Here is a 114,016-nt window from a genome sequence, read left to right as displayed (position 1 = left end):
CCGTTCGCCGCGGAATGCGGCCTCTGATCCGACCCATGAAAGTCGTGCGCAGGCAGCTCAGCACTCTTGGAACGAGCGTCGACCGGCTGGAAGCCGGTCCGATCTCGGTCACCTGCATCCCCGAGCCCGGCAGCATCGTCTGGCCGGCCCGGGCGATGTTTGCAGGTCTCACCGACGCGGACCTGGAACGGGCGAAGCCGCACGTTCCGCGGGGAACGCTCGAGCCGGAGACGGGCAGCCTGCGGCTCAACTTCAACGTCTATCTGATCGAGACGCCTGACTTTGTCGCGCTTGTCGATGCCGGCATCGGCAACGACAAGGATCGGCCCGATCGGCCGGCCTGGCACCGACGGGCAGCACCGTTCCTGGAGACGCTGTCGGCGCTGTCGATCGAGCCCGGCGACGTGGACCTCGTGGTGACGACGCATCTTCACGCGGACCACGTGGGCTGGAACACGATCTGGACCGGGACGTCCTGGCAGCCGACGTTCCCCAATGCGCGCTATGTCGTTCCAGGGCGCGAGCTCGCCTTCTGGACCGCCAGGGCGGAGGCGGACGGCGGCACCATGCTGCTGCATGGAGCGTATTCCGACAGCATCGCTCCGATCATCGAGAGCGTGGGATACGAGGCTTTGGACTCGCCGGGAGAGATTGTTCCCGGCCTCCGCTTCGAGCCGGCACCCGGTCACACGGATGGGATGTCGATCGTCCGGCTGACGGCGGGAACGGACGAGATCCTGTTCCTCGCGGACGTTATCCATCATCCGTTGCAGATGACGGATCTCGATCTCGTCTCGAATTTCTGCCTTCGGCCCGACGAGGCGCGCGCCACCCGCCGGCGGATCCTGTCGCAAGCGGCCGCTGAGGGCTCCGTGCTCGCTCCCTACCACTTTCCCGTGCCCGTGTTCGGCCACGTGGTGCAGGACGATGGCGACTTCTGTTACCGTCCGCTGAACGTTGAGGCGGGCAGGGAGCCTGTATTCGGCGACATCCAGACCTAAGAAGCAGCAGTGAGGGGTAACTACCAATGAACATGAAGAGAATTGGCGCCGCGCTGGCGCTCACGGCGTTCGCCGCCGCACCGGCACTGGCCCAGGATTCGGTGAAGATCGGCCTGATCACCACGCTGTCGGGGCCGGCCGGCTATCTCGGCCAGGACATCCTGGACGGCTTCAAGCTGGGCATGGAAGACGGCAAGCTCGGCGGCGTGCCGGTCGACCTGATGGTCGAGGATGACGGGCTGAAGCCCGCCAACGGCCGCCAGATCGCCGACAAGTTCCTGAACGACGACGACGTGAAGATCTTTACGGGCATCGTGTTCTCCAACGTTGCCGGCGCCACCGTGCCGGACATCCTCGACGCGGGCGCCTTCTACGTGAGCCCGAACGCCGCGCCGTCGACGTTCGCGGGCGAGGGCTGCAACGAGAACTATTTCGTCGTCGCGTGGCAGAACGACAGCCTGCATGAGAGCGCCGGTCAGAACACCACCAACCTCGGGTACAAGACGGCCTTCGTGCTGGCGCCGAACTACCAGGCCGGCAAGGACGCGATCACCGGCTTCAAGCGCTTCTTCAAGGGCGAGATCGTCGGCGAGGTCTACACCCAGCTCGGCCAGACCGATTTCGCCGCCGAGATGGCCCAGATCCGCGACGCGAAGCCGGATGCGGTCTTCCAGTTCGAGCCGGGCGGCATGGGCATCGCCTTCATGCGCCAGTACAAGCAGGCCGGCCTGCTCGACACGATCCCGATGGTGGTTGCCGAACCCTCGATGGACGGCGCGACGCTGGCCGCGCTCGGCGATGCCGCGCTCGGCGTCAACGTGTCCAGCCACTGGAACGAGGACTTCGACAACCCGGCCAACAAGGCCTTCGTCGAGGCCTGGAAGAAGACCTACGACCGGCCGCTGACCTACTACGCGAGCCAGGGCTACGACACGGCGAAGCTGATCGCTTCCGCGCTGAAGGCGACCGGCGGCGACGTGGACGATGCCGATGCCTTCCGCGACGCGATGCGCAAGGCCGACTTCGACTCCGTCCGCGGCAAGTTCAAGTTCGGGCCGAACCAGCACCCGATCCAGGACTGGTACGCGCTGAAGGTCGTCGAGGGGGACGACGGCAAGCCGGTGATCAAGACGATCGGCACGGTCTTCCAGGACCATGGCGACGCCTACTCCGACCAGTGCAAGATGTAACGTCCTGACCTGTTCGACCGGCGGCGGCCCGTTCGCCGCCGGTCATCCTTCCGATCGCGACCGGGGCTGACGCGCGCATGACGTTGTTTTTCGAACAGCTCCTGAACGGCCTCCAGCTCGGCTTCATGCTGTTCCTGATGGCCGCCGGGCTGACGCTGATCTTCGGCATCATGGGGGTCATCAATCTGGCCCACGGCTCGATCTACATGATCGGTGCCTATGCCGGCAGCTACGTCGTGCTGACGACGGGCTCGTTCTTCCTCGGACTTCCGGCCGCGATCCTCGGCGCGGCGGTCGCCGGCATCGTGATCGAGTACGTCGTCATCCGGGGGCTCTACCAGCGCGACCATCTCGACCAGGTGCTCGCGACCTTCGCCCTGATCCTGATCTTCAATCAGGGGGTGACGATGCTGTTCGGCCTGCAGCCGCTGTTCGTGGCGATGCCGCCGATCCTGTCCGGTTCGGTCGAACTCCTGCCCGGGCTCATCTATCCGGTGTTCCGGCTCGCGATCATCGTGCTCGGCATGCTGGTGGCGCTCGGGCTCTACGGGCTGATCAACCACACGCGCATCGGCATGCTCGTGCGGGCCGGCTCGACCAACCGCGAGATGGTGCGGGCGCTCGGCGTGCGCGTCGGCGTGCTCTACACGCTGGTGTTCGGGCTGGGCGCGCTGCTGGCCGGGTTCGCCGGCTTCATGGCGGGTCCCATCCTGGCGGTGCAGGTCGGCATGGGCGAACAGATCCTGATCACCACCTTCGTCGTGGTCGTCATCGGCGGCGTGGGGTCGATCCGCGGCGCGTTCTTCGCGAGCCTGCTGGTCGGCGTCGTCGACACCCTCCTGCGCGCCTACCTGCCGGGCATGCTGCGCGAGGTGATGGTCGGTCCCGAGGCCGACGCGCTCGGCGCCGGGATCTCTTCCATGGGCATCTACCTCCTGATGGCGGTGGTCCTCCTTATCCGGCCCAAGGGCCTTTTCGTGAAAAGCGCTTGAGGACGGCCGGATCCCGCATGGCAAAACCCGTCAAAGTCGCTCTCCTCGTCGCGCTCGCGGTGGTGCTCCTGGCGCTGCCGTACATCGCCGATGCGGCCGACAACACCGCCTTCACGTCGCTCGCCACGCGGGCGCTGATCTACGGCATCGCCGCCGCGAGCCTGAACCTGGCGCTCGGCTACGGCGGCATGATCTCGTTCGGCCACGCCGCCTTCTACGGCGTCGGCGGCTACGTGGTCGGCATCCTCGCCTATCACTACAACGCCGGCGAGGCGCTGTTCGGCGTCATCCCGGGCACCAACCAGCTCATCATCACGCTGCCGCTCGCGATCCTGGTCGCGGGGCTGGTCGCCGCGGTGATCGGAGCGCTGTCGCTGCGCACCAGCGGCGTGCAGTTCATCATGATCACGCTCGCCTTCGCGCAGATGGTGTTCTTCCTGTTCGTCTCGCTGGAGGTCTACGGCGGCGACGACGGGCTGATGATCCGCAGGACGAACGTGTTCTTCGGGCTGAACCTGCGCGACAAGGCGACGATGTACTATCTCTGCCTGGCGCTGGCGGCGATGGTGCTGTTCGTCATCTGGCGCGTCGTGCGCTCCCGCTTCGGCGCCGCGCTCGTCGGGATCCGCCAGAGCGAGCGCCGGATGGCGGCGATCGGCCTCGACACCTACCGCTACAAGCTCGTCGGCTTCATCATTTCCGGCATGGGTGCCGGTCTCGCCGGAGCACTGACCGCGAACCTTCTGCGCTTCGCGAGCCCCGACATGCTCCACTGGACCAAGTCCGGCGAGCTGATGATCATGGTCATCCTGGGAGGGGTCGGAACGCTGTTCGGCCCGTTCATCGGGGCGGCGGTCTACATCGTCCTGGAATCCATGCTCGCCTCGTGGACCGCCAACTGGCAGTTCCCGCTCGGGCTGATCCTGCTGGTCGTGGTCCTCTTCACCCACGGCGGCGTGCAGGGCCTCGTCGTGCGTCTGGCGGGAGGCCGCAAATGACCGAGCCGATCCTTGTCGTCAGCGGGCTGGTGAAGCGCTTCGGTGGCCTCGTTGCCACCGACCACGTGGATCTCGATGTCCTGCCGGGAGAGATTCACGCCCTGATCGGCCCGAACGGGGCCGGCAAGACGACCCTGATTTCGCAGCTGTGCGGGGAGCTGTCCCACGACGCCGGCACGATCTCCCTCGACGGCCGGCCGATCGACGGGGTCAGCGTCGCGGGGCGGGTGCATCTCGGCCTGGCGCGGTCGTTCCAGATCACCTGCCTGCTGCCGGACTACACGGTGCTGGAGAACGTCGCGCTGGCGGTCCAGGTGCGCGAGGGCCACAGCTTCCGCTTCTGGAAGCGCGCCGGAAACGACGAGCGGCTGCTTGATCCGGCGCGCGGCTACCTCGCGCAGGTCGGTCTTGCCGGACGGGCTGATGCGCTGGTGGCCAACATCGCGCACGGCGAGCGCAAGCAGCTCGAACTGGCGGTGGCGCTCGCATCGCGCCCCCGGCTGCTGCTCCTCGACGAGCCGATGGCCGGTCTCGGCCCGGTGGAGAGCGCGGAGATGATCGAGATCCTCTCCGGCCTCAAGTCGCGCGTGGGCATGCTGCTGGTGGAGCACGACATGGACGCCGTTTTCGCGCTCGCCGACCGCATCTCGGTGCTGGTGTACGGGCGGGTGATCGCCAGCGGCACGCCGGACGAAATCCGCGAGAGCGAGGAGGTCCGCACCGCCTACCTGGGCGAGGGCGACGAACTCCGCGAGGAGGATCTGGCATGCTGAGTGTCGCGAACCTCCAGGCCGCCTACGGCCAGTCCCAGGTTCTGTTCGACGTCGCGCTGGAGATCGGCGAGGGCGAGGTCGTCACGCTGCTCGGCCGCAACGGCATGGGCAAGACGACCACGGTGCGCTCGATCATGGGCGCCTGCCGCGTGCTCGGCGGCGACATCCGCTTCGACGGCAGGCAGATCACCGGCGCCGTGCCCGAGGCCGTCGCGCGGCTGGGGGTGGGGCTGGTGCCGGAAGGCCGGCAGGTGTTTCCGACGCTGACGGTGCGCGAGAACCTGGTGGCCACGGCGGCGAACCGGCTGAAGCGCGCGAACCCCTGGACGCTCGAGGGCGTCTACGCGCTGTTCCCGCGGCTGAAGGAGCGGGCCGGACAGGGGGCGGGCACGCTCTCCGGCGGCGAGCAGCAGATGCTGGTGATCGGCCGGGCGCTGATGACCAATCCGCGGCTGCTCATCCTGGACGAGGCGACGGAAGGACTGGCGCCGGTCATCCGCACCGAGATCTGGCAGTGCGTCGTGCGGCTCAAGCGCGAGGGGCAGTCGATCCTGCTCATCGACAAGAACATCGGCGTGCTCCGCCGCCTCGCCGATCGGCATCACATCCTGGAGAAGGGCCGCACGGTCTGGAGCGGTACCGGGGCCGACCTTGCCCGGGATGCGGACGTCGTCGAGCGCTATGTCGGCATCTGAGCGCGCGCCGCCTCTCCCTCGCTAGACCGGCCCGCCCGGGCCCGGTCCCTCTCCAATCTCCCCATCCCTGCGCGGTGGCCCTTGCCGCCGGCGGCAGAGGCTTGCTTCCCGCCCGATGAACGGACCCGACCATGACGACCATCACAGTGACCATCAACGGTGCCGAGGTGCGCGACGAGGTCGAGGACCGCACGCTGTTGGTCGACTTCCTGCGCAACCAGTGCCGGCTCACCGGTACTCATGTCGGATGCGACACGAGCCAGTGCGGCGCCTGCACGGTGCATCTCGACGGCAGGTCGGTGAAGGCGTGCTCGGTGCTCGCCGCGCGCTGCGACGGATGCACGGTCACGACCATCGAAGGCATCCGGACGGGCGACGATCCCCATCCCATGCAGGCGGCGTTCCACGAGAACCACGGCCTGCAGTGCGGCTTCTGCACGCCGGGCATGATCATGGCGGCCATCGACATGGTCGCCCGCCACGGCCCCGGGCTCGACGAGGCCACCGTCCGCGAGGACCTGGAGGGCAACCTCTGCCGTTGCACCGGCTACGAGGGCATCGTTCAGTCGATCCTGGCTGGTGCGAAAAACATGGGCTGAGCGATCAGGTCGCGCCAGATTGTCCTTTTCCCGTCAGGGCGGCACGCTAAGGTGTCAGGGAGGCTGATAAGAATTTCTGACATTCAGGGAAGGCGGACATCGTGATTTCGATCGAAGGACGGGTTGCGATCGTGACGGGCGCCAGCTCCGGCATCGGACGGGGCATTGCGCTGGAACTGGCGAAAGCGGGCGCGCATGTCGCCGTCGCCGCGCGCAGCGCCGACAAGCTGGACGCGCTGGTCGCCGAGATCGAGGCGGCCGGCGGGCGCGCCATCGCCGTACCCACCGACGTGACCAGCGAGGAGGAGGTGGTCGCGCTCTTCCGCGAGACGGTCCAGCGGCTCGGCAGCCCGGCCATCCTGGTCAACAATGCCGGCATCGCGGATGCCACGCCTACCGATGAGCTGAGCCTCTCCCGCTGGCGCGAGATGATCGACACCAACCTCACGTCGGCGTTCCTGTGCAGCCGCGAGGCGATCCGGCTGATGAAGCCGGCCGGCCGCGGCCGGATCATCAACATCGGCTCGATCTCGGCGAAGGGGCCGCGGCCGAACTCGGCCGCCTACACGGCGAGCAAGTTCGGGCTGGAGGGTTTGACGCGCGCGCTGGCCCTCGACGGGCGGGACTTCAACATCGCTGCGTCGGCGCTGCATCCGGGCGCCACGGTTTCCTCGCTCGTTCCGGGCGTCACCGACCAGCCGTCTCCCGACCGCATCCAGCCCGACGACGTCGGAAAGATCGTCGTGCTGATGGCGAGCCTGCCGGACGAGGTGACGATGATCGATTCCACCATCGTCCCGATCCGGGTGCCGTTTTTCGGTCGGGGGTGATCGGCGGGACCCGCTCCGCCGGGACCGGGCCCCAGCTCCTCAGAGCCTGAACAGACGTTCCGCGTTGCGGCCGCGCACCAGGTGGCGGGTTTCGCCGGCGAGCGAATCCACCCGGGCGAGGCAGCCGGTCATGTCGCCGATGTTGTGGGGGTAGTCGGAGCCGTAGAGGACGTTCTCCGGCCCGCATACGTCGACGCACATCTGCAGCGCGTCCTGACGGTGCACGACGGCATCGACGTAGATCCGCCGGAGGTACTGGGTCGGCCGCTCCTCGGCGTTGGCGGCGCAGGTGGGGATCCTGTCGTAGCAGATGTCCAGGCGACCGGCGATGAACGGCAGCGCGCCTCCGCCGTGGGAGGCGATGATCTTCACCTTCTGATAGCGGTCGAAGAAGCCGTCGTAGATCATGCGCGAGATCGCCATGGTGGTGTCGAAGACGAAGCCCACCGGCGGCACCATGTTGTGCTTGCGCATGTCGAGCTGGTCGACGGCCGGAGGCGCCGACGGGTGCACGAGCACGGGCAGGGCGCGGTCGTCGATCGCCTGCCAGATGTCGGCGAACAGCGGATCGGTCAGCGACTGGCCGTCGATGTTGGCCAGCACCATGACGCCCACCGCGCCGGCATCGAGGCAGCGCTTGAGTTCGGCCCTGGCGAGCTCCGGGTGCTGCCAGGGCAGCGAGCACATCCAGCGGATGCGGTCGGGAAAGGCGCGCTGGGCCTCGATGAAGCAGTCGTTCATCGTCCGTGCGGCCTCGATGCTGACGTCCGGGTCGCCGAAGTAGGCGTTCGGCGAGGTCAGCGACACGATGGCGATATCGACGCGGGCCTGGTCCATCGCCTTGATCCGCATGTCGTAGTCGAGCATGGCGGGAAACAGCGTGAGGAACGGGGACCCGTACATGTCCACCACCTCGCCGCCCTCCGGCAGCGTGCGGAAGGTGTATTTCGGCGCGCCCTTTTCCCGTACCAGGTCGAGGTAGGGCTGGCTCATCATGTGGGTGTGGACGTCGATCACCGGGCTCGTCACGCGGATCTCCCTTGCTGCATCGAAACGGTTGGAAACGGGTCAGCCGGCCTGGCCGAGCTTGCCGGGGTTCATGATCCCCGTGGGGTCGAGCGCGGCCTTGATCGCCTTCATGGAATCGATGGCGTCGCCGTGCTCCTTGCGCAGGTACTTGAGCTTGGCGAGGCCGATGCCGTGTTCGCCGCTGGCGGTGCCGCCAACCTTCAGGGCGCGCTCAACCAGCCGGTCGGCGAGGCGCTCCGCCTCGGCCAGCTCGGCCGCGTTGTCGGGCTCGATCAGGTAGGCGATGTGGAAGTTCCCGTCGCCGACGTGGCCGATGATCTTGCCGATCAGCGGCGAGGCCTCGATGTCTTCCCGGGCCGTCAGGATGCTCTCGGCCAGCCGCGAGATCGGCACGCAGATGTCGGTGGTGTAGCAGTCGCAGCCGGGTCGCAGCGCCTTGTTGGAGTAGATGGAATCGTGGCGCGCCTGCCAGAGCCGCGAGCGCTCCTCCTCCTTCGTCGACCAGGCGAAGTCGGCCCCGCCGTTGGCTTCGGCGATCTCCTGCACCGTCTCGGACTGCTCCTGGACCCAGCGGGGGCTGCCGTGAAACTCCAGGAACAGCGTCGGCGTCTCCTTCAGGCCGAGCTTGGAATAGAGGTTCGTGGCGCGGATCGCCGTGTCGTCGAGGAACTCGACGCGGGCGATCGGCACGCCGAGCTGGATCGTCTCGATCACGGTGTTGACGGCGCCCTCGACGGTCTCGAAGGCGCAGATCGCCGAGGCGACGCATTCCGGGATCGGGTGGAGGCGGACGGTGACCTCGGTGATGACGCCGAGGGTGCCCTCGGCGCCGACGAAGAGGCGGGTGAGGTCGTAGCCGGTGGATGACTTGCGCGCCCGTGTGCCGGTGGTGATGACGGTGCCGTCGGCGCGCACCACCCGCAGCGCCAGCACGTTCTCGCGCATGGTGCCGTAGCGCACGGCCGTGGTGCCGGAGCCGCGCGTCGACGCCATGCCGCCGAGCGAGGCGTCGGCGCCCGGATCGATGGGGAACGTCAGGCCGGTGTCGCGGATATGCGCGTTGAGCTGCTTGCGGGTGACGCCGGCCTCGACCACCGCGTCGCCGTCCTCCGGATGGATCTCGACGATGCGGTTCATCCGGCTCATGTCGATGCAGACGCCGCCCTTCACCGCGATCGTGTGGCCCTCCATCGACGATCCGGCGCCGTAGGGGATCACCGGCACGGAGTGGCGGAAGCAGGCCGACACCACGCGACGGACCTCCTGTTCGCTCTCGACGAAGACCACCGCGTCCGGCAGCGCCGCCGGCAGCCGCGACATGTCGCGGCCATGCTGCAGGCGGATGGCTTCGGTGGTGGCGAGGCGGTCGCCGAAATGGTCCTTGAGCTCGCCGACGACGAGGGCTGTCTGGGACTGGACGATGGTCATGTCACACGGTCTCCCGTTGGGCCTGGGGCGTCAGACGGCCGGATACTTCGACGCGGCGAGTTCCTGGGAGGTGATGAACTCCAGGAGCACCGGGATGCCCGCTTGGGTCTTCTCGATGCCGCGGCGGATGGCCGGAACGATCTCCGAGGGGTCGGTGATGCGCTCGCCGTAGCCGCCGAGCGCCTCGGCGAAGGCGGCGTAGTTCCCGGAGATGTCGGTGGCTCGGTACTTGTCGGTGGACACCCCCATGATCGGGAGCTCCATCGCCATGGAGAAGTTGTTGAGCAGGATCGACAGGATCGGGATCCGCTCGCGCACGGCGGTCTCGAAGTCCATGCCGGTGAAGCCGATCGCAGCATCCCCCCAGACGTTGATGCAGAGCTTGTCGGGGCAGGCGAGCTTGGCGCCCATCGCGAGGCCCAGCCCGTAGCCGAGCTGGGTCGACTTGCCCCAGCCGATGTAGGTGAGCGGCGCCTTGGTGACCCAGAACGGCGAGAGCTGGTCGCGCGGGCTGCCGGCATCGTGGGTGATGATCGTGTTCTCGATGTCGACGGTATGCTGGAGGTCCCAGAGGACGCGGTAGGGCGTCATCGGGTTTTGGTCGGAGGTGAGCTTCGGCAGCCATTCGGCGAGCCACTCCTCCCGCACCGCGGCGATCTCCTCGGCCACCGCATCGTGGGGCCGTGCGCCGATCTCGCGCCGGTCGATTTCGGCGATGAGCGCGTCGAGGGTGAGGGCGGCGTCGCCGATCAGCGCCGTCGTCGCCTCGTATTCCTTGTTGACGTGATCCGCGTCGAGGGTGCCGTGGATGACCGTCTTGCGGGCGAGCGGCATCTGCACGCCGAACGGCGTCTGGGTGAAGGAGCAGCCGATGCCGAAGATGACGTCGGCCGCATCGAGGAAGTGCCGCACCGTCTTCGGGATCGCCGCGCCGCCGGAGCCGAGCGCCAGCGGATGGTCCTCGGGAAAGGCGCTCTTGCCCTCCAGGCTCGTGCACACCGGGATGGCGAGGCGTTCCGCCAGCGCCTTCAGCTGCGGCCAGGCGCGGGCATAGTGGATGCCCTGGCCGGCATAGATGACCGGACGCCGGGCGTTCACGAGCGTGTCGACGGCGTCGCGGACGGCCTCGGGGTCGGGGCCGCTGCGGGTCGAGAGGACCGGCCGGTAATCGAGCGGCTCCGGGACCTCCTCCGACCAGATGTCGGCCGGAATCTCGATCAGCACGGGGCCGCCCCGGCCGTTGCGCAGCTTGGAGAAGGCGCGCCGGAAGATGTTGGGGATCTCGGCCGGCACGTTGATGGGCTCGGCCGACTTGGTTATGTCGCGCATCGCGACGGTTGCGTTGTAGTGCGGGTCGATGTGGGCCATCCGCCGGGCGTAGCCGCCGGGCATCACGAGGATGGGCACGGATTCCGAGTAGGCCTGGGCGATGGCGCCGTAGGAGTTCTCCGTGCCGGGCCCGCTCTGCATCACGAAGACGCCGATCTTCCGGCCCGAGGACATCCGCGAGATGGCGTCCGCCATGTGGATGCCGGTGCGCTCCTGGCGCACGATGATCGGACGGATGTCGGCGACGGCGGCGTGCTCGATCACGTGGTTGACCGGATAGCCGAAGACGAGTTCGACGCCCTCGCGCTTCAGGATCTCGGCGATCGCGTCTCCGACTTTCATGGTGCGTGTCCTGTGTCCGGGCTGGCGGGTCCGCGGGCCGCGAAATCGGCGGCGGACCAGGCGTGGGGATGATGAATGGTGGCGGACCGGGCCGCGTCGGCGGTGAGGTGGCCGGATTGGGCGAGGGCGAGGGAGAACTCCTCCATCAGCGTGCTGGCGACGTGGTGGCCGCCGAGCGGGCCGAGCGCCGCCAGCCCCAGCATGAAGGCGCGGCCGGCAAGCACGGCATCGGCGCCGCAGGCAAGCGCCTTGAGGATGTCGACGCCGTACATGACGCCGCTGTCGACGAGCACCCGGGCGCGACCGCCAACCACCTCACGGATGGCCGGCAGCACGTCGATCGGCGCGGGTGCGGCGTCGAACTGGCGACCGCCGTGGTTCGATACGATGATGCCGTCGACCCCGAGCGCGACGGCGCGTTCCGCGTCGGCGGGGTGCAGTATGCCCTTGACCAGCATCGGGCCGCTCCACTCATCGCGTACCCGGGCGACGAGCTCCCACGAGAAGGCACCTGCCCGCTCGCGCTGGACGAAGGCGGCGAGGTCCTCGCGGCTGGGGGAGGGACCGCAGTAGGCGGCCATATTGGCAAAGCGCGGCATGCCTTCGCGGCGGATGGCTGCGAGCCAGTGGGGGCGGGTGGCGGCCGCGGCCATCATGCGCGGCCGGATGCGGAAGGGGATCGACAGGCCGTTCTTCAGATCGCGGTTGCGCTTGGCCGGCCGCGGGATGTCGAGGGTGACGATCAGGGCGTGCGCGCCGGCGGCCTGGGCGCGGCGCACGAGATCGAAGGTGGTGCGGTGGTCGCCGCCAGGCATTCCGTAGAGCTGGAACCAGAAGGCGTCCGGCGCGGTGCGTGCCAGGGATTCCAGGTCCACCGTGGCCATCGTGCTGGTGGAATAGGCGATCGTGTGGGTCTGTGCCGTGCGGGCAAGCGCCGTCCCGGCTCCTGGCCAGATCATGCCGTCCATTCCGATCGCGCCAATGGCGAGCGGCGCCGCGTAGCGTCGTCCGAACAGTTCGATCGAGGTGTCGACCCGGGCGACGTCGATGCCGTAGCGGGGGGCGATGGTGATGTCGCCGAAGGCGGCGATGTTGCGGGCGCGGCAGGTCTCCGCACCGGTGCCACCCTGCAGGAAGTCGTAGGCGAAATAGGGCAGCCGGCGGCGCGCGGGTGCCTCCAGCTCAGGCAAGGTGGGGTAGGCCTTGCGCCACGCGGCAAGCTTCGCGGTCAGGCGGTCGTCGGCCTTGGTCACCGCCGGTGCTCCTGCCGTCACCTCAGCCGCGCTTCGGCTGTGCATGGGTGAGACCATCGGGCGCCTCGGCGAGCGGAGCCGTGTCGTCCGGCACGACGACCTGCCCGCCTTCGCTGCGGATGCCGGGCAGCGACACACGCGGAAGCAGGAAATAGATCCCGAAGCCCACGGCAGCCACGGCCAGCGTCAGGATCGACTCCGGTCCCGCCCAGACTGGTGCCGAGACGATGGCGACGACCATCGCGGCGGCGACCAGCGCCATCGCGATGCTCGCGGGGTTGGGATGCTCCAGAAGGCGTGACACCCGGCTGATGAGCAGGATGGCCGCCAGCGTCGTGCAGATGACGGTGACGATGGCCTGCGGCGTGCCGTCCATCAGCAGGGCGGGATCGTAGGCCCAGACGAACGGCAGGATGAACGCCATCGAGGCGAAGCGCATGCCGATCCAGCCGGTGCTCCACATGCCGGCGCGGGCGAGGCTCGCCGCCACGAAGCTGGAGACGCAGACCGGCGGGGTGAGGAAGGACATCACCCCGAAGTAGAAGATGAAAAGGTGCGCTGCGAGCGGGGTCAGGCCCATGTCGATGAGCGACGGCGCGATGACGGTTGCCAGCACGATGTAGATCGCCGTCACCGGCATGCCCATGCCGAGGATGATCGACAGGATGCCGGTCAGCACCAGCATGGCGAACAGGCCCCAGTTGGTGCCCACCTGCATGACGATGAACGAGAGCGACTGGCCGAGGCCCGACACGTTCATGACGCCGACCACGGCGCCGGCACCGCCGGCGATCAGCACGATCGGGATCATCGCCTCGCCGCCGCCGAGCACGAAAGCGCGCCACTCGGAGAAGGTCCGGAAGCGGCCCATCACGAAGGCCAGCAGCAGCAGGGTGCCGCCGGCGGTCAGCGCTGCGGCCGCGGGTGCCATGTTCGCCCAGAACAGCAGGTAGATGAGCAGCATCAGCGGCAGGACGAAGAACCAGCCCTTGCGGAACACCGCGCCGATCCGCGGCAGTTCGCTGCGCGGCAGGCCGACGAGCCCGCGCCGCTCGGCGATCGCGTCCACCTGAACGAACAGGCAGATGTAGTAGAAGACTGCCGGCAGGAGGGCGGCCAGCACGACCTGGTAGTAGTCGATCTGCAGGAACTCGGCCATCAGGAACGCCGCGGCGCCCATCACCGGGGGGGCGATCTGGCCACCCGTCGACGCCACGGCCTCGATGGCCGCGGCCTGGGCCGCCGTGAAGCCGGTCCGCTTCATCAGCGGGATGGTAACGACACCGGTCGACATGATGTTGCCGACCGGCGAGCCGGAGACGCTGCCGAACAGGCTGGAGGCGATCACGGCGACCTTGGCCGGTCCGCCGCGCCGATGGCCCATCATCGACATCGCCAGATCGGTGAAGAAGTTGGTGGCGCCGCCCACCTCCATCAGCTTGCCCAGCACGATGAAGGCGAGGACGAGCGACGCGACGATCGACAGGACGAGACCCGGGATCGCGCTGGTGTCGGAGTAGAGATACATGACGATGCGCTCGGGCGGCAGCCGATCCGCCTCGAACGGTTGCGGCAGCACCCAGCCCAGGAATGCGTAGGCGATCAGCACCCAGACGAGAACGGCGATGCCGGTTCCGCAGACCTTCCGCAGCGCCTCCATCATCAAGACGATGCCGACAATGCCCGGCACGAACTTCTCCGGCGTGGTGCCCATGAAGTCGAAGAGCCAGCCTTCGAAGTTGTAGGACATCCAGCCCCAGCAGCCGATGGCGGCCAGTCCGAAGACGATCTCCAGCACGCCCGGCTTCTTGGCATACGGCCGCTGCAGGAAGCCCGCCGCCACGGCAACGCCGAGATAGGGCCCGAGCCATTCGGAATCGACGAGATTGATGCCGAGCCTCAGCGGCAAATCGACGGCCCAGCAGACGCCGCCGATCAGCAGGAAGGCGTAGTAGAGCTTGAGAAGGCCGGACGTGACGCGCGACATGTATGGGGTGCCGAATATTCGTCACCGCCCCTGTTTTGGAGGCGGGATATCACGATCTCGAAGGCCCGGGCGGTGGCGCGCTCTGCGGCGGCCTGCTGCCCGGGCGGCTGAGGTGCGTCGGGGCGCTACTTCTTCAGGAACGCCGCCTGCTGCGCGTCGTGCTCCGGCGTCCAGAGGCCGATTTCCTTGAAGTAGCGGATCGCGCCGTCCTGGAACGGATGGCTGATCTTCTGCGGCAGGATGTCGTCGGCCTTCATGCCGCGCAGCGCCGGCACGGCCTTCTGCAGTTCAGCCCAGTTTTCGTGCGTCGTCTTCACGACCTCGTAGATGTCGTCAGCGTTCGCGTGCGCGCCCGTGTTCAGGTACGAGTCGTAGATGGCGACCTTGGTCGGCTCCTTGACGCCCACCGACGCCGGCCCCGGCTGCATCATCCCGACATGGAAGCTAGGAAGCGCGTTGACCGGCTCGTCGTTGGGTCCGAGCCCCAGAACCCGCGTTCCGCCGGGAATGGCGGCGTCAGCTTCGCGGTGGGCCGGAATGCTGAGGATCGACGCGGTAACGTCGACGCGGTCCTCGGTCAGCGCCTTGAGGGCGGACGGAACGTTCGTCTCGGCCACCGGCGTGACGTCGGCTTCGGTCAGACCCGCGGTGGCGAGGATCGCGCGGTTCACGTCGTCGAAGAGGGCGAGCGTGCGGTAGCTGGTGATGACCCGCTTGCCCTTCACATCGCCCACCGTGTTCATGTCGCTGTCGGCGCGGACGATGAAGCTGTACTTGGCCTGGGCGATCACCAGGACGGCGCGGATCTGGTCCATCGCCTGGGGATAGGGCTCCTTGCCGAGAAAGGCGGAGTTGGCGTCGAGGCCGGAATTGATGCCGAGCAGGACTTCGCCGCGGTGGAGCTGCGGCAGGTACTGCGACGTACCGCCGTGCGGACGCGCGGTCGACGGAATGCCCGTCTTTTCCTGAATGAGCGTCGACAGCGCGGTGCCGAGCTGGGCGTACAGCGTGCCCGCCGGACCGGTGGCGACCGTGATGCGGTCCACCGACATCTCTGCCGATGCGGCATGGCCGAATGCAATGCTCATCGCGGCTGCCGCGATGACCGACCTGAAGACGGATTTCGCCTGTATGGACATGATATCTCCCCTCGCGTTTCACCCTTGATCGCCGGCCATCTCGAGGCGGCCGCATCCCCGTTTTCGGGGAGTCATTGTCAGATCAGGGACCCTTATATAGGCCGCACGGTACGTAGGCCTCCCTTGCGGGTCAAGGGGAAAGGCAGGCGATATTTCAGGCAGGCCGCGGGACAGCAGCGCCTGCATTCGCCCTGCTCGGATCACCATCGGGTCCGCCGCGGGATGTGCCCCCGCGGCGGGCTTGCTGCGGCGGGGCGCCACCCGCCTGCGCCGTCACTGCTTCAGGAGCTCGGCCTGCTGCGCGTCCTGCTCGGGGGTCCACAGGCCGATCTCCCGGAAGTAGCGGATCGCGCCCTCGTGGAAGGGATGGCTGATCCGGGCCGGGACCATCTGTTTGGCATCCATGCCGCGGAGCGCCGGCACCGTCTTCTGCATCTCGCCCCAGTTCTCGTAAGTGATCTTGGCGATCTCGTAGATGTCGTCGGCGTCGGCGTGCGCGCCGGTGTTGAGATAGGAATCGTAGATGGCGATCTTGGTCGGCTCGGTAACGCCGACGCTGGCGGGCCCCGGCTCGATCATCCCGACATGGAAGCCGCGGAGGGCATCGATCGGTGCCGGGTCCGGACCGAGCGCGACGACGCGGGTTCCGCCGGAGATGGCGGCGTCGGCCTCGCGGTGGGCGGTGATGCCGAGGATCGCGGCGGTGACGTCGACACGGTCTTCGGTCAGCGCCTTGATGGCCGACGGCACGTTCGTCTCCGCAACGGCGGTCACGTCGGCTTCGGTCAGGCCGGCGGTCGCGAGGATCGCGCGGTTGACGTCATCGAAGAGGGCGAGGGTGCGATAGCTCGTGATGACGCGCTTGCCCTTCACGTCGGCGACCGTCTCGATGCCGGAGTCCCGCCGGGCGATGAAGGAGTAGTTCGCCTGTCCGATCACCATCACGGCCCGGATGTTGTTCATCGCCTGGGGATACGGATCCTTGCCGGAATAGGCGGCGTTGGCGTCGAGCCCCGAGTTCATGCCGAGAAGCACCTCGCCGCGATGCAGCTGCGGCAGGTACTGCGACGTGCCGCCGTGAGGACGGGCGGTCGCGGCAATGCCGGTCTTCTCCTGAATGATGGTCGTGAGGGCGGTGGCGATCTGCGAATAATAGAGCCCCGCCGGACCGGTGGCGATGGTCAGCCGGTCGACGGACAGCTCCGCCGATGCGGAGCCGGCGACGGCCATGCTCATCACCACGCCGGCGGCAACCGAACGCAGGACGGACTTCGTCTGCAACGTCATGGAAACGTCCTCCCCTGTTTGTTTCTTCCCCGTCCGTCGGCCGTCTGGCGGCCACATCCCCTTTGCGGGGTGTACTTTTCAGATCAGGGTCCCTTATATCTTTGAGCGTACGAACGCCGTTCTGGCCCGTCAAGGGCGGGTGCGGCGACGGTATGTGACGCAACAAGAACCCTGGAGGGCGGGCGTGGTCTGCGGAGCCGAGATGGAAGTCTGGCGCGGGAGCGTGAACACCTGGGAATGCGACCAGATGGGGCATCTGAGCGCGCGCTACTACAACGCTCTCGTGCGCCAGGGACTGGTCGGAATTGCCGCGAAGCTGGGGCTGTCGGGGGCCTTTCGGAGCGATGCCGGCGACACGCTGATCGTCACCGAGCAGCATCTGCGCTTCCTCCGCGAGGCTCGGCTGGCCGCGCCGCTGCACATGACGGCGGGCGTCCTGTCTGTGACCGACGAGCGCATGGTGGTGCAGTTCCTGCTCCATCACACCCGCACCGGCGACCTGGCCGCGACCATGCGCACCACCGTGGTGTCCGTCGATGCCGTCACCGGCGCGGCGGGTCCGATGCCGGCCGATGTGCGCCGGCAGGCCGAGGCGCTGACGATCACCGTCCCGGAGAAGGCGGAGCCGCGCAGCGTCTCCCTCGATCCGGTCGAGACCATGGCTTCCCTGGATGCCGCCGACCGGCTCGGGCTGATGTGCGCGAGCCGCGGGGCCTTCGGCGTGGAGGCGTGCGATGTCTTCGGCAGAGTGCGGCTGGAGGGCTTCCTGGCGGCGGTCACCGAGGGCATGCCGCTGGTCGGCTCGACTCTGCGCGGCGACCTCGCCGACTACCTCGACATGCCGGCCGAGCGCATTGGCGGGGCAATGATCGAGTATCGGCTGCTCTATCACCGCTATCCGAAGGCGGGCGACCGCTTCGAGCTGCGCTCGGGCCTTGCCGGCTTCGATGCGCGGACGATGCGCATCGTTCACTGGCTGCTGGATCCCGAGACCGGCCTGCCGTGGTTCTCGGGAGAGGGCGTCACGTTGTCGTTCGACCTGGAGGCGCGCAAGGCGCTGTCGATCCCGCCGGAGGCGCAGGCCGCCATGCAGAAGATCGCGACGCCCGGTCTTAGGCTTTGACGCCGTCTCGATCCCGCGCCGGCCCGCGGACGGGTGGCGGCTGACGGCGCCGCGTCCTCAGGTGACCTTGAGGCCCATCAGGCCGGCGATCAGGTTGCGCTGCATCTGCGAGGAACCGGCCGCGATCGTCGCGCTGCGGGAGTCGCGGTAGTGGCGCTGCATCGGAAACTCCATCGAGTAGCCGAAGGCGCCCATCACCTGCATCCCCATGTTCGCCACCTTGGCATAGGTCTCCGAGGAGAACAGCTTGGCCATGGAGATGTCCGCCAGCGCGTCCGCTCCGGTGGAGACCTTCCAGGCCGCCTGCCACATCAGGGCGCGCGCGGCTTCCACCTCGGTGCGCATGTCGGCGATCATGTGGGCGATCGCCTGGTTCGATCCAATCGGCCTGCCGAACTGGGTGCGGGTCCGGGCATAGTCCGCCGCCATGTCGACGACCGCGCGCGCCGCCCCGCAGTTGCCGGCGGCCGACACGATCCGCTCGACCTGCAGGCCGGACAGGATGCAGTCCCAGCCCTTGTTGAGGCCGCCGACGATCCGGTCGTCGCCGACCTCGACCCCGTCGAAGCGGATCTCGTAGGTCCCGGTCGACGTCCGCCCGAGCATGTCGAGCTTCTTCAGCTCCACGCCGGCAGCGTCGTTGTCGATGAGGAAAAGCGACATGCCCTTCCTGTGGGACACGCTGGGGTCGGTCTTCAGGTAGACGTTCAGGAGGGTGTTCTCGACGCCTGCGCCCGTGCACCAGAGCTTGTCGCCGTCCACCCGCCAGGTGTCGCCAGCCTTTCGGGCCGTGGTGCGCATGGCACCGACGTCCGACCCGGCCTCGGCCTCCGAGATCGAGATCGCCATGCGCAGGTCGCCCGACATGAGCGGCGGCAGGAACCGGGCCTTCTGCTCTTCGCTGCCCTTGCGGGCGATGTTCAGCCCGCAGAAGACCCCGCCAGCGTAGGCCATGTAGAAGTCGGCGCTGGTGTAGGCGATCTCTTCGCCGACGATGGCCATGTCGATGACGGAGCCGCCGAGACCACCGTGCTCCTCGTCGAAGGGCAGGGCCATCAGTCCCGCTTCCGCCCACTCCTTGTGGAGGGCGTACGGATAGCTGCCCTCCCGGTCGTGGCGGGCCACCATGTCGGGCGGCGCATGGCGATCCATGAGCTTGCGGACGCTGTCGCGCAGCATCCGCTGCTCTTCGGAGAAGCCCATATCCATCGCGTGTTCCCCCCGGGTCGGTCGCGTCAGCTTTCGCTGATGAGCTTGACGTCGAGATAGGCGTCGAGACCCTCGATGCCGCCTTCGCTGCCGTAGCCGCTTTCCTTGACGCCGCCGAACGGCGTTTCCGGCATGTTGATGAGGAAGTTGTTGATGCCGAGCATGCCGGTCTCGACCTGTTCGCCGAGGCGGATCGAGTGCGCGCTGGAGCGGGTGAAGGCATAGGCAGCAAGGCCGTAGGGGAGGCGGTTGGCCTCCGCGATGGCCTCGTCGACCGAGCCGATGCGCCGGATGACGGCGACTGGCCCGAACGGCTCCTCGTTCATGATGCGCGCGGTGTCGGGCACGTCGGCGATCACCGTGGGCTGCCAGAAGAAGCCCTGGTTGGAGCCGCGCTCGCCGCCGGCCACGACGCGGGCGCCGGCGGAGACGGCATCGGCCGTCAGCGCTTCCATGGCAGAGACGCGGCGCGGGTTGGCCGTCGGCCCCATCTGGGCGCCTTCGCTGACGCCGTCGGCGACGGTCAGCGCGTCGGCCTTCTCGGCGAACGCATCGACGAAGTCGTCATAGACTCGGTCGTGGACGTAGAAGCGCGTCGGCGAGATGCAGACCTGGCCGGCGTTGCGGAACTTGGAGGCCGCGCTGGCCGCGGCGGCGGCCACGGGGTCGGCGTCTTCCAGCACGAGCACCGGCGCGTGCCCGCCGAGCTCCAGCGTCGTGCGCTTGACGCCGTCGGCCGCGAGCCGGCCGATCTCGCGCCCGACCGCAGTGGAACCGGTGAACGAGACCTTGCGGATGATCGGGGAGGCGATGAGGTAGGTCGAGATCTCGGACGGGTTGCCGGTGACGACGGTGAGCACGCCTTCGGGCAGGCCGGCATCGGCGAGCGCCCGGGCCATCGCGAGCATGGTGCCCGGCGTCTCTTCCGCCGGCTTGATGATGCAGGTGCAGCCGGCGGCCAGCGACGCGGCGACCTTGCGGGCGGGGATCACCGCCGGGAAGTTCCACGGCGAGAACGCCGCGACGGGGCCGACCGGCAGCTTCAGCGTCAGGAACCGGGTGCCCGGCGCGCGGGACGGGATCACACGGCCGTAGGCGCGCCGGCCCTCCTCGGCGTACCAGTCGATGATGTCGGCAGCCGCCGAGACCTCGACGCGCGATTCCGCCAGCACCTTGCCCTGTTCCAGGGTCATGGTGAGGGCGATTTCCTCCAGCCGCTCCCGCATGAGCGACGCCGCCTTGCGCAGGATCTGGGAGCGCGCCAGGACGGGGGTCGCCTTCCACGCCGGAAATGCCCGCGACGCGCAGGACAGCGCCGTGTCGAGATCGTCGCGCGAGGCGATCGGCAGCCTGGCGAGCGTCTCGCCGGTGGCGGGATTGACCACGAACCGATCGCCCGCGCCGCTGCCGGGGACCAGCTTGTTGTCGATGAAGAGACCAAGCTCGGGATAGCCGGAATGGGACATGGTCAGGCCTTCTTTGTTGCCAGAACGTCCAGGCTTCGCACGCCCTTGCCCGTCGGGTAGATCGCCAGCGGATTGATCTCGACCTCAACCAAGCTTGGGTCGTCGAGCAGCAGCCGGCCGAGCCGGTAGAGTGTGTCCACCACGGCATCGACGTCGAGGGTCTCGCCGCCGCGATATCCGTGAAGCAGCGGCGCACCGCGCAACTTGTCGATCTCGGCGCGGATGCGCTCCTTCGAGAGCCCGGCCGGGAACATCCGGATGTCGTGCATCAGCTCGGTGAAGACACCGCCGAGGCCCGCGATCACCACCACGCCCCAGGCGGGGTCGCGGCGGGCGGAAACGACCATCTCGAGCGGGAACCGGGGTGCCATTTCCTCCACGAGAATGCCGTCGATCCGGACCCCGGGCGCGGCCCGCGCGACCGCGGCCTCGATGTCGGCGAAGGCGGTCCGCACCGAAGCATCGTCGGCGAGGCCCAGCTTCACGCCGCCGACGTCGCTCTTGTGGGAGATCGCCGAAGCCTGGACCTTGAGCGCCACGGGAGCGCCGATCTCGCGGGCGATCGCCAAGGCGTCGTCGGCGGTCGTCGCGAGCCGGCCCTGCGGCACGCCGAAGCCGGCCTCTTCCAGGCAGGCCTTGCCCCGGTATTCCGGGAGCATGTCGGCCGCCCCGGCAACCGATGGCGAACCGGGCATCGGCAGGTCGTCGACGAAGTCGAGCCTTGCCACGTTGGCGAGCGCCCGCATCACCCGTTCCGGCGAGCGGAAGAACGGCACGCCGGTCTCGCGGATGTCGTCCATGAACTCCGCCGGCATCGGCAGCTCGTCGGCGAGAAACACCAGCGACACCGGCTTTTCGGCGTTGGCGAGCACCGGACGCAGCGACTTCCACTTCGCCATCACCTGCTGCGGCGCGCCGCCCATCGCCGCCACCAGAAGCGCGTCGATGCCGGGATCGGCGAGCATGGCCGCCGAGGTGTCGCCGAAGAGGCTCGGCTTGCTCATCCCCATGGCGGTGATGTCGAGGGGATTGTCGATCACCGCGAAATCCGGCAGCAGCTCCGAAAGGGCCTGCCCGGTCTCCGCCGCAAGCGTCGGCAGCGGCAGGCCGATGCTCTCGTTGAAGTCCAGGCAGAAGCCGCGGACGGCGCCGGAGTTGGTCATGATGCCGAGCCCCTCGACCCGCGACTGCGGGTAGCGGTGGCGCAGCACGGTGGTGTCGAACAGTTCGTCGAAGCTGTCGGCCAGGGTGACGCCGCAGGCGCGGACGAAGGTCTCCATGACGGCGTGGTCGCCGGCCATGGCGCCGGTGTGCGATTGGGCGGCCTCGCGCGACCGCTCGCTGCGGCCCGGATGCATCAGCACGACGGGCTTGTCGAGCGCCCAGGCCCGTCGCGCGCACTCCATGAAGAGGCCCGGATCGCGGATCTGTTCCACGAACACCGCGAACGATCCGACGGACGGATCGTCGACGAGGGCCGACATCACCTGTTCGGCGGCGGTGACGGCCTCGTTGCCGGTCGAGATCGCGTAGGCGACGGGGACCGCGCGGCTGCGCAGCGCCTCGCGGATGTTGCCCGTCATCGCCCCGCTCTGTGCGATGACGGCGACGCCGGTTCCGGACGCCACCTTCGGCGAGATCCGCTCGAAGGTCATCGGCACGCCGTCGACGAAATTGGTGAAGCCGAGGCAGTTGGGGCCGAGGAGGGCGATGCCCGCGTCGTCGGCGATCCGTGCCATCTCCGCCTGGGCGCGGATGCCGTCCTCGCCGAGCTCGGCAAAGCCGGAGGCGAACACCACGACGCCGCCGACGCCCCGTTCCGCGCATTCGGCCACCGATTGGGTCACGACGCTCGCCGGAACGACCAGCGCGACCAGATCGATGCCCGAGGGGAGCTCGGAAATCGAGCCGACACAGGGGCGGCCGTCGATTTCGGTGTTCTTGCGGCTCACAAGGTGCAGCGGGCCGTCGTAGGCGAAGGTCGCGAAGTTCGACAGGACGTTGTTGCCGAGGCTGAACGGCTCGGGCGACGCGCCAACGATGGCGATCGACCGCGGGCGCAGCAGCCTCTCGATGCTCGAACGGGACTCACTCATGGGTAACGGATGCCTGCAGCACGATGGCCCGGATCGCCGCGATCCGAGACCATGCGGGTGATCGATGTGTCATCGGGTTCAAGCGGCCATGGGGGCGGCGCGCCACCCCCATGGCTCCGGAGCCTGCCTCGGCCAGGCGGTGACGCCTGACCGAACGGAGACGGCTCCGGCTTCGGTTCGTTGCGCGATTCCATTCCGCCCGGAGCGAACCGATCCGGACGGAACGCGACCTAGCGGTTGCGATCGTAGGACTGCAGGCCCGGCCGGTAGGTCTTGTCGTCGAGGAACTGCTTCATTCCCTTCTGGTCGCCGCGCTCGGGGTCGCGATACTTGGTCTGGTCCGACTTCGCCATCAGGTACTCCAGCGCAGTGTCCCACGGCATCGACTTGACGTGGTGGTAGGCGGTCTTCGCCGAGCGGAGCACGAACGGGTTCTTCTCCTTGAGCGTGTCGGCGAGCTTCTTGGTGCGCGCCTTCAGCTCGGAAGCCGGCACGGCCGTGTTGACAACCTTCATCTCGGCCGCCTGCGTGCCGGAGAAGGTTTCGCCGGTCATGATGTAGTACATCGCATCGCGCTGGCTCATCACCTCGGCGAGCGACTTCGTCACGATGCCGGCGGGGATGATGCCCCAGTTGATCTCGGAGAGGCCGAAGGTCGCGTCCTCGGACGCGATGGCCAGGTCGCACCCGATGAGCACCTGGAACGCACCGCCGAAGCACCAGCCGTTGACCATCGCGATGGTCGGCTTGGGGAAGTACATCATCCGGCGCCACTGCCATGCGGCATTGGCGCGGTACAGGCGTTCGCGGTCGAGCGGCGGGCCGGCATCGGGTTCGCGGAAATATTCCTTCAGATCCTGTCCGGCGGAGAAGGCGTCGCCAGAGCCGGTGATGACGACGACCTGGACCGCGTCGTCCTCCTCGATGGCGTCGAGAACCGCGTTCATCTCCCAGACGATGCCGGGATTGATCGCGTTGCGCTTGTCGGGCCGGTTCAGCGTCACCCAGGCAATGCCGTCCTCGATATCCACGAGAACGTTGTCACCCCACCCCTTGGCGCGATCCTGTGCGGAGGGGTGCATTTCCCCCGGGTTGCCTGTCATTTTCCGGCTCCTTGAGCTAAACACTGTACGTGATGCTTAAATAAGGGGCCCTGATATTGTCAAGCGATGCTGATGGCCGGTCCGAGCGGATATCGCTCCGGCCGCGGACAATGTATCTGCTGAACCAGGCGAACCAGGCGGTTCGCTCGCAGCTCGAGCAGGCGCTCAGGGGACTGAGCCTCACAGGCATCCAGTATACGGTGCTGTCGATCGTCGGATCGCGGAACGGCATCTCCTCGGCCGAGCTTTCACGCCGCTTCTTCGTGACCCCCCAGACCATGAACGAGATCGTCACGGGCCTCGAGAAGCGAGGGCTGCTGCAGCGCGAGGCGAGCGCGGAGAACAAGCGGATCCTGACGGCATCGCTCACCGGCAGTGGCCAGGAGACGCTGAAGGAGTGCGACCGGATCGCCGACGAGATCGAGAAGTCGGCATTCGCGGACATGTCCGACAAGGACTTCAACGACCTGCGCCGGATCCTGCGCGGACGGCTGGTCTCCCTGCGCGGCGGCTGAGCCGGCAGGTCAAGCAATTCACGGATGAAGGACTGGGTATGAGTGCGACGAACGACGCGCGAGCGATCACGCCACCCGAGATCGCGGCGCGCAAGGGCGGGACCCCGCTGGTCTGCCTGACGGCCTACACGACTCCGGTTGCGCGGCTCGTCGACCTCCACTGCGACGTGGTTCTCGTCGGCGACAGCGTCGGCATGGTGCTGCACGGCCTGGAATCGACGCTCGGCGTCACCCTCGAGATGATGATCATGCACGGCAAAGCCGTCCGGCGCGGGTTGTCCAGGGCGCTGCTGGTGGTCGACATGCCGTTCGGAACCTACGAGGAGGGGCCTGCCCAGGCCTTCCGCAACGCGGCCCGGCTGATGGCGGAGACCGGCTGCGCGGCCGTGAAGCTCGAGGGCGGCGTGGCAATGGCGGAGACGATCCGCTTCCTGAGCGCGCGCGGCATTCCGGTGATGGCGCATATCGGGCTGACACCCCAGGCGGTGAACACCTTCGGCGGCTACAAGGTGCAGGGGCGCGGCGACGCCGGCGAGCGGGTGCTGGAGGATGCGGTCGCGGTCGCGGAGGCGGGCGCCTTCGCGGTGGTTCTGGAGAAGATCCCGGCGCCGCTCGCGCGACGGATCACCGAACGCATCGCGATCCCGACCATCGGCATTGGGGCGTCCGCCGATTGCGACGGGCAGGTGCTGGTGATCGACGACATGATCGGTGCCTTCACCGACTTCAGGCCGAAGTTCGTCAAGCGGTACGCCGCCGTCGGAGAGACCATCTCCGGCGCGATCGAAGCGTACGCCGCCGACGTTCGTGCGCGCCGCTTCCCGGCGGATGAACACGTGTTCGGCGATGCGTCGAAGGCCGTGGGGCGGGGAGACGCCGCATGAGCCTCGACATCATCCGCACGGTGGCGGACCTGCGCGCGCAGGTGGCGGCCTGGCGCGGCGAGGGATGCCGCGTCGCGGTCGTCCCGACCATGGGCGCGCTGCATGCCGGCCATCTGAGCCTCGTCGAGGCGGGGCTCGCGGTGGCCGACCGGGTGATCGTGACGCTGTTCGTCAATCCCAAGCAGTTCAACAATCCGGGCGATCTCGCCGCCTATCCGCGCACGGAAGAGGACGACGCGCGCAAGGTGGTCGGTGCCGGGGGGCATGTCCTTTATGCGCCCGACGCCGCGGAGATGTATCCGGCGGGGTTCGCGACGACCGTCTCGGTTTCCGGCATAACCGAGGGCCTGTGCGGGGCGTTTCGGCCCGGCCATTTCGACGGGGTCTCGACCGTCGTCTCGAAGCTTTTCCTGCAGACCGGCGCCGATGTCGCCATGTTCGGGGAGAAGGACTTCCAGCAGCTTCACGTGGTGCGCCGCATGGCGCGCGACCTCGACATTCCGATCGAGGTGATCGGCTGCCCGACGGTGCGCGAGGCGGACGGACTGGCGATGTCGTCGCGGAATGCGCGGCTGTCGCCGTCGGAGCGGGCGATCGCGCCAGAACTGGCCCGTGCGTTGACGGACGCGGCCGCGCGGCTGGGGCGCGGCGACGCGCCCGAAGCCGTTCTCGGCGAGGCCCGCGCTGCCATCGTCGCGTCCGGCTTTCGCGAGGTGGAGTATCTGGAGGTGCGCGGGGAGGACGACCTGGCGCCGCTGGTCCAGCTCGACCGTCCGGCCCGGCTGCTGGTGGCCGCCTGGCTCGGCGACGTCCGCCTCATCGACAACGTCGCGGTGGCGGCGCGCTCGACGAGCGCGTAGCGGCGGGTGAAGCGTCCGCACCGCGCGAGGCGCGCGGTGCCTACATCAGGTTGGGCAGCACCAGCGAGATCTGCGGGAAGGCGATCAGCAGCCCGATCACCACGACCTCGCAGGCCAGGAACCAGCCGATCCCGCGGAAGACGGTGGTCAGCGGGATGGCGTCGCCGGCCACCTGCTTGACCACGAAGGCGTTGATGCCGACGGGGGGCGTGAGCACGCCGATCTCCAGGAACTTCACCACCAGCACGCCCATCCAGATCATGTCGAAGCCGGCCGCCCTGAAGATCGGCAGGAAGATCGGCAGGGTCAGCAGCATCAGCCCGATCGCGTCCAGGAACATGCCGAGGATGATGTAGATCACCGCGATGGCGAGGATCAGCGGGATGCCGCTGATGCCCGAGTCGATGACGAACGCGGAGAGAAAGCGCGGCACGCCCGACAGGGCGAGAAAGCGCGTGAGCAGGATCGCGGCGATGGCGATGATGAAGATCGAGCCGGTCGTGCGCACCGCATCGGTGATGCTGTCGCGCAGCACCGCGAACGACATCCGGCCCTGCACCGCGGCGATGACAATGGCCACGAACGCGCCGAACGCGCCGGCCTCGGTGGGGGTGACCACGCCCCCGTAGATCCCGCCGATGATGGCGAAGATCAGCAGCGGGATCGGCCAGACGCGCGCGAGCTGGCGCCACTTCTCGTTCGGGTCGGACGCCGCCGGCGCCGGCGGCGCGAGCGACGGATTGGCGCGGCAGCGCGCGACGATCATGCCGGCGTAGATCGCGGCGGTGAGCAGACCGGGGAGGGTGCCGGCGATCAGAAGCCGACCGATCGGCTGTTCGGTGAACCAGCCGTACAGGATGAAGAGAATGCTGGGCGGGATGAGCGCCCCGAGGGTGCCGGCGGCCGCGACGGTTCCGGCGGCAAGCGCCTTGTCGTAACCCCGGCTGAGCATTTCCGGGATCGCGATACGGCCCATGGCGGCGGCGGTGGCGACGCTCGATCCGCACATGGCAGCGAACCCGGCGGAGGCGAAGTTGGTGGCCACGGCAAGGCCGCCCGGCAGCCAGTTCAGCCACACCCGGGCCGCGGTGTAGAGCGCACCGGTTATGCCGGTCCGGTAGGTGACGGCCCCCAGCAGCAGGAACATCGGCACGGCCGACAGCGACCAGTTGGCCGCAAAGTCGTAGGTGAGGGTGCCGAGCGAGCCGAAGGCGGCGACCGGCCCGCGAATGACCCACATCCCGCACAGCGACACCAGGCCGAGCGCCACGGCGATCGGCACGCGCAGCATGAGGAGAACCACCACACAGCCGAGGCCCGTGAAGCCGACTTCGAGCGAGGTCATGGACGGACTGCTTCCGGGCGCAAGAGGGCCATCAGAATTCCTCCTGGGCGGCGGCGGGGACTTCCGGGTTCCGCTCGCCGATCCGCCGCAGATAGATCACGCCATGCAGGAGCCACATGAGCGCCAGCAGCCCGGCTCCGAGCGGAACCAGCCAGCGGGTCGGCCAGATCGGAATGGTGTAGTAGACGGCGTCGATGATCTCGCCGGACCGGGTGCGCCGCAGCGCCTCGATGGTGCTCATCCAGGTAATGGACCCGGCGAAGATCACGCCGAGCAGGCAGCCCATCGCGTCGAGGCCGAGGATGGCGCGCGGCGCGAGCTTGGCGGTGAACAGTTCCACGAACAGATGGCCGCGGCGGCGTTCCACCGCCGCGAGCGGCAGGAAGATCGCCGCGACCATGTAGTAGTGGGAGACGATCTCGAGCGTGCCGACGATCGGCATGTTGAGAAGATACTTCGTGAGCACGTCGGTCGTGACGTGCAGCATCATCAGCAGCACTGTCACCCCGGCGACCACCGCAAACGCGCGCGACACGAGGCCGAGCGCTGCCTCGACGGCGCCCGGCGCATCCGGGGTTTCGGTCCGGGTCATGCTCAGAGCTTCGAGTAGATCTCGTCCTGCAAGGCCTTGGCGTATCCCGCCTGCTCCTTGCCAGGACCGGCCACGATGCCTTCCCACTTCTCCAGGAGACCCGTGTAGGTGTCGAAGAGCGCCTGGGCCTGATCGACGCCGGCCGCGTTCGCCTTCTCCACGATGCGGGTGATCTCGTTCTTGCGGAACGTGTCCAGCGCCTGCTTCATGTTATCGCCCATCGGATAGACCTCGGCCCCTTCGGCCTTCGCGGCCGCCAGCGCCTTCTCGCTTCCCGCGTTGTAGTTGAAGGTGATTTCCGCCAGCGTCTCCGCCGTCCGGTCGATCATCGCCTGTCGCTGTTCATCGGTCATGCCGTCCCAGACGGATTTGTTGACCGCCAGGTGCAGAAGCCCGCCGATGGCGCCGAGCGGCGTTTCCACCAGGTTGTCCGCCACTTCCTTCAGGTTGTTGGTCTCCAGCCAGTCGAAGGGCGCGGCCGCGCAGTCGATCTGGCCGCGCTGCAGGCCCTCGTAGACCTCGTCGCTGGTGAGGTTCACGGGCACCATGTTGAAGGTCTTGGCGATCAGCGACAGCGAGCCGACGGCGCGCACGCGGGTGCCCTCGGCATCCTCCATCGAGTGCATGGGCTTGTTGCAAAGGAGCTGGAAGCTCGGCACCGCGAAGCTCATGATCGGCACCGCGTTGACCGCCGCCAGCTCCTCGGTGCAGGCGGGGCAGTGCAGGTCGACCATCTCGTTCATCGCGCCGACCAGCACCCGGGGATCGGCCACCATGAGCTCCGAGAGCAGCGATTCCACCTGAAGCTGCTTGGGCTCGTAGACCGGGTTGAGCATGCCGGCGTCGGACAGTCCGTCGCGCAGGATGCTGAGGAGCGCGTTGCCGCCCCCGAGCGCGCCGCCGACGTACATCTGGAAATCGAGCTCCCCGCCGGTGGCATCCTTCACGGCGGCGAAATACGTCTCCATCGCGCGGTTGACGGGATGCTGCGGCGGAAGGTGGTTGTCATAGGTCAGCTCGCGCGCCGAGGCGGCGAAACCCGAGGCGAAAAGGGCCGTTGCGGCAAGGCACGTGGTGGCAAGGCGTTTCATCGTTCGAATCCTCCCTCGGTTCGTCTGTGTGGCACCGGCCCTTTTCGGGCTCATTCAAAGCCGTAAAGCGTCCTCGCATTGTCGCGGGCGATCGTCGCGCGGACCGCCTCGTCCGGGACCCATTCCGCCAGCAGGTCGACCAGGAGCCCGTCGTTCGGCATCGTCCGTCCGATCATGTTCACGTGCGGCCAGTCCGTTCCCCAGACGAGCCGTTCGGGTGCGTGGTCGACCAGCGCGTGGGCAAGCGGCGTGACGCTCGGATAGGGCGGCTCCTCCTGAGTGCAACGCATCGGACCGGAGAGCTTCACCCACACGCGCCCGGTGTCCATCATCTCCAGAACGCGCCTGAAGGCGGGTTGATCCGTTCCGCCGGCCGCCGGGATGTTGGCGAAGTGATCGAGGACGATCGCCGCGTTCGGGAGGTCCAGCAATTGCTGCGACACCTGCAGGATCTCGTCGCCGTGCGGATAGAACTGTACGTGCCAGCCCAGCTCGTGGGCCATCGCGGCCATGCGCGGCGAGATCTTCGGAAGCCCGCCGCCGTGGGACGGGCCGACGAAGCGCAGCCCGCGCACCCCGAGCCCGTCGAGCTCAGCCATCTCCGCGGAAGTGGACGTTTCGGCCAGAAGGGCGACGCCGCGCAGGCGGTCGGGGAAGCGCGCCAGCGTGTCCTTCAGGTGGCGGGTGTCTGTGCCGTAGCCGCCGCCGCTGACCAGAACTGCCTTGTCCACGCCGAGCACGTGGGCGACCTCGAAATAGGTCTCGGGCAGCAGGTCGTCGGACACGTACTTGCTCGTCGCGCTGAAGGGATATCGGTCTGCCGGACCGAAGAGATGCATGTGCGCGTCGATCGCTCCGTCCGGCAGCGCCACGCGCGGTGTGCGCGGATGCAGATCCGGCAGCGGATTCCGGGGCTTCTGCTCGGGACTGGCAGCCGCTTGATTCATTTTTCCTCCTTGGCGCGCGCCGGCATCCGAAGCTCCGGTGCGGCTCTGCGGCAGGGAAAGTTAGGAAACGCGCTGAGAATTATCCAAGAACTTCTGGCGCCCCTTCCATAAGTTTTGGCTATTCTCCCGATTGCCCGTCGCCGAAGAGAGAGCCCCGCACGATGGCCGCCGACGTCCACCGCGTGAACCTTCGCCATCTCCGGCTGCTGGATGCAGCCGCACGGGCGGGCACGGTACATGGAGCCGCCAGCGCCACCGGGCTGACGCAACCGGCGGTCAGCCAGGCGATCACCCGCCTGGAAGCGATCTTCGGCGCCAGGCTGCTGGTACGCGGACGCAACGGGGCGCGCCTGACGGAGGAAGGCGCGCTCGTCGTCCTCCGGGTGAGGCGGATCCTCGAGCTCCTCCGCCGCATGCAGGTGCGGGTCGATACGGGCCGGCGCCGCGGCGCCGCGGTCCTGGCGCGCGTGGTGACCTTCTCCCAGCTCGAGGTCCTGCTGGCGATCGACAAGGCCGGCGGCTTCTCCGGAGCCGCGGCGGCGCTCCACGTGGCTCAGCCGACGGTGCATCGCGCCGCCCGCCAGTTCGAGCGACTGATCGGCCACGACCTGTTCCGCAGTGACGGCTTCGGCATCACCGTCACGCCGCTGGCGCGCGATCTCGCCCGTCTTGCCGGTCTCGCCTTCAAGGAGATCGAGATGGCGTTCGCCGATGTCGACGGTCTGCATGGGCTTCGTCACGGGCGGCTGGTCATCGGCTCGCTGCCGCTCATCCGTGCCGATCTGCTCCCCGCCGCGATCACCGAACTGTGCCGGCGCTATCCCGGCTGTTCGATCGACGTGACGGAGCTTGACTACGAGAGCCTCGTCGATCGGCTGAAGCGGGGCGATATCGACATGATCATCGGGCGCCTGCGCGGACACCCCGAGGGATCCGATCTCGCCGAACGGCCGCTCCTGCGCGACAGCCTTGCGGTGATCGCCCGCAAGGGTCACCCCCTTTCGGGGCGGGCGGATCTCCGGACGGACGACCTGCGCCGCTATCCGTGGGTGATGACCCGCGCCGGTACGCCGATCCGGCATCACTTCGACGTGCTTTTCGGCGAGGAGCTGCCGGACTTCGGCCTGATCGAGTGCTCGTCGCTGTCGATCCTGCGCGCGCTGCTGGTCCAGTCGGACAGGCTGGCATTGCTGTCTCGCCGGCAAATCACGTTCGAGGCGGAACTCGGATTGCTGGCGGCCCTGCCGATGGTGCTTCCGGAGACGTCGCGCGAGATCGGCGTCACGACCCGGCGCGACTGGAAGCCGGCACCGCTGCAGGCAGCCTTCCTGACGATCATCGAGGAGGTCGCGAGGACGGGCACTGCCGACGTTTCGTCCGCCGTTTCGGCCTCGCTCTAGGTCCGAGGACGGGCGCGAGGCTCCTGTGCTCCGCGGGCTGGCCGGGGCGGATCGACACTCGCCGCGGCCAGTCCGCATCAGATGACGCCCTTCGCGCGCAGCTTGGCGATGCGCTCCGGGTCGACGCCCGCGGCGCAGAGCACCTCGCGCGTGTCGGCACCCAATTCCGCCGGAGGGCGGCTGGGGTGCGCGTTCGCGCCGTTCGCCTTGAAGCTCATCGTCGGCACGTGGATGCCGCCCTCGTGCCCGTCGATCCGGATCTCGCTGGTGAGGGCCCGGGCATGGACCTGGGGCTCGGCCATGACCTCGTCGAGCCCGCGGACCCGGGCAGCCGGGACCGCGGCGCGGTCGAGGATCTCCTCCCATTCAGCCGCCGGACGGGTCAGGAAGGTCTCCTGAAGCGTCTTGCGCAGGCTGGCGAAATTCTCGCCCCGCACGGCCTCCTCCGCCCAGCGCGGATCCTGCAGGATGTCGCCGCGGCCGATCGCCTGGCAGAGATTGCGAAACTGCGTGTCATGGTTGGCGGCGAGCATCAGCATGCCGTCGGAGGTGTCGAAGGCGCCGGAGGAGGGGCTCGCGCTCCACGCCTCGTTGCCGTACTGGGCCGGCTTCCAGCCGGTCGTCAGGTGCTGGGTCATCAGCGATGCCATCAGCATCAGCGCCGTATCGAGCATGGCGACGTCGATCTGCACCGCCTTGCCGGTGCGGTCCACCTCCCGCAGTCCGGCCATGATGGCCATCGCGGCATTCATGCCGGTGGCGTAGTCGACATAGGGCGCGCCGACCTTGTTCGGGCCGCTGCCGGCCTGGCCGGTGGTGAGCATGATGCCGCACATGCCCTGGATCACATGATCGTAGGCCGGCCGGTGGCTGAGCGGGCCATCCTGGCCGTAGGCGGAAATCGAGCAGTAGACGATCTTCGGGTTGAGTGCCCGCACCACCTCGAAGCCGAGGCCCAGGCGGGCCGCGACGCCGGGCTTGAAGTTCTCCACGAACACGTCGGCCGTTGCCGCGAGCGTTCTGGCAATCTCCAGGCCTTCGGGGGTCTTGAGGTTCAGCGTAACGGACTTCTTCCCCGCGTTGTGGGTCAGGAATCCCAGGGCCATGTGGCGCTCGGCGAGTTCCGGAAGGGCGCCTCCGACGCGGGTCCAGTCGCCGGTTCCCGGCTGCTCGATCTTCAGGATCTCCGCGCCCATCAGCGCCAGCTGGTAGGTCGCATACGGCCCGGCGAGGACCTGGCTGAGATCGAACACGCGCACGCCTTCGAGCGGCTGGAACATGATGGCCTCTCTTGAATCGACACAAAAAGCGCCGCGGACCGGGCGGTCCGCGGCGTGTGGCCGGCCTACTCGGCCAGACCGGCGCCCTTCATGATTTCCTTGTTCTTGGCGTAGGTGTTCCGCATCTCCGCGTAGGCGTCGTCGACGCCCAGGTACATGATCGGAATGCTTGCCGCCTCGGTCACCTTCTTGAAGGTCGGGTCGGTCTGGGCCGCCTCCAGGGCGCCCGCCAGCCTGTCGAGGATCGGCCGCGGCGTGCCCTTGGGCAGGAACAGCGTGGTGCGGGAATCCATGCCGAGCGCGAACCCGTCCTCCTCGATCGTCTTCACGTCCGGGTCGGAGGGGTGGCGGAAGGTGGTCAGCGCGCTGATCATCTTCATCTGGTCGGGGTACTTGTTGTGCAGCCCGCCCGAGAAGGCGAGGACGACCTGGTTGCCGAGGATCGCGTTGATCATCTCGCTGCCCCCCTTGAGCGGAACGATGTTGGCCTTGAGCCCCTCCTTCTTCGCGATCTCCTCCATGTAGAGGCGGGCCTCGGGGCTGAGCGCGCCGTAGCTGAAGCCCGGGTTCTCCTTCGCCCAGGCGATGAACTCGGGAAGCGTGTCGAAGGGGGCGTCCTTCTGGGTGGCGAGGCCGACCTGGTAGGCGGTGATCATGCCGGCGTACTCGAAGTCGTCCGGCGTGAAGTCCACCCGTTCCATGATGAAGGGGGCGGAGTTGACCACGGTGTTGGAGTGGAAGAGCAGCGTGTAGCCGTCCGGCTTCGCCTGGGTGAGTTCGCGCGCCGCCACCGCGCCGCCGGCGCCGGGCTTGTTGACCACGTTGATCGGCACGCCGAGCTGGTCCGACATCACCTTTGCGGCGGCGCGCGCCACGAGGTCGGTCTGCCCGCCCGGCGCGTAGCCGACCAGCATGGTGATCGGCCCCGTCGGATAGGCGTCGTCGGCGCTGGCCGGCAGGGCAAGGCCGGCTGCGAGGGAAAGGGCGGCGAGGGCGCCAACCACGCCCCTTCTGGTCATGCGTGTCATCGATGTTCCTCCCATCAGATTTCGATTGTCGTGCTTTCGGATGAGCGTCCCGCGGCCCGTCTTCTGCGGGGCCTTGCGGCCGCCATCCGGTAGTTGCTGGCACCCAGCCACGCCACGGTCGCAACCGTCAGGATGACGAAAGCGACCGCGATCGGGTGGTGGATGAGGTTGACGGCGCGGTGATCGAGGATCTGCAGCGACTGTCGGAAGGTCAGCTCCAGGTTGGGGCCGATCACGAAGCCGATCAGAAAGGTCACGAACGAGAAGTCGAGCTTCCGCGCGAAGAAGCCGACGAGCGCGAAGAACAGCATCAGGTAGATCGAAAAGACGCTGTTGGTCTCCATGTAGGCGCCAACGCAGCAAAGGAGCAGCACGCCGGGAATGATCAGGCGCAGCGGGACCTTGATGATCTGGGCGAACACGCGCTGGCCGGTGTAGCCGATGACGAGCAGGATCACGCTGGCGCAGAGCATGGCAGCGTAGACGTCGGCGACGAGACGCGGCTGCTGCTTGAACATCAGCGGTCCGGGCGTCAGCCCGTGCAGGATGAAGGCGGCGATAAGGATCGCGGCGATCACGCTGCCGGGGATGCCGAGCGCGAACAGCGGGATGAGGCTGGACGGGACTACGGCGTTGTCGGCGCTTTCGGCCGCGGCGATGCCCTCGATCATCCCGGTGCCGAACTTTTCCGGCGTCTTCGACGCGCGCTGGGTGGCGCCGTACGAGAGGAACGAGCCGACGCTGGCGCCCAGGCCTGGCAGGATGCCGACGATGGACCCGATGAACGTTCCGCGGGCGATCACCGGCAGGCAGCGCCGCCACTCAGGCCCGGTCACCACCCGATCCTCGCGGCGCGTTCCCTGGGTAATCTTGCCGGTCTCGTGGTCGAGCGTCCTGAGGTTGCCGGCCTGCACGACCATCTCGGCGACCGCCAGCATGCCGATCGCCATCGGCACCAGCGAGATGCCGTCGTCGAGTTCCAGCAGGCCGAAGGTCATGCGGGGAATGAAGGTTTCGGTCTCCATCCCGATCGTCGCGAAGAACACGCCGAGCGCGCCGGCGATCAGCCCCTTGATCAGCGAGCGCCCGGAGAGCCCGCCGATGAACGTCAGCGAGAACAGCAGGATCGCGCAGAGCTCCACCGGGCCGATGAGGAGCGCGTATCGGGCGAGGGGAGCCGCCAGCCCGATCAGGATCAGGGTGGAGACGAAGTCGCCGATCACCGACGCGTAGAGCCCCATCTTGAGGGCCTTCTGCGCCTTGCCCTGGCGGGCGAGCGGGTAGCCGTCGAGGGCGGTCGGCGCGGACGAAGGCTCGCCCGGCGTGTTCAGCAGGATCGCCGACACCGCGCTTCCGGCGGCGCTGCCCTTGGCGATGCCGATCAGCATGCCGAGGGCGGCGGGAGGGCTGAGATAGAAGGTGAGGGGGATGGACACCGCTACTCCGGTCGCCTTGCCGAGGCCGGGCAGCGCGCCGAGGACGTAGCCGAGCGTCACGCCGAAGGCGACCCAGAAGAGGGTCAGCGGATTGAGGACGTCCTGGAAGCCGAGGAGGAGGTGTTCCATGGCCGGATCACATGATCGCCGTGCCGAGGAGCTTGTAGAACAAGATCCACAGCGCGAGCAGGAACCCGGCGGGCATGATGAGAAGAACGAGCGGCCGGCGCTCACCAAGCGCCAGCAACGATCCAGTCACCAGGGCGAATCCCGCGGCAAGCGGCCCGACGAACTCGAACAGGACGAGAGAAACGGCGAAGACACCGCCGATCCGGAGGACCGCGTACATCTCGTCGCGGGAGAAGGGAGACGGTGTCTCCGCATCGTCGCCGGCGTGCTGCTCGCGCCAGTTCAGGGCCGTCAGCAGGATCGCCAGCGCGACGACCACGGCCATCATGATCTGAGGGACGAGGCGCGGCGACATCATGTCGGCGGGCCCCTGGTCGATCTGCCACGGGATGACCAGGAACAGCATTGCGAGCCCGAACAGGCTCAAGATCAGCCCGGAGACCACGTTGGCGCGTCTCATCCGATCCTCCCCGCGCCGCAGACGACGCCTTTCTTGCACGGCAAAGTGCCGTGTGCCGCGGTCCGGGCCAGGCAATCGATCGCCGAAGGGCGGAGTTGCTGCAGGCCGAAGGGTGCGGCGGGTGAACTTGCGTCACCCTAGACGCCTATTCGTAGTCCCCTGCGGCTATCACAAGTAGTCGAAAGTCTCTTGAACGTGATAAGCTGGGCTTATGTCTTCCTCCCCCCAGCATCTCGACCGGTTGCGCCTGCGTCATCTGCGCCTGCTGGAGCTCGTCGACGCGCATCGCTCGTTGCGCGCCGTGGGCGGGGTCCTCAAGCTGACCCAGCCGGCGGTCTCGCAGATGGTGAAGGACCTGGAATACGCGCTCGGCGTGGTCCTGTTCGAACGCTCGGCGCGCGGCGTCACGCTGACGCCGGCCGGCGAACTGGCGCTGCAGCGCGCCCGGGCGGGGCTGGCGGCGTTCGATCACCTGGCCGAGGAACTCCACGCGGACCTGCCGCCGGTCGTGCGGGTCGGCACCAACCCGGCGGTGATGTTCCAGCTGCTTCCATCGGCGATCGCCAGGCTCGAAGCCGGCGGTGCACCGCTGCGGCTCAGCGTTCGGGCCGGCATGGTCAACGACATGCTGGACGCGCTGTGGAGCGGCAGCCTCGACTGCTACGTGGGCCGCGTCGACTGGGACCGGCTCCCCGGCAACATGATCGAGGTGCTGCGTCTTGCGCCGCTGGCGGTCACCGACCTGGTGGTCGCCTGCTCCCTCACCCATCCGCTCGCCGACCGGACGGACCTGTCGGCCGCCGACCTTCTCGCCTGGTCCTGGGCCCTCCCGTCGGCGGGCTCCAACAACCGGGTGATCTTCGAGGCGGCCTTCCGCAACCTCGGCCTCGCCGGCCCCGTGCCGGTGGTGGAAGTGGAGTCCGATCCGAACGCGCTCGTCCTGCTGGCGCGCCAGGTCGGCCTGCTGGTGTGCATTCCGCGGCTCGCCATGGAGGCGGAAGGGGCGAGGGAGGCGCTGCGCGTCCTCGACCTTCCGGACCTCCGGCTTCCGCCGATCCAGGTTGGTTTCGTCACCTCGGTGCAGAACGAGATGATGGTGCCGGTGCAGACGTTCCGCCAGGCGCTGATCGAGGCCGCCGCCGAACGACCGTCATGAGGGTGCTGTCCCAGCGAAATTTGGGCGATTGCTTCCGAGTGATCACGGCTGCTTATCACCTTGAAGAGACTTTCGTCTCCTTGCGACGGCGCGGCCGGGGCTAGGTATGGTGGCGACAAGCGGCGGAACCGGCGATCGGGCCACCGCCATCTCATCATCAGCGCGGGTTCACCACAGACATGGCAATGACGTTCGAGGATCAGGTCGCGATCGTGACCGGAGGGGGGCGGGGCCTTGGCCGCGGCTATGCGATGGCATTGGCCGAACGCGGGGCACGCGTGGTCATCGCCGATCTCGGCGAGGATGCGGACACCACCGCCGCGGCGATCCGCGATCGCGGAGGGCAGGCGAAGGCGTTCAAGGTCGACGTCTCTGACTTCGCGCAGGTGGAGGCGATGGTCGCCAAGGTCCTCGCCGACTGGGGGCGCGTCGATATCGCCATCGCCAACGCCGGCATCCTGCGGGACCGGACCTTCGCGAAGCTGGACCTCGACGACTTCCGCGCGGTCATGGACGTCCACCTGATGGGCTCGGTGCACCTGTCCAAGGCGGTCTGGCCGGCGATGCGCGCGCAGCAGTACGGCCGCGTGGTGTTCACCACGTCGTCGTCGGGCATGTACGGCATTTTCGGGCAGGCGAACTACGCCGCCGCCAAGGCCTCGATGATCGGGCTCATGAACGTCCTCCACCTGGAAGGCGAGCGCAGCGGCATCAAGGTCAACTGCATCATGCCGAGCGCCGCGACCAAGATGACCGAGGGGCTGCTCAGCCCGGACGCCGAGCGACTGCTGGTGCCGGAAGCCGTGGCGCCCGGCGTCCTCTTCCTCGTCTCCCGGGAGGCGCCGTCGCGGGTGATCCTGTCGGCCGGCGCCGGCGTCTTCGCGCGGGTCCACATCACCGAGACGGACGGCATCGTGCTCGCCGGCGACGAGCTGTCGCCCGACACGGTGGCGGCGCGCTTCGACGAGATCTGTGACCGGACGGGGGAACATGTGCTCAACTCCGGCTTCGAACAGGCAGAGAAGCTGACCGCGTCCGCCCTCGGCGCAGACGCCGGCTGACCAAGAGCGGGAAGGGAGACTCATGGAGAGATCCGTCGTCATCGCGTCGGGCGTGCGCACGGCCATCGGAACCTTCGGCGGGGCGTTGCGGGCGGTGCCGCCCACCACGCTCGCGGCCCAGGTGGCGCGCGAGGCGATCGCCCGCAGCACGCTCGAAGCCGGCGAGATCCAGCATTCGGTGTTCGGAAACGTCATCCACACCGACGCCCGGGATGCCTATCTCGCGCGGGTCGCGGCGGTCGAGGCGGGCGTTCCGGCCTCGGTGCCGGCGCTGACCCTCAACCGGCTGTGCGGCAGCGGCCTGCAGGCGGTCGTGAGCGCGGCGCAGATGATCCTGCTGGGCGACGCCGACGTGGCGCTCGCCGGCGGCGCGGAGTCCATGAGCCGCGCGCCCTTCGCCTCCGAGGACGTACGCTTCGGCAAGCGGATGGGCGACGCCGAGCTCACCGACGTGCTGGTTGCCACGCTCCACGGTCCGTTCGGCGAGGGGCACATGGGCGTGACTGCGGAGAACGTGGCGGGCGACTACGACATCGGCCGCGAGGTACAGGACGCTTTCGCGATGGAAAGCCACCGCCGTGCAGCGCGCGCCATCGCCGAGGGACGTTTCGTGGAGCAGATCCTGCCGGTGGACACGATGCGGCGGGGTGATTCTACGCCGTTCGCGGTCGACGAGCACGTGCGCGAAGGGACGGACATGACATCGCTGGCCAAGTTGCGTCCCGCCTTCCGGGCCGACGGATCGGTGACTGCCGGCAACGCGTCCGGCGTCAACGACGGGGCGGCTGCGGTGGTGTTGGTGGAGGCGGAGGTCGCCAGGCAAAAGGGCCTGGCGCCGCTCGGCCGGCTCGTCGCTTACGGGCACGCCGGCGTCGACCCGACGCGGATGGGGCTTGGCCCCATTCCGGCGGTGAAGTCGGCGCTTGCCCGGGCCGGACTGACCATCGCAGACATGGACGTCATCGAGTCCAACGAGGCGTTCGCGGTGCAGGCCTGCGCGGTTGCCCGGGATCTTGGCTTTCCCGAGGAGCGGACCAATCCCAACGGCGGCGCGATCGCGCTCGGCCATCCGATCGGCGCCACCGGAGCCATCATCCTCGTGAAGCTGCTCTATGAGCTCCGCCGCGTCGGTGGGCGCTATGGTCTCGCCACCATGTGCATCGGCGGCGGGCAGGGCATTGCGGTGATCGTGGAGCGCGACGCGGGCTGATCCGCGCACGGCCCCCATCAGGCATCCGGTCTCAGGCGGAGGCGGCGAGGTGGTGGCGGACGAGCCACTCCGCCGCCAGCGCCGGCTTCGGATGCCCCTCGATCTCAATGGTGACGGCCAGCGTCGCCTGCACCTGCGCGGTCGAGAGGACCTCGAAGGCCTGCAGGACGAAGCGGCCGCGCACGCGGCTGCCGGACGGAACCGGCGACAGGAACCGCATCCGGTTCATGCCGTAGTTGACCGACATGGCGACGCCGGTGAGCGGCGGGATGTCGCGCAGCATTTCCGAGAGCAACGAGAGCGTCAGGAAGCCGTGGGCGATGGTGCCGCCGAACGGCGTCGCCTTGGCGCGTTCCGGGTCGGTGTGGATGTACTGGCGGTCGCCGGTGCACGCCGCGAACTGATCGATCTGTTCCTGCGTGACGTCGAACCACCGGGACAGGCCGACCTCCTGGCCAACCATGGCGGCGTAGTCGCCCGGAGCAATCGGGCTCTTGCTGTCTGTCATGTCTCTCCGGAGGTCTGCGGACCGGCGGCTGCCGGGCGACGACTGAATGCAACGACGAATGGTAGCACGGCCTGGTCTGTGGCACTGTTCGTCATTGGGAGGCGGCAAGTCTTCCAACTGCTTCCTTGTACGGTTGCAAGTTCAAGCGTGACAGTACTTCCGGACGGGGTGTTGGCAACAACCGCTTGAGACGGACCGCCCCGACGACGACCAGCGAAGATCGAACGCAGCTGAGCCAAAAGGCCGTCTTGGGCGGATGATGGAGGTGACGTTCGTCCGATGATCGATCGCAAGCCCTTCAATCCGCCTCCCCCCAAAGAACGGAAAGAGGCGGGCGTCGTTGCTTTCCGGAAGTTCTATCGGATCCATTCCTGGGCGGTTTACCGAGCCAGTAGGCTGGATCCGGACGGGATCGACGCGGACCATCCGCCCGATCTGGACGACGCTCAGCTCGGCGCGGCTGCCCATGAAGCGCTCCTCGCCAGCCGCTTCATTGGTCCGGATCACCAGGATTGGGACCGTGTTCGCGCGTTTTTAAACCGCGAGGAGCTGCGCGTTTTGGAAGAACGCCTGAGAGTGCGGGCAGGAGTGAAAACCAACGGAGCGCTCTACAGCGGCGTTGGGAATGTCAGCCTGACGCTGAAGGATGGAATGATCAGCCTGATGCCCTGGAAGTACGAGGGCCGGGGAGGGTTCGGCCCGCTCAGGGGGGCCGAGCCGGTGGAGTTACCAGAGACGGCTTCGGACGAGGAACTGGGCGCGACCATCCGCCGGCTGATCGGGATCAGCCGGAAGCCGTGGACGCGATGACGGAGCTCCTGGTTACCGCACCCGAAAGCCTCGGCATCGCAATAAAAGCGACATTCGTCCGATGACAATCCAAAGGGAAAGCAATCCCCCACCCCCCGAAGATCGCAAAGAAGCCTGCGTCACTGCCTTCAAGAAATTCTACCAGATCAGCTCGTGGGCTGTTTACGGGGCTTTAAAACTGGACCCTGACGGTATCGATGCCGATCACCCTGCCGATCTGAACGATCCAGGTCTCGGCGCAGCCTCGCGCGAAGCACTTCTCGCCAGCCGCTTCATCAGCCCCGATCATCCGGACTGGAATCGAGTACGGGCGTTCTTGAGCCGTGAATATTACGATCGTCAGCTTGAACGCCTCAAGGCGCGCGCCGGCGTGAAGACCCACGGAGCGCTCTATAGCGGCGTCGGGAGCGTCAGCCTGATGCTGAAGGATGGATCTATCACCTTGATGCCCTGGAAGTACGTCGGGCGTGGCGGTTTCGAGCCTCTCAGGGGCTTCGAGCCAGTGGAGCTGCCCGAGACGGTTTCAGACGAGGAACTCGGTGCAACCATCCGCCGGCTGATCGGGATCAGCCGGAAGCCGTGGACGCGATGACCCTGGGGCCGCCGGTCACGCTTCACGCATGGAGCGAGAGGTAATGTTCGTCCGATGACGATGCGCGAGCCCTTCAAGCCGCCCGCTCCTGCCGAGCGAAAAGAGGCGCGTGTTACTGCCTTCAAGAAGTTCTATCGGATCCATTCCTGGGCGGTGTATCGAGCCAGCAAGCTGGATCCGGACGGGATCGACGCGGACCATCCGCCCGATCTGGACGACGCTCAGCTCGGCGCGGCTGCCCATGAAGCGCTCCTTGCCAGCCGCTTCATTGGTCCGGATCACCAGGATTGGGACCGTGTTCGCGCGTTTTTTAACCGCGAGGAGCTGCGCGTTTTGGAAGAACGCCCGAGAACGCGAGCAGGAGTGAAAACCAACGGAGCGCTCTACAGCGGCGTCGGGAATGTCAGCCTGACGCTGAAGGATGGGATTATCAGCCTGATGCCCTGGAAGTACGAGGGCCGGGGAGGGTTCGGCCCGCTCAGGGGCGCCGAGCCGGTCGAGCTGCCCGAGACGGTTTCAGACGAGGAACTCGGCGCGACCATCCGACGGCTGATCGGGATCAGCCGGAAGCCGTGGACGCGATGACAGGGGTGTCCATCGTGACGCTCCGGCAGGCGTCATGGCAGCAGGCGCAAGCACCAGCGGGTTCGCTCTCGGAGTATATGAGATCGTATGCGCCGGCTTGGCAGAGGGCTGCTTCCCGAATGGCGCCCCAAACCGCCTGAAGTTCTCATCCAGTACAGTTAGGCCAGCCGCCGAGCGCCTTTCTGCAGCCCCTGCGATGGGCGGCCAGTTTATCCTCCCTCTCTCCAGGACCCGCATACTTCGTTCGGTGAACGGAGCATGAGATGGCGATGCGGGTGGAGGATGGGAAGCTTCTGAGCCTGCAGATGGAGATGGCGGCAATCCGCCTCCACTGTCATGCGGCTAGAAGCCATTGGTTGGTGGCCAAGGGTGTAGACCTTGCCTCCGACCGCGCAAGGTTCGCCGCGCGCCTGACGTCTGAGGCCGAGGCCAACAGCCGGATGCTTCTGGCAGCGCTGCGCGCTCTCGACCTTTCGGAAGGTGACCTTCCCGAGATTTCGGCCGCGCGCAACGACGTGCTGGCGGAGTGGAAGCAACGAGCCCTCCGCATCGCGGACGTCTGGGACGGCGAGCCCGAGCGCCGGGCGGCGGCGCTCGATCTCTTGGAAGAACAGCTGACGCGGCGGTTCGCCGGGCGGATCAACGCCGAGCGCCAGCACGCACTCGGGATAGACCGATATGTCTGGCGAAGCCGCGACGACAGGCTGGTGCGGCCGCTTCACGCGGCTCACGACGACCAGGTCTTCTTCTGGGATGAGCCGCCGGAGGGCGGTCACCCCGGCGAGGCCCCGAACTGTCGCTGCATCGCCGAACCGGTGCTGGTCGACGAGGCGGATTGGCGTCCCATCATCGACGGCAGCTACGGCCGGGCAGTCGACCTGGCCATACTCGAAGGCGCATTCGACGCGGCCGTGGACTTCGTTGCCGAGTTCGTCCCCTCGGTGGGCGATTTGCGGGCGCTGCTCGACGCCCTGGCCTGGCTTGTGGATGTCGGGGGCGAGGCCGCGGAACTCGCCTATCTCCTCGTCAGGGATCAGTTGGTCGGCCTCGCGGAGAGCGAGCGCACACGCCGGGACGCACTAGTCGGAGACGCCGGTTCCTGGGCCAAGGGTCTTGCATCGGCTTTGGCGGATGCACCGGCTCTGGCGCGTGGATTGCTCGACTACGTCAGAGCGATCGAGGCGCGTCCGTCGGCGCTCGACCAGGCGTACCGGCGCGGCTACGCCACGCGGGCGGATGTCGAGGACGCCTATCGCGAGCGCAGTTATCTCCGCGCGTCGGCGGCGCTCTACGGGCTGACGACTGTTCTCTCGGCACGCACAGCGGCGAAGGGGCTCACAGCCCGGCTTCTCGGGCGCTTCGGCCGCAGTGCGGATCTCGGTGACAATGCGACCGGTTGGACGTTTGCGAACCTTGCCGGTCGGGCCCGGGCGCTGTCGCCCGACGCGGACTGGCAGCGGATAGACAATCCCGGCATCGTATGGGGCAAGGGGATCAAGGATCAGGGCGGCCCCTGGGAGCGGCATTTGGCGGAGCGCGGCGATCTCGGGGATTGGATCGAGCAACAGGCCCCGAACTTCAAGACGTTCGACTTTTTCGACAAGGTCAAAGGCGCGGCGACAAGCGCAAAAACGCTAGACACGCGAGCCCTTGGCTACGTGCACCAGCCGAGGCGAGTTTTCATCACGCTCAGGAGCTACATAGATCGCGCACATACATTCGATGGTCATATCGTTAAAGAGTATACGATTAAGGTGAGCGAAATTGAGCGCCGGCGACTTGCTGTAGCGATACCGTTTGGAACCACAGCAATGCAGATCGCTGAGATCAACCGTGCCCGGGCCTATGCCGAGCGCTTCGGTGTGGAGATGGAGGTAATGTTCGTCCGATGACGATGCGCGAGTCCTTCAATCCGCCTCCTCCCAAAGAACGGAAAGAGGCAGGCGTCGTTGCTTTCCGGAAGTTCTATCGGATCCATTCCTGGGCGGTCTACCGAGCGTTGCTTCTCGACCCCGACGGGATCGATGCCGACCATCCGCCCGATCTGGACGACGCGAGTCTCGGTACGGCTGCTCGCGAGGCGCTCCTGGCCAGCCGGTTCATTGGTCCCGATCACCCGGACTGGAAACGTGTCGATGCCTTCTGGAGCCGTGAGAAGGGTGATCGGCTGCTTGAACGCTTCAAGGCGCGCGCCGGTGTGAAGACCCACGGAGCGCTCTACAGCGGCGTCGGCCTAGTATGTCTGACGCTGACGGATGGGATCATCAGCCTGATGCCCTGGAAGTACGAGGGCCGGGGAGGGTTCGGTCCGATCAGGGGTGCCGAGCCGGTGGAGTTGCCCGACACCGTTTCAGACGAGGAGCTCGGCGCGACCATCCGCCGGCTGATCGGGATCAGCCGGAAGCCGTGGACGCGATGACCCGGGGGCTGGCGGTGACACTGGGCGAGCGTGGTCCGATGACAATCCGAGATCAGCGCAATGGCGCGCCCCCTGAAGTGCGGAAAAAAGCCAGCGTTACCGCTTTCAAGAAATTTTACCGGATCCACTCCTGGGCCGTTTACGGGGCCTCCCAGCTCGACCCTGACGGAATCGACGCCGATTATCCGCCCGACCTGGATGACGTTTGTCTCGGCGCAGCCGCACGCGAAGCACTTCTGGCCAGCCGCTTCATCGGTCCAGACCACCCTGACTGGAACCGCGTTGATGCCTATTCGACAGGGTTGCCGGCAAGCATCTTGGTCGATCGGTTCAAGGCCCGTGCCGGTGTGAAGACGCACGGCGCGCTCTATAGCGGCGTGGGCCATGTTCGCCTGATGCTCAAAGGCGGGCGCATCTCCGTCGAGCCTTCCAGGTACGTCGGGCGTGGCGGTTTCGAGCCTCTCAGGGGCTTCGAGCCGGTGGATCTGCCCGAGACGGTTTCGGACGAGGACCTCGGCGCGACCATCCGCCGTCTGATCGGGATCAGCCGGAAGCCGTGGACGCGATGATCCGGGGTGCTCGCCACCCTCCATGCGACGCGGCGCTCTTTGCGGCACATGCAAATGCACCGCGACCGGTCACGGAGCTTCCGTGCCGGATGCGATACCGTCTGTCACCGAGGAAGGAATTTTTGGTAGCGGAGGAGGGACTCGAACCCCCGACACGCGGATTATGATTCCGCTGCTCTAACCAACTGAGCTACTCCGCCCCAAGGGGGCCGGTCAGGTCGTCGTGTCCGCAGGCGGCTGGCCGCCCGCACTTCTCACTTGGTCCTGGACCGATAGATGCGCGACCGCGGCTGGGCCAGCGTGTCGTGCGGCGCTAATAAGGCGATCAGCTGCCCGCTTGTCAAGGCGCCGGCACACCCCTGTGGATGTTCCCGGGCCGGCGCGGTTCGACCGCGGCGGTGGGGCCGTTCTCGGCCGATCGGCGAGAGGGGTGAGGGGGGCGATCGGCGGCGCAATGGCGACCGACCGGCGAATCGGCAAGGGCAGCCCACGACTGGCGGGGCGCTGTCGCGAGGTCTGAAAATCACGTCGTCCGGATCGGACCGTGTGGCCTGATCCGTCGAGCGGCCCCGCCTTTGGCCAAGGTGCGGTCCGGTCCAGGCGTGTGTCGGGTCGGGTTCGCCTGCCGCGAGGCGATCCCCGTCCGCTCCGGAACGCGCTACCGCTTGCGGAACGTGAGCAAGTCGAACAGGCCGGCCGGCTTGGCGTCTTCCCGCGACACCAGCTCGAGCTGGTCGCAGCCGAGCACGCCGTCGATCTTCATGGACGGGTTCCAGCCCAGCCGGGTGGCGAAGGGGGTGAGGATCCGGTCCGTGACGGTCCACGGGAACCGCTCGGCGCGGAAGTGGCTGCAGATCACCACGTGGCCGCCCGGACGCACGACGCGGGCGAGCTCGTCCATGACGCGGGCGGCGTCCGGAACCGCGGTGATCGTGAACATGCAGACGGTTCCGTCGAACGCACCGTCGGCAAACGCGAGGTTCGTCAGGTCCATCTCGTGGACGCCGGTGACGTTCCTGAGCCGCTCCTTCTCGATCTTCTCGTTGGCCCGCACCAGCATGTCGTGGGAGAGGTCCACGCCGGTGATGGTGACGTTCGAGGTGTAGTCGGGAAGGGCGAGGCCGGTGCCGACGCCGGCTTCCAGGAAGTGGCCGCCGATGGAATTCACCTTGGCCACCGCCGCCTTGCGGCCGAGCGCGGTGGGGGCTGCCAGCAGCGTGTAGACGGGCGCCCAGCGGGCGTAGGCGCTGCGCACCATGTCGCCGTCGATCGCGACCTCACGGCCCCCGGCGCCGGCGGCGACGGGAGATGCGCTGCGGGCGAAGACGGGGCGGCGGTCGGGGTCGGTCATGCGTCGGGTCCTTGAGTGAACATGTGGCGGATTGCGTAAGGGAAACCGAAGAGGCGGCGGAGCGTTCCAGTCTTCAGGTCACGTAGGCCATGGCGCCGGCCGCCAACCGCGACGCCTCGGTGGGGGCGCGTTCGATCACGCCGCCGCCCAGCACGCGCGACACTCCGTCCGGGGCCTCGTAGAAGACGCAGGCTTGGCCCGGAGCGACGCCCGACTCAGGCGTCATCAGCTCAACGGCGAGACGCCCGTTTTCCTCGATCAGCTGGGCCGCGACCGGCGGCCGGGTCGAGCGCACGCGGGCGTAGACTTCCATGCCCTCGGCGACGGCCTGGGCGAGGGGCGCGTCGCCGAGCCAGTTCACCTCGCGCAGATACACACGGTGCGTCTCCAGGGCGCTCTTGGGGCCGACGATCACCCGGTGCGTGTCGGCATCGAGACCGACGACGAAAAGCGGTTCGCCGACGGCAAGGCCGAGGCCCCTGCGCTGGCCGACAGTGTAGCGGATGATGCCTTCGTGGCGCCCCATCACACGGCCGTCGATGTGGACGATGTCGCCGGGCATCACGGCGCCGGGCCGCAGCCGCTCGATCACGTCGGCGTAGCCGCCGGTGGGAACGAAGCAGATATCCTGACTGTCCGCCTTGTCGGCAACGGGCAGCCCGAGTTCGGCAGCCAGGCGACGCGTCTCCGGCTTTGTCATCCGGCCAAGCGGGAAGCGGAGATAGTCGAGCTGCTCCTGGGTCGTCGCGTAGAGGAAATAGCTCTGGTCCCGATCGGCGTCCTTGGGACGGAACAGCGCGCGGTGCGCACCGTTGGCACGGCTGTCGACGTAGTGGCCCGTCGCCAGCGCCGCCGCATCCAGCGTCTTCGCGGTGTCGAGGAGATCGGAGAACTTGACGCTCTGATTGCACGACACGCACGGCACCGGCGTTTCGCCGTGCAGGTAGGAATCGGCGAAGCGCTCGATGACGCTCTCGCGGAATCGGTCCTCGTAGTTCAGCACGTAATGCGGGATCCCGAGGGTCTCGGCGACACGGCGCGCGTCGTGGATGTCCTGGCCGGCGCAGCAGGCGCCCTTGCGGTGCGTGGCTGCGCCATGGTCGTAGAGCTGCAGCGTGACGCCGACCACGTCGTAGCCCTCGCGCGCCAGCAAGGCGGCGACCACGGACGAATCGACGCCGCCCGACATCGCGACCACGATGCGGGTGTCCTCGGGGCGGCCCGGCAGATCCAAACTGTTCGTCATGTTCACGAACCCGTATTTCTCGATCAGGCTGCGCCGGATCTCTCGCGAACCGCGCAGAAACTTTGCTCGGTCATTGCCGTCCGGACCATCCGGATGCAGCTCCGACAACCGGATGTCGGCGTCTTGGTCGACGACCGCCCGGCTCCCGGCAGAATTGGGGTGCCGGAGATCACGCCATCCCGCCGTCCCCGCTGACTGCAACCGGTCGAACGGCGCTTGCGGGCATGGAAACCGGCGCATTCCGGCCGTCAGACCCAGCACATAAGCATCAATTCGGTCCGCGCAAAGCCCGCATGTCGGACAACGTCTCCGACGTTGCTTGCCTGTCATAGCGGATGCGCGGGGCTGTCGAAAGACGGTGCGAAGGGAAGGGGGCGTCGCGCCCTGGACGGGGCGGCCATTGCATGCCTTGGCGCGCGCTCTCCGGTCTCCTCAGTAAGTATTAGTTATCGTTACCGTTTCCTTAGCGACGGCTTAGCTGATTTTTAAAGAGGTGCAGGTCATATCGACACTCAGTTGGGTCAGGTTTGTGTGAGTACGAGAGTCGAATGACCGAACATATTTCACCGCGTTACCGGTATGTCATTGGCCCTGACGGGACGCCTTTGACGCTGGCAGATCTTCCGCCGCCGAACACCAAGCGATGGGTCATCCGTCGCAAGGCGGAGGTGGTGGCCGCCGTACGCGGCGGACTTCTGTCACTCGAAGAGGCCTGCGAGCGCTACACGTTGACGGTCGAGGAATTCCTGTCGTGGAATTCGCTGATCGACCGCCACGGTCTCGCAGGACTGCGTGCCACCAAGGTCCAGACGTACCGTGTTTGAACGGCGCTCTGCGCGCTACTTGCGCATCGCCAGAACCGTCGCACCCGTTGCGGCCTTCAGGGCCGCCGGGTCGACGGCAAACACGGCCTGCGGCGTCCCCGCCGCGGCCCAGACCACATCGTGCGCCAGAAGGTCGGCGTCGATGAACACCGCCAGCCCGGCCCGGTGGCCGATTGGCGGAATGCCGCCGATCGCGTACCCCGTCTCTTCGCGGACGTAGCGCGCGTCGGGCCGCTCGATCTTCTCACCGATCTGACCGGCAACCGCTTTCTCGTCGACCCTGTTCGAGCCCGAGACGAGAAGCAGGTAGGGCGCCCCGCTGTCGCGACCGCGAAACACCAGTGACTTGACGATCTGCCCCACGCCGGTTCCGCACGCTTCGGCCGCCTCTTGGGCGGTCCGCGTGGAGGCGGGCATTTCGCGAACCTCGATGGTCAGTCCGGCGACTTCCGCGGCATCGAGCACCCGCTGGGCGCTCGGTGGAAGAGGGGTGTCGGTCATCGGTCAGGCCTCGCGGGCATCGGTTTCGGCGGCCTTCGCGCCAGACGTTGTCGGCGCGCCCTGGATCCGGCCATCCTTATAGAGAAACCGCCGGTCGATTTCGCGCACCGGCTCTGTCGGACCCGTCAGGCCCCGTTCGATCATTTCGCAGTCCCATTTCCCGGCCTCGCCCGAAATCCGGAACAGGTTGAACGCCGAGCCGTGGCGGTGCGCGGCGTTCGAGGCGGCGGGCACGCCGATGACCGGCACGTCGTCGATCCAGTTGATCGACCGCTTGTGGGTATGGCCATGCAGGACCAGTTCGGCCCCGGCCTCGCGGATGACGGCGCGAAAGCGCGATCCGCCGAGCAGGCGCTTGTGCCAGGCGGTGGAGTTGTGGATCGGCGGGTGGTGGATCAGCACCACGCGGAATGCACCGTGATGCCCGAGCTTCCTGAGGCTGTCGTGCAGCAGCTGGGCCTGGATGGCCCCGAACGAGCCGGTGGCCATGAACGGACCCGTGGCGACGGCGCTCGATGTCCCGACGATCCCGAGCGGTCCGCGGCGGCGGATGAACGGAAACCGCTCGCCGGCACTCGAAAGCGGGCGTTCGTCGTCCGTCATGTAGTCGGACCACGCCTTCCAGGCCCGCTTCAATGCGCCCGGCACGTAGGCGTCGTGGTTGCCGGGGATGACCGACACGTCGTCATGGTTGCCGAGTGCCGCCAGCCACTCCCGGGCCGGCTGCAGCTCCGCCTTGAGCGCCAGATTGACGAGGTCGCCCGTCACCGCGATGTGGTCGGGCTCGTTGGAAAGCAGATCGTCCATCAACCGGACCAGCGGTTCCTCCAGGTGGAGCTTCACCCGGTTGCGCTGCCAGTTGACGAACCCGATCATCCGCTTCGACGCCAGTTCGCGCATTCTCGGCTGCGGGAGAGGCCCAAGGTGCGGGTCAGACAGGTGGGCGAGTGTGTAGAGAGAGCTCATTTCAGACGTCACTTCGGCGCGTCCCTGTCCCACAGGATGGTGTTGGATTGGCCGGGCGGGGCCTGATCGATCACCAGGAGCTTGACCGGCGCGTCCTCCGTGACCCCGGAGTGCCACTCGTCGATCACCTCGACGATGACATCGCCCGCCACGTAGTGATGCCTCTCACCGCCGCGGACCTCGACCGTGATGGCGCCGCTCAGGACGTAGGCGTACCGCGCATAAGGATGCTTGTGGAGCGCGAGGCGCGTGTGCGGGCCGATCTCGTAGGTGCTGACAGCAAGCTCGGGATTCGCCGGCACCGTGATCGGCTTACCCGATGCCGTCTCCGTGGTACGGAGGATGGTGTCGACGGACACGGACTCGGCCAAGACAGGTGGTGTGATGAGGACAAGCGCAAGCGCGATGGGCCATGTCTTCAAGAGAGGGTTCCTCAAGTCGGGACGATGGGATTTATTCCTGGAGCACGTGAACCCAGCGTCGGGTGCGATGGTTCCGGGACCGTCGCCCGCATGCCAAGAGCAGGGTAGCCGTCAATCGGTCATCAAGTCGAGGACGCTGGCCTGGTCCGGCCCCGGAATCGGAAGGCAGCAATCGGCGTCGATTGGGCCGCGGCCGCCGGCGAGCGTCCACGTAGCGGAGTACCGTTCATGAACGTGACCGACGCCGGTTGCCTGCGGCCCCGGGCATTCTGGTCGTCCGCAGGAGGGCCGGGCGCCTTGCTGAGTTGGCGACTTCATTCCTTTGCTGGCAAGGCCATTCTCAGAGTGCGCCACCGGTTGAGCACGGGTGTTTCGCTCGGGGTGAAGGGCATGGTGCTGACGGCGCGGGACGAGGTCTTTCTGGTGCGCCACAGCTATCTGCCAGGCTTCCATCTGCCGGGCGGTGGCGTCGACCCCGGCGAATCCGCCCATGATGCCGTCACGCGCGAGCTGAGGGAGGAGGGCAACCTGGAACTCGCCTCCCCGGCGCAGTTGTTCGGTGTCTACTTCAACGAGGCGCTCGACCGTCGCGACCATGTCCTGCTGTTCGTCACCCGCGATGCGCACCAGCCGGCGCCGGCGCGCGTGCCGAATGCGGAAATCCTCGAGGCCGGGTTCTTCCCCGTCGACCGCCTGCCGGCGACGACGACACCGGCGACCCGGCGACGCCTCGACGAGGTCCTCGGCGGCGCGGCGCCCGCAACCGTCTGGTAGTGGCGTCAGAGCAGCTTGATGCGTCCGTCGGTCGCCGGTGCGAAGCGGGGCCGGCCCTTGAGATAGTCGGCCACCACGTTCACCAGCAGGTCGCCGTCGCGGGCATCGATGATGATCTCGGAGCTGCGCAGCGCCGAATAGCCGTCGCCGCCCCGGGCCAGGAAATCGTTCGTCGCCAGCTTGTAGAGCCGGCCGGGCTCGAGCGGTTCGCCGGCTATGGTGACCGCGGCTACCCGCGAGCCGGACGCGCGGGACAGATCCACCTCGATGTCCATGCCGGCGATCTGCGGAAAGCGCCCCGAGCCGCTGTCGACGAGGGAAAAGCCGTTCTCCAGCGCGCGCACGAGGTCGGTGCCGGTAATTTCGATCAGCACGACGGTGTTGGCGAACGGCAGCTCGGTCATCAGGTTGCGGCGCGTGAACGGCGTACCCGACGGATAGACCCGGTCGCCGCGGATGCTGCCGCCGTTGGTGATCGCGACGTCGGCGTCCGTCGCGGCCAGGAGCGCGTCGGCCACGATGTTGCCGAACGCGGATTCCCGGGTCCTGACGGTCGCGCGCCGGCTGTCGAGCTCCGCCTGCAGCGTGCAGATCGGCTCGTCCAGTGCCGCATCGAGGCTCGCCAGATAGGTCTGCACCTGCTCCGAGATGGCCGGGTCCGGTGCCAACGAGGCGGTGTCGACGATGCGGAACGACGGCTCCCAGGAGACGGTGCGGCTGCCGTTGCGCTCGCCCACGTCGAATGCCACGTCGACGATGGCGATCAGCTCGCCCTGTTCGCGCGATTCCACCAGCGCGGAGCGGCCGTCGTAGGTGACCGTCAGCACGTGGTCGTCGCCCGAGACCACCACATCGAAGGCGCCCGAGCGGGCGAGCAGAAGGTCGCGGGAAATGTTGTCGTGCACGACGGCCACGATGAACTCGGCTCCCTCGCTGCGCAGGAATCGGGCTTCTTCGAACGCGGTCTGGATGGTCGGGGAGAAGACGAGGTCGCCGGTGGTGGACACGATGCGCGCCCGGTCGCCGATGACGCCGAGGATGCCCACTTTGACGCCGGAGATCTCGCGGATCACGTGATCCTCGAACCCGCCGATCGGCGCGCCCTCGGGGTCGCGCAGGTTGGCGGCGAGCTTCGTCGCGTCGAGTGCGGCCATCCGCTCCAGGAAGACCTCCTTGCCGAAGTCGAACTCGTGATTGCCGGGCACGAAGACGTCGAGGCCGATCCGGTTCAGCAGATCGACCATGTGCGCGCCGCGGTCGATGCTCGACATGATCGACGGCGACAGCGCATCGCCGGCATGGACGACCAGGACGTCTTCTTTCGAGGCGCGTTCGCCCGCGATCACCGCGGCCACCCTGTCAAGGCCGCCGCGGCTGGTGTCGCTGGTCATCTGGTCGATGTCGTTGACGACGACGAGCGAAAAGCCTCCAGCAGGCTCGGCGACGGCAGGGATCGCGGCGGCGAGCAGGATTCCCGCCAGGCCCCAGCCCAGGCCGGTCCGCAAAATCGCCAACAGGCTCGACGTCCTCATGACTGTCCCCGATCGATCGCCGCCCGGTGCAAGTCCTGCAACAGTGCCACCGTTGGCCGCCGGACGCGAGCCGCAACGGCGCGGCTTGCGGGGACCGCGCCGATGGGCCACGGGGGCGGTCGCGGTGGACGGGTGGGCAAGATGCATTAGAACCGTCTACGGAAGATGACCGCGGTCTCCGCGCGGCCCCCAGACCTGTCGAGGCGTCATGAACGACCAGTCCGAATTCCGCCGTCCACACGTTGCGACCGTCCTGCCGGCCGATCATCCGCCGGTCCGCTTCGGTCGGGTCGGCGTCCTGATCGTCAATCTCGGCACGCCGGAGGCCACCGACTACTGGTCGATGCGCCGTTATCTGAAGGAGTTTCTCTCTGACCCGCGGGTCATCGAGGTGCCGCGGCTCGTCTGGTGGCCGATCCTCAACCTCATCATCCTGACGACGCGTCCGAAGAAGTCGGGCGAGGCCTACGAGGCGATCTGGAACCGCGAGCGCAACGAGTCGCCGCTGAAGACGACCACGCGGGCGCAGGCGGACCTCCTCGCCGAGGCCTTCGCCGGCACCGACGATCGGATCGTCGTCGACTGGGCCATGCGCTACGGCAAGCCGCCGATCGCGGAGCGTCTCGCGGCGCTCCAGGAGCAGGGCTGCGAGAAGATCCTCGTGGTGCCGCTCTATCCGCAGTACGCCGCATCGACCACGGCCACCGTCAACGACAAGGTCTTCGAGGCGTTCTCGAAGATGCGCTGGCAGCCGGCGCTGCGCACGGCGGCGCCGTGGCACGACGATCCGGTCTACATCGACGCGCTGGCGACCTCGCTCACCCGGCATCTCGAGAGCCTCGACTTCGAGCCGGAAGTGGTCCTTGCCTCGTTCCACGGGCTTCCGCAGTCGTATCTGCTCAAGGGCGACCCGTACCATTGTCACTGTCACAAGACGGCGCGCCTGCTGCGCGAGCGCCTGGGCTGGTCGGAGGATCGGCTCCGCATCACCTTCCAGTCGCGCTTCGGCAGCCAGCCCTGGCTGCAGCCCTACACCGACGAGACGGTGAAGGAACTCGCCCGCAACGGCGTGAAGCGCCTGGCGGTCGTGACGCCCGGTTTCGTCGCCGACTGCGTCGAGACGCTGGAGGAGATTGCCATCCAGAACGGCGAGTTCTTCCACGAGGCAGGCGGCGAAAAGTTCGCCGCGATCCCCTGCCTGAACGACAGCCCGGAGGGCATGCGGGTGCTGGAGACCGTGGTGGCACGCGAACTCCAGGGCTGGCTCTGAGGCTCACGGGTGACGCCGGGTGAGGGGCCGACCGGCGACCCGGTGGGCACGGGGATAATCCCTCATCCATGTTGCCAGTCTGGCCGCCAACCCCTACTTCGGATGCGCACGGAGGCGTTCCGTGCGTGGGGAGACAGCCGCCATGCCGATCTCGTTTGGGCCTGACATCGTTCTCGGCGTGCTCGCGCTCGTCGTGATCCTGGTCATCTTCGCCGGCGTGAAGACGGTGCCGCAGGGACAGCAGGTGACCGTCGAGCGGTTCGGCCGCTACACGCGCACCCTGACACCGGGGCTCAACTTCATCATCCCGTTCATCGATCGCATCGGGCGGCGGCTGAACATGATGGAGCAGGTTCTGGACGTGCCCTCCCAGGAGGTGATCACCCGGGACAACGCGACGGTGGTCGTGAACGGGGTGAACTTCTACCAGATCCTCGACGCGGCCCGCTCCGCCTACGAGGTCACCAATCTGGAGACCGCGATCCTCAACGTCACCATGACCAACATCCGCTCGGTGATGGGGTCGATGGATCTCGACGAGCTGCTGTCGAACCGCGACGAGATCAACATCCGGATCCTGCGGACGGTCGATGCGGCGGTGGAGCCCTGGGGCGTGAAGATCACGCGCATCGAGATCAAGGACATCGAACCGCCGCGCGATCTGGTCGAGGCGATGGGACGGCAGATGAAGGCCGAGCGCGAAAAGCGCGCGGCGATCCTGGTTGCCGAAGGCGAGCGGCAGTCGGCGGTGCTGAAGGCCGAAGGCGAGAAGCAGGCGCTGATCCTGTCGGCCGAGGGGCGGCGCGAGGCCGCGTTCCGCGACGCCGAGGCCCGCGAGCGTGAGGCGGATGCGGAAGCGCAGGCGACCCGCGTGGTGTCGGAGGCGATCGCCGCCGGCGATGTCCAGGCCATCAACTATTTCGTGGCCGACAAGTACGTGAAGGCGCTCGGGCAGTTCGCGCGCTCTCCGAACCAGAAGCTACTGCTGCTGCCGATGGAGACGAGTTCGATCCTGGGTGCGCTCACCGGCATCGGCGAGATCGCCAAGGAAGCGTTCGGCGATGACGCCCAGAAGCGGCGGCCGTCCGGCGCCGTTCCGGCAACCGGTCGACCCGTCGCACCGCGCGACCCGTCGGACCCGCCCACGTCATGATCGCATCGCTCTACGCCGCGATCGGTCCGTGGTCCTGGCTGATCCTCGGTCTCTGCCTGCTGGCGGCGGAGATCCTGGTGCCGGGGATCTTCTTTCTGTGGTTCGGACTGGCCGCGATCGCCGTCGGGGTTCTCGCCATCGGCGTGTCGATCGCCTGGCAGTTGCAGATCGTGCTCTTTCTCGCGGCGTCCTGCCTGGCCGTCCTGATCGGACGGCTTCTGACGCGGCGCGGCGACAAGCCGACGGACGAAGCCTTTCTCAACCGCCGGGCCGAACGCTTCGTCGGCCGGACCTTCATCATCGACGAGGCGATCGTCAACGGCGAGGGCAAGCTGAAGCACGGCGACACGATCTGGAACGTTGCCGGTCCCGATGCCGCGGCGGGATCCCGTGTCGAGGTGACGGGCGTCGATGGGCCGCGGCTGCTGGTCCGGCCCGTTCCCCCGGCCGTCTAGGCGCTGACGGGCAGGACGGAAGTCGCTTCTACAGCCTTAGTCTTCGAGATCGGCCGTCTCGGCGACGGCCGGATAGGGCGGCCTGGCAATCGCCAGATGCGCCTGGCGCAGCGCCGTCGACCACTGTTCCCTGAGGTTGTGGAAGTAGGGTTCGTCCGCCTCGATGCGCATGTTGCGCTCCGCCCTCAGCGCATCGCGCTGGACGGTGAGGATGTCGATGGGCAGGCCGACCCCGAGGTTCGAGCGCATCGTCGAATCCATCGAGATGAGGCTGAGCTTGAGCGCGTCGAGCAGCTCGGTTTCGTACGTTACCGCACGGTCGAGGATGGGCTTACCGTACTTGTGCTCGCCGATCTGCAGATAGGGGGTGTCCTCGGTCGTCTCGATGAAGTTGCCGGCCTGATAGATCATGAATAGCCGCAGCCGCCCGTCGCCGATCTGTCCGCCGAGCAGGATCGAGACGTCGAAGCCCGAGGCGCTCAGTTCCAGCGACGGCCCGTCGATCATCCGGACCTTGCGCACCGCGTCCCCGACGAACTGCGCCGTCTTGAACATCGACGGCATGTCCATGATCGTCTGGACCTGCCCGGTTTCCGGATCCTCCAGACCCTCCGAGAGAAAGCTCAGGACGGCCTGGGTGACCGCCAGGTTACCGGCCGCGGCGAGTGCCACGATCCGGTCGCCCGGGTTCTCGAAGACGTGGAGCTTGCGATAGGTGGCAATGTTGTCGAGGCCCGCGTTCGTTCGCGTGTCCGCGATCATCACGAGGCCACCGCGCACCAGAATTCCGCAACAATACGTCATGTTCCAAGTCCCAGATCCGGCCTTACGGGTGCCCACTCTATCATCGGGATCCGATTCGGAACCGTGGGCATTCCGGATAAGGGTCGCGGACGCCGACACGCATCCGAATGCGCGTGTCCTTGCCGTTCGGGGTGGCCACGGTCAGCCCGGGAGGGACCACCGCGGCCAACGGCGATCGGCATGTTTGTGCGGCGCTGCGAAGCAATCAAGTGGGCTTTTTACGTACGTGGCAAAGCTCACATGATTCCGCCGGGGCCGCTCAGCGATTTGACGCTCACATTGACGTTGAGCGTCTCGGTCAGGCCGCCGTATCGCGTCCCGCGAACAGGAGCCGCGCCGAGATAGTCCAGCCCCGTCGCCACCCGCACGTGGGCCTCCGTCGCGGCAATTCCGTGGGCGGGATCGAAGCCGACCCATCCGAGGTCCGGAACGTAGGCCTCGACCCAGGCATGGCCAGCATCCTGCTCGACCAATCCGTCGGTGCGGCACAGGTATCCGCCGACGTAGCGGCTGGAATAGCCGAGGCTGCGGGCGGCGGCGAGGAAGACGTGCGCCAGATCCTGGCAGACGCCGTGGCCTTCCTCGAAGGCGGTGCTGGCGGGCGTCGTGACGCTCGTCGCGCTGGTGTCGAAGCGGATCTTCTCGTGCACCGCATGATTGAGCCCGTGCAGGACGTCCAGCGGCGTGCCGTCGCCGGCCGCCGCCAGGTCCTGTGCGAATTCCTTGATCGCCGCCGTCGGCTCGGTGAGCGGCGTCTCGCGCAGATAGAGCCCCCGCGGCAGCCGGTCGATCGCGCCGTTGATCACGCCATGCGTCTCTTCCGTCTCGACCTCGCCGGCTGCGGTCACGGTGAGCTCCTCGATCGGACCCTCAGCCGTGAAGGTGTGGACGATGTTGCCGAACGGATCCTCGCTCTTCTGCAGGCGGGCGTCACTGGAAACGTCGATCCGCCAGTCGGAGACGAACAGCCCGGCATGGCCGCGCGGGGTCAGGCGAAGGACCTGGATGACCAGGTTCGCCGGCACCTCGTAGCGGTAGAAGGTCTCGTGGCTGATTCGAATTCGCATCTTGCGCCGGCCTCAGGTCAGATACTGGTCGGCGATGGCGGCGCCCAGGCGGTTGTTGTCCGCGATGATGGAGAGAAGGAACTCGTGGAGACCCTCGGAAAAGACCGTATCGATGTCGGTATTCTGAAGCCTCGCGAACGTTCCCCGCGCCAGCCGCTGGCTGGGACCGGGCTGCCCGTAGTCACGGGCAAGCTCGTCCAGGAAGCGGGTCACGTTCTCGCAGCAGCTTGAAAGCGACCGGGGCATCTCGCGCCGGAGAATCAGCAGGTCGGCCACGAGCCAGGGCCGAAGGTTCTGGCGGTAGACCCAGTGATAGGCGGTGAGCGCGGAGACGGAGCGCAGGATCGACGACCACTGGAAGTAGTCGAGGCTGCCGCCGACCCGCTCGCCCTCCGGCAGCAGCAGGTGATACTTCACGTCGAGGATCCGCGCCGTGGCGTCGGCCCGCTCGATGAAGCTGCCCAGCCGCATGAAATAGTAGGCGTCGTTGCGCAGCATCGTGCGATAGGCGCTGCCGTCGAAGCGCAGCGACGCTTCCTTGACGAAGCCAAGGAGCTCGTTGAGCCGCGGCCGGGTCAGTCCCTCCGAGCGGAACTGCTTCATCTCCAGCCAAGCGCTGTTGATGGAGTCCCACATCTCGGCCGTCAGCGCGGTGCGCACGGCGCGCGCGTTGGAGCGCGCGATCTCGATGCAATTGCGGATGCTGGAGGGGTTCGCCGGCGAAAACGCCAGGAAATCGATGACCGCGTGGTGGCTTTCGTCGTCCCCGTAGAGCTCCTTGAAGAGGTCCAGTCCTCCGGTCGCGGCAACGGCCGACGTCCATTCGTTGGAGCTCCCTCCATACCCGGCGGGCAGCGACGAGAGGCGCGCCGCCGCATCCAGGATGCGGGCGGTGTTCTCGGCGCGCTCGACGTAGCGTGCAAGCCAGAAGAGAGTGTCTGCGGTGCGTGCAAGTAGCATGTTTGCCGTGCTCGTTCCTGTCAGCTCTGGCTCTGGCTTTGGCTTTGCGACCGGGTCTGGTCGTTGATCTCCGGCTCCTTGGACGTCACCTCGGCGGTGCTCGAGGGCGTGCCGTGGGGCGAATCCGCGGATGTCGGATCGTCCAGCACCCAGGTGTCCTTGGTGCCGCCGCCCTGGCTCGAGTTGACCACCAGGGATCCTTCGCGCAGCGCGACGCGCGTCAGCCCGCCGGGGACAATGCGCACCTGGTCGGCGCCGGTCAGAACGAACGGCCTCAGGTCGACGTGGCGGGGCGCGACACCGGTCCCGACGAACGTCGGACAGGTCGACAGCGCCAGCGTCGGCTGGGCGATGAAGTCTTCGGGCTTGGCCTTCAGCTTGGCCCGGAAGATCTCGATCGTCTCCTTGTCGGCGGTCGGACCGACCAGCATGCCGTAGCCGCCGGATCCGGACACTTCCTTGACCACCAGCTCCGGCAGGTGATCGAGGACATAGGAGAGCGCTTCCGGCTCGCGACAGCGCCAGGTCGGCACGTTCTTCAGGATCGGCTCCTCGCCGAGATAGAAGCGCACGATGTCCGGCATGTAGGTGTAGATCGCCTTGTCGTCGGCGACGCCGGTGCCGACGGCGTTGGCGAGCGTCACGTTTCCGGCCCGGTAGGCGCTCATCAGGCCCGGAACGCCCAGCGCGGAATCCGGACGGAAGGCGAGGGGGTCCAGGAACTCGTCGTCGAGACGCCGGTAGATGACGTCGACGCGGCGAGGGCCCTGGGTGGTGCGCATGTAGACGATGGAGTCGCGCACGTAGAGGTCGCGCCCTTCCACCAGTTCGACGCCGAGGCGGTCGGCCAGGAAGGAATGCTCGTAATAGGCGCTGTTGTACTGGCCGGGCGTCAGCAGCACGACCGTGGGTTCGCCAGGGGCGGATTCCGGCGCAAGCGACTGCAGCGTCAGCAGCAATTCGTCAGGGTAGTTCTCGACCGGCGCGATGCGATGCTCCGAGAACAGGTCCGGGAACAGGCGCATCATCACCTCCCGGTTCTCCAGCATGTAGGAGACGCCGGACGGCGTGCGCGCATTGTCCTCGAGCACGTAGAAGGTTTCCGCGTCGACCCGGACGATGTCGATCCCGGAGATCGGGACGTAGACCGATCGCGGCACCTTGATGCCGATCATTTCGGGCCGGAAATAGGGGTTCTGGTAGATGAGATCGGCTGGGACGATGCCCGCCTTGATGATCGCGGCAGGGCCGTAGATGTCGGCCAGGAAGGCGTTGAGCCCCCGCACGCGCTGGGTCAGTCCCTGCGACAGCCGCTGCCACTCTCCCGTGGTGAGCACGCGCGGCACGACGTCGAACGGGATGATCCGTTCTTCGGCCTCGGCCTGCCCGTAGACGGAGAAGGTAATTCCGATCCGTCGGAAGAGAAGCTCGGCTTCCTGGGATCGGTGTCGCAGGCTTTCGAGGTCGTTGTTGTCCAGCCAGGCCTTGACCAGTTCATAGGCCGGCCGGCATCCGTCGCCGGCAATCGTCATCTCGTCGAAGGGGATCGCCATGCAGTCTCCGAGCCGAAAATACGTGCGTCGATTAAATCCGTCGGCTTCCTCGAACGCAACCCGTCTGGTGAAAGTGTATGCAGGATCCTCTTTGGGTCCAGTCAGCCTAAAACTTAGGCAATGGGGCGGCGCGTGGCCTTCTCAGTCCAGAAGTCGCAGCGCCCGGAAGCTGGCATGGCCCTGCCGTCCGACGATGATGTGATCATGGATGGTGATGCCGAGCGGCGCCGCACTGTCGACGATCTGGCGGGTCATCTGGATGTCGGCGCGCGACGGCGTCGGATCGCCCGACGGGTGGTTGTGCACCAGGATGATCGCGCTCGCGGACAGCTCCAGCGCGCGCTTGACGATCTCGCGCGGATAGACCGGGGTGTGGTCCACCGTGCCGGTCTGCTGCACCTCGTCGGCGATGAGCGCGTTCTTCTTGTCGAGAAACAGGATGCGGAACTGCTCGCGATCGGAGAACGCCATTGCCGCGCGGCAGTAGTCCAGCACCTCGTTCCAGGACGACAGCACCGGCTTGCGTGTCACCCTGCCGCGCGCGAAGCGCTGGATCGCCGCGTGGACGATCTTCAGGTCCTGGACGACGCCGGGGCCGACCCCTTCCACCTCGAGCAGGCGGGGCGTCGGGGCGGAGAGGACATCGGCGAACGAGCCGAACCGACCGATCAGCCGCTTGGCGATCGGCTTGGTGTCGCGCCGCGGGATCGAGCGGAACAGCAGCAGTTCGAGGAGTTCGTAATCCGCGAGGCCTTCGGCGCCCGCCTGCTCGAACCGATCACGAAGACGCTGCCGGTGACCATCGCTGCCGATGCCGCGGCTCGCGTCGGAAAACCCAGCGGCCTCTTCCGGCATCGTGTCCTCGACCGTGCTGGATCAGGATGACGCCGGATCGCAATCCGGCGTCCCGACCTTGATCGACAAGTGGAGGGCGAGAGCAGAGCATCGCTCAGCCAGGGGAAGGGCGATAACCGAGACGTCAGTCCCGACGCCTCCTGGCCGCTTCAGCTGCCCTGCCGCTCGCATCGCTTCTTCCCCGCCCTAGGTGCGCGCCGTCAGCGTCGGGTCGTAGCCGCCGGGCGACAGGGTGAAGATCTCCCGGCCGGTCTCCGTCACCCCGATGCTGTGCTCGTACTGCGCCGACAGGGAGCGATCGCGCGTGACGGCGGTCCAGCCATCCGACAGAACCTTCACATGCGGCCGTCCCAGATTGACCATGGGCTCGATGGTGAAGATCATGCCCGGCTGGAGGGCAATGCCCTCGCCGGGGCGTCCGTAATGCAGGATGTTCGGCGTGTCGTGGAAGATCTGCCCGACGCCATGGCCGCAGAAGTCGCGCACCACCGAGCAGCGCTCGCTTTCGACGTAGGCCTGGATCGCCGCGCCGATGTCGCCGGTGGTCGCCCCCGGTCTGACCGCGTCGATCCCGTGCAGCAGCGCCTGGTAGGTGACCTCCAGCAGGCGTTCCGAAGCGCGCTTGATGGTGCCCACGGCATACATACGGCTCGAGTCGCCGTACCAGCCGTCCACGATGTAGGTGACGTCGATGTTGACGATGTCCCCCTCGCGCAGCGGCTTCGCCGACGGAATGCCGTGGCAGACCACATGATTGATCGAGGTGCACGTCGACTTGCGGTAGCCGCGATAATAGAGCGTGGCCGGAATTGCGTCGTGCTTCATCCCGAAATCGTAGACGAACGCGTCGATTTCGTCGGTGGTGATGCCCGGCTTGACGATCTCGTTCAGCCTGTCCAGGCATTCGGCCGTGACCTGGCTCGCCTTGCGCATCCCCGCAAAGCCCTCCTCGTCGTAGAGGCGGATCTGGCCGGTGTTCCTGAGCGGTGCCTGCGCGGCATCGACATATTCGATCATTCAAGGCTCCGTGGATCGGTTCCTTCGAAGAGAAGGCTGTTGGGCGATACATAGCAGTTGTCGTCGGCAATTTCAGCGTCCGCAATTTAGGCGTGTCACCTTGCGTGTCTCCGCCCATGGGTGGGTCAGAGCGGACCCGCCCCGCGGATCTCGTCCGTGAAGGCAATGCGGTCGGCGATGCGGACGGCGTCGTGGGTCACGGTGCATCGGTACACATAGGCCTCGACGCCGGCCCGCCGCGCTTCTTCGAAGGCGCGCGCGTAGGCGGGGTCGATGTCGGAGGCAAAAGCGAACCGGTCGCAATCGCCCCGTTGCACGACATAGAGCATGACCGCGCGATGTCCGGCGCCTGCCACCTCCGCCAGTTCCGCCAGATGCCGGGCGCCGCGTACCGTCACGCTGTCGGGAAACTCGGCGAGGCCAGGCTGGCGCATCAGGTGGACGTTTTTGATCTCGACATAGCAGGGCGGACGTCCGTCGCCTTCCAGCAGGAGGTCGATGCGGCTCGCCTTGCCGTAGCGCACTTCGCGGCGTGCGGTGGCGTAGCCGGCCAGCTCGGGAATGGTCCGGTCGGCGAGCGCCTGCGCAACGATGCGGTTCGGATGCGTGGTGTTGATGCCCACCAGCGTCCCGTCGGCATGGATGAGCTCCAGCGTGTGCGGAAGCTTCCGCTTCGGGTTTGCGGACAATGACAGCCAGACAGCGCTTCCCGGCGCATCGAGGCCCGTCATGGCGCCGGGGTTCGGGCAATGCACGGTCACGGTCGATCCGTCCGGCAGGACGACGTCGGCGAGAAAGCGCTTGTAGCGGCGGATCAGCGTCGCCTGCACCAGGGGCTGGGGGAGTTTCATGTCGGACTGCGGCCAGGGAGGGGATGGCGGGACGCGTACGGCGCGGTGGACATCTCTATACCGCCTGCGCCCTCCGGGGCCAGCCGCTGGGCCGGGGCGATTGCCCGAGACCGATGAGCTTCTCGCGATTGCGCGCAAGGGCGCCGGGGGCATACCCCGAGTTCAGCTCTTTCCGTCCGGATTCACCCCGACGGGCGCCATGCGTGTTCTGGCGACGCCTCGGCACATCGCAGGCGGCTAGACGGGGGAGGTGGCGGCCGGGTCGGCCCGTCGCGCAGTGACGAGGAGCGGGTGGCGAAGACGGGGGAAGGCATTCGAGGCTTGGGGCCGGGCCGTCCACCGAAGGCGTGCAGACAAAAAAAGAGCAAGGCTTTCGCCTTGCTTCTTTAGTTCCGCGTCCGTCCCTCCGAGCGCTTCAGCCGACATTCGTCGACCGTGCGCGGCAGCAGCGTGGTACTGCGCCAGAGGGTCTTCCTCCCAAGACTCAGACCGCGAAGCCTTTGACACCGATACAATCGCCGGTGCCGTTGCTTTATGTGAAGACCTTATCAACTCCGCGAGCCGCTGTCATCATTTTGTGCAATTGCCGCCCAACTTTTTTGCTTAGGGGCTTAATAGGTGGCGCTCATTTGCGCGTCCTGTGGCGTTTGGCCACGGGTTTCCGCGCTTTCCGGTCACGTCTTCGCCAGAGCGCGCTGTCAGCCGTTGCTGCCGGTCCATAGGCACTTGTCATTTGCGGCCGGTACAGGTTCACTCCGCGCACCCGACGCTGCGCCCCCCATGAAAGACCCGCTCTCCATGCGCCTCTCTCGCTATTTTCTGCCGATTTTGAAGGAAACGCCGAAAGAGGCGGAGATCGTCTCGCACCGGCTGATGCTGCGTGCGGGCATGATTCGTCAGCAATCCGCCGGGATCTATTCCTGGCTGCCGTTCGGCTATGCCGTCCTGCGCAAGATCGAGCAGATCGTGCGCGAGGAGCAGAACCGCGCAGGGGCCCAGGAAGTGCTGATGCCGACGATCCAGTCGGCGGACCTTTGGATGGAGTCGGGCCGCTACAACGACTACGGCCAGGAGATGCTGCGCATCCAGGACCGCCACGAGCGCCAGATGCTCTTCGGGCCGACCAACGAGGAGATGATCACCGACATCTTCCGCAGCTACGTGCGCAGCTACCGCGAGCTGCCGCTCAATCTCTACCACATCCAGTGGAAGTTCCGGGACGAGGTGCGCCCCCGGTTCGGCGTGATGCGCGGCCGCGAGTTCCTGATGAAGGACGCGTACTCCTTCGACATCGACCAGGAAGGCGCCCGCAAGGCCTACAACCGGATGTTCGTGGCCTACCTCCGCACGTTCCGGCGGATGGGGCTGACGGCGATCCCGATGCGGGCCGAGACGGGACCGATCGGCGGCGACCTCTCGCACGAGTTCATCATCCTCGCCTCGACCGGCGAAAGCGCGGTCTATTGCGACAAGGACCTGCTGGACCTGCCGATCCCCGGCGAGGACACGGATTTCGCCGGCGACCTGACCCCGATCGTGGATGAGTGGACCGGCAAGTACGCCGCGACCGACGACATGCACGACGAGGCCGCGTTCGCCGAGATCCCCGAAGAGCGCCAGGTGGCCGCCCGGGGCATCGAGATCGGCCACATCTTCTACTTCGGCACGAAATATTCCGAGCCCATGGGCGCGAAGGTCGCCGGTCCCGACGGGGTCGAGCGTCCGGTTCACATGGGGTCCTACGGCGTGGGCGTGTCGCGGCTCGTGGGTGCGGTCATCGAGGCCAGCCACGACGATGCCGGCATCGTCTGGCCGGACGCGCTGAGCCCTTTCAACATCGGTCTCATCAATCTGAAGCCGGGCGATCATGACACCGACCTCGCGTGCGAGGGGCTCTATCAGCGGCTGACCGCCGCCGGAGCCACGATCCTCTACGACGATGTCGACCAGCGCGCCGGCGCCAAGTTCGCCGCGATGGACCTGATCGGGCTGCCCTGGCAGCTGATCGTCGGTCCGCGTGGGCTCGCCAACAACGAGGTCGAGGTGAAGCGGCGGGCGACCGGCGAGCGCGAGACGCTGTCGCTCGATGCCGCGGTCAACCGCCTCGTCGAGGCGTGCTGTGGCTGACCAGTCCGCCAAGCCGGCTCCTCTCGACACAAGCGGCAGCGTCGGGCCCTTCTCGTCGCTGGAGTGGCTGATCGCCGGGCGCTACCTGCGCTCGCGGCGCCGCGACGCGTTCATTTCGGTGATCGCCAGCTTCTCCTTTCTGGGAATCCTGCTGGGCGTCGCGACCCTGATCATCGTGATGGCCGTGATGAACGGCTTCCGCAACGAGCTTTTCACCAAGATCCTCGGGGTGAACGGTCATTTCCTGGTCCAGCCGATCGGCAGCGACCTGACCGATTACCTGCCGGTGGGCCAGCGGATCGACGGCGTGAACGGCGTTCGCCTGGCGATGCCGTATGTGGAGGGCCAGGCGCTGGTGTCCGGTCCGGGCAACGCGACGGGCGCGCTCGTGCGGGGCGTGTCGCCGGCCGACTTCAAGCGCCTCGATCTGGTGTCCGGCAACATCCTGCAGGGCGATCTGTCCGGCTACGACGAGAACCACGGCGTGGTCATAGGCTCGCGGCTCGCGGCCACCCTCGGCGTGACGGTGGGCGACTCCATCCAGATCCTGACGCCGAAGGGGACGGTCACGCCGTTCGGCGTCACGCCGCGAAGCCAGAGCTATCCGGTCGACGCGATCTTCGAGATCGGCATGTCGGAGTACGACAGCTCGATCATCTACATGCCGCTGGAGGAGGCGCAGGCCTTCTTCAACATGGAAGGCAAGGTCTCGGCCATCGAGGTGTTCGTCGACGACCCAGACGCGGTCGATGCCCTCCGACAACCGATCATCGACGCCGCCGAGCGGCAGGTCTACCTGATCGACTGGCGGCAGCGGAACACCACCTTCTTCTCCGCGCTCGAGGTCGAGCGGAACGTCATGTTCCTCATCCTCACCCTGATCGTGCTGGTGGCCGTCCTGAACATCATTTCGGGGCTCACCATGCTGGTGAAGGACAAGTCGCGCGACATTGCCATCATGCGCACCATGGGGGCGACGCGCGGAACCGTGCTCCGGGTGTTCATCCTCGCAGGGCTCTCGATCGGCACGATCGGCACGCTCGCCGGGCTCGGGCTCGGAACGCTGGTGTGCCTGAACATCGAGGAAATCCGCCAGGCGATCTCCTGGGTGACCCGGACCGAGCTGTTCTCCCCGGAACTCTACTTCCTGAGCCAGCTTCCGGCCGACATGGACACGGGGGAGACGATGTCGGTCGTCGTGATGGCGCTGGTTCTGTCGTTCCTGGCGACGCTCTATCCCGCCTGGAAGGCCGCGGCGGTGGATCCGGTCGAGGGATTGCGCAGCGAATGACCGACACGGCAGCCACTACCGTTCCGGCGCTGGCGCTGGCCGGCGTCGAACGCAGCTACCGCGAAGGCGAGGGGCGTCTCACAGTCCTGCGCGGCATCGATCTGGTCCTTCAGCCGGGCGAACTCGTGGCGCTGGTCGCCCCGTCCGGCGCCGGCAAGTCGACACTGCTCCATATCGCGGCGCTCCTCGAGCGCGCCGATGGCGGCACGGTCTCCATCGGCGGGGTGGACACCACCGGGCTCGGCGATGGCGCGCGGACGGATCTGCGGCGGTCGTCGATCGGGATGATCTACCAGTTCCATCACCTGCTTCCGGACTTCACCGCGCTGGAGAACGTGACCCTGCCGATGCGGCTCGCCGGTGCCGGCAAGCGCGAGGCGGAGGCGGCCGCGATGGCGCTGCTCGAAGAGCTGGGCGTGGCGCCCCGCGCCAGCCATCGTCCTGGCGAACTGTCTGGTGGCGAGCGGCAGCGGGTGGCGATCGCGCGCGCGGTGGCAAACCGCCCGGCGGTGCTTCTCGCCGACGAGCCGACGGGCAACCTAGATCCGGCCACAGCCGAGCACGTCTTTGCCGCCTTCGTGCGGTTGGCCCGCTCCACCGGACTGGCCGCGCTCGTCGCGACCCACAATCACGAACTGGCCGCACGCATGGATCGTCGGGTCACGCTCGTCGACGGCCGCTGCGAACCGATGTGAGTGCATGTCATAGGTTTCTCGCATGTGCGTGCCTATGAGAACATTCAAGCAACAAATTCTTAACGATGGCGGCGATGCTGGCGCGAAGCACGCTTGACGAGTGGAACGAAGGAGGAACATAGTCACCCCAGAACAAAGGCGGAACGGCAGCGCGCATCGAGCGAGCGGGTTCCCCACAACGGAGGTGATCATGGTCCGCTTCTTCTACGATCTCGCCACGCTCGTTGCTCTCGCGCTGTTCGGTGCCACCATGCTCGTTTGGCTCAACGCGCTGTCCCAGTTCGCCTGACCTGGATTCCTCTTCAGGCAGGGCCGCGCCTCGCGCGTCCCTGCGCCGCTGACCCGATGGGGTGAGCAGCAGCAGCCGTCAGCCTCGGTTCCCGATGATCGTCTGTGGACCGGCGGTCGCCAGTGTCGACGCCGGTCCGTTTGACGGGCACACTCCCGCCCGGCGCGTTCCCATCGCAAAGTTGCCGGGCCATTTGGCCGGTTTCTGCGGGATACGCGCCGAATCGCCCGGCGGGGACAGACGGTTCGTTCGAGCCTCGGCCGCACGGGTGCGGCAGGGCACGAGGATACATGAGCGCAACCGACGCCGGCCCCGGCTTCGTTCATCTGCGGGTGCATTCCGCGTTTTCGCTTCTCGAAGGCGCCTTGCACATCAAGGACCTGGTGAAGCTCGCCAAGGCCGACAAGCAGCCGGCCGTTGCCGTCACGGATTCGGGCAATCTGTTCGGGGCGCTGGAATTCTCCGAAAAGGCCGTCGGCGACGGCATCCAGCCGATCGTCGGCTGTCAGGTCGCGGTGGCCTTTGCCGAAGAAGAGAACGCGCGCCGGCAGACCGATGCGACGATGCCGACGCTGGTGCTCATCGCGGCGACGGCCGAGGGCTACGCCAACCTGGTCAAGCTGGTCAGCCGGTCGCACCTCGATCCGGTCCCCGGCACCCGGCCGCATGTACCCGCCGACGCGCTCGCCGAGCATGCGGGCGGGCTGATCTGCCTCTCGGGTGGCGTCGCCGGCCCGGTCGGCCAGGCGATCGTGCGTGGCTCCGAAGCGCTTGCGCAGCGCCGGTTCGACTGGCTGGCCCAGACGTTCGGCGACCGCTTCTATTGCGAGCTGCAGCGCCACAACCTGCCCGACGAGGCTCTCTGCGAACCGATCTTCATCGACTTCGCCTATGCCGCCGGGGTGCCGCTGGTCGCCACCAACGAGGTCTTCTATCCGGCGCGCGACGACTTCGAGGCCCATGATGCCCTGATCTGCATCGCCGAGGGCCGTCGCCTCAACGAGGACGACCGGCGCCGCTTGACGCCGGAGCATTACTTCAAGAGCCGCAAGGAGATGGCCGAGCTGTTCGCCGACCTGCCCGAGGCCCTTGCCTCGACGGTCGAGATCGCGCGGCGCTGTCATCACCGGCCCCTAAAGCACAAGCCGATCCTGCCGCGCTTCGCCACCGGCGACGACGTCGACGCCGCCGAGGCGGAGGCCGCGGAGGCCATCGCGCTCAAGGAACAGGCGGAGGCCGGGCTCGTCGCCCGTCTGGCCGCCCACGGGCCGGCGCCGGGCATGACCGAGGAGGACTACACCAAGCGGCTCGCCTACGAGCTCGACGTCATCGTGTCGATGCGCTTCCCCGGCTACTTCCTGATCGTTGCGGACTTCATCCAGTGGGGGAAGGCGCAGGACATTCCGGTGGGACCGGGGCGCGGTTCCGGCGCAGGCTCGCTGGTCGCCTATGCGCTTACCATCACCGATCTCGATCCGCTCCGCTTCGGGCTGCTGTTCGAGCGCTTCCTCAATCCCGAACGCGTGTCGATGCCTGACTTCGACATCGACTTCTGCCAGGACCGGCGCGAGGAGGTCATCTCCTACGTCCAGTCGAAGTACGGCCACGACCAGGTCGGGCAGATCATCACCTTCGGATCGCTGCAGGCCCGCGCGGTGCTGCGCGACGTCGGGCGCGTGCTCGAGCTGCCCTACGGCCAGGTCGACAAGCTCTGCAAGCTGGTGCCCAACAATCCCGCGAACCCGGTCACCCTGAAGGAGGCCGTGGACGGCGAACCCAAGCTGCAGGAGGCGCGGGACGAGGAGCCAATCATCGCGACCCTTCTCCGGATCGGGATGAAGCTGGAGGGCCTTTACCGCCACGCGTCGACCCATGCGGCCGGCATCGTCATCGGCGACCGCCGGCTCGACGAGCTGGTGCCGATGTATCGCGATCCGCGCTCGGACATGCCCGTCACCCAGTTCAACATGAAATGGGTCGAGCAGGCGGGGCTGGTGAAGTTCGACTTCCTGGGCCTGAAGACGCTGACAGTCATCGACCAGGCCGTGAAGCTGATCGCTCAGCGCGACATCCACATTGACCTGGAAGGGTTGCCGCTGGACGACGCTCCCACCTACGAGATGCTGGCGCGCGGCGAGACGGTCGGCGTGTTCCAGCTGGAAAGCGCCGGCATGCGGAAGGCGCTGATCGGCATGCGCCCCGACCGTTTCGAGGACCTGATCGCCATCGTGGCGCTCTACCGGCCGGGTCCGATGGACAACATCCCCAGCTACAACCGGCGCAAGCACGGCGAGGAGATCCCGGACTACCTGCATCCCATCCTGGAGCCGATCCTGAAGGAGACCTACGGGATCATCATCTACCAGGAGCAGGTGATGCAGATCGCCCAGGTCCTGTCCGGCTACTCGCTCGGCGACGCCGACCTTCTGCGTCGCGCCATGGGCAAGAAGATCAAGGCCGAGATGGACGTGCAGCGCGAGCGGTTCGTCGATGGCGCGGTGGCGCAGGGCGTCAAGAAGTCCGATGCGTCGACGATCTTCGATCTGGTCGCAAAGTTCGCCAACTACGGCTTCAATAAGTCCCACGCCGCGGCCTACGCGCTGGTCGCCTACCAGACGGCCTGGCTGAAGGCGAACTACCCGGTCGAGTTCATGGCCGCGTCGATGACCCTCGACATGGGCAACACCGACAAGCTGTCGGACTTCCGCCGCGAGGCGATGCGGCTGGAAATCCCCGTGCTGCCGCCGTCGGTGAACCAGTCCGACGCCATGTTCTCGGTCGACAACGGCTCCATCGTCTACGCGCTGAACGCCATCAAGGGCGTCGGCCGCCCGCTTGTCGAGCACGTCGTGTCGCTGCGCCGGGAGCGCCCGTTCCGCGACATCACCGACTTCGCCCACCGAATCAATCCGCGCGTCGCCAACAAGCGCGGCCTGGAATGCCTGGTCGCCGCCGGCGCCTTCGACAAGCTCGAGCGCAACCGCGCCCGGCTGATGGAGGGTCTCGACCGGGTGCTGGGCATCGCCCACCGCAACGCCGACGGCATCGCCTCGGGACAGAACGATTTCTTCGGCGGCGAGCCGCAGCCGGTCGAGCTGCCCGACATCCTGAATTGGGCGCCGGCGGAGACGCTGCAGCGCGAGTACGCCGCTATCGGCTTCTACCTCTCCGCCCATCCCCTCGACGACTATCGCCAGGTCCTGGAGCGCATGCGCGTGCAGATGTGGTCGAGCTTCGTGGAGGCGGTGAAGCGGGGCGCCACGGCGGGCCGCCTCGTCGGCACCGTCACCCAGCGCCAGGAGCGGCGCACCAAGTCCGGCAACCGGATGGGCATCGTGCGGATGTCCGATCCGACCGGCCAGTACGAGGCGGTCATCTTCTCCGACGGCCTCGCCCAGTTCCGCGACCTTCTCGAGCCCGGCCAGTCGGTGATCCTGATGGTGCACGCGGAAGAGCGGGAGGAGGGGGTCTCCGCCCGCATCCAGTCGGTCGAACCGCTCGACGAGGCGGCGCTCCGCCTCAAGCGCTCGCTGCGGGTGTTCCTGCGCGATGCCGGCCCGATCGAGAGCCTGTCGCGCCACCTCCCCAAAAAGGGCGATGCGGACGTCTCGATCGTGCTCTTGGTCGACGGCGGCAAGCAGGAAGTCGAGGTGAAGCTCCCCGGCCGCTACCAGGTGACACCGCCGGTCGCCAGCGCGCTCAAGCAGCTTCCGGGCGTCGTTCAGGTCGAGTTCGCCTGACCGTCCGGGCCCGTAGGCGCCGGAACGGCTTGCAGAACCGGGTTCGAGGCCGTATATCGCGCCTATTCCACACGCGGGGATAACCACAGGGCGCCCACACAGGCGTCGTGAGGATCCGGTGTCGCTCGGCTAGATCCGCCGGCGGCATACCCCGCGGAGGCCAAACCGGATCGACGAGGAGTGGCAAGCCATGGCTCTGCCCAATTTCACTATGCGTCAGCTCCTGGAAGCAGGCGTTCACTTCGGCCACCAGACCCACCGCTGGAACCCGAAAATGGGCCCGTACATCTTCGGCGCCCGCAACAACATTCACATCATTGACCTTGCGCAGACCGTGCCCCTGCTCGACCAGGCGCTGAAGGCGGTGTCCGACACCGTCGCCGGCGGCGGACGCGTGCTGATGGTCGGCACCAAGCGTGCGGCGCAGGAATCGGTTGCCGAATCGGCGCGCCGCTCGGCCCAGTATTTCGTGAACGCCCGCTGGCTCGGCGGGATGCTCACCAACTGGAAGACCATCTCGGTCTCGATCCAGCGGCTGCGCAAGCTCGAGGACACGGTCGCCAACGACCCGCACGGCCTCACCAAGAAGGAACGCCTGTTCCTCGACCGTGAGCGCGAGAAGCTCGAGCGCAACCTCGGCGGCATCAAGGACATGGGCGGCGTTCCCGACCTCGTGTTCGTGATCGACACCAACCGCGAGGCGATCGCGGTGCAGGAAGCCCGTCGTCTCGGCATCCCGGTTGCGGCGATCGTCGATTCCAACTGCGATCCCGACGGCATCACCTACCCGGTGCCGGGCAACGACGACGCCGCCCGTGCGGTCACGCTGTACTGCGACCTCATCGCCCGCGCGGCCATCGACGGCCTGTCGCGTGCCCAGGGTTCGGTCGGTGCGGATCTCGGCGCCCAGGAAGCTCCGTACGAGGAGACCGACCTGGAAACGCCGACCGATACCGGCCCCGAGGAAGTCGCGGTCGAGGATCTGACGCAGGCGGCTCCGGCCGAAGCGGCGGCCCCGGAAGCGGCTCCCGCCGAGGAAGCCGCCAAGTCCTGAGGTTCTCATCGACCCGCGGATTGGCGCGGTCGAGCGGAATGGACTCCATGCCCGGATCGCCGGGCATGGACCGAGGCTCCCGGACATCGGATCCGGGCGCGTCGGACGGCCATCGGAACATCACTTCGAGACGGGGCGCGGCGCGATCCGCGCCCTGACCAAACGACTACCTTCACCGCGGCGATCGGTTCTCGACTTCCGGGCACCGATCGCGCATTTAGATCGCGCCCGCGACAGCCGGACGATGTCTGGCCGGGCCAACCGTTGGTGAGCCGACGGTGCGGCCCGACTGCGACGGCAGCGACCAGTAACAACTCAAGCGAGGACAGTGATGAGCATTTCAGCTCAGCAGGTCAAAGAGCTCCGCGAGAAGACCGGCGCAGGCATGATGGACTGCAAGCGGGCGCTGACCGAAACCGAAGGCGACATGGAAGTCGCCATCGACTGGCTGCGCAAGAAGGGCCTCTCGAAGGCCGCCAAGAAGGCTGACCGCGTCGCTGCGGAAGGTCTGATCGGTGCCGCGCAGGGCGACAAGGCCGCCGCGCTCGTCGAGGTCAACTCCGAGACCGACTTCGTGGCGCGCAACGAGCAGTTCCAGAAGATCGTGTCGGCGGTCGCCGCCGAGGCGCTGGCCAGCGCCGGCGACCGCGACGCGCTGCTCAATGCCGCCTTCCCGGGAACCGGCCGCACGGTCGGCGACGAGATCACCGAGGCGATCGCGACGATCGGCGAGAACATGGCGCTGCGTCGCGTCGCCGTTCTCTCGGTCTCCGAGGGCGTCGTGGCGACCTACATGCACAACGCCGTGGCCGACGGTCTCGGCAAGCTCGGCGTGATGGTCGCGCTGGAGTCCGCCGGCAAGGCCGATGTGCTCAACGACCTCGGTCGCAAGATCGCCATGCACGTCGCCGCCGTGAACCCGCTCGGCGTCACGCCGGACGAGATCGATCCGGCCGTGATCGAGCGCGAGCGCTCGGTCTACTCCGACCAAGCGCGCCAGTCGGGCAAGCCGGAGAACATCATCGAGAAGATGGTCGAAGGCCGTCTGCGCAAGTTCTACGAGGAAGTCGCGCTTCTGAAGCAGGCCTTCGTCGTGGATCCGGACAAGACCGTCGAACAGGCGGTCGAGGCCGCCGCGGCGGAAGCCGGAGCGCCCATCAAGCTGGTGGCGTTCGTTCGCTTCGCCCTCGGCGAGGGGATCGAGAGGGAAACCTCCGACTTCGCGGCCGAGGTTGCGGCTGCGGCCGGCAACTGATCGACCAAATCGCGCCCGGGACCAACGTCCCGGGCGTTTTCTTGTCTGCCGTGCGAGGTGCGCGGGTCGGATGATCGTTCCGGCTGCATCGTATGAGGGGCCCTCGGCTCCCTTCCGCGCATCGGCTAAAGTGTCGAACGGCCGTGCGCGGGCGTTTCCATCTCGGGGCAAGATGCTCTAGAGAGTTCGACCGACCATCGTTTCCGCCCGTCGGTCGGTTCGATCCGACTGCTTCAACTCAGACAGGCCAATCCCCATGCCCACCGACCTCCGCTGGCGCCGCGTCCTCCTGAAACTGTCCGGCGAGGCGCTGACGGGTGCGGAAGGCTTCGGCATCGCACCGGCAACGGTGGGGCGCATCGCCGACGAGATCGGTGAAGTCGTCGCGCTCGGGGGCCAGGTGGGCGTCGTGGTCGGTGGCGGCAACTTCGTTCGCGGCGCACAGATTTCGGCGACCGGCATCGACCGGGTCAGCGCCGACCACATGGGCATGCTCGCGACCGTCATGAACGCCCTTGCGCTCAATGCGGCGCTGTCGGCGCGCGGCGTGCCGGCGCGGGTGATGTCGGCGCTTCCGGTCCCGACCGTCTGCGAGACCTTTACGCAGCGCGTGGCGCTCGCCCACTTCCAGGCCGGCCGGGTCGTCCTGTTCGCCGGCGGCACCGGCAACCCGTTTTTCACGACCGATACCGGGGCGGTGCTCCGCGCCACCGAAATGGGCTGCGACGTCGTGCTCAAGGGCACGCAGGTCGACGGGGTCTACAGTGCGGACCCGAAGACCGATCCGACCGCCACGCGCTATGAGCAGCTGACGCATCAGGAAGTGCTGTCGCGCGGGCTTTCCGTGATGGACGCGACCGCGATCGCCCTTGCTCGCGATAACCGGATTCCGGTAATCGTGTTTTCCATCGGAGCGCCTGGAGAATTCGTTGCCGTGGCTCGGGGCGCTGGCCGCTCGACGCTGGTGACGGTGGACGAGGGGGCCGAAGCCTGATGGCGCGGCCCCTCCAGCATCCAAGCCGATAAGAGGATAGAATGGCTAAGACCGCGTTGGATATGGACGATCTGAAACGCCGCATGCAGGGCGCGCTCAGCTCCCTGAAGCACGATCTTGCCGGCTTGCGGACGGGTCGGGCGTCAAGCTCCATGCTCGATCCGGTGACCGTCGAGATCTATGGCAGCAGGATGCCGCTCAACCAGGTGGCCACGATCACCGTTCCGGAATCGCGGATGATCTCGGTCCAGGTCTGGGATCGGTCGTCTGCTCCGGCCGTCGAACGGGCCATCCGCGAATCCTCTCTCGGGCTCAACCCGGTGGTCGAGGGCGCGATGATGCGCATTCCGATTCCGGAGCTCAACGCCGAGCGGCGCGCCGAGCTGGTCAAGGTCGCGCACAAGTACGCGGAGCAGGCCAAGATCGCCGTGCGCCATGTGCGCCGCGACGGCATGGAAGACCTCAAGGTCCTGGAGAAGGACGGCGAGATCAGCCAGGATGATAGCCGGTCCATGTCCGACGCCGTGCAGAAGTTGACCGACGCCACCGTCGCCGAGATCGACGAGATCCTGAGCCAGAAAGAACAGGAAATCACGCAGGTCTAGGCGCAGCCCTGACTTGTGCCCGTCAGCCAGCGAGGCCGCATTGATGTCCGTCCTTGGAGACGTGTCGGCACGCCCGCTTCCCACGGCAGGCGATCCGCGCATTCCGGCTCATGTTGCCATCATCATGGATGGCAACGGCCGGTGGGCGAAGGCGCACGGCCTTCCGCGCGCGGCCGGCCATCGCAAGGGCGTGGAATCGCTGCGGCGGACGGTGCGGCATGCCGCCAAGCTCGGGGTCGACTACCTGACCGTCTTCAGCTTCTCGTCGGAGAACTGGTCTCGTCCGGCGCAGGAGGTGGCCAGCCTCATCGGGCTCCTCCGCCGCTTCATCGAGCAGGATCTGATCGAGCTCCACGCGGCCAACGTGCGCGTTCGTCCCATCGGCCGCAGGGACGATCTGTCTGCGGAAATCAACGCGCTGCTGCGGAAGGCCGAGGACACCACCCGTGCCAACACCGGGCTGACGCTGCTGGTGGCGTTCAACTACGGCGGCCGCGACGAGATCGTGCGCGCCTGTCAGTCGCTTGCCGAGGCGGTGAAGGCCGGTGAGATCAGCCCTGCCGACATCGACGAGGACATGCTCGCCTCGCGCCTCGACACCGCCGGCATCCCGGATCCGGACCTGATCATCCGCACGAGCGGCGAGAACCGCCTGTCGAACTTCACGATGTGGCAGGCCGCCTATTCCGAGTTCGTCTTCGTGCCCCAGCACTGGCCGGATTTCGACGAAGCGGCACTGGAGGCCGCGCTTCAGGAATTCTACAGCCGTGACCGTCGGTTCGGGGGAATCGCCGCCGGTATGACCGGCGGGTAAAGATGAAAGCCCCTGTGGCGAACAAACCGCAATCAGGACCCAGCCGAAACGCCGACCTGATGCAGCGCACTGTGTCGGCAATCGTCCTCGGCCCCGCAGCACTCGTGCTCGCATGGATCGGCGGAGCCACGTTCCTCGTGGCCGTGGCCGCGCTCGGGCTTGTCGTCGTGGTGGAGTGGTTCCGGATGGTCGATGTGCCGATCCGGACCCTGTCGTTCGGCTTCGCCGCATGCGGCCTCGTCGCCGCATGCCTCGCGATGTACGTCGCGGGCGCCGTGCCGGCGATCGGCGTTCTGGCGCTGGCCATGGTCCTGTCTTCCGCGACGGTCTCGAAGACTGCAGGCTCCCGTCCACCCGTAAAGGGCGCGCGCGGCTGGATCGCGGGCGGGATCGCCTACACCGGCCTCGGTACGCTGGCGTTCATCGGCCTGCGCGCCGAAGCCCATGGCCTGGCTGCTGTCCTGGTCGTCTTCCTTGTCGCCTGGTCCACCGACGTCTTCGCCTACTTCGTCGGCCGCAGCCTGGGCGGTCCGAAGCTGTGGCCGCAGGTTTCCCCGAAGAAGACGTGGTCCGGAACGCTGGGCGGGCTCGTCGCCGGCTGCATCGCGGGCGCGCTGGTGTTCGTCTGGCTGGGCGATCCCGTGGTCGTTGCGACGATCGTCGTCGCACTGGTGCTCTCGATCGTGGCGGTCCTCGGCGACCTTCTGGAATCGGCCGCGAAGCGGAAGTTCGGGATCAAGGACGCCGGCAAGCTCATTCCCGGCCACGGTGGCCTGATGGACCGGGTCGACGGTCTCCTGGCCGCGGGCATGGTGGCGGTGGTGCTGGGATTTGCCGCCGGCAACGGCCATGACATCGCGGGCGGACTGCTGGCGGCGATGGGAGCCCTCGGATGACAACGCCGGACGGCCGTCCCCTGCGGGTCGTTGTCCTCGGTGCGACCGGGTCCATCGGCCTTGCGGCCCTGGATCTGATCGGACGCGAGCGGGATCGATTCCAGGTCGTCGGCCTGGCCGCCAATCGCAACGCCGCGGCCCTCGCCGATCTCGCTCGTCTTCACAAGGCACCGCGCGCCGTCGTGGCCGATCCTTCCGCCGGCGCGGCGCTCGCCGACGCGTTGGCGGGCTCCGGCATCGACACCGCGGCGGGGGAGGCGGCCGTCGTCGAGCTTGCCGAGGTGCCGGCCGACATCGTGATTGCCGCGATTTCGGGGGCCGCCGGTCTTGCCCCGACGGTGGCGGCGATCCGGACCGGCACGCGCGTCGCCATCGCCAACAAGGAGTGCCTCGTCACCGCCGGAACGCTGGTGATGGACGAGGCGCGACGCGCGGGGGCAACGATCCTGCCCGTCGATTCCGAACACAACGCCATCTTCCAGGTGTTCGAGGATCACGCGTCCTCCGCCGTGGAGGAGGTGATCCTCACCGCCTCCGGTGGCCCGTTCCGCACCTGGACCCGGGAGCAGATGGCCGCGGCCGGGCCCGAACAGGCGCTGAAACATCCGAACTGGTCTATGGGCGCGAAGATCACCATCGATTCCGCAACGATGATGAACAAGGGCCTCGAACTCATCGAGGCGTTCCATCTCTTTCCCATCACCCACGACCAGCTGTCGGTCGTGGTGCATCCGCAGTCGATCATCCACGGGATGGTCCGCTATTCGGACGGATCCTGCCTCGCGCAGCTCGGGATGCCGGACATGCGCACCCCGATCGCTAACTGCCTCAACTGGCCCTCGCGCGCGGCCACGCCGGTGGAGCGACTCGACCTCGCCAGGATCGGCAGCCTCACGTTCGAGGCACCGGATCTCGAGCGCTTCGAATGCCTCGGGCTGGCGATGGCGGCGATGCGTCGCGGAAACGGGGCCCCGACGCTGCTCAATGCGGCGAACGAAGTGGCCGTAGCGGCGTTCCTGGACAAGCGTATCGGCTTCCCGGACATCGCTGCGACCGTCGAGAGGGTTCTCAACACGGCCGAGCGTGACCATATGGTGTCTGAGCCGGCTTCCCTTGATGATGTCGCGGCCCTCGATTCCTACGGGCGTCGGGTGGGGCTTGATGCCGCCCGTTCACGCGAGGCGCGCCGCGGCTGATCGTGGGTGCCAGCGGTTGCCACGCAAGGCGTGCACCGTCCTCTCTGCTATAATGTGCCGTGCTGGGACGAAAATCCCGCCCGGGCACGCTGGAAAACGACAAGGGTTGCGCGACGATGGAGTTCATCAGTGGTCTCGGCGGGACGGCGCTGTCCTATATCCTTCCGTTCCTGTTCGTCCTGACCATCGTCGTCTTCTTCCACGAGCTGGGCCACTTCCTGGTGGCGCGGTGGTGCGGCGTGGCCGTCGAGACGTTCTCTGTCGGCTTCGGTCCGGAACTGTTCGGCCGCTACGACCGGCACGGCACGCGGTGGCGCGTCGCCGCTATCCCGCTCGGTGGCTACGTGAAGTTCGCCGGCGACGAGAACGCTGCCAGCGTTCCCGATCACGACGCGATATCCCACATGACGCCCGAGCAGCGGGCCTCCAGCTTCTATCTGAAGCCGCTGTGGCAGCGCGCCGCCGTCGTCGCCGCCGGCCCCATCGCCAATTTCATCCTCGCGATCGTCATCTTCACCGTGCTGTTCGTCTCGTTCGGCCGGCCCATCACCGCGGCCCAGGTCGACGGTGTGCAGCCGGATTCGCCGGCTGCCGCCGCCGGCTTCGAGCCGGGTGATGTGATCGTGGCCATCGACGGCAACGCGATTGAGGCCTTCTCCGACGTGCAGCGCGCGGTCAGCGGAAGCGCCGAACGACCGCTGGTGTTCACCGTCGAGCGGTCCTCCGGTACTGTCGATCTCACGGCGACGCCGGAATTCCGGGAGGTGTCGGACGGCTTCGGCAACACCCACCGGGTCGGCGTCCTCGGCATCAGCCGGGCCGCCGATGCGGCGGCGGTCAGCACCAAGACCTACTCGCTGCCCGCCGCCTTCACAGCCGGCGTCCAGGAAACCTGGTTCATCGTGGCGCGCACAGGGGCCTACGTCGGCGGCATCGTTTCCGGACGCGAATCGGCGGATCAGCTCGGCGGCCCGATCCGTGTCGCCCAGGTGTCCGGTCAGGTGGCGACGCTCGGGATGGTGGCATTGATCAATCTCGCCGCGATCCTTTCGGTCTCCATCGGCCTCATCAACCTGCTGCCGGTCCCGATGCTGGATGGCGGCCACCTGGTGTTCTACGGGATCGAGGCCGTGCGCGGCCGCCCGCTGAGCGAGCGGTCCCAGGAGATCGGCTTCCGCATCGGCCTGTCGCTGGTGGTCATGCTGATGATCTTCGCGACCTTCAACGACATCCGACAACTCGCCGGGTCCTGACCGGGGCAGGGGGCGCTTCCGCCTGTCGCGGCGCCCTGAGGGTGCCGGCGCGTCCGATTCTCGGACCTGCGGTCGTGCGGCCAACTGCCTCGGCGCTTCAAGGCAACCCCGACCGCGCAGAATTGTATCTTAAGCTTAAGAATTCCCTAATGCGCCGCCGCCTCGAGGCCAAAACGGGGCGGGGAGGGCGGCGCGCCTGCCCATTTGCGGCTGCCCGAGGCCTTCGCGAAGCTTGCGCCACCACCCCGGCCGGTGCCGGGAAACCTCACAATTCTTAACGAGCGTGGCTGGCGGGACACGGTCCCTGCGGAATCGTGGCGGCGCTCTCCGCCGTCGGGTTGCCTCTGCTCCAAAACCCTGCAATACCAACGGCAATACCTAGATTGTGACGCGTAGGCACGCCGCTGCCAGGCGGCGGAAGATGCGGAGCACCAGAGGGCAAATCCCCCGCAATGCACGCTTATTCCAACTTGATCCGTAAGCTCCTTCTCGTTCTCGCTGTTGCGATGATGGGGGCAGTCACCGTACCCGTGGCCTCGTTCGTCGCGCCAAGCGCGGCGGAGGCGGCCAGCGTGCGATCGATCTCGGTCGAGGGAAACACCCGCGTCGACCCGGAGACCGTCCGCGCCTATCTCACCATCAAGCCCGGCCAGAATTTCGGCCCGAGCGACATCGACGAATCGATCGCGACCCTGTTTGCGACCGGCCTGTTCGCGGACGTCCAGATCGTCCAGCGCGGCTCGACCCTCGTCGTGATCGTGAAGGAGAACCCGATCATCAATCGGGTGAACTTCGAAGGTAACCGGGGCATGTCCGACGAATCCCTTCAGGGCGTCGTGCAGTCCAAGCCGCGTTCCGTGCTGACCCGCGCCCGGGTCCAGAGCGACGTCGAGCGCATCCTCGAGACCTATCGGCGTCGCGGCAACTACGAAGCCAGCGTGACGCCGCAGATGATCGACCTGCAGCAGAACCGCGTCGACCTCGTCTTCGAGATCGATGAGGGCGGCAAGACCCAGGTCGCGCGCATCACCTTCATCGGCAACAAGTCGTTCAGCGACGGTCGTCTCCGCGACATCATCAAGACCCGCCAGTCCGGCTACCTCGGCTGGCTGCGGACGACCGACACCTACGATCCGGACCGCTTCGCGGCGGACCAGGAACTGCTGCGCCGCTTCTACTACAACCACGGCTACGCCGATTTCCGCATCGTCTCCTCGGTCGCCGACTTCGACCGCGAGCGGAACACGTTCTTCATCACCTACACGCTCGATGAAGGTCCGAAGTACACCTTCGGCGAGGTCAACGTCGACACGACCCTCAGCGATCTCAATCCGGATCAGCTGCGCGGTACGCTCGATACGCGGGCCGGCAAGACCTACAGCTCCGAGCTGGTCGAGAAGACGATCGAGAACCTGACGATCGAGGCTTCCAAGCGCGGCTACGCGTTTGCCCAGGTCCGGCCGCGCGGTGACCGCGACTTCGAGAACCACACCATCTCGATCAACTACCAGATCGACGAGGGGCCGCGCGCCTACATCGAGCGCATCAACATCGTCGGCAACACCTCGACCCGCGACTACGTCATCCGCCGCGAGTTCGACATCGTCGAGGGCGACGCCTACAACCGCGTCCTCATCGATCGTGCCGAGCGGCGCCTGAACGATCTCGGCTTCTTCGAGACCGTCCGCATCACCAGCGAGCAGGGCACGTCGCCCGATCGCGTCATCGTCAACGTGTACGTCGAGGAGAAGCCGACCGGTAAGGTGTCGTTCGGTGTCGGTTACTCGACCTCTGACGGCATCATCGGCGACGTGTCGATCGAGGAGCGCAACTTCCTGGGTCGCGGCCAGTACGTGAAGGCCCTCGTCGGTGGCGGCGAGAACACCACCAACGTGGAGTTCTCCTTCACCGAGCCGTTCTTCCTCGGCCGGCGCATCGCGGCGGGCTTCGACGTCTACAACCGCACCAACGACGCCGACAGCACCCAGTCGTACGACCAGACGCTGACCGGCGGCGCGATCCGCTTCGGGTTCCCGGTGAACGACGACACGACGCTGCAGCCGTTCTACCGGATCTACAACCGAGAGATCGACATTCCGGACTTCACGACCGAGCAGAACTGCTTCCAGAACCAGACCAACATCTCTGACGCGGTCTGTCAGTCGCAGGGCACCACGCTCACCTCGCTCGTCGGCGCGTCGATCATCTACAACACGCTCGACAACTCGATCTTCCCGCGTGACGGCATCTACGCCAAGTTCACCCAGGAAATCGCCGGTCTCGGTGGTGACACTCACTTCAGCCGGACCAGCGGCGAGGCGAGCTTCTACCACGAAGTGGTTCCGGCATGGGGCGTCGTCGGCTTCCTGAAGGCGCAGGGTGGCGTGATCCAGTCGCTGAAGGACGGACTGTACCTGCAGGACCAGTACTTCGTCGGTGGAACCGTGATCCGCGGCTTCGAGACCTCGGGTATCGGTCCTCGCGACGCTTCGACGGGTGACGCGCTTGGTGGCCGCTACTACGTGGCCGGTACGGCGGAAGCCAGCTTCCCGCTGCCGCTGATCCCGGAAGAGATTGGCTTCTCCGGTGCGGTCTTCACGGACGCTGGATCGCTCTGGAGTGCCGACCCCGACGCTCTTCCGAGCGGGACGAACGTGGTCTCCGACGACTTTGAACTGCGCTGGACGGCCGGCTTTGGCATCCTGTGGCGGTCGCCGCTGGGGCCGCTCCGCGCCGACTTCGCCTGGCCGATCGTGAAGAACGAGGCCGACAAGACCCAGGTCTTCCGCATCGGCGGCGGAACGCGCTTCTAGCGTCTTCCGGACCACGGGCTGATTTGATCGACCTGCATTCACCCGAATGCAGGTCGATCGTTCTTTGTGGCCATGTTCGTCTATGGCCATGATTGTCTGCCACTGATGCGCAAAGTCCGCAGGACGGCGTCCGGCCAGTGCTGGCGTGTCATCGCCCTGGACCGGATGGATCCGATCCGGCGGACATCATGTCGATTCGGGAGTGCGCAGCTGTCATGACAGAGCCGGTTTTCTTCCCCGTCCCCACGCCGCTGCCGCTTGCCGATGTCGCGGCCCTCACCGGCGCGGTGATGGCGGACGATGCGCCCGCGCGCCACATCGCCGGCGTTGCGCCGCTCGATCTCGCCGGGCCAGACGACATCAGCTTCATCGATGCGAAGAAGTACCGCTCGGCGCTTGAGGCGACCCGGGCGGGCGCCGTGTTCTGCCGGGAGGCGGATCTGCCCCATGTGCCGGCCGGCGCGGTCGCGCTCGTCGTCGCCGCGCCCTATCGCTGCTTTGCGGAAGTCGGTGGCCGGCTCTTTCCGGAGGCCGTCGCCGCGGCCCCGCTGACGCGGGCGGGGGTGTCCCCCGGAGCGCATTTGGATCCGAACGCGCGCCTGGAAGACGGTGTGACGGTCGAGCCCGGCGCGGTGATCGGTCCCGACGTCGAGATCGGCTCAGGAACGGTGATTGGTCCGAACGCCGTCATCGGCCGTTCGTGCCGCATCGGCCGGAACTGCCGGATCGGGGCGGGGGTGACCATCCAGCACGGGCTCATCGGCAACCGGGTCATCCTTCACCCGGGCGTTCGCCTCGGACAGGACGGCTTCGGCTATTCCATGGGGCCGAAGCACGTGAAGATCCCGCAGCTCGGCCGGGTCATCGTCCAGGACGACGTGGAGATCGGTGCCAATACGACGGTGGATCGTGGATCGCTGCGCGACACGACGATCGGCGAGGGCACCAAAATAGACAACCTCGTGCAGATTGGGCACAACGTGATGATCGGCCGTCACTGCGTCATCGTCGGCCAGGTCGGAATCTCCGGAAGTGCGGAGCTCGGCGACTACGTCGTCCTTGGCGGCAAGGCGTCCGTGGGCGAGCACATCAAGCTGGGCATGGGTGCGCAGATCGGTGGGACCAGCGCGGTCAACAACGATGTACCGGCGGGCGAGCGCTGGATCGGCAGCCCTGCGCGGCCGGTGCGGGACTGGATGCGATCCCACCGGGCGGTGCTTGCGCTGTCGAAGGAAAAGCGGCCGGCCAATCGACCGGACGAGGATCAGGAATGATCGTGTTTGAGGAGGCGTCTGAATGAACGCAATGGGTGAGGGTGGGACGCTCGAGACCGCGGATATCATGCGTGTTCTCTCGTTGCTGCCCCATCGGTACCCGTTCCTCATGGTCGACCGTATTATCGACATGAATGGCGACGAGTCCGGTATCGGCATCAAGAACGTCACGTACAACGAGCCGCATTTCCAGGGCCACTTTCCGGGCCAGCCGGTCATGCCGGGCGTCCTGATCGTGGAGGGCATGGCCCAGACCGCGGGCGGCCTTTGTGTTGCGGCGCATGGCGAAAACAAGCCGAAGATCGTCTACTTCATGACGATCGACAAGGCGAAGTTCCGCAAGCCGGTCGTGCCGGGCGACGTGCTCGAGTACCATGTGAAGAAGATCAAGAACCGCCAGAATATCTGGAAGTTCGCCGCTGTCGCGATGGTTGGCGAGACCAGGGTGGCCGAGGCTGAGATCTCGGCAATGATCATAGACGAGTAGGTTTTATGGCGAGTATCCATCCCACCGCGATCATTTCCGATGGTGCGGTGATCGGCGACGAGGTGTCGGTTGGCGCCTATTCGATCGTCGGACCCGAGGTCGTCCTGGGTGACAACGTGTGGGTCGGGACGCATGTCGTCCTCGATGGCCACACCGAGATCGGATCCGGGACGAAGATCTATCCGTTCGCGAGCCTGGGATCGCCCCCCCAGGACCTGTCCTACAAGGGCGAGCCGACCCGAATCGTGGTCGGCCGCAACGTCATCATCCGCGAGCAGGTGACCATCAATCCCGGCACCGCCAAGGGGCACCTGCTCACCTCGATCGGCGACAACTGCTACCTGATGGTGTCCAGCCACGTCGCCCACGACTGCCAGCTCGGCAACAATGTCATCCTGTCGAACAACGTCATGCTGGGCGGCCACGTGAAAGTCGGTGATCATGTGATCATGGGCGGCGGCTCTGGCGTGCACCAATTCGTGCGCATCGGCGATCATGCGTTCCTGTCGGGCATGAGCGCCGTCGGGGATGACATCATCCCGTTCGGCAACGTGCATGGGAATCGCGCCCGGCTGGTGGGGCTCAACCTGGTTGGCCTCAGGCGCCGCGGGTTCGACCGGGAGCAGATCCACACCCTCCGCAAGGCCTACCGCTATCTGTTCTCTGAAGAGGGGACCCATCGCGAGCGGATGGAGGATGTCGCCACCATGTTCGGCGGCGAGCCGCTGGTCGAACTCATCCTCGACTTCATCCGCACCGGCGGGGAGCGGGCCCTGTGCACGCCGTGGGGCGTGGGTCACCTTTGAGCGGAGGCGCGGCGGTCGATCAGACGGCTGCGCCGCCCGAAGGCCCCGTGGGCGTCATCGCCGGGGGCGGACGGTTGCCCATCGAGGTCGCCGAGGCGATCGAGGCCGCCGGCGGCGAGGTGGTCGTTGCCGGCATCGACGGGGAAGCCGACGCCGTGCTGAGCCGGCCGGACGTCCGGTCCTTCCGATGGGGACAGATCGGTGGTGCCATCGACTATTTTGCATCCCGCAATGCCAGGGACCTCGTCATCGTCGGGACCATCACCCGTCGCCCGGACTTCAAGGCGCTCAGGCTCGATGCCGGGACATGGCGGCGGCTGCCGCGCATCCTGCAGGCGATCGTGGGTGGCGACGACAGCGTTGTGCGCAAGGCGCTCAGACTGATCGAGGCGGAGGGGTTTCGGGTGCGGGGAATCGGAGAAGTCGCCCCGGCGCTTCTTGCGGGACAGGGAACGCTCGGCCAGCACCAGCCTGGCGCGGCCGCCATTGCGGATGCCGAATTCGCCATGCGCGCGCTGGCGGCCCTCGGACCGTTCGACGTGGGGCAGTCGGCCGTCGTCATCGACAGGCGCATCGTCGCCCTCGAGGCGGCCGAGGGCACCGATCGCATGCTCGCCCGGGTGGCGGAGCTGCGGGAGACCGGCCGCATTCCCGGCAAGAGAGGCGGCGTGCTGGTGAAGCGTGCCAAGCCCGGCCAGGAGACGCGCACCGAGCTCCCGACGGTCGGCCCCGTGACGGTCGCCGCCGCCGTCGCCGCCCAGCTGTCCGGCATCGTCATCGAGGCAGGCCGCACCATCATCGTGGACCGCACGGAAACGATTGCCGCGGCCGATGCCGCCGGCCTGTTTCTGGTCGGCATGCCGGGCGAGGGACCCGTCTCGTGACGGTCGAGCTGCATCGCCCCCTCAACGTCTTCCTGATCGCCGGCGAGGCGAGTGGTGATCATCTCGGCGGCGCGCTCATGGCGGCGCTCAGGGCACGCACCGAGGGCCGTGTGGTCTTCTCCGGGGTCGGCGGGGAGACGATGCAGGCCGAGGGGCTGGAGCCGCTGTTCCCGTTCTCCGACATCACGGTGATGGGCATCGACGCAATCGTGCGCCGTCTTCCGCAGCTTCTTGCCCGCATCGACGAGGCGGCCACGGCGGTGGTCGCGGCGCGCCCGGACGTTCTTGTGATCATCGACGCGCCGGACTTCACCCACCGCGTCGCGCGGCGGGTGCGCAGGCGGGATCCCTCGATCCCCATCGTCGACTATGTCAGCCCGTCCGTCTGGATCTGGCGGCCTGGGCGGGCACGTGCCATGGCGGCCTATGTGGACCGGCTCATGGCCGTCCTCCCGTTCGAACCCGCGGTGCACGCGCGTCTTGGCGGCCCGCCGACCACCTATGTCGGTCATCCGATCCTGGAGACGCTGGCACCGGCGATCGAGGCCAGCGCGCCGGATGCCGGCGCATCGCCTTCGGACGAACCCGTTCTCCTGATCCTCCCCGGAAGCCGCTCGTCGGAGATCAAGGCGCTGCTTCCGGTCTTCGGAGAGACGCTGGCGGAGATCCAGAAGCGCGTCGGACCGGTTCGCGCGATCCTGCCGGCCGTCTCCCACCTTGCCGACCGCATCGAGGCGGAGGTGGCGACGTGGCCCGTCCGGCCCGTGGTGGTGCGCGGCAAGGATGCCAAGCAGGCGGCATTTCGCGAGGCGACGGCGGCGCTTGCGGCTTCGGGGACGGTGACCCTGGAACTCGCGGTGTCGGGCGTGCCGATGGCGGTCGCCTATAAGCTCGATGCGGTCTCGCGCGTCCTGCGGCAGGTGAACCGTGTCGTCCGCTTCCTCAAGTACACCACCATGGTGCTGCCCAACATCATCCTCGATGATCGCGCCATTCCCGACTTCCTCGAGGAGGACGTGACGCCGGACAAACTTGCGGACGCGGTGGTGCCGCTCCTGTCCGACACGTCCGAGCGCCGACGGCAGGTCGAGGCGTTTGCCCGTCTCGACGGTCTCATGCGCCTGGAGGACGGGGCGCTGCCGTCCGAGAAGGCGGCCGAGACGGTGCTCGAGGTCGCCCGCTCGGGACGCCCGGCGCTGGCGCCTCCCAAGCCCTGACGGGCGCGTCCTGGGCATGCCGCAGGTATTGGCGCTCCGGTAACGAAAAAGCCCGCGGAGATCGCTCTCCGCGGGCTTTTTCATTGGCGTGCGACCGGATCAGCTGCGCTGGGTGATCGGCACGTAGTCGCGGTGGTCGGCGCCGGTGTAGAGCTGGCGCGGACGGCCGATCTTCTGATGCGGATCCTCGACCATTTCCTTCCACTGGGCGATCCAGCCGACCGTGCGCGCGACGGCGAACAGGACGGTGAACATGGTGGTCGGGAAGCCGAGCGCACGAAGCGTGATGCCCGAATAGAAGTCGATGTTCGGGTACAGCTTCTTCTCGACGAAGTAGTCGTCGTGCAGCGCGATCTTCTCGAGCTCCATGGCCACGTCGAGGGCCGGGTCGTCCTTGATGCCGAGTTCGGCGAGGACTTCGTGGCAGGTCTTCTGCATGATCTTGGCGCGCGGGTCGTAGTTCTTGTAGACCCGGTGACCGAAGCCCATCAGGCGGAACGGATCGTTCTTGTCCTTCGCCCGTTCGATGAACTCGGGGATCCGGTCGACCGACCCGATCTCATGCAGCATGTTCAGGGCCGCCTCGTTGGCGCCGCCATGCGCGGGCCCCCAGAGACAGGCGATCCCGGCCGCGATGCAGGCGAACGGATTGGCACCCGACGAGCCGGCGAGGCGAACGGTCGAGGTCGACGCGTTCTGCTCGTGATCGGCATGCAGGATGAAGATCCGGTCCATTGCCCGCGACAGGACGGGGTTGAACTTGTAGTCCTCGCACGGGACGCCGAAGCACATCTGCAGGAAGTTCGCAGAGTAGTCGAGGTCGTTGCGCGGGTACACGAACGGCTGGCCGATCGAGTACTTGTAGGCCATCGCCGCGATCGTCGGCATCTTCGCGATCATGCGAAGGCTGGCGATCATCCGCTGCTGCGGATCGGTGATGTCGGTGGAGTCGTGATAGAAGGCGGCAAGGGCGCCGACGACGCCGACCATGACCGCCATCGGGTGAGCATCCCGACGGAAACCGGTGAAGAACCGGTTCATCTGCTCGTGGATCATCGTGTGATAGGTGACGCGCTGGACGAAATCGGTCTTTTCGACCGACGTCGGCAGGTCGCCGTAGAGGAGGAGGTAGCAGGCCTCCAGAAAATCACCGTGCTCGGCGAGCTGGTCGATCGGGTAACCCCGGTAGAGCAGGACCCCCTTGTCGCCGTCGATGAAGGTGATTTTCGATTCACACGCGGCAGTGGACGTGAAGCCCGGATCGTACGTGAATCGGCCGGTTTGCTTGTAAAGCGACTGGATGTCCAGGACGTCCGGTCCGACCGAACCGGAGTGCATGGGGAATTCCCAGCTCTCGTCGCCGATCGTCAGTTTCGCATTAGTCCCATCTGCCATAAGCACACCCCAATCTTGGCAAGATCGCAGGGCGGACCGATCCGTGCGGGAGGGCACGATCGCCCATTCACCGCACGCAGACGGCGCCTTGCGATGGGTGGATTGTCGACGCTTGACTATCCCATTTGGGTGAGTGCCGCAAGCACGCCACCCCCGCGTGCGCCGGGGCGCGAGGGATTGCGCGCGGGTGCGCGCGGGAATTGCGCGCGGGCCTGCGCGAAACTGCGCGAAAGGCTGCGCACGCTGCGCGATTTTGCGCGCGAACGCGCGCGCCGGATTGTCCGGACATTGCTCATTCGCTGGTGTCGGCGTTGGCCGCGCCCCGGCGCCAATAGGCGACCGCCGTGCGGTCGGTCTTGGCGAATCCGCGCTCCTTGTCGAGGAAGCGGCGGATCTTGCGCGCGGCCGTCTGTTCACAGGCACACCAGACGTGGGTGCTCGCGGGAGCCGAGGCCCAGTCGAGCTCGCGGATGGCGGTCTCCAGCAGGTCCGTGGTGCCGGCCGGCGCGCCGTTGCGGGGCAGCCAGGCGATATCCAGCGCCGCCGCCGGGGAGGTGAGGGCCTGGGCCTCGTCCATGTCGGCGATCTCGATGCGGACGAGGGCGCGGGCGGTGGCGGGGAGGCCCTCCAGCATCCGCCCGATCGCCGGCAGGGCGGTCTCGTCGCCGGCGAGGATGTTGAGGTCGGCCTGGTTGGGCAGGCCGCCGCCGCCGGGGCCGAGAACGCCGACGATGGAGCCCGGCTCGGCCGTCATCGCCCAGTCGGAGCCCGGCGCGCCTTCGTGCACCACCACGTCGATGGCGACCTCGTCCCGGGCGAGGTCGACCGACCGGATCGTGTAGACGCGCGCCAGCAGTTCGTCCTCGCCCGTCGGCCAGACGGTGCGGCCGTCGACGGCGGCTGTCGGCCAGACTGGCGCCCGGCCCTTCGGCGGCACCAGCACGCGGATGTGGAAGCTGTCGGTGTCGTAGTAGGCGGCGTCGCCCTTCAGGATGACCCGCTGCATGCGCGGCGTCAGCGGCTCGCTGCGGACCACGGAGGCCTCCCGAAAATAGGGAATGGCCGAAGCGGTCGCTTCATCGCCCTGCCACGCGAAGGCCGGCAACTGTCCTTCGCAGAAGGCATGGAGGTGCTCGGCGATCGTCGATTTCATGACGGAGAGGTGGCTGGCCGTCGCGCTCTCGACGCGAAAGCTGAGGGCGGTCGCATCCGCTTCCACGACGGCCGCGCCGTAGTGGGAGGAGATGTGGAACGCCTCCCCATCTTGCGAAACCTCCGCGTGCTCCTTCAGGTGGTCGCAGAGGCGGACCATCATGGCTGCGGGGTCCGTGAGGGGGACACGGGTGCTGGTGACCAGGGGGGCGCTGCCGGACATGGGCTCTCCGTGCTGTGACGAAGAGCGCGGGACCGCGGGTGCCGTCGCCGGGCCAACCGGGCTTCAAGGCCGGCCATCCGACCTGATCTGAAACAGCCGCGCTCTGCCGTCGTCTGCAATGGCGATGGCGTTTCCACGGCTCATGCCACGGATGACGGCAGTTGGCGACATAAAAATGGACTAGATTAGTCCATTTTTATGGGCTGGGGAGATTTCCCCTAGTGTGGCGTCCGCAAACCGCCGCCCGGCAACGGGCTGGAGCCGGGCGCGTTTGTCAGAATCCGGACCGTTTCTACTGCGCCTGCTCGCGGATGCGGGCGAGGCTTTCGTCGCGGCCGAGGGTCTCCAGAACGTCGAACACCGGCGGCGAGGTGGTCTTGCCGGTAAGGGCGCAGCGGAGCGGCTGGGCCACCTTGCCGAGCTTCAGCTCGTGCGTCTCGGCGTAGGCCCGCACGGCGGCCTCCGTTTCCGCGGCCGTCCAGTCCGGCAGGGCGGCGAAGGTGTCGGCGAGGGCGCCCAGATGCCCGCGGGCCTCGGCGTCGAGGACCTTTGCGGCCTTCTCGTCGACCGCCAGCGGCCGCGTCGCCCAGACGTAGGCGGCGGAGTCCAGAAGGTCGACCAGCGTCTTGGCGCGCTCCTTCAGGCCGGCGAGGGCGTGCATCAGCCGGGTCCGCATGTCGGGGGTGAGCGCCGCCTGGACGTCGGCGCCGCCCTCGATGTGCGGCAGCAGCGCATCGATCGCGGCCATCAGCTCCGCATCGGACGTCGTCCGCAGATAGTGGCCGTTGATGCTCTCCAGCTTGGCGAAATCGAAGCGCGCGGCGGAGCGGCCGATCTGGGCGAGGTCGAACCATTCGACCATCTCCTCGGTGGAGAAGATCTCGGTGTCGCCGTGGCTCCAGCCGAGCCGGACCAGGTAGTTGCGCAGCGCCGACGGCAGATAGCCCATCGCGCGGTAAGCCTCGACGCCCAGCGCGCCGTGACGCTTGGAGAGCTTGGCGCCGTCCGGTCCGTGGATCAGCGGAATGTGCGCCCATGTCGGCACGTCCCAGCCCATCGCCTTGTAGATCAGCGTCTGGCGGCCGGCGTTGGTCAGGTGGTCGTCGCCGCGGATGACATGAGTCACCCCCATGTCGTGGTCGTCGACCACGACGGCCAGCATGTAGGTGGGCGATCCGTCGGAGCGCAGGATGACCAGGTCGTCGAGGTCCTTGTTGGGGAAGGCAACGCGCCCCTGCACCTGGTCCTCGATGACCGTCTCGCCTTCCTGGGGCGCCTTGATGCGCACGACGAAGGGGGCGCCCGCCGGTGCCTCGGACGGATCGCGGTCGCGCCAGCGGCCGTCGTAGCGCGGCGGACGGCCCTCGGCGCGGGCGGTCTCGCGCATCTCGGCGAGTTCCTCGGCGGTGGCGAAGCAGCGATAGGCATGACCGCTGTCGAGGAGCGCATGGGCGACCTCGGCGTGGCGCTCGGCGCGCGCCGACTGGAAGATCGGCTCGTCGTCCCAGTCGATGCCGAGCCACGACAGCCCATCGAGGATCGCGGCGATCGCCGGCTGGGTGGAGCGTTCCTTGTCGGTGTCCTCGATGCGCAGCAGCATCTTGCCGCCCGTGTGGCGCGCATAGAGCCAGTTGAAGAGCGCGGTGCGGGCGCCCCCGATGTGAAGGAAGCCGGTCGGGGAGGGGGCGAAGCGCGTAACAACGGGCGCCGACATTCTTACCTCTTTCGGTTTTTCAGTTTTCGCGCATTCTACCAGAGAGCGAGCGCGCGACGTGCTCGGGCGGGGCTCGTGTAGCACGCCCGCGCGGGCGCACCAAAGCGTTGGGAGGGCTCAGGTGTCGTGGCAGGCGGATGCCACGGGCGTCCGCCGCCGCGGCGCCCTGAGAAGACGGGTCGGCCGGCCGGTGCCCGGCGCGCCGCTGCCCGTCCGCCTGCGCGTCCGCGCAGGGCGGTTTCGCGACTGGCTGGCCGACAGCCTGCGCACCGATCTCGACCATGGGCGCGGCTTTCTCTGGATCCCCGTGGCCTTCGCGCTGGGCGCCGCGCTCTATTTCGCGCTGCCGCGCGAGCCCCACTGGCAGACGCTTGCCGCGCTGGGCATGGCCGCCGCGTTCGCAGCCGGCAGGGCCCGCAGCACGCCAGCCGCGTTTCCCGTCCTCGTGGTGGTCACGGCAACGCTGGCGGGCCTCGCGCTGGCCGCTGCCCAGACCGCGCGCGTCGCCGCTCCGGTGATCCGGGGGGAACGCACCGTCGAGCTCGACGGCTGGGTCGAGGCGAGGGAACCGCGGCCGGATGGCGCCGTGCGGATGATCGTCCGCGTCCATCGCATCAAGGGGATCGGCCCGGCGCGCACGCCTCTGCGCGTCCGCTTCACAGCGCGGGGCAAGGGGCCCATGCCCCGGGTTGGCGACGCGATCACGGCGCTTGCCCGGCTCGCCCCGCCGCGCGGGCCGGTGGAACCGGGCGGGTACGACGCGGCCCGCAGCCTGTTCTTCGAGGGGATCGGGGCGACCGGCTTCTCCTACGGCATGCCAAGGTCGGCCGATCTCGGAGCGCCGCCCGCCGGCATCCGGGTAAAGGCGGTTGTCGCCCGCGTGCGGGACGGGATCGGGGCGCGGCTGCGCGCGGCGCTTCCGGGCGAGAACGGCGAAATCGCCGCGACCCTGCTGGTCGGCGATCGCGGCGGTATTCCGGAGGAGACCCAGCAGGCGATCCGGCTGGCCGGTCTCGGCCACATCCTGGCGATCTCGGGCCTGCACATGGCGCTGGTGGCGGGGACGGTGTTCGGGGCGGTGCGGTTCGCGCTCGCCGCCATTCCGGGGCTGGCGCTGCGCCGGCCCATCAAGAAGTGGGCGGCGCTGGCGGCCCTCATGGCGGGACTGGTCTACCTGATCCTCTCCGGTGGGGCGGTGGCCACCATCCGCGCCTTCGTCATGGCTGCGGTGGCGCTGGTCGCCGTGCTGGTCGACCGGCCGGCGCTGACGCTCAGGTCCGTGGCGGTGGCGGCGCTTGTGGTCATGGTCCTCGATCCGGCGGCCGTTCTCAGCCCGGGCTTCCAGATGTCGTTCGCGGCGGTGATCGCGCTGGTCGCGGCATACGAATGGCAGGCGGGGCGCGAGCGCACCGGCACCGTCGACCGGAACGCCGGCCGGATGCGGCGCATCCTGCGCACGGGCGGGCTGTGGATGGGCGGCCTGGCGCTCACGTCCTTCGTGGCCGGCCTCGTCACCGCGCCGATCGGCGCGCTCCACTTCCACATGCTGGCGCCGCTCGGGCTGCTCGGAAACCTGCTGGCGATGCCGTTCGTCACCCTGCTGGTCATGCCGTTCGGGGTGGTCTCGGTGGCGCTGATGCCGCTGGGCCTCGACCCGCTGGTTTTGCCGGTGATGGGGCTCGGCCTCGACGCCGTGGTGGGGATCGCGACCTGGGTCGCGGGCCTCAGCGGAAGCGCCGGGGCGGTCGGGCGTATGCCGGCGGCGGCGGTGCTGGCGATGGCGGGCGGCCTGCTCTGGCTGGCGCTCTGGCAGGCGCGCTGGCGGGTGCTGGGGGTGGTGCCGATGGTGGCAGGCCTCGCGATCGCGCCACTGGGGTCGAGCCCGGATCTGCTCGTGTCCGACGACGGGCGCGCGGTGGCGGTCAGGGGAGCGGATGGGCGGCTCGCGATCGCCACGGCCAAGGGCGGGGCGTTCGCCGCCGCCATGTGGCTCCGCGCCGACGGCGACGCGCGCGATCCGGAGGACCCGTCGATACGCAACGGGGTGCGCTGCGACGGCCTCGGCTGCACGCTGGCGCTCGCGGGACCCGTCGGGGACGCGCGGGATATGCGATCCGGGCCTAACTCAGTGGGGAAAGGCCGTGTCGCGGCCGCGACTGCCCGGCCGCCGCCGGTCGTGGCCTTCGCCGAGGACCCGGCAGCCTTCATCGAGGATTGCGGGCGCGCCGAGATCCTGATCACCCGCCACGACGCGCCGCCGGCCTGCGACCGCCCGCGCCTCGTCGTCGACCGGGCGCTGCTGCGCCGGAGCGGGGCGATTGCGCTCACCTGGCAGGCCGACCCGCCGTTCTACCGGTTGCGGCAGGCGCGGCCGGCGGTCGCGCGGCCCTGGACGGCGACGCCGGTGGTGACGCGGTGAGCGGTCGCCCGGCGCCGAGCGGGTGCCCGGGCGCCAGCAGGCGCTAGTACTTGCGGAACAGCGCCACGAGCTTGCCCTGGATGCGGATGCGATCCGGGCCGAAGATGCGGGTCTCGTAGGCCGGGTTGGCGGCCTCCAGCGCGATCGACGCGCCCTTGCGGCGCAGGCGCTTCAGCGTCGCTTCCTCGTCGTCGACGAGGGCCACCACGATGTCGCCGCTGTCGGCGTCGTCCGAGCGCTTGATGAGCACCGTGTCGCCGTCGAGGATGCCGGCCTCGATCATCGAGTCGCCGTGGACCTCGAGCGCAAAGTGCTCGCCGCCGCCGATCAGGTCGGCCGGCACGGTGATCTGATGGCTTTCCTGCTGGATGGCCGCGATGGGCACACCGGCCGCGATCCGGCCCATGACGGGGATGCTGTGGCCGGACGAGCGGCCACTGTCGACCGGGGCCGGCGGCGGGGGCGCCTTGCCGCGCGATCCCTCGATGACCTCCGGCGAGAAGCCGCGGGAGCGGTTGGCGCCCAGCGACGGGTTCGACGATTCCGGCAGGCGGATCACTTCCAGCGCGCGTGCCCGGTTGGGCAGGCGGCGGATGAAGCCGCGTTCTTCCAGCGCGGTGATCAGCCGGTGAATGCCGGATTTCGACCTGAGGTCGAGCGCGTCCTTCATCTCGTCGAATGACGGTGGAACGCCGCTCTCCTTCAGCCGCTCGTGGATGAACATCAGAAGTTCATGTTGCTTGCGGGTCAGCATGAAATCGGCCCCACCCCTTGGGTCAGCGACGCATGACGTATGCGGTACAAATCAGGAACGAACGCTACACGTTCCATATGTGTTCTGCAATGGTTAATGTTCGGTTTGCGATACGCCGGCCCAGAGCGGGAACAGGTCGCGGCCGGATCGTGGCGGCGGTTGCGGGTTGCGCAGGCGCGCAGACGGTTGCGCGCGCCGCCGGGGGGGCGGGAGGCGCAATCTGTGCGATTCGACGCGGTGCGGGAAGCGCGAAAGTCCTGGAGGGACGACGTCGAAGCCGCCGGCCCGCTCTCAGAGACCACACGGTGAGGGTGCCGCTGGCCTGATCTGGCAGGCGCGCCTGCCGGGCGTCTGGGTGTTCGGCGGAAGGCCTAGAGCCGGAGGATCCGGCAGACGCTGCCGGCGGGGGCGGCCGGCGCGTTGGGCGGACGGACGATCAGCGCGCCGGAAGCGGCGAGCGTCGACAGCATCGAGGAATCCTGCAGGGAGAACGGATCGGCGTCCGGCAGGCCGTCGTCGCGCTCGGTGAGGCGGGCGCGGACGTAGTCCTCGCGGCCGTCGTTGGCGGGCATGTCGTGGCTCAGCCGCGCCGCCGCGTAGGCGGGGCCGGGCGCCGCGTCGCCCTGCAGCGCGCGCACCAGCGGCACCAGGAACAGCATCGCGCAGACCAGGCTGGAGACGGGGTTGCCGGGAAGGCCGAGGATGCGGATGTCGCCGAGGTGGCCGAAGATCAGCGGCTTGCCGGGCCGCATGGCGATCCGCCAGAAGCCGAGCTCCATGCCGACATCGGAGAACGCCTTGCGCACCAGGTCGTGGTCGCCGACGGAGGCGCCGCCCAGCGTGACGAGGATGTCGACGGCGCGGTCGCGGCCGTCGGAAAGGGCCGCGACGGTCGCCTCGGCGTTGTCGCGGACGATGCCGAGGTCGATGGCCTCGCCGCCGGCGGCGGTGATGAGGGCCGCGAGCGCGGGGGTGTTGGAGGCGACGATCTGGTCCGGACCGGGCTCCTCGCCGGGCGCCACCAGCTCGTCGCCGGTTGCGATGATGCCGACCTTCGGCGCGCGGCCGACCGGCAGCGTCGCGTGGTTCATGGCGGCGGCCAGCGCGACGTGGCGCACGTCGAGGCGGGTGCCGGCGGCAAGCAGTGCGTCGTCGGTCTGGAAATCGAGGCCGGCGCGGCGGATGTGGCGGCCGGGCTGGGCCGGCACCGTCACCCGGACGGTCTGCGCGTCCACCGTCTCGGTGTTTTCCTGGATGAGGATGGTGTCGGCGCCGTCCGGCACCGGGGCGCCGGTGAAGATGCGCACCGTCTCGCCGGGCGCGAGCGTGCCGGCATGGCGGCGGCCGGCGACCGAGGCGCCCACCAGCCGCAGGGTCGCGCCGGCCTCGGCCGCGTCGACGGCGCGCACGGCGTAGCCGTCCATGGCGGAGGCCGCGAAGGGCGGCTGCTGCCGGGTGGCGGCGATGTCTTGCGCCAGCACGCGACCGACGGCCTCCGCCAGCGGCGCGTGGTCGACGCCGAGCCGGGCGGCGCCGGCGAGCACGCGGGCGCGCGCCTCCAGGACGGGGAGCAGGCTCACGTGGCGGGCTCCGCGCGGTAGTCGCCCGAGCGGCCGCCGGACTTGGCGACGAGGCGGATGTCGCCGATCACCATGGAGCGCTCCACCGCCTTGGCCATGTCGTAGATGGTCAGGCAGGCGACGCTCACCGCGGTGAGGGCCTCCATCTCCACCCCGGTCTTGCCGTCGACGCCCACGGTGGCGCTGACGCGCAGGCCGGGGAGGGCCGGGTCCGCCTCGATGTCGACCTTGACCGAGGTGACGGGCAGCGGGTGGCAGAGCGGGATCAGCTCGTGGGTCCGCTTGGCCGCCATGATGCCGGCGATGCGCGCGGTGGCGAGCACGTCGCCCTTCTTCAGGTTGCCGGTGCGGATCAGCTCCAGCGTGTCGGCGCGCATGGTGACGCTGCCGGTGGCGGTGGCTTCGCGCCGGGTGGCGGATTTCTCCGACACGTCGACCATGCGGGCGGCACCGGTCTCGTCCAGGTGGGTGAGGGTGTCGCCGCCCATGTCCCGCCGCTACTCGGCCGCGAGCCGCACGCCGACGGTGGCGCCGTCGAGCAGGAAGCGGGTGGCCGTCTCGACGTCGGACTGGCGCATCAGGCTTTCGCCGACCAGGAACGCGTCGACGCCGACGGCGGTCAGCCGGGCGATGTCGGCGGGCGTCGAGATGCCGGACTCCGCGACGATCATCCGGTTGCCCGGCACGTGCGGCGCCAGCGCCTCGGTGATCTCCAGCGACGTCTCGAAGGACCTGAGGTCGCGGTTGTTGATGCCGACGACGGCGGCCGGGATCTCGGCGGCGCGCGCCAGCTCGGCGGCGTCGTGGATCTCGATCAGCGCGTCCATGCCGAGGTTGTGGGCCGTCTCGACCAGCCGCAGCGCGGTGTCGTCGTCGACGGCGGCCATGATCACCAGGATCGCGTCGGCGCCCCAGGCGCGGGCCTCGAACACCTGGTAGACGTCGAACATGAAGTCCTTGCGCAGCACCGGCAGCTGGCAGGCGGCGCGGGCGTCGCGCAGGAACTCCGGCGCGCCCTGGAACGACGGCTCGTCGGTGAGCACGGACAGGCAGGTCGCGCCGCCGGCCTCGTAGGCGGTGGCCAGCGCGGAGGGATCGAAGTCCTCGCGGATGAGGCCCTTGGAGGGGCTCGCCTTCTTGATCTCGGCGATCAGGCCCGGCCGGCCGGATTTGATGGTGGCCTCCAGCGCGGCGCGGAAGCCGCGGGGCGCCGGTGCGTCACGCGCCAGGTCCTCCAGCGCGGCCAGGGGGCGCACCTCTTTCGCGGCTTCGATCTCTTGGCGCTTGTACGCTTCGATTTTGCTCAGGATATCGGTCATAGGTCACTCGTTCGATGACGTCACCAGCCTGCCGAGAACGTCCAGCGCGCGGCCACTGTCGATGATCTCTGCCGCGAGCGCCGCTCCCTCGCGGAGCGTGTCGACCCGGTCGGCGACGATGAAGGCGGCGGCCGCGTTCATCAGAACGATATCGCGGTACGCGCCGGGCTTCCCCTCAAGCACGTCGCGCAGGGCTGTGGCGTTTTTGTGAGCATCGCTGCCGATGAGCTGGTCGAGCGGCCAGCGCGGCAGCCCGGCGTCCTCCGGCGTGACGGTGAACGTGCGGACCTCTCCGTCCTCCACCGCCGCGACGTGCGTCTCGGCGGTGACGGTCACCTCGTCGAGCCCGTCGGCGCCGTGGACCACCCAGACCTTCTCCGATCCGAGCTCCTTCAGGGCGTGGGCGATGGGCTCCACCCAGCGCCCGTCGAACACGCCGACGAGCTGGCGCTTCACGCCGGCCGGGTTGGAGAGGGGGCCGAGGATGTTGAAGATCGTGCGGGTGCCCAGCTCCACGCGCGTCGGGCCGACGTGCTTCATGGCGGCGTGATGGGCGGGCGCGAACATGAAGCCGACGCCGGCGTCGCGCACGCAGCGGCCGATGGCGTCGGCGCCGAGCTCGATGTTGATGCCGAGCGCGGCGAGCACGTCGGCCGCCCCCGATTTGGAGGACAGCGCGCGGTTGCCGTGCTTGGCGACGGGGATCCCCGCGCCGGCCACCACGAAGGCGCTGCAGGTGGAGACGTTGTAGGTGCCCTTGGCGTCGCCGCCGGTGCCGACGATGTCCATGGCGCCCTCGGGGGCGACCACGCGCAGCATCTTCTCGCGCATGGTCTCCACCGCGCCGGCGATCTCGTCGATCGTCTCGCCGCGCACCCGCAGGCCCAGCAGCAGGCCGCCCATCTGCGACGGCGTGGCCTCGCCCGACATCATGATGTCGAAGGCGCGGCGCGCCTCGGCGCGGTTCAGCGCGTCACCCTGGGCCACCTTGTTGATCAGGCCCTTCAAATCGGACATCGACCGCTGTTCCCTTCGTGGTTGTCCGCGCGGGAAATCAACCGGACCCCCGTCGATCCGGCGCAAGCGCCCGATCGACGGGAAACGGCTCCAGTTTCACTACCTTGAGCAGTTCCGTCTCGTCGAGATCGTTTCGATCCGACCGGGAAGTGCCCTACGAGCCGGCGCCGCCGGCGGGCACGCCGACGATCTGGTTCAGCATCTGCTGGTTGACCGTCACGCCGCGTTCGCGCTCCAGCGCCGTCACGTATTCGCTGACGAGGGCATCGCCGAGCGAGCGCTGCAGCCGCTGACGGGCAGGTTCGTTGTCGGACGCCTCGGCGAAGAACGCCGGCTTGTTCACGGCGGTCACCTGCAGCACCAGGTGGCTCTGGTCGGCGGCCACGACGTCCGCCACGTGACCCTGCGGTCCCTCGAACGCGGCCGAAACGGCGCTCGCGGGCAGGCCCTCGGGGGTGTCCTGGCGCTTGAACGGCTGGGAGGTCTTCACCTCGGCGCCGACCGACTGGGCCACCGCATCGATCGCCTCGCCGCCGCGGATGCGCTCGGCGGCCGCCTTGGCCACGTCCTCGGCCTGGGTCTTCAACTGGTCGACCGTCCAGGCGGCGATCACCTGGCCGCGAACCTCGTCCAGCGGACGATCGCGGGCAGCGGTGATGTCGGCGACGCGGTACCAGACGTAGTCGCTCTGGCTGACCTGGATCGGCGGATTGTCGACGCCGACCTCGGTGGCGAAGGCGTCGGACAGAAGCTCGTCCTTCGAGGGCAGCTCCACCGGGGTGCCGTCGGGGGCGTTGCCGGCCTGGTCCACGCTCTCGACCTGGGTCAGCGGGATCCTGAAGCGCTCGGATACCTCCGCCATCGTCGCACCGCCCGCGAAGGCATCCTCGACGGAATCGTAGAGGTCGAGCACCTCGCGGCGCGCGTTGTCCTCGGCGATCTCCTTGCGGATCTGGTCGGAGACTTCGGCGAAGGGCTGACGGTCGGCCGGCTCGATCTGGGTGACCCGGACCAGCACGGTGCCGAACCGCCCGTCGACGAGTGTTTCGCCCGGCTCGGACATGGCAAAGGCCGCGTCGGCGACCGCCGGATCGATGATGGCGTCGCGGGAGACGGATCCGAGGTCGACGTCGGCCATCGTCCGACCGGCGCCGGCGGCGATCTCCTCCATCGGCGTGCCGGCCTGCAGGGCCTGCTCCGCCGCCTCGGCCTTCGCCTTGTCGTCGAAGACGATCTGCTGCACGGCCCGCTTCTCGGGCGTTCCGAACCGGGTGGTCTGGCGATCGTACTCGGCCCGCGCCTGGTCCTCGGTCACCGCCGAGGGGTCGGAGAGCGCCTGCGGATCGAGCCGCAGCAGCGTCAGGGCGCGATACTCCGGCGCGGCGAACCGGGCCTTGTTGGCGTCGTAGAAGGTCGTCAGCTCCTCGTCGGTCGGATCGGCGAGGGCGGGAAGGTCGTCCCGGTTGACGGCGAAATAGGTGATCGTGCGCTCCTCGTTGCGGAACTCGTTGACCGCCTCGAGGTAAGGGGCCGGCACCGCGAGACCGCCGAACAGCCCGTCGACGAGCTGCCGGCGGTCCATCCGCTTGCGCTCGTCCTCGATGTAGGCGTCCTCCGTCATCCCGTTGCTCGCCAGCAGCTGCTGGAAGCGGCTGCGATCGAACTGGCCGGAGATGCCTTGGAACGACTGCTCGGAGCGGATCTGCTCGGCCACGCGCTCGTCGCCGACGTTGATGCCGAAGGTGTTGGCGGCATCCGTCAGCAGGGCGTCGGTGGCCAGCGACGACAGGATCTGCTGGGGCAGGCCGTACTGGATCGCCTCGTCCGCCGGGATCGGGCGGCCCAACTGCTGGCTGAGGCGCTGGACGGCGCGCTGGTAATCCCGCTGGAATTCGACCGCGGTGATCTCGGTGTCGCCGACCTTCGCGAGCTGGTTCACGCCGAACCCGCGGAAGATGTCAGCGATTCCCCAAATGCCGAAGCTGACGACGAGGAGGGCGATGAAGATTTTGGCGACCCATGTACCGGCGCCGCGCCGCATTTGCGTTAGCATTTGGAAAAGGTGACCGTTTGAGGGTTCGAAGGGCTTCGTCGAGGTCGCGGATCATAGAAAGCGCGACACCGCCCGGCAAGCGTGTGGACTTTGCACGGCCGAGGGTTTTTCCTGACGTCCGGATGTGGGCCGCTCTCTGGCCCCACACAAGGCATTGGTAGGAGAGTTCCGCGTGACGTCCACGCTTATCGCCGGCAATTGGAAAATGAATGGTCTCGCCAGCTCGATCGGAGAGCTCGAAGCCGTGATCGCGGGCCGGGCCGACGTGCCCGAGACGGTCGGCATGCTGCTGTGCCCGCCGGCGACGCTCGTCGCGGCGTTCGCGAAGCGATGCCGCGATACCGGCGTCTCGATCGGCGGCCAGGACTGCCACACCGCCGAAAAGGGCGCCCATACGGGCGATATCTCGGCTGAGATGCTGGCCGACGCCGGGGCGGATCACGTCATCGTCGGGCATTCCGAGCGCCGCGCCGATCACGGCGAGACCGACGCGGTGGTCCACGCGAAGGTGGAGGCGGCCTGGCGCGCGGGCCTCGTGGCCATCGCCTGCGTTGGCGAGACGGAGGCCCAGCGCGATGCCGGCAACACGCTCGACGTGGTGGGTGGCCAGCTCGCCGGCTCGCTCCCCGACGGGACGACCTCCGGCAATCTCGTCGTCGCCTACGAGCCGGTCTGGGCGATCGGCACGGGCCGCACGCCCACCGTCGACGACGTCGCCAAGGTGCACGCCGCGATTCGCGCCGCGCTGGAGGATCGATTCGGATCCGACGGGTCGGCGATCAAGATCCTCTACGGCGGCTCGGTGAAGCCCGACAACGCGGCGACGCTTCTGGCCGTCGAGCACGTCAACGGCGCGCTCGTCGGGGGTGCCAGCCTCAAGGCCAGCGACTTCCTGGGGATCGCCAGGGCGGCGTGACCGGGCAGGGCGGGCGATCCGGGACCCGGTTCTCCGCCCTTGTCCCGCCTTCCAGCCGCACACAGGTGTTAGAAACGAACGCGCGCGTGCGTTGAGGTCGATGGGACCCAGGGCACCGGCATCCAAGGGAGCGACCACGCCATGCTCGGACCCCTCGTCCTGATCCCCGGGCTCGCCTGCACCGACCTCCTGTTCGAACCGGTGGTGCACGCGCTCGAAGGGCGCACCGACATCCACGTCGCGGACATTCGCGGCCCCGACACCATGGACGGCATCGTCGACAAGGTGCTCTCGGAGGCGCCGTCCTATTTCGCCCTGGGCGGCCTCTCGATGGGCGGCTACATCGCGCTGGAAATCGCCCTGCGGGCGCCGGACCTGGTCAGCAAGCTGGTGCTTCTCGACACCAAGATCCGGCCCGATACCGAGGCGGAGAAGGATGGCCGGCGCGCGTTGATCGAGAAGGCGCGCAACGGCGAGATGGACGACGTGGTCGAGACGCTGATCCCGCGCCTGCTGCACCCCGACCACGTCAACGACGCCGATCTCGGACGGATCATCCGGATCATGGCGGAGGAGACCGGCGCTGAGGACTTCATCGCCCAGGAGACGGCGCTGCTCGGGCGTCGCGACGTCTCGGGACTGGTCGATGCGATCGAGACACCGACGCTCATCGTCGTGGGAGACAGCGACGCGATCACGCCGCCGGATGCGGCCGAGGAGATGAACGAGGCGCTGTCCCAGAGCCAGCTGGTGACCATCCCCGGCGCCGGCCACCTGACGACGCTGGAACAGCCCGAAGCGGTGGCCGAGGCCATCGCGGAATTCCTGAAGCTGCCCCGCTTCTGAGGGGCGCCCCTGGCCTTGCGGAAAGAGCGCCGATGGACTGGCGGCACCTGTCGACGAACGAAGCCGAGAGCCACCCGCTTTACGGGGTGAAAGGCTGGCTTCGCGTCGTTCTGGTCCTGCTGGTGCTGGGCGGGCTTGCCGCCCTTGTGGAACTCGTGCTGCCCGTTCCGGCCGGCTACGCGGCGATGTTCGGCGCGCATGCGCGGGAGGTCGCCCGCTTCGACGCGGTCGCCGCCCTGATGCTCGCCGGGGTGGCGCTCATCGGGTTCGCCCGGGCGCCGATCTTCGGTGCGATCATCGTGCCGGCTCTCGTCGTCCGGTTTCTGGCGGTCGTGCTGGCCGCCGCGACCTTCCATCTCCGCGGGCCGACCGGACAGCGCCTGTCGCCGACCTTCGGCGACGACGTCATGACCGGCGCGGTGGTCGCCTCCGTGATCCTCGGCGGCGTCGCCTGTGCGCTGCTGTGCGGCTACTTCGTCCGCTCGACCCGGGTGAACGTCACCTTCCGGCACCGCGCGCCCGCCCGGGCGGACGATCCGGCCCGGCCGGATCCATGGGCCCGGATCATGGACGCGGGCCCGCCGGGCGGCTGACCCGGATCAGACGTCGAGGGCGTCGAGGTCGGCGAACTCGGCGTGTTCCTGGATGAAGGCGAAGCGCGCCTCGGCCTTGTTGCCCATCAGCCGGTCGACCAGGTCGGTGGTCTCTTCCAGGTCCTCGTCCACGACGACGCGCAGCAGCGTGCGCGACTTCGGATCCATGGTGGTGACCTTGAGCTGCGCGGGCAGCATCTCGCCAAGACCCTTGAAGCGGCCGATGTCGACCTTCTTCTTCGGGTCGAATTCCTCTTCCAGCAGCTGGGCGCGGTGGGCGTCGTCGCGGGCGTAGAGGGTCTTGGTGCCCTGGGTCATGCGGTAGAGCGGCGGGGCGGCGAGGAACAGCCGGCCGCCGTGGATCATGCCCGGCATCTCCCGGTAGAAGAAGGTGATCAGCAGCGCCGCGATGTGGGCGCCGTCGACGTCGGCGTCCGTCATGATGACGATCCGTTCGTAGCGCAGGTCCTCGAGCTTGAAGGCGGCCCGGGTGCCGCAGCCGAGCGCCAGCATCAGGTCGGCGAGCTGCTGGTTCTGGGCGAGCTTGTCGCGGCCGGCGCTGGCGACGTTGAGGATCTTGCCGCGCAGCGGAAGCACGGCCTGGGTGGCGCGGTTGCGCGCCTGCTTGGCCGAGCCGCCGGCCGAGTCGCCCTCGACGATGAAGATCTCGGTGCCAGCCGCCTGCCCGGCGGTGCAGTCGGCGAGCTTGCCGGGGAGGCGCAGCTTGCGGGTTGCGCTGCGGCGCTGGACGTCGCGCTCCTGCTTGCGCTTGAGGCGCTCGTCGGCGCGCTCGATGGCGGTGTCGAGCAGCTGCGCGGCGCGGGTCGGGTCCTCGGCGAGCCAGTGGTCGAACGAGTCGCGGATGGCCTGCTCGACGATCCGAACGGCCTCGCCGGAGGCCAGCCGGTCCTTGGTCTGGCCGACGAATTCCGGCTCGCGCACGAACACCGACAGCATGCCGGCCGACAGCGACATCAGGTCGTCGGCGGTCACCTGGGCGGCCTTCTTCTGGCCGATGCGCTCGGCGTGGGCCTTCAGGCCCTTCAGCAGCGCCGCGCGAAGCCCCTGTTCGTGGGTCCCGCCCTCCGGCGTCGGCACCGTGTTGCAGTAGGACTGCAGGAAGCCGTCGAACAGCACGAAGCCGACGGCCCATTCGACGCCGCCGTGGCGGCCACTCTCGCCGGCGCGACCGGAGAACACCCCGTCGACGGCGCGCCGCTCGCCCTTGATGCGCTCTTCCAGATAGTCGGACAGGCCGCCGGGGAAGCGGAACACCGCCTCCTGGGGCACGTCGTCGCCGCGCACGAACTCCGGCGCGCAGCTCCAGCGGATCTCGACGCCGGCGAACAGGTACGCCTTGGCGCGCGCCATCCTGAGGACGCGGGCGGCGTCGAAGTGGAGGCTGGTGCCGAAGATCTCGGGATCGGGGAGGAAGCGGACGGTGGTGCCGCGCCGGTTCATGACCTCGCCGCAGTCCTCCACCGGACCGACGGCGTGGCCGCGCTCGAAGCTCTGGCGATAGAGCCGGCGGCCGCGCGCGACCTCCACGTCGAGGCGGGACGACAGGGCGTTGACGACGGAGACGCCGACGCCGTGCAGGCCGCCCGAGGCCTCGTAGGCCTTGGAGCCGAACTTTCCGCCGGCGTGCAGGGTGGTCAGGATGACCTCCAGCGCCGAGCGGTCGGGAAAGCGCGGATGCGGCTCGACCGGGATGCCGCGCCCGTTGTCGGTCACCGACAGGCTGCCGTCGGAGTCCAGGTGCACCTCGATGCGGGTGGCGTGGCCGCCGACGGCCTCGTCCATGGAGTTGTCGAGGACTTCGGCGAACAGGTGGTGCAGCGCCTTGGCGTCGGTGCCGCCGATGTACATGCCGGGGCGGCGGCGCACAGGCTCCAGCCCTTCCAGGACCTCGATGTCGGCCGCCGAATAGCTGGCGTCGGTCTCCTGCGGCAGCGGCGTCGTGCGGCGCGCGCTCGCCGCGGGCCGTGCGGCGGTCCGGCGTGGCTGGGCCGCCGCCGGCGCGGGCTGGCGCGGCGCGGGGTTGGAAGGCACGCTGTTGAACAGGTCGTCGCTATTCGACATGGGCAGTCGGATCCAGTTCGAAAGGGGCGTGGTCCGGGAAGCGAATCACGTCGTCGAGTTTCGCACGGTACGCGCCCGAGTCGAACCGATGCCGATGCTTCGTCGACCCCAGGCGGCGTGCCGGCCCCGGATGTCGCCCGGCGAGCGCCCGATGACAAGCCCGCGCAGGGAATATGGGATGGCCCAGGGAGGCGCCGCGGCTCCGGGAGGGCGCGTCAGCGGTGCGCGCGCCTGGGGGACGCATACGCGCAAAATCCCGCCATGCATCGGGCGGGCGACCACGAAGTTGCCGCCGCGCGGCCACAGCTTGTGATGTCTTTGCAACAGCTCCCCGGCCGTGATGCAGAGCGAGGCCGACCCGAGTGGTATTCGCCGCCTTTGTGCCACAAACCAAGCCGACCGGTGATGGCGAACAACGGCCGTACTTCTTCGCGGAGGAAAACGAGCCGGCGGAACGACTCCCGTTTCGCAAGACGAACGAAGGTCTGGGTGGTGTCGGTCGTACGCAACGAATGGATGGAGCGCCGTGCAGGCCGCCGCGAGGCGGCCGGGCAAGCACGCGCCCTGGCGTCGGCCCCGGCCGCGACCGGCGCATCGGGTGCGCTCGGCCGCATATTTGCCGAAAACCCGCGCCATCAATCGGGAAAGCGCCAGGCGCCCCTCCGGGAGGGCGGCTTCGGCCGGCTCTCCGGGCCGGCGCGCTGGCGCCGTTCCGGCCTGGGGCCTTGTGCCCCGGCGCCGTGCGCCGAGGGCGCCGCCGGGACATCGACTGCAAGTGGGGGGACGCCTTGGTTTGACGAGCGATCGCTGAGATCGCCTGGGGAGCGGCGCGGCCACTCTCCGGTGTTGAGTCGGAAACGGGTTGCCATGCGCACCTATGAGTACGTCGCCTGCGCGTTCTTCGCGGGCGTGTTCCTGACATTGCAGACGGCCGATCTCCACGCGGCCGACCCGAAGGTGCCCGAGCCGGCGCCGAAGACGTCGATGATCGACACCTTCAAGGACGGCGTGCGGGCCTACTACCGGGGCGACAAGGCGGTGGCGCTGGACAAGCTGCGCACGGCGGCCGAGAGCGACCACACCATGGCCCAGTGGAAGCTCGGCCGCATGTACGCCGACGGCGACGGCGTCGACGAGGACGACCTCAAGGCGTTCGAATATTTCAGCCGCGTCGCCAACGCCCACGTGGACGAACTCCCGAACTCGCCGCAGGCGCCGTTCGTGGCGGACGCGCTCATCGAACTCGGCGACTACTACCTGACCGGCATCAAGGACAGCGCGGTCAAGCCGAACGTCGAACGGGCGCGCAACCTCTACACCTACGCGGCGTCCTACTTCGGCAACTCCCAGGCCCAGTACCGCCTCGGCCAGATGTATCTGGAAAACGGCGTTGCGGAGCGCGACCCGCGCCTCGCCGCGCGCTGGCTGAAGCTGTCGGCGGAGAAGGGGAACCCGAGCGCGCAGGCGCTGCTGGGCGACCTGCTGTTCTTCGGCGACGAGCTGCCGCGCCGGCCGGTCACCGGCCTGATGTGGCTGACGGTGGCCCGCCAGACCGCGAGCGGTCCGGACAGCGAGTGGATCAACGAGCGCCAGGAGAAGGCCTTCGCCCGCGCCTCCGACGACGAGCGCAAGCGCGCCACCCAGCTCGCCGACGCGTGGCTGGGCGCCCGGAAGGGTCAGTAGGCCGGCGCGATCCGGGGCGCTGTCTCGGGGTTGGATTTCGCTTCAGGTTCTGGTCAATTCGATAAAATTGACAAGAGTTTGCAGGGATTCGTTAACCTTAAAGGTGAGCGTTCGCCTGCGGCCATGGGGTGACCATCGGGCCCGGCGACGTGGCCGCCGTCGGGCAGCCCTCCGACAGGGTGCGCCAGGACGTGTTGTTCTGGACGCGCTCGCAGCGCACCAGGCGTTCCTTGTCGCCCACGCGCATGCAGAGGATCGTTCCGAGCGGGTGCTGGCCGGCGTTGTCACGGCACCAGCAGGGAATGTCCGACTGCGCATCCGCCGCCGTCGCGAGGATGACCGCCACCACAGGAACGAGGATCAGCCGGGTCCACATCCGAAGAGTGTAGCGCGATTTTCGTCAATCCGAAGGGGTTTCTTGGGCCAGGTCCGGAAGCTCCCGGTCGAACCCTTTCATGAGGCGGAGACGGGACTCCGTCCAGATGTTCCGGTCCGCCGGAGCCGCATCCGGGTCGTCGAGGCTCGCCACCGTCACGTCGATCATGGCGTCGCCGTCGAGGTCGAAGGTGAGGGAGGTTCCGCAGGTGGGGCAGAAGGTACGGGTCGCGGACGGGCTGGAGCGGTAGGCCGCCGGCGCGCCCGTGGTCCACGCGAAGGCGTCGCGCGGCACGGAGGTCCAGGTCACCAAGGTGGCGCCCACCGACCGCTGGCACATGCGGCAATGGCAGTGGGCGGTATCGTGGAGCGCGTGGGAGAGGACGTAGCGCATCGCCCCGCACTGACAGCCCCCGGTATGGGTCTCGCTCATCGTAACCCTCCTGAACGCGCCGCGCCGCCCGGCGGCGGGGCTAGACCGACAGCGTGACGATCACCGGCACATGGTCCGACGGCTTTTCCCAGCCGCGGACGTGGCGGTCGATCGTGACCCCGTCGAGCTTGTCGGCCGCCTGGGGCGACAGCAGCATGTGGTCGATCCGGATGCCGTTGTTCCGCTGCCAGGCGCCGGCCTGGTAGTCCCAGAAGGTGTAGCTCGGCTCGTCGGTCGTGGCGCGCACCGCGTCGACGAAGCCGAGCGCCTGCAGGCGCCGGTAGAACGCGCGGCTTTCCGGCTGGAACAGCGCGTCGTTCACCCAGGCCTCGGGGTTCTTGGCGTCGATCGGCTCCGGGATGACGTTGTAGTCGCCGGCGAGCACGGTGAACTCCTCCAGCGCCAGCAGCGCTTCCGCGCGGGCGATCAGCCGCTCCGCCCAGGCAATCTTGTAGGGAAATTTCTCGGTGTCGATCGGGTTGCCGTTCGGCAGGTAGATGCTGGCGACCCGGACGATGCCGCCGTTCTCGGTCGGCACAACGCCTTCCAGGTAGCGGGCCTGAACGTCGTCCGGGGCGCCGTCGAGCCCCCGCACCGCGTCCTCGAGCGGGCGCTTCGACAGGATCGCGACCCCGTTGAAGCCCTTCTGGCCGTGGGTGGTGACGTTGTAGCCGAGCCGCTCGAAGGCCTCGCCCGGGAAGCCCTCGTCGACCGACTTGATCTCCTGCAGGCAGACGACATCCGGCTCCGCCTCGCCCAGCCAGCGCACCGCGGTGTCGAGGCGTGCCTTCACGCCGTTGATGTTCCAGGTCGCGATCTTCACGGAAGCCCCGCTGTTTCAATAGGCGCGCCCGACGGCGCCGAATCTGTCGGCGCAAGGGTGGCGCGCCGCCATGCTCTCGCGCAAGACCGCGCGGTGTTCCCGAGAACCCGCCGGACGCGCGGAAGGTTCAATGGCGGGCGCGCCCGAGACCGGGTGTCGCGCCCAGCGCTTGGCGAGCGGGCCCTGGCCGCCTACCAGCCGCCGCCACCGCCGCCGCCACCGCCGCCCCCGGAGAAGCCGCCGCCGAACGAGCCCGACGACCCCGAGCTTGCCGAGCGGATCGACGAGATGCCCTGGTTGACCGTGTGGGAAATGCCGGAGCCGATCCCGTCGGAGACCGAACTCAGCGCGGCGGGCGTCCAGGCGCCGCCATGGTAGCCGTGGTACCAGACCGGGGCGACCATGGTGCCGGCCGCGACCAGGTGGGCGAACTGGTTGGTCCAGGCGGTCTCCACGCCCAGCGCTACCGCATAGGGCAGCAGCGCCTCGAAGTGCTCGAAGGTGCGGTCCGGCGGATTGTGGAACTTCATCCGGTCGGCTTCCGCCACGGTCAGATAGAGGCGGGTGCCCTCGATCTCGCGGATCGCGTCGATGCCGGCGCTGGTCGGCCGCTGCATCAGCCGGAAGAAGACCGGCGGGACGATGGCGGTGACGATGAGCGCGAGACCGGCGACGAGGCCGGCCTCGCCGATCAGGAGCAGCCCGCCGCCGAGCGAGAAGACCAGCGCGACGGCGGTGAAGAAGCTGAAGAAGAGCGCCGGCGGCAGGCTGGTCCACTTGCGCCGGAACACCTGCCACCAGCTCTTGAGAGCCAGCGTGCCCGCCACGACCAGCCCGATGATGGCGGCCAGCGCGAACAGCCTGAAGCCGGCGCCCGCGACCGGATCGGCGCCGGTGATGTCGCTGGCGATCCAGGTGACGGCCGCGATCGCCACGCCGACGATCCACCAGCCGAAGTTGGTGTCGAAATGCCGGCGCAGGAAACGGCCCGAGAGGAACGAGCTCAGCGTCGTGTTGGCCTTCGCCAGCACCACGGAATCGGTCTTCGACAGGCTGACGGAATCGCCGATCTCGGCGAACAGCTTGGCCAGCACCTTGGCCTCGCCCGGGCTCGGCTCCGCCCGCCCCGGACCGACCCGGGTGAGCGTCAGCGTCTTGCCGCCTTCGCCCTCGGCGAATTCGACGTGGCCCTTGACGGCGAGATCGAGAAGCGCCGCGACCAGGCACTTGGTGTCGTAGGCCAGGTTGTCGAGATAGCGCATCGCGTGGGGCGGAATGGTCGGCCGGTAGACCGGGATGATGGGTCCGAGCGGCGGATCGCGGCCGACCTTGTTCCACGCGTAGAGGAAGTAGGCGAGCGTCGCGAGCATGCCGACGATGCAGATGATGGCCGTCAGCGGATCGCCGAGCAGGCGGGCGAGGGCGGACGGTGCCGGCACGATGCCCTTGGGGAAGGCGACCGCGACGGTCATGCCGGCCTGCGCAGGCAGCGGGCGGGTGGTGGCGAAGGTCGCCTCGCCGGGGCCGGTGGAGACCGTCGCGTCGTGGTCGCTGTCGCCGAAGCCGCCGGTGTAGACGGAGGTGGAGATGACCTCGGCGCTGTCGGGCAGCGTGACGATGGCCTGGGCGGTATCGATCGGGAAGGCCCACTCGTCGCCGGTCGCGTTCCAGTAGAGCTCGTCGTAGGTGTCGAAGAAGCCGACCTGCTTGGTCATCCGGTAGACGAGCCGATAGGTGTAGACGCCCGGCTCCAGGTACACGTCGGCGTCGCCGATGCGGATCTGGGCCTTGCCCTCCTCCACGGTCACCGAGTAGGTCGCCGGCGCGCCGTTCTGGGTCACGGACTTCAGGTCGAAGTCGGCGCGGACCCGGCCGAGGCCCATCGTGCGGGTGAGCGGGATGACGCGGAAGATGCCGCGGCGGATCTCGTCGCCCCGCGCCACCACCTGGATGGTCTCGGTCACGTCGATGGCCCCGGTGTCGTCGAGCGCGATCTCGCTGCGGAAGAAGCGGATCCGCTCGGGGCCGCTGGCGGGGCCGGAGGGCAGGGGCGCCAGCCCGGCCGGCGTGGCCGCCCGCGCGGGTGTCACGATCGACGGAACGCCGGCCACGAGGCGGGAGGCGGCGCCGGCCCAGGTCGTTTCCCCCTGCAGCAGCGGCCGCCAGGCCTGCGGCTGCAGGGCGACGAGCGCGAGGACGGCGACGGCGAGGACAATCAGGCGGCGACGCGACACGGGCGGTCCCTCTCGAGCAGCGTTGCGGATGGTCGGGAGCGGTCGGTCAGGACCTGCCGAAATCGACGGCCACCGGCTCGGCCACCTTCGGGTCGTCGAACTCCAGGAACTCGCGTTCGGAAAAGCCGAGGGAGCGGGAGAACAGGTTCGCCGGGAAGGACTGGATCATCACGTTGTAGGCCTTCACGGAGCCGTTGTAGAAGCGCCGCGACCGCGAGATCTGGTCTTCGGTCTGGGTCAGTTCGTCCTGGAGCTGGCGGAAGTTCTGGTCGGCCTTCAGGTCCGGATAGGCCTCCGACAGGGCGAACAGCTTGCCCAGCGCCCCGGACAGGATGTTCTCCGTCCGCGCCTGGCTCTCGGGAGAGCCGGTGTTGGCCGCCGCCTGGTTGCGGGCCTGGATGACCGCCTCGAGCGTCTCGCGCTCGTGCGACGCGTAGCCCTTCACCGTCTCCACGAGGTTCGGGATGAGGTCGTAGCGGCGCTTCATCTGCACCTGGATGTCGGACCACGCCTCGTCGACCTGGGCGCGGGCGGCGACGAGCCGGTTGTAGAGAAGGATGGCGAAGATCGCGAGAAGGGCGATCACGCCGACGACGATCCAGGTTCCCATAAGCACGACCCCACGGCTGTTGGCCGGATGCGCGTGCCGGCTCGCCCGGCCGGGCGCCGTCCGGCTCCGGTCTGTCCCGACGGTTGTAGGCGATGGCAGGTCCGGCCGGAAGCCCGGAAGCCGGCGCGCCGCGAAAGAGGGGCGGGAAGGAACGCCTCCAGTTTGGAAGCGTTACACACTCATCAAGCCCCACCTGACGGAACCGGGCAGCGCCTCGACAGCCGAGTGTGGCGCCGGTTTCCACGACATCAAACTCCACGGAGGTCGAACGTGAGCGCCACCAATCCAGCGCCTCCGCCCGAGCGGATGACGGTTGCGGTCCGCATCAACGGCAGCGAACGGCGCCTCGAGGTCGCGCCGTGGACGACCCTGCTCGACCTGCTGCGCAACACCCTGTCGATGACCGGCACGAAGAAGGGCTGCGACCACGGCCAGTGCGGCGCGTGCACCGTGCTCGTCGACGGGCGGCGCATCAATTCGTGTCTCACGCTGGCGGTGATGGCCGACGGCGCGGAGGTCACCACCGTCGAGGGGCTGGCCGACGGCGACGAGCTGCACCCGCTGCAGGAAGCCTTCATCGAGCGCGACGCCTTCCAGTGCGGCTACTGCACGCCCGGCCAGCTCTGCTCGGCGGCGGGGCTCATCAACGAGGGCAAGGCCACCACGCGCGCCGAGATCCGGGAACTGATGAGCGGCAACCTCTGCCGCTGCGGCGCCTACGTGAACATCGCCGATGCCATCGAGGACGTGATTGCGCATCAGCGTGAAGGAGACGGGCGATGAGGCCGTTCAGCTACACCAAGGCGCGGGACGTGGGCGAGGCGGTGGCCGAGCTTACCCGCGACGAGACCGCGCGCTTCATCGCCGGCGGCACGAACCTTCTCGACCTGATGAAGTACGACGTTGAGCGGCCGACCCGCCTGGTCGACATTACCGGGCTGCCGCTCGACCGCATCGAGGAGACGGCGGACGGCGGCCTGTCGATCGGCGCCCTCGTGCGCAACACCGACATCGCCTACGACGCTCGCGTCGAGGCCCGCTATCCGCTGCTGTCCAGCGCGCTGCTGGCGGGCGCCTCGCCGCAGCTGAGGAATTCCGCCACCACCGGCGGCAACCTGCGCCAGCGCACCCGCTGCTCCTATTTTTACGACACCGCCACGCCGTGCAACAAGCGCGAGCCCGGCAGCGGCTGCCCGGCGAAGACGGGCTTTGCCCGCTATCACGCGATCCTCGGCGCCAGCGAGCGCTGCATCGCGACCCATCCGTCCGACATGTGCGTGGCGATGGCGGCGCTGGACGCGACCGTTCGGGTCGAGGGCCCGGACGGCGCCCGGTCGATCCCGCTCGACGCGTTCCACGTGCTGCCGGGCGAGACGCCGCAGATCGAGACGTCGCTGGAGCACGGCGAGATGATCGTCGCCGTCGACCTGCCGGCGGCGGGATTTCCGGAGCATTACAGCTATCTGAAGATCCGCGACCGGCTCTCCTACGCGTTCGCGCTGGTCTCGGTGGCGGCGGCGCTGGAGATGGACGGCGACACCGTCGCGGAGGCGCGGCTCGCCATGGGCGGCGTCGCCGCCAAGCCGTGGCGCGACCAGGAGGCCGAGGCGGCGATGCGCGGCAAGCCCGCCACCGCGGAGACCTTCGCGGCCGCCGCCGACATCTTCCTCGCCGGCGCCGACCCCGTGCCCGGCAACACCTTCAAGGTCGATCTGGCGCGCCGCGCCATCGTGCGCGCGCTCTCCCAGGCCGCCGCCGGGACGCCCCAGAGCCAGACCGACAAGCGCATCCAGTAGAGGTTTTCCGATGACCCAGTCCGTTCCCTTCGTCGGAACCGCCCAGCGCCGCATCGACGGCCGCGCCAAGGTCACCGGCAGCGCGACCTATGCGGGCGAGTTCGCGGCGCCTGACCTGCTGCACGGCGTGGCGGTGTCGGGGGCGATCGCCCGCGGCCGGATCCGCGCCATCGACATCTCGGCGGCCGAGGCGGTCGCCGGCGTGGTCCGAGTGTTCACCCACGAGAACCGGCCGCAGGAGGACTGGTTCACCTCCGACTTCAAGGACATGGTCGCCCCCGACGGCACGCCGTTCCGCCCACTCCGCGACGACCGGATTCAGTTCAGCGGACAGCCGGTCGCCCTGGTGGTTGCGGAGGATTTCGAGACGGCGACCTATGCCGCCGCGCTGGTGAAGGTGGACTACGAGCTCCAGCCGCACCAGACGGACGTCACCGCGGTGACCGGGCAGGCGTACGACCCCGACGACGGCGAGGGCGACATCGTGCGCGGCTCCGCCGAGAACGAGCTCGCGAAGGCGCCGTCGAAGGTCGACAATCGCTACCGGATCGCCATCGAGCACCACAATCCGATGGAGCCGCACGCCACGACGGTGGCCTACGAGGGGCCGCGGACGCTGACGGTCTACGACAAGACGCAGGGCGCGCGGAACAGCGCCGACCTCGTCGTCAACGTCTTCGGCCTCGCGGAGGACAAGGTCCAGGTGCTGTCGCCCTTCGTCGGCGGCGCTTTCGGCTCGGGCCTCCGGCCCCAGTACCAGCTGTTCCTGGCAGTGATGGCGGCGCTCTCTATGGAGCGGTCGGTGCGGGTGACGCTGACGCGCGACCAGATGTTCACGCTCGGCTATCGGCCGGACACCCTGCAGCGCGTGGCGCTGGGCGCGGACCGGGATGGCCGGCTCACCTCGGTGATCCACGATGCGCTCGCCGGCACGTCGCGCTACGAGGACTTTACCGAGACGGTCGTCGACTGGTCGGGGCTGCTCTACCGGTGCGCCGACGTGCGGCTCGCCCACCGCCTGACCCAGATCGACACGGTGACGCCGCTGGACATGCGGGCGCCGGGCGGCGCGACGGGCATGTACGCGCTGGAGACAGCGATGGATGAGCTCGCCTACGAGGTGGGTCTCGACCCCGTCGAGCTCAGGCTCCGGAACTACGCCGAGCGCGACCAGAACGAGGACAAGCCGTTCTCCAGCAAGGAGCTGAAGGCCTGCTACCGGCAGGGCGCGGAACGGTTCGGATGGTCGAAGCGGACGGCCGCGCCGCGCTCCATGCGGGAGGGCAGGGAGCTGATCGGCTACGGCATGGCGACGGGGTGCTGGGAGGCGATGATGTTCCCCACCAGCGCCCGCGCCGCGCTGCGTGCCGACGGAATGCTGGAGGTGGGCACCGCCACCGCCGACATCGGCACCGGCACCTACACCATCCTGACCCAGATCGCCGCCGACGCGTTCGGCGTGTCGATGGACCAGGTGGAGGTCAGGATCGGCGATTCCCGGCTGCCCAAGGCGTTCGTCGAGGGCGGCTCGGCGACGGCGGCCTCGGCGGGCTCGGCGATCGTCAAGGCGTGCGAGGCCCTCAAGGAGGAGCTCGTCCAGGCGGCCCGCCGCATCGAGGGCTCGCCGCTCGCCAACGTCGGGAGCGAGCAGGTGGTGTTCTCCGGCGGTTCGCTGCGGCGCGCGGCCGACACGTCGGAGGCGGTGAGCCTCGAGGCGATCGCCGAGGCGGCCGGGCGCGAGATGTCGGTGGAGGTGGACTTCTCACCCGACGACAGCCCGAACTCCGGCTACGCCCATTCGGCGGTCTTCGTCGAGGTGCGGGTCGATGAGGAGGTGGGCGTGGCCCGGGTGACGCGGGTGGTGAGTGCCGTCGCGGCGGGGCGGATCATCAACCCGAAGACGGCGCGCAGCCAGATCCTCGGCGGCGTGGTGTTCGGCCTCGGCCAGGCGCTGCACGAGGA

General features: G+C 68.0%; 102 protein-coding genes and 1 tRNA gene (2 of these 103 only partly in view). 54 read left to right on the top strand and 49 right to left on the bottom strand.

The window, feature by feature from the left end:
* From AB7M35_RS05590 to AB7M35_RS05550, 9 genes are all read left to right on the top strand, one after another.
* On the top strand, window positions 1-27 hold the 3' portion of the coding sequence (locus AB7M35_RS05590; protein ID WP_453957923.1) for an ABC transporter substrate-binding protein. It extends 1,149 nt beyond the left edge of the window; 27 of the gene's 1,176 nt are visible here — the last part of the coding sequence; the start codon falls outside the window, past its left edge; it ends in the stop codon at window positions 25-27.
* Between the two features lie 8 nt (window positions 28-35).
* Window positions 36-1,001: an MBL fold metallo-hydrolase gene (locus tag AB7M35_RS05585; RefSeq protein WP_453957922.1), complete on the top strand. Its 966-nt coding sequence runs from the start codon at window positions 36-38 to the stop codon at window positions 999-1,001.
* Window positions 1,002-1,027: 26 nt separating this feature from the next.
* A complete protein-coding gene (locus tag AB7M35_RS05580) occupies window positions 1,028-2,191 on the top strand; it encodes an ABC transporter substrate-binding protein (RefSeq protein WP_453957921.1) in 1,164 nt (387 codons plus the stop codon).
* Between the two features lie 77 nt (window positions 2,192-2,268).
* The gene (locus AB7M35_RS05575; RefSeq protein ID WP_453957920.1) at window positions 2,269-3,183 is read left to right on the top strand and encodes a branched-chain amino acid ABC transporter permease; all 915 of its coding nucleotides are present in this window, start codon (window positions 2,269-2,271) and stop codon (window positions 3,181-3,183) included.
* A gap of 17 nt (window positions 3,184-3,200) precedes the next feature.
* Window positions 3,201-4,181, top strand: coding sequence for a branched-chain amino acid ABC transporter permease (locus tag AB7M35_RS05570; protein WP_453957918.1), 981 nt, complete (start codon window positions 3,201-3,203; stop codon window positions 4,179-4,181).
* The gene (locus tag AB7M35_RS05565; protein WP_453957917.1) at window positions 4,178-4,954 is read left to right on the top strand and encodes an ABC transporter ATP-binding protein; all 777 of its coding nucleotides are present in this window, start codon (window positions 4,178-4,180) and stop codon (window positions 4,952-4,954) included. The genes AB7M35_RS05570 and AB7M35_RS05565 overlap by 4 nt, the downstream gene beginning before the upstream one ends.
* Window positions 4,948-5,649 (top strand): ABC transporter ATP-binding protein, encoded by a 702-nt coding sequence (locus AB7M35_RS05560; RefSeq protein ID WP_453957915.1) that lies wholly within the window; start codon window positions 4,948-4,950, stop codon window positions 5,647-5,649. The genes AB7M35_RS05565 and AB7M35_RS05560 overlap by 7 nt, the downstream gene beginning before the upstream one ends.
* A gap of 131 nt (window positions 5,650-5,780) precedes the next feature.
* The gene (locus tag AB7M35_RS05555; protein WP_453957913.1) at window positions 5,781-6,248 is read left to right on the top strand and encodes a (2Fe-2S)-binding protein; all 468 of its coding nucleotides are present in this window, start codon (window positions 5,781-5,783) and stop codon (window positions 6,246-6,248) included.
* A gap of 101 nt (window positions 6,249-6,349) precedes the next feature.
* Window positions 6,350-7,078 (top strand): SDR family NAD(P)-dependent oxidoreductase, encoded by a 729-nt coding sequence (locus tag AB7M35_RS05550; RefSeq protein WP_453957911.1) that lies wholly within the window; start codon window positions 6,350-6,352, stop codon window positions 7,076-7,078.
* 39 nt (window positions 7,079-7,117) lie between these two features.
* Here AB7M35_RS05550 and AB7M35_RS05545 read toward each other — a convergent pair whose 3' ends face one another.
* The 7 genes from AB7M35_RS05545 to AB7M35_RS05515 all read right to left on the bottom strand — a co-directional run bounded on the left by AB7M35_RS05545 (window position 7,118) and on the right by AB7M35_RS05515 (window position 16,872).
* Window positions 7,118-8,107, bottom strand: coding sequence for an amidohydrolase family protein (locus tag AB7M35_RS05545; protein WP_453957909.1), 990 nt, complete (start codon window positions 8,105-8,107; stop codon window positions 7,118-7,120).
* Between the two features lie 39 nt (window positions 8,108-8,146).
* The gene (locus AB7M35_RS05540; protein ID WP_453957907.1) at window positions 8,147-9,535 is read right to left on the bottom strand and encodes an FAD-binding oxidoreductase; all 1,389 of its coding nucleotides are present in this window, start codon (window positions 9,533-9,535) and stop codon (window positions 8,147-8,149) included.
* 30 nt (window positions 9,536-9,565) lie between these two features.
* Window positions 9,566-11,206: a thiamine pyrophosphate-requiring protein gene (locus AB7M35_RS05535; protein ID WP_453957906.1), complete on the bottom strand. Its 1,641-nt coding sequence runs from the start codon at window positions 11,204-11,206 to the stop codon at window positions 9,566-9,568.
* Window positions 11,203-12,459, bottom strand: a complete 1,257-nt coding sequence (locus AB7M35_RS05530; protein ID WP_453957904.1) for an alpha-hydroxy acid oxidase — start codon at window positions 12,457-12,459, stop codon at window positions 11,203-11,205. Before AB7M35_RS05530 ends, AB7M35_RS05535 begins: the two co-directional genes overlap by 4 nt.
* Window positions 12,460-12,481: 22 nt before the next feature.
* Entirely contained in the window at window positions 12,482-14,446 is a 1,965-nt protein-coding gene (locus AB7M35_RS05525; protein WP_453957902.1) for a TRAP transporter permease, read from the bottom strand.
* Between the two features lie 125 nt (window positions 14,447-14,571).
* The gene (locus tag AB7M35_RS05520; protein ID WP_453957901.1) at window positions 14,572-15,585 is read right to left on the bottom strand and encodes a TAXI family TRAP transporter solute-binding subunit; all 1,014 of its coding nucleotides are present in this window, start codon (window positions 15,583-15,585) and stop codon (window positions 14,572-14,574) included.
* A gap of 273 nt (window positions 15,586-15,858) precedes the next feature.
* Complete coding sequence (locus tag AB7M35_RS05515; RefSeq protein ID WP_453957899.1) at window positions 15,859-16,872, bottom strand: TAXI family TRAP transporter solute-binding subunit; 1,014 nt, start codon at window positions 16,870-16,872, stop codon at window positions 15,859-15,861.
* A 202-nt stretch (window positions 16,873-17,074) separates the two neighbouring features.
* On the opposite strand from AB7M35_RS05515, the gene AB7M35_RS05510 reads away from it, so the two are divergent.
* Complete coding sequence (locus tag AB7M35_RS05510) at window positions 17,075-17,995, top strand: thioesterase family protein (protein WP_453957897.1); 921 nt, start codon at window positions 17,075-17,077, stop codon at window positions 17,993-17,995.
* Window positions 17,996-18,052: 57 nt separating this feature from the next.
* Here AB7M35_RS05510 and AB7M35_RS05505 read toward each other — a convergent pair whose 3' ends face one another.
* From AB7M35_RS05505 to AB7M35_RS05490, 4 genes are all read right to left on the bottom strand, one after another.
* Entirely contained in the window at window positions 18,053-19,204 is a 1,152-nt protein-coding gene (locus tag AB7M35_RS05505; RefSeq protein WP_453957895.1) for an acyl-CoA dehydrogenase family protein, read from the bottom strand.
* 26 nt (window positions 19,205-19,230) lie between these two features.
* Window positions 19,231-20,670 (bottom strand): NAD-dependent succinate-semialdehyde dehydrogenase, encoded by a 1,440-nt coding sequence (locus AB7M35_RS05500; protein WP_453957893.1) that lies wholly within the window; start codon window positions 20,668-20,670, stop codon window positions 19,231-19,233.
* 2 nt (window positions 20,671-20,672) lie between these two features.
* A complete protein-coding gene (locus AB7M35_RS05495) occupies window positions 20,673-22,766 on the bottom strand; it encodes an acetate--CoA ligase family protein (RefSeq protein WP_453957892.1) in 2,094 nt (697 codons plus the stop codon).
* A gap of 230 nt (window positions 22,767-22,996) precedes the next feature.
* Window positions 22,997-23,848, bottom strand: coding sequence for a p-hydroxycinnamoyl CoA hydratase/lyase (locus AB7M35_RS05490; RefSeq protein WP_453960619.1), 852 nt, complete (start codon window positions 23,846-23,848; stop codon window positions 22,997-22,999).
* 131 nt (window positions 23,849-23,979) lie between these two features.
* Between AB7M35_RS05490 and AB7M35_RS05485 the strand changes: the two genes are divergently transcribed.
* From AB7M35_RS05485 to panC, 3 genes are read left to right on the top strand one after another with little or no spacing between them, the layout of a single operon-like run.
* Entirely contained in the window at window positions 23,980-24,384 is a 405-nt protein-coding gene (locus AB7M35_RS05485) for a MarR family winged helix-turn-helix transcriptional regulator (protein ID WP_453957890.1), read from the top strand.
* Window positions 24,385-24,422: 38 nt separating this feature from the next.
* On the top strand, window positions 24,423-25,268 hold the full coding sequence (gene panB, locus AB7M35_RS05480) for a 3-methyl-2-oxobutanoate hydroxymethyltransferase (protein ID WP_453957888.1): 846 nt from the start codon (window positions 24,423-24,425) through the stop codon (window positions 25,266-25,268).
* Window positions 25,265-26,128, top strand: coding sequence for a pantoate--beta-alanine ligase (panC, locus tag AB7M35_RS05475; protein ID WP_453957886.1), 864 nt, complete (start codon window positions 25,265-25,267; stop codon window positions 26,126-26,128). Before panB ends, panC begins: the two co-directional genes overlap by 4 nt.
* A gap of 40 nt (window positions 26,129-26,168) precedes the next feature.
* Here the strand turns inward: panC and AB7M35_RS05470 are convergent, their stop codons facing one another.
* The 4 genes from AB7M35_RS05470 to AB7M35_RS05455 are packed head-to-tail and all read right to left on the bottom strand — an operon-like array spanning window position 26,169 to window position 30,103.
* Complete coding sequence (locus AB7M35_RS05470; protein ID WP_453957884.1) at window positions 26,169-27,473, bottom strand: TRAP transporter large permease; 1,305 nt, start codon at window positions 27,471-27,473, stop codon at window positions 26,169-26,171.
* Window positions 27,474-27,504: 31 nt separating this feature from the next.
* Complete coding sequence (locus AB7M35_RS05465) at window positions 27,505-28,065, bottom strand: TRAP transporter small permease (protein WP_453957882.1); 561 nt, start codon at window positions 28,063-28,065, stop codon at window positions 27,505-27,507.
* A gap of 2 nt (window positions 28,066-28,067) precedes the next feature.
* Window positions 28,068-29,156 carry a TRAP transporter substrate-binding protein DctP gene (gene dctP, locus AB7M35_RS05460; RefSeq protein WP_453957880.1) on the bottom strand — a complete coding sequence of 363 codons (1,089 nt, stop codon included), beginning with the start codon at window positions 29,154-29,156 and terminating at the stop codon, window positions 28,068-28,070.
* A gap of 50 nt (window positions 29,157-29,206) precedes the next feature.
* Window positions 29,207-30,103, bottom strand: coding sequence for an amidohydrolase family protein (locus tag AB7M35_RS05455; RefSeq protein WP_453957878.1), 897 nt, complete (start codon window positions 30,101-30,103; stop codon window positions 29,207-29,209).
* A gap of 161 nt (window positions 30,104-30,264) precedes the next feature.
* Here AB7M35_RS05455 and AB7M35_RS05450 point away from each other — a divergent pair, with 161 nt between their 5' ends.
* On the top strand, window positions 30,265-31,503 hold the full coding sequence (locus AB7M35_RS05450; RefSeq protein ID WP_453957876.1) for a LysR family transcriptional regulator: 1,239 nt from the start codon (window positions 30,265-30,267) through the stop codon (window positions 31,501-31,503).
* 77 nt (window positions 31,504-31,580) lie between these two features.
* On the opposite strand, the gene AB7M35_RS05445 is transcribed toward AB7M35_RS05450, so the two are convergent.
* The 4 genes from AB7M35_RS05445 to AB7M35_RS05430 form a co-directional block, all read right to left on the bottom strand.
* Window positions 31,581-32,783: a CaiB/BaiF CoA transferase family protein gene (locus AB7M35_RS05445; protein WP_453957875.1), complete on the bottom strand. Its 1,203-nt coding sequence runs from the start codon at window positions 32,781-32,783 to the stop codon at window positions 31,581-31,583.
* A gap of 65 nt (window positions 32,784-32,848) precedes the next feature.
* On the bottom strand, window positions 32,849-33,811 hold the full coding sequence (locus AB7M35_RS05440) for a tripartite tricarboxylate transporter substrate binding protein (RefSeq protein WP_453957873.1): 963 nt from the start codon (window positions 33,809-33,811) through the stop codon (window positions 32,849-32,851).
* A gap of 14 nt (window positions 33,812-33,825) precedes the next feature.
* Window positions 33,826-35,376 (bottom strand): tripartite tricarboxylate transporter permease, encoded by a 1,551-nt coding sequence (locus AB7M35_RS05435; RefSeq protein WP_453957872.1) that lies wholly within the window; start codon window positions 35,374-35,376, stop codon window positions 33,826-33,828.
* Between the two features lie 7 nt (window positions 35,377-35,383).
* A complete protein-coding gene (locus AB7M35_RS05430) occupies window positions 35,384-35,836 on the bottom strand; it encodes a tripartite tricarboxylate transporter TctB family protein (RefSeq protein WP_453957870.1) in 453 nt (150 codons plus the stop codon).
* 211 nt (window positions 35,837-36,047) lie between these two features.
* Between AB7M35_RS05430 and AB7M35_RS05425 the strand changes: the two genes are divergently transcribed.
* The 3 genes from AB7M35_RS05425 to bktB all read left to right on the top strand — a co-directional run bounded on the left by AB7M35_RS05425 (window position 36,048) and on the right by bktB (window position 39,263).
* Complete coding sequence (locus AB7M35_RS05425; RefSeq protein WP_453957868.1) at window positions 36,048-36,992, top strand: LysR family transcriptional regulator; 945 nt, start codon at window positions 36,048-36,050, stop codon at window positions 36,990-36,992.
* A 179-nt stretch (window positions 36,993-37,171) separates the two neighbouring features.
* Window positions 37,172-38,053 (top strand): SDR family NAD(P)-dependent oxidoreductase, encoded by an 882-nt coding sequence (locus tag AB7M35_RS05420; protein ID WP_453957866.1) that lies wholly within the window; start codon window positions 37,172-37,174, stop codon window positions 38,051-38,053.
* A gap of 22 nt (window positions 38,054-38,075) precedes the next feature.
* A complete protein-coding gene (bktB, locus tag AB7M35_RS05415; RefSeq protein WP_453957865.1) occupies window positions 38,076-39,263 on the top strand; it encodes a beta-ketothiolase BktB in 1,188 nt (395 codons plus the stop codon).
* 31 nt (window positions 39,264-39,294) lie between these two features.
* Here bktB and AB7M35_RS05410 read toward each other — a convergent pair whose 3' ends face one another.
* Window positions 39,295-39,771: a MaoC family dehydratase gene (locus tag AB7M35_RS05410; protein ID WP_453957863.1), complete on the bottom strand. Its 477-nt coding sequence runs from the start codon at window positions 39,769-39,771 to the stop codon at window positions 39,295-39,297.
* Between the two features lie 279 nt (window positions 39,772-40,050).
* On the opposite strand from AB7M35_RS05410, the gene AB7M35_RS05405 reads away from it, so the two are divergent.
* From AB7M35_RS05405 to AB7M35_RS05380, 6 genes are all read left to right on the top strand, one after another.
* The gene (locus AB7M35_RS05405) at window positions 40,051-40,581 is read left to right on the top strand and encodes a contact-dependent growth inhibition system immunity protein (RefSeq protein WP_453957861.1); all 531 of its coding nucleotides are present in this window, start codon (window positions 40,051-40,053) and stop codon (window positions 40,579-40,581) included.
* Window positions 40,582-40,642: 61 nt separating this feature from the next.
* Window positions 40,643-41,173: a contact-dependent growth inhibition system immunity protein gene (locus tag AB7M35_RS05400; RefSeq protein WP_453957859.1), complete on the top strand. Its 531-nt coding sequence runs from the start codon at window positions 40,643-40,645 to the stop codon at window positions 41,171-41,173.
* Window positions 41,174-41,227: 54 nt separating this feature from the next.
* On the top strand, window positions 41,228-41,758 hold the full coding sequence (locus AB7M35_RS05395) for a contact-dependent growth inhibition system immunity protein (protein ID WP_453957857.1): 531 nt from the start codon (window positions 41,228-41,230) through the stop codon (window positions 41,756-41,758).
* A 263-nt stretch (window positions 41,759-42,021) separates the two neighbouring features.
* The gene (locus tag AB7M35_RS05390; RefSeq protein WP_453957856.1) at window positions 42,022-43,650 is read left to right on the top strand and encodes an endonuclease toxin domain-containing protein; all 1,629 of its coding nucleotides are present in this window, start codon (window positions 42,022-42,024) and stop codon (window positions 43,648-43,650) included.
* Complete coding sequence (locus AB7M35_RS05385; RefSeq protein ID WP_453957855.1) at window positions 43,647-44,177, top strand: contact-dependent growth inhibition system immunity protein; 531 nt, start codon at window positions 43,647-43,649, stop codon at window positions 44,175-44,177. The genes AB7M35_RS05390 and AB7M35_RS05385 overlap by 4 nt, the downstream gene beginning before the upstream one ends.
* Window positions 44,174-44,746, top strand: a complete 573-nt coding sequence (locus AB7M35_RS05380) for a contact-dependent growth inhibition system immunity protein (RefSeq protein ID WP_453960617.1) — start codon at window positions 44,174-44,176, stop codon at window positions 44,744-44,746. Before AB7M35_RS05385 ends, AB7M35_RS05380 begins: the two co-directional genes overlap by 4 nt.
* A gap of 123 nt (window positions 44,747-44,869) precedes the next feature.
* Here AB7M35_RS05380 and AB7M35_RS05375 read toward each other — a convergent pair.
* From AB7M35_RS05375 to mnmA, 3 genes are all read right to left on the bottom strand, one after another.
* Window positions 44,870-44,946: transfer RNA gene (locus AB7M35_RS05375), tRNA-Met, on the bottom strand.
* 458 nt (window positions 44,947-45,404) lie between these two features.
* Entirely contained in the window at window positions 45,405-46,097 is a 693-nt protein-coding gene (locus tag AB7M35_RS05370) for a class I SAM-dependent methyltransferase (protein WP_453957853.1), read from the bottom strand.
* Window positions 46,098-46,170: 73 nt separating this feature from the next.
* Complete coding sequence (mnmA, locus tag AB7M35_RS05365; protein WP_453957850.1) at window positions 46,171-47,343, bottom strand: tRNA 2-thiouridine(34) synthase MnmA; 1,173 nt, start codon at window positions 47,341-47,343, stop codon at window positions 46,171-46,173.
* A 548-nt stretch (window positions 47,344-47,891) separates the two neighbouring features.
* On the opposite strand from mnmA, the gene sciP reads away from it, so the two are divergent.
* A complete protein-coding gene (gene sciP, locus AB7M35_RS05360) occupies window positions 47,892-48,167 on the top strand; it encodes a CtrA inhibitor SciP (RefSeq protein ID WP_453957848.1) in 276 nt (91 codons plus the stop codon).
* 15 nt (window positions 48,168-48,182) lie between these two features.
* On the opposite strand, the gene AB7M35_RS05355 is transcribed toward sciP, so the two are convergent.
* The 3 genes from AB7M35_RS05355 to AB7M35_RS05345 are packed head-to-tail and all read right to left on the bottom strand — an operon-like array spanning window position 48,183 to window position 50,056.
* On the bottom strand, window positions 48,183-48,668 hold the full coding sequence (locus tag AB7M35_RS05355) for a YbaK/EbsC family protein (RefSeq protein ID WP_453957847.1): 486 nt from the start codon (window positions 48,666-48,668) through the stop codon (window positions 48,183-48,185).
* Window positions 48,669-48,671: 3 nt separating this feature from the next.
* Entirely contained in the window at window positions 48,672-49,634 is a 963-nt protein-coding gene (locus AB7M35_RS05350) for a metallophosphoesterase family protein (RefSeq protein WP_453957845.1), read from the bottom strand.
* Window positions 49,635-49,642: 8 nt separating this feature from the next.
* Window positions 49,643-50,056 (bottom strand): cupin domain-containing protein, encoded by a 414-nt coding sequence (locus AB7M35_RS05345; protein ID WP_453957843.1) that lies wholly within the window; start codon window positions 50,054-50,056, stop codon window positions 49,643-49,645.
* Window positions 50,057-50,284: 228 nt separating this feature from the next.
* Between AB7M35_RS05345 and AB7M35_RS05340 the strand changes: the two genes are divergently transcribed.
* Window positions 50,285-50,830, top strand: coding sequence for an NUDIX domain-containing protein (locus AB7M35_RS05340; RefSeq protein WP_453957840.1), 546 nt, complete (start codon window positions 50,285-50,287; stop codon window positions 50,828-50,830).
* Window positions 50,831-50,835: 5 nt separating this feature from the next.
* Here AB7M35_RS05340 and AB7M35_RS05335 read toward each other — a convergent pair whose 3' ends face one another.
* Window positions 50,836-52,344: a bifunctional metallophosphatase/5'-nucleotidase gene (locus AB7M35_RS05335; protein ID WP_453957837.1), complete on the bottom strand. Its 1,509-nt coding sequence runs from the start codon at window positions 52,342-52,344 to the stop codon at window positions 50,836-50,838.
* Window positions 52,345-52,570: 226 nt separating this feature from the next.
* Here AB7M35_RS05335 and hemH point away from each other — a divergent pair, with 226 nt between their 5' ends.
* The 3 genes from hemH (at window position 52,571) to AB7M35_RS05320 (ending at window position 55,240) form a co-directional block, all read left to right on the top strand.
* Complete coding sequence (gene hemH, locus AB7M35_RS05330; protein ID WP_453957835.1) at window positions 52,571-53,632, top strand: ferrochelatase; 1,062 nt, start codon at window positions 52,571-52,573, stop codon at window positions 53,630-53,632.
* 142 nt (window positions 53,633-53,774) lie between these two features.
* Window positions 53,775-54,785 carry an SPFH domain-containing protein gene (locus AB7M35_RS05325; protein ID WP_453957832.1) on the top strand — a complete coding sequence of 337 codons (1,011 nt, stop codon included), beginning with the start codon at window positions 53,775-53,777 and terminating at the stop codon, window positions 54,783-54,785.
* Complete coding sequence (locus AB7M35_RS05320; RefSeq protein WP_453957830.1) at window positions 54,782-55,240, top strand: NfeD family protein; 459 nt, start codon at window positions 54,782-54,784, stop codon at window positions 55,238-55,240. The genes AB7M35_RS05325 and AB7M35_RS05320 overlap by 4 nt, the downstream gene beginning before the upstream one ends.
* Before the next feature lie 36 nt (window positions 55,241-55,276).
* On the opposite strand, the gene AB7M35_RS05315 is transcribed toward AB7M35_RS05320, so the two are convergent.
* From AB7M35_RS05315 to sfsA, 7 genes are all read right to left on the bottom strand, one after another.
* A complete protein-coding gene (locus tag AB7M35_RS05315; protein ID WP_453957827.1) occupies window positions 55,277-56,044 on the bottom strand; it encodes a peptidase in 768 nt (255 codons plus the stop codon).
* 236 nt (window positions 56,045-56,280) lie between these two features.
* On the bottom strand, window positions 56,281-57,111 hold the full coding sequence (locus AB7M35_RS05310; protein WP_453957826.1) for a transglutaminase family protein: 831 nt from the start codon (window positions 57,109-57,111) through the stop codon (window positions 56,281-56,283).
* A 12-nt stretch (window positions 57,112-57,123) separates the two neighbouring features.
* Window positions 57,124-58,071: an alpha-E domain-containing protein gene (locus tag AB7M35_RS05305; RefSeq protein WP_453957823.1), complete on the bottom strand. Its 948-nt coding sequence runs from the start codon at window positions 58,069-58,071 to the stop codon at window positions 57,124-57,126.
* A gap of 20 nt (window positions 58,072-58,091) precedes the next feature.
* Entirely contained in the window at window positions 58,092-59,624 is a 1,533-nt protein-coding gene (locus AB7M35_RS05300) for a circularly permuted type 2 ATP-grasp protein (protein ID WP_453957820.1), read from the bottom strand.
* Window positions 59,625-59,765: 141 nt separating this feature from the next.
* A complete protein-coding gene (radC, locus tag AB7M35_RS05295) occupies window positions 59,766-60,479 on the bottom strand; it encodes a RadC family protein (protein WP_453957818.1) in 714 nt (237 codons plus the stop codon).
* A gap of 186 nt (window positions 60,480-60,665) precedes the next feature.
* Window positions 60,666-61,496 (bottom strand): type I methionyl aminopeptidase, encoded by an 831-nt coding sequence (gene map, locus AB7M35_RS05290; protein ID WP_453957816.1) that lies wholly within the window; start codon window positions 61,494-61,496, stop codon window positions 60,666-60,668.
* A 125-nt stretch (window positions 61,497-61,621) separates the two neighbouring features.
* The gene (gene sfsA, locus AB7M35_RS05285) at window positions 61,622-62,347 is read right to left on the bottom strand and encodes a DNA/RNA nuclease SfsA (RefSeq protein WP_453957815.1); all 726 of its coding nucleotides are present in this window, start codon (window positions 62,345-62,347) and stop codon (window positions 61,622-61,624) included.
* A 798-nt stretch (window positions 62,348-63,145) separates the two neighbouring features.
* Between sfsA and proS the strand changes: the two genes are divergently transcribed.
* The 18 genes from proS (at window position 63,146) to lpxB (ending at window position 86,037) form a co-directional block, all read left to right on the top strand.
* Window positions 63,146-64,474: a proline--tRNA ligase gene (gene proS, locus AB7M35_RS05280; RefSeq protein WP_453960615.1), complete on the top strand. Its 1,329-nt coding sequence runs from the start codon at window positions 63,146-63,148 to the stop codon at window positions 64,472-64,474.
* On the top strand, window positions 64,434-65,765 hold the full coding sequence (locus tag AB7M35_RS05275) for a lipoprotein-releasing ABC transporter permease subunit (RefSeq protein ID WP_453957813.1): 1,332 nt from the start codon (window positions 64,434-64,436) through the stop codon (window positions 65,763-65,765). The genes proS and AB7M35_RS05275 overlap by 41 nt, the downstream gene beginning before the upstream one ends.
* Window positions 65,762-66,460 carry an ABC transporter ATP-binding protein gene (locus AB7M35_RS05270; RefSeq protein WP_453957811.1) on the top strand — a complete coding sequence of 233 codons (699 nt, stop codon included), beginning with the start codon at window positions 65,762-65,764 and terminating at the stop codon, window positions 66,458-66,460. The genes AB7M35_RS05275 and AB7M35_RS05270 overlap by 4 nt, the downstream gene beginning before the upstream one ends.
* Window positions 66,461-67,039: 579 nt before the next feature.
* Window positions 67,040-70,489 carry a DNA polymerase III subunit alpha gene (dnaE, locus tag AB7M35_RS05265; RefSeq protein ID WP_453957809.1) on the top strand — a complete coding sequence of 1,150 codons (3,450 nt, stop codon included), beginning with the start codon at window positions 67,040-67,042 and terminating at the stop codon, window positions 70,487-70,489.
* Window positions 70,490-70,679: 190 nt separating this feature from the next.
* Window positions 70,680-71,543 (top strand): 30S ribosomal protein S2, encoded by an 864-nt coding sequence (gene rpsB, locus AB7M35_RS05260; protein ID WP_453957807.1) that lies wholly within the window; start codon window positions 70,680-70,682, stop codon window positions 71,541-71,543.
* A gap of 331 nt (window positions 71,544-71,874) precedes the next feature.
* Window positions 71,875-72,798, top strand: coding sequence for a translation elongation factor Ts (gene tsf / locus AB7M35_RS05255; RefSeq protein ID WP_453957804.1), 924 nt, complete (start codon window positions 71,875-71,877; stop codon window positions 72,796-72,798).
* Between the two features lie 256 nt (window positions 72,799-73,054).
* Complete coding sequence (gene pyrH / locus AB7M35_RS05250) at window positions 73,055-73,792, top strand: UMP kinase (RefSeq protein ID WP_453957802.1); 738 nt, start codon at window positions 73,055-73,057, stop codon at window positions 73,790-73,792.
* Window positions 73,793-73,833: 41 nt separating this feature from the next.
* The gene (gene frr / locus AB7M35_RS05245) at window positions 73,834-74,397 is read left to right on the top strand and encodes a ribosome recycling factor (RefSeq protein WP_453957801.1); all 564 of its coding nucleotides are present in this window, start codon (window positions 73,834-73,836) and stop codon (window positions 74,395-74,397) included.
* A 43-nt stretch (window positions 74,398-74,440) separates the two neighbouring features.
* Window positions 74,441-75,211, top strand: coding sequence for an isoprenyl transferase (locus AB7M35_RS05240; RefSeq protein ID WP_453957798.1), 771 nt, complete (start codon window positions 74,441-74,443; stop codon window positions 75,209-75,211).
* A gap of 59 nt (window positions 75,212-75,270) precedes the next feature.
* Complete coding sequence (locus AB7M35_RS05235) at window positions 75,271-76,107, top strand: phosphatidate cytidylyltransferase (protein WP_453957796.1); 837 nt, start codon at window positions 75,271-75,273, stop codon at window positions 76,105-76,107.
* Entirely contained in the window at window positions 76,104-77,303 is a 1,200-nt protein-coding gene (gene dxr, locus AB7M35_RS05230) for a 1-deoxy-D-xylulose-5-phosphate reductoisomerase (RefSeq protein ID WP_453957795.1), read from the top strand. Before AB7M35_RS05235 ends, dxr begins: the two co-directional genes overlap by 4 nt.
* Before the next feature lie 116 nt (window positions 77,304-77,419).
* Entirely contained in the window at window positions 77,420-78,556 is a 1,137-nt protein-coding gene (rseP, locus tag AB7M35_RS05225; RefSeq protein WP_453957793.1) for an RIP metalloprotease RseP, read from the top strand.
* A gap of 572 nt (window positions 78,557-79,128) precedes the next feature.
* The gene (gene bamA / locus AB7M35_RS05220) at window positions 79,129-81,369 is read left to right on the top strand and encodes an outer membrane protein assembly factor BamA (protein ID WP_453957791.1); all 2,241 of its coding nucleotides are present in this window, start codon (window positions 79,129-79,131) and stop codon (window positions 81,367-81,369) included.
* Between the two features lie 215 nt (window positions 81,370-81,584).
* The gene (lpxD, locus tag AB7M35_RS05215; protein ID WP_453957789.1) at window positions 81,585-82,643 is read left to right on the top strand and encodes a UDP-3-O-(3-hydroxymyristoyl)glucosamine N-acyltransferase; all 1,059 of its coding nucleotides are present in this window, start codon (window positions 81,585-81,587) and stop codon (window positions 82,641-82,643) included.
* Between the two features lie 22 nt (window positions 82,644-82,665).
* Entirely contained in the window at window positions 82,666-83,130 is a 465-nt protein-coding gene (gene fabZ, locus AB7M35_RS05210) for a 3-hydroxyacyl-ACP dehydratase FabZ (protein WP_453957788.1), read from the top strand.
* A gap of 5 nt (window positions 83,131-83,135) precedes the next feature.
* The gene (lpxA, locus tag AB7M35_RS05205) at window positions 83,136-83,936 is read left to right on the top strand and encodes an acyl-ACP--UDP-N-acetylglucosamine O-acyltransferase (protein ID WP_453957787.1); all 801 of its coding nucleotides are present in this window, start codon (window positions 83,136-83,138) and stop codon (window positions 83,934-83,936) included.
* Between the two features lie 47 nt (window positions 83,937-83,983).
* Window positions 83,984-84,820, top strand: a complete 837-nt coding sequence (locus AB7M35_RS05200) for an LpxI family protein (RefSeq protein WP_453957786.1) — start codon at window positions 83,984-83,986, stop codon at window positions 84,818-84,820.
* Window positions 84,817-86,037 carry a lipid-A-disaccharide synthase gene (lpxB, locus tag AB7M35_RS05195; protein ID WP_453957784.1) on the top strand — a complete coding sequence of 407 codons (1,221 nt, stop codon included), beginning with the start codon at window positions 84,817-84,819 and terminating at the stop codon, window positions 86,035-86,037. The genes AB7M35_RS05200 and lpxB overlap by 4 nt, the downstream gene beginning before the upstream one ends.
* Window positions 86,038-86,136: 99 nt before the next feature.
* Here the strand turns inward: lpxB and gltA are convergent, their stop codons facing one another.
* The 3 genes from gltA to gltX form a co-directional block, all read right to left on the bottom strand.
* Window positions 86,137-87,432, bottom strand: coding sequence for a citrate synthase (gltA, locus tag AB7M35_RS05190; protein ID WP_453957782.1), 1,296 nt, complete (start codon window positions 87,430-87,432; stop codon window positions 86,137-86,139).
* A gap of 292 nt (window positions 87,433-87,724) precedes the next feature.
* Window positions 87,725-88,807, bottom strand: coding sequence for a DUF2218 domain-containing protein (locus tag AB7M35_RS05185; RefSeq protein WP_453957780.1), 1,083 nt, complete (start codon window positions 88,805-88,807; stop codon window positions 87,725-87,727).
* A gap of 292 nt (window positions 88,808-89,099) precedes the next feature.
* Window positions 89,100-90,521 (bottom strand): glutamate--tRNA ligase, encoded by a 1,422-nt coding sequence (gene gltX / locus AB7M35_RS05180; protein WP_453957779.1) that lies wholly within the window; start codon window positions 90,519-90,521, stop codon window positions 89,100-89,102.
* 121 nt (window positions 90,522-90,642) lie between these two features.
* Between gltX and AB7M35_RS05175 the strand changes: the two genes are divergently transcribed.
* Window positions 90,643-92,940 (top strand): ComEC/Rec2 family competence protein, encoded by a 2,298-nt coding sequence (locus AB7M35_RS05175; protein WP_453957778.1) that lies wholly within the window; start codon window positions 90,643-90,645, stop codon window positions 92,938-92,940.
* A 43-nt stretch (window positions 92,941-92,983) separates the two neighbouring features.
* Here AB7M35_RS05175 and lexA read toward each other — a convergent pair whose 3' ends face one another.
* From lexA to AB7M35_RS05145, 6 genes are all read right to left on the bottom strand, one after another.
* Window positions 92,984-93,694 (bottom strand): transcriptional repressor LexA, encoded by a 711-nt coding sequence (lexA, locus tag AB7M35_RS05170; protein WP_453957777.1) that lies wholly within the window; start codon window positions 93,692-93,694, stop codon window positions 92,984-92,986.
* A 371-nt stretch (window positions 93,695-94,065) separates the two neighbouring features.
* Window positions 94,066-95,274: a molybdopterin molybdotransferase MoeA gene (locus tag AB7M35_RS05165; protein WP_453957776.1), complete on the bottom strand. Its 1,209-nt coding sequence runs from the start codon at window positions 95,272-95,274 to the stop codon at window positions 94,066-94,068.
* Window positions 95,271-95,762, bottom strand: a complete 492-nt coding sequence (gene moaC / locus AB7M35_RS05160) for a cyclic pyranopterin monophosphate synthase MoaC (protein WP_453957774.1) — start codon at window positions 95,760-95,762, stop codon at window positions 95,271-95,273. Before moaC ends, AB7M35_RS05165 begins: the two co-directional genes overlap by 4 nt.
* Before the next feature lie 9 nt (window positions 95,763-95,771).
* Window positions 95,772-96,593: an indole-3-glycerol phosphate synthase TrpC gene (gene trpC / locus AB7M35_RS05155; protein WP_453957773.1), complete on the bottom strand. Its 822-nt coding sequence runs from the start codon at window positions 96,591-96,593 to the stop codon at window positions 95,772-95,774.
* Between the two features lie 3 nt (window positions 96,594-96,596).
* Entirely contained in the window at window positions 96,597-97,610 is a 1,014-nt protein-coding gene (trpD, locus tag AB7M35_RS05150; protein WP_453957771.1) for an anthranilate phosphoribosyltransferase, read from the bottom strand.
* A gap of 154 nt (window positions 97,611-97,764) precedes the next feature.
* Window positions 97,765-99,663 (bottom strand): SurA N-terminal domain-containing protein, encoded by a 1,899-nt coding sequence (locus AB7M35_RS05145; RefSeq protein WP_453957770.1) that lies wholly within the window; start codon window positions 99,661-99,663, stop codon window positions 97,765-97,767.
* 172 nt (window positions 99,664-99,835) lie between these two features.
* Between AB7M35_RS05145 and tpiA the strand changes: the two genes are divergently transcribed.
* From tpiA to AB7M35_RS05130, 3 genes are all read left to right on the top strand, one after another.
* A complete protein-coding gene (gene tpiA / locus AB7M35_RS05140) occupies window positions 99,836-100,579 on the top strand; it encodes a triose-phosphate isomerase (RefSeq protein ID WP_453957768.1) in 744 nt (247 codons plus the stop codon).
* Window positions 100,580-100,720: 141 nt separating this feature from the next.
* On the top strand, window positions 100,721-101,425 hold the full coding sequence (locus AB7M35_RS05135) for an alpha/beta fold hydrolase (protein WP_453957766.1): 705 nt from the start codon (window positions 100,721-100,723) through the stop codon (window positions 101,423-101,425).
* A gap of 32 nt (window positions 101,426-101,457) precedes the next feature.
* The gene (locus tag AB7M35_RS05130; RefSeq protein ID WP_453957765.1) at window positions 101,458-102,018 is read left to right on the top strand and encodes a hypothetical protein; all 561 of its coding nucleotides are present in this window, start codon (window positions 101,458-101,460) and stop codon (window positions 102,016-102,018) included.
* Window positions 102,019-102,024: 6 nt separating this feature from the next.
* Here AB7M35_RS05130 and parE read toward each other — a convergent pair whose 3' ends face one another.
* The gene (gene parE, locus AB7M35_RS05125; protein WP_453957764.1) at window positions 102,025-104,100 is read right to left on the bottom strand and encodes a DNA topoisomerase IV subunit B; all 2,076 of its coding nucleotides are present in this window, start codon (window positions 104,098-104,100) and stop codon (window positions 102,025-102,027) included.
* A gap of 867 nt (window positions 104,101-104,967) precedes the next feature.
* Here parE and AB7M35_RS05120 point away from each other — a divergent pair.
* Window positions 104,968-105,783, top strand: a complete 816-nt coding sequence (locus tag AB7M35_RS05120) for a tetratricopeptide repeat protein (protein ID WP_453957762.1) — start codon at window positions 104,968-104,970, stop codon at window positions 105,781-105,783.
* 97 nt (window positions 105,784-105,880) lie between these two features.
* Here AB7M35_RS05120 and AB7M35_RS05115 read toward each other — a convergent pair whose 3' ends face one another.
* From AB7M35_RS05115 to AB7M35_RS05095, 5 genes are all read right to left on the bottom strand, one after another.
* Window positions 105,881-106,159: a hypothetical protein gene (locus AB7M35_RS05115; RefSeq protein WP_453957761.1), complete on the bottom strand. Its 279-nt coding sequence runs from the start codon at window positions 106,157-106,159 to the stop codon at window positions 105,881-105,883.
* Between the two features lie 24 nt (window positions 106,160-106,183).
* The gene (locus AB7M35_RS05110) at window positions 106,184-106,591 is read right to left on the bottom strand and encodes a GFA family protein (RefSeq protein WP_453957760.1); all 408 of its coding nucleotides are present in this window, start codon (window positions 106,589-106,591) and stop codon (window positions 106,184-106,186) included.
* 40 nt (window positions 106,592-106,631) lie between these two features.
* Window positions 106,632-107,414: an exodeoxyribonuclease III gene (xth, locus tag AB7M35_RS05105; protein ID WP_453957759.1), complete on the bottom strand. Its 783-nt coding sequence runs from the start codon at window positions 107,412-107,414 to the stop codon at window positions 106,632-106,634.
* A 191-nt stretch (window positions 107,415-107,605) separates the two neighbouring features.
* Window positions 107,606-109,648 (bottom strand): DUF2207 domain-containing protein, encoded by a 2,043-nt coding sequence (locus tag AB7M35_RS05100; RefSeq protein ID WP_453957758.1) that lies wholly within the window; start codon window positions 109,646-109,648, stop codon window positions 107,606-107,608.
* A gap of 46 nt (window positions 109,649-109,694) precedes the next feature.
* Window positions 109,695-110,258: a LemA family protein gene (locus AB7M35_RS05095; protein WP_453957757.1), complete on the bottom strand. Its 564-nt coding sequence runs from the start codon at window positions 110,256-110,258 to the stop codon at window positions 109,695-109,697.
* A gap of 306 nt (window positions 110,259-110,564) precedes the next feature.
* On the opposite strand from AB7M35_RS05095, the gene AB7M35_RS05090 reads away from it, so the two are divergent.
* The 3 genes in view from AB7M35_RS05090 to AB7M35_RS05080 are tightly spaced (at most 10 nt apart) and all read left to right on the top strand, a layout consistent with a single transcriptional unit that may run on beyond the window.
* Window positions 110,565-111,041, top strand: coding sequence for a (2Fe-2S)-binding protein (locus AB7M35_RS05090; protein ID WP_453960613.1), 477 nt, complete (start codon window positions 110,565-110,567; stop codon window positions 111,039-111,041).
* Complete coding sequence (locus tag AB7M35_RS05085; RefSeq protein ID WP_453957756.1) at window positions 111,038-112,054, top strand: FAD binding domain-containing protein; 1,017 nt, start codon at window positions 111,038-111,040, stop codon at window positions 112,052-112,054. Before AB7M35_RS05090 ends, AB7M35_RS05085 begins: the two co-directional genes overlap by 4 nt.
* A gap of 10 nt (window positions 112,055-112,064) precedes the next feature.
* On the top strand, window positions 112,065-114,016 hold the 5' portion of the coding sequence (locus AB7M35_RS05080; RefSeq protein WP_453957755.1) for a xanthine dehydrogenase family protein molybdopterin-binding subunit. The gene runs 271 nt beyond the window's last position; 1,952 of the gene's 2,223 nt are visible here — the first part of the coding sequence; it begins with the start codon at window positions 112,065-112,067; the stop codon falls past the right edge of the window.

The organism is Amorphus suaedae, from assembly GCF_053629675.1.
The sequence above is the reverse complement of the archived record's forward strand: the minus strand, read 5'-3'. Positions and strand labels throughout refer to the sequence as shown.

Bases quoted from the DNA above. Each gene is read 5' to 3' on its own strand.
- AB7M35_RS05315 (WP_453957827.1), bottom strand. From the start codon at position 56,044: ATGACGTATTGTTGCGGAATTCTGGTGCGCGGTGGCCTCGTGATGATC.
- AB7M35_RS05430 (WP_453957870.1), bottom strand. From the start codon at position 35,836: ATGAGACGCGCCAACGTGGTCTCCGGGCTGATCTTGAGCCTGTTCGGG.
- AB7M35_RS05435 (WP_453957872.1), bottom strand. From the start codon at position 35,376: ATGGAACACCTCCTCCTCGGCTTCCAGGACGTCCTCAATCCGCTGACC.
- sciP (WP_453957848.1), top strand. From the start codon at position 47,892: ATGACCGAACATATTTCACCGCGTTACCGGTATGTCATTGGCCCTGAC.
- AB7M35_RS05370 (WP_453957853.1), bottom strand. From the start codon at position 46,097: ATGACCGACCCCGACCGCCGCCCCGTCTTCGCCCGCAGCGCATCTCCC.
- AB7M35_RS05575 (WP_453957920.1), top strand. From the start codon at position 2,269: ATGACGTTGTTTTTCGAACAGCTCCTGAACGGCCTCCAGCTCGGCTTC.
- pyrH (WP_453957802.1), top strand. From the start codon at position 73,055: ATGCCCACCGACCTCCGCTGGCGCCGCGTCCTCCTGAAACTGTCCGGC.
- rpsB (WP_453957807.1), top strand. From the start codon at position 70,680: ATGGCTCTGCCCAATTTCACTATGCGTCAGCTCCTGGAAGCAGGCGTT.
- trpD (WP_453957771.1), bottom strand. From the start codon at position 97,610: ATGTCCGATTTGAAGGGCCTGATCAACAAGGTGGCCCAGGGTGACGCG.
- AB7M35_RS05235 (WP_453957796.1), top strand. From the start codon at position 75,271: ATGCAGCGCACTGTGTCGGCAATCGTCCTCGGCCCCGCAGCACTCGTG.
- lexA (WP_453957777.1), bottom strand. From the start codon at position 93,694: ATGCTGACCCGCAAGCAACATGAACTTCTGATGTTCATCCACGAGCGG.
- AB7M35_RS05490 (WP_453960619.1), bottom strand. From the start codon at position 23,848: ATGCACCCCTCCGCACAGGATCGCGCCAAGGGGTGGGGTGACAACGTT.
- lpxD (WP_453957789.1), top strand. From the start codon at position 81,585: ATGACAGAGCCGGTTTTCTTCCCCGTCCCCACGCCGCTGCCGCTTGCC.
- AB7M35_RS05090 (WP_453960613.1), top strand. From the start codon at position 110,565: ATGACGGTTGCGGTCCGCATCAACGGCAGCGAACGGCGCCTCGAGGTC.
- AB7M35_RS05120 (WP_453957762.1), top strand. From the start codon at position 104,968: ATGCGCACCTATGAGTACGTCGCCTGCGCGTTCTTCGCGGGCGTGTTC.
- AB7M35_RS05505 (WP_453957895.1), bottom strand. From the start codon at position 19,204: ATGGATATGGGCTTCTCCGAAGAGCAGCGGATGCTGCGCGACAGCGTC.
- dctP (WP_453957880.1), bottom strand. From the start codon at position 29,156: ATGAAACGCCTTGCCACCACGTGCCTTGCCGCAACGGCCCTTTTCGCC.
- AB7M35_RS05500 (WP_453957893.1), bottom strand. From the start codon at position 20,670: ATGTCCCATTCCGGCTATCCCGAGCTTGGTCTCTTCATCGACAACAAG.
- AB7M35_RS05465 (WP_453957882.1), bottom strand. From the start codon at position 28,065: ATGACCCGGACCGAAACCCCGGATGCGCCGGGCGCCGTCGAGGCAGCG.
- AB7M35_RS05320 (WP_453957830.1), top strand. From the start codon at position 54,782: ATGATCGCATCGCTCTACGCCGCGATCGGTCCGTGGTCCTGGCTGATC.
- AB7M35_RS05445 (WP_453957875.1), bottom strand. From the start codon at position 32,783: ATGTTCCAGCCGCTCGAAGGCGTGCGCGTGTTCGATCTCAGCCAGGTC.
- AB7M35_RS05540 (WP_453957907.1), bottom strand. From the start codon at position 9,535: ATGACCATCGTCCAGTCCCAGACAGCCCTCGTCGTCGGCGAGCTCAAG.
- mnmA (WP_453957850.1), bottom strand. From the start codon at position 47,343: ATGACGAACAGTTTGGATCTGCCGGGCCGCCCCGAGGACACCCGCATC.
- AB7M35_RS05495 (WP_453957892.1), bottom strand. From the start codon at position 22,766: ATGAGTGAGTCCCGTTCGAGCATCGAGAGGCTGCTGCGCCCGCGGTCG.
- sfsA (WP_453957815.1), bottom strand. From the start codon at position 62,347: ATGAAACTCCCCCAGCCCCTGGTGCAGGCGACGCTGATCCGCCGCTAC.
- AB7M35_RS05565 (WP_453957917.1), top strand. From the start codon at position 4,178: ATGACCGAGCCGATCCTTGTCGTCAGCGGGCTGGTGAAGCGCTTCGGT.
- panB (WP_453957888.1), top strand. From the start codon at position 24,423: ATGAGTGCGACGAACGACGCGCGAGCGATCACGCCACCCGAGATCGCG.
- AB7M35_RS05405 (WP_453957861.1), top strand. From the start codon at position 40,051: ATGATCGATCGCAAGCCCTTCAATCCGCCTCCCCCCAAAGAACGGAAA.
- AB7M35_RS05305 (WP_453957823.1), bottom strand. From the start codon at position 58,071: ATGCTACTTGCACGCACCGCAGACACTCTCTTCTGGCTTGCACGCTAC.
- AB7M35_RS05410 (WP_453957863.1), bottom strand. From the start codon at position 39,771: ATGACAGACAGCAAGAGCCCGATTGCTCCGGGCGACTACGCCGCCATG.
- AB7M35_RS05485 (WP_453957890.1), top strand. From the start codon at position 23,980: ATGTATCTGCTGAACCAGGCGAACCAGGCGGTTCGCTCGCAGCTCGAG.
- rseP (WP_453957793.1), top strand. From the start codon at position 77,420: ATGGAGTTCATCAGTGGTCTCGGCGGGACGGCGCTGTCCTATATCCTT.
- AB7M35_RS05580 (WP_453957921.1), top strand. From the start codon at position 1,028: ATGAACATGAAGAGAATTGGCGCCGCGCTGGCGCTCACGGCGTTCGCC.
- AB7M35_RS05300 (WP_453957820.1), bottom strand. From the start codon at position 59,624: ATGGCGATCCCCTTCGACGAGATGACGATTGCCGGCGACGGATGCCGG.
- AB7M35_RS05555 (WP_453957913.1), top strand. From the start codon at position 5,781: ATGACGACCATCACAGTGACCATCAACGGTGCCGAGGTGCGCGACGAG.
- AB7M35_RS05585 (WP_453957922.1), top strand. From the start codon at position 36: ATGAAAGTCGTGCGCAGGCAGCTCAGCACTCTTGGAACGAGCGTCGAC.
- AB7M35_RS05145 (WP_453957770.1), bottom strand. From the start codon at position 99,663: ATGCTAACGCAAATGCGGCGCGGCGCCGGTACATGGGTCGCCAAAATC.
- AB7M35_RS05440 (WP_453957873.1), bottom strand. From the start codon at position 33,811: ATGACACGCATGACCAGAAGGGGCGTGGTTGGCGCCCTCGCCGCCCTT.
- AB7M35_RS05425 (WP_453957868.1), top strand. From the start codon at position 36,048: ATGTCTTCCTCCCCCCAGCATCTCGACCGGTTGCGCCTGCGTCATCTG.
- parE (WP_453957764.1), bottom strand. From the start codon at position 104,100: ATGTCGAATAGCGACGACCTGTTCAACAGCGTGCCTTCCAACCCCGCG.
- AB7M35_RS05560 (WP_453957915.1), top strand. From the start codon at position 4,948: ATGCTGAGTGTCGCGAACCTCCAGGCCGCCTACGGCCAGTCCCAGGTT.
- AB7M35_RS05535 (WP_453957906.1), bottom strand. From the start codon at position 11,206: ATGAAAGTCGGAGACGCGATCGCCGAGATCCTGAAGCGCGAGGGCGTC.
- tsf (WP_453957804.1), top strand. From the start codon at position 71,875: ATGAGCATTTCAGCTCAGCAGGTCAAAGAGCTCCGCGAGAAGACCGGC.
- AB7M35_RS05095 (WP_453957757.1), bottom strand. From the start codon at position 110,258: ATGGGAACCTGGATCGTCGTCGGCGTGATCGCCCTTCTCGCGATCTTC.
- dnaE (WP_453957809.1), top strand. From the start codon at position 67,040: ATGAGCGCAACCGACGCCGGCCCCGGCTTCGTTCATCTGCGGGTGCAT.
- gltA (WP_453957782.1), bottom strand. From the start codon at position 87,432: ATGGCAGATGGGACTAATGCGAAACTGACGATCGGCGACGAGAGCTGG.
- map (WP_453957816.1), bottom strand. From the start codon at position 61,496: ATGATCGAATATGTCGATGCCGCGCAGGCACCGCTCAGGAACACCGGC.
- AB7M35_RS05515 (WP_453957899.1), bottom strand. From the start codon at position 16,872: ATGACGTTGCAGACGAAGTCCGTCCTGCGTTCGGTTGCCGCCGGCGTG.
- AB7M35_RS05570 (WP_453957918.1), top strand. From the start codon at position 3,201: ATGGCAAAACCCGTCAAAGTCGCTCTCCTCGTCGCGCTCGCGGTGGTG.
- lpxA (WP_453957787.1), top strand. From the start codon at position 83,136: ATGGCGAGTATCCATCCCACCGCGATCATTTCCGATGGTGCGGTGATC.
- AB7M35_RS05390 (WP_453957856.1), top strand. From the start codon at position 42,022: ATGGCGATGCGGGTGGAGGATGGGAAGCTTCTGAGCCTGCAGATGGAG.
- radC (WP_453957818.1), bottom strand. From the start codon at position 60,479: ATGCCGGAAGAGGCCGCTGGGTTTTCCGACGCGAGCCGCGGCATCGGC.
- AB7M35_RS05510 (WP_453957897.1), top strand. From the start codon at position 17,075: ATGGAAGTCTGGCGCGGGAGCGTGAACACCTGGGAATGCGACCAGATG.
- AB7M35_RS05450 (WP_453957876.1), top strand. From the start codon at position 30,265: ATGGCCGCCGACGTCCACCGCGTGAACCTTCGCCATCTCCGGCTGCTG.
- dxr (WP_453957795.1), top strand. From the start codon at position 76,104: ATGACAACGCCGGACGGCCGTCCCCTGCGGGTCGTTGTCCTCGGTGCG.
- AB7M35_RS05395 (WP_453957857.1), top strand. From the start codon at position 41,228: ATGACGATGCGCGAGCCCTTCAAGCCGCCCGCTCCTGCCGAGCGAAAA.
- hemH (WP_453957835.1), top strand. From the start codon at position 52,571: ATGAACGACCAGTCCGAATTCCGCCGTCCACACGTTGCGACCGTCCTG.
- proS (WP_453960615.1), top strand. From the start codon at position 63,146: ATGCGCCTCTCTCGCTATTTTCTGCCGATTTTGAAGGAAACGCCGAAA.
- AB7M35_RS05310 (WP_453957826.1), bottom strand. From the start codon at position 57,111: ATGCGAATTCGAATCAGCCACGAGACCTTCTACCGCTACGAGGTGCCG.
- AB7M35_RS05350 (WP_453957845.1), bottom strand. From the start codon at position 49,634: ATGAGCTCTCTCTACACACTCGCCCACCTGTCTGACCCGCACCTTGGG.
- AB7M35_RS05085 (WP_453957756.1), top strand. From the start codon at position 111,038: ATGAGGCCGTTCAGCTACACCAAGGCGCGGGACGTGGGCGAGGCGGTG.
- AB7M35_RS05270 (WP_453957811.1), top strand. From the start codon at position 65,762: ATGACCGACACGGCAGCCACTACCGTTCCGGCGCTGGCGCTGGCCGGC.
- gltX (WP_453957779.1), bottom strand. From the start codon at position 90,521: ATGTCGGCGCCCGTTGTTACGCGCTTCGCCCCCTCCCCGACCGGCTTC.
- frr (WP_453957801.1), top strand. From the start codon at position 73,834: ATGGCTAAGACCGCGTTGGATATGGACGATCTGAAACGCCGCATGCAG.
- AB7M35_RS05110 (WP_453957760.1), bottom strand. From the start codon at position 106,591: ATGAGCGAGACCCATACCGGGGGCTGTCAGTGCGGGGCGATGCGCTAC.
- AB7M35_RS05325 (WP_453957832.1), top strand. From the start codon at position 53,775: ATGCCGATCTCGTTTGGGCCTGACATCGTTCTCGGCGTGCTCGCGCTC.
- AB7M35_RS05420 (WP_453957866.1), top strand. From the start codon at position 37,172: ATGGCAATGACGTTCGAGGATCAGGTCGCGATCGTGACCGGAGGGGGG.
- trpC (WP_453957773.1), bottom strand. From the start codon at position 96,593: ATGACCGATATCCTGAGCAAAATCGAAGCGTACAAGCGCCAAGAGATC.
- AB7M35_RS05380 (WP_453960617.1), top strand. From the start codon at position 44,174: ATGACCCGGGGGCTGGCGGTGACACTGGGCGAGCGTGGTCCGATGACA.
- AB7M35_RS05275 (WP_453957813.1), top strand. From the start codon at position 64,434: ATGCCGCGGTCAACCGCCTCGTCGAGGCGTGCTGTGGCTGACCAGTCC.
- moaC (WP_453957774.1), bottom strand. From the start codon at position 95,762: ATGGGCGGCGACACCCTCACCCACCTGGACGAGACCGGTGCCGCCCGC.
- AB7M35_RS05115 (WP_453957761.1), bottom strand. From the start codon at position 106,159: ATGTGGACCCGGCTGATCCTCGTTCCTGTGGTGGCGGTCATCCTCGCG.
- AB7M35_RS05185 (WP_453957780.1), bottom strand. From the start codon at position 88,807: ATGTCCGGCAGCGCCCCCCTGGTCACCAGCACCCGTGTCCCCCTCACG.
- AB7M35_RS05355 (WP_453957847.1), bottom strand. From the start codon at position 48,668: ATGACCGACACCCCTCTTCCACCGAGCGCCCAGCGGGTGCTCGATGCC.
- AB7M35_RS05340 (WP_453957840.1), top strand. From the start codon at position 50,285: ATGAACGTGACCGACGCCGGTTGCCTGCGGCCCCGGGCATTCTGGTCG.
- fabZ (WP_453957788.1), top strand. From the start codon at position 82,666: ATGAACGCAATGGGTGAGGGTGGGACGCTCGAGACCGCGGATATCATG.
- AB7M35_RS05130 (WP_453957765.1), top strand. From the start codon at position 101,458: ATGGACTGGCGGCACCTGTCGACGAACGAAGCCGAGAGCCACCCGCTT.
- AB7M35_RS05520 (WP_453957901.1), bottom strand. From the start codon at position 15,585: ATGTCCATACAGGCGAAATCCGTCTTCAGGTCGGTCATCGCGGCAGCC.
- AB7M35_RS05240 (WP_453957798.1), top strand. From the start codon at position 74,441: ATGTCCGTCCTTGGAGACGTGTCGGCACGCCCGCTTCCCACGGCAGGC.
- AB7M35_RS05135 (WP_453957766.1), top strand. From the start codon at position 100,721: ATGCTCGGACCCCTCGTCCTGATCCCCGGGCTCGCCTGCACCGACCTC.
- AB7M35_RS05455 (WP_453957878.1), bottom strand. From the start codon at position 30,103: ATGAATCAAGCGGCTGCCAGTCCCGAGCAGAAGCCCCGGAATCCGCTG.
- AB7M35_RS05470 (WP_453957884.1), bottom strand. From the start codon at position 27,473: ATGACCTCGCTCGAAGTCGGCTTCACGGGCCTCGGCTGTGTGGTGGTT.
- AB7M35_RS05400 (WP_453957859.1), top strand. From the start codon at position 40,643: ATGACAATCCAAAGGGAAAGCAATCCCCCACCCCCCGAAGATCGCAAA.
- AB7M35_RS05385 (WP_453957855.1), top strand. From the start codon at position 43,647: ATGACGATGCGCGAGTCCTTCAATCCGCCTCCTCCCAAAGAACGGAAA.
- bktB (WP_453957865.1), top strand. From the start codon at position 38,076: ATGGAGAGATCCGTCGTCATCGCGTCGGGCGTGCGCACGGCCATCGGA.
- AB7M35_RS05525 (WP_453957902.1), bottom strand. From the start codon at position 14,446: ATGTCGCGCGTCACGTCCGGCCTTCTCAAGCTCTACTACGCCTTCCTG.
- panC (WP_453957886.1), top strand. From the start codon at position 25,265: ATGAGCCTCGACATCATCCGCACGGTGGCGGACCTGCGCGCGCAGGTG.